The sequence below is a fragment of the Paraburkholderia atlantica genome (genome assembly GCF_009362785.1).
Classification (GTDB): Bacteria; Pseudomonadota; Gammaproteobacteria; order Burkholderiales; family Burkholderiaceae; genus Paraburkholderia; species Paraburkholderia atlantica.
Window position 1 is genome coordinate 57,672 of sequence record NZ_WHNQ01000018.1, and the last position, 104,231, is coordinate 161,902.

93 protein-coding genes and 7 pseudogenes (1 of these 100 only partly in view) are annotated in these 104,231 nt (G+C 62.8%); 53 read left to right on the plus strand and 47 right to left on the minus strand.

Annotated features, from left to right (window positions below; all coding sequences use genetic code 11):
- From GCT19_RS23910 to GCT19_RS23925, 4 genes are all read right to left on the minus strand, one after another.
- Positions 1-826: the 5' portion of an ABC transporter substrate-binding protein gene (locus GCT19_RS23910; protein WP_051106704.1), read on the minus strand. It extends 191 nt beyond the left edge of the window; 826 of the gene's 1,017 nt are visible here — the first part of the coding sequence; the start codon lies at positions 824-826; its stop codon lies off the left edge, out of view.
- Positions 827-957: 131 nt separating this feature from the next.
- The gene (locus tag GCT19_RS23915) at positions 958-2,184 is read right to left on the minus strand and encodes a porin (RefSeq protein ID WP_018433228.1); all 1,227 of its coding nucleotides are present in this window, start codon (positions 2,182-2,184) and stop codon (positions 958-960) included.
- Positions 2,185-2,258: 74 nt separating this feature from the next.
- Complete coding sequence (locus GCT19_RS23920; RefSeq protein ID WP_018433227.1) at positions 2,259-3,584, minus strand: MFS transporter; 1,326 nt, start codon at positions 3,582-3,584, stop codon at positions 2,259-2,261.
- A gap of 56 nt (positions 3,585-3,640) precedes the next feature.
- Positions 3,641-4,702 carry a lactonase family protein gene (locus GCT19_RS23925; RefSeq protein ID WP_026228243.1) on the minus strand — a complete coding sequence of 354 codons (1,062 nt, stop codon included), beginning with the start codon at positions 4,700-4,702 and terminating at the stop codon, positions 3,641-3,643.
- Between the two features lie 263 nt (positions 4,703-4,965).
- Here GCT19_RS23925 and acnA point away from each other — a divergent pair, with 263 nt between their 5' ends.
- The 3 genes from acnA to GCT19_RS23940 are packed head-to-tail and all read left to right on the plus strand — an operon-like array spanning position 4,966 to position 9,292.
- A complete protein-coding gene (gene acnA / locus GCT19_RS23930; protein WP_152853276.1) occupies positions 4,966-7,590 on the plus strand; it encodes an aconitate hydratase AcnA in 2,625 nt (874 codons plus the stop codon).
- 35 nt (positions 7,591-7,625) lie between these two features.
- Positions 7,626-8,561, plus strand: a complete 936-nt coding sequence (locus tag GCT19_RS23935; RefSeq protein WP_018433224.1) for a GntR family transcriptional regulator — start codon at positions 7,626-7,628, stop codon at positions 8,559-8,561.
- Positions 8,558-9,292, plus strand: a complete 735-nt coding sequence (locus GCT19_RS23940) for an ABC transporter substrate-binding protein (protein WP_018433223.1) — start codon at positions 8,558-8,560, stop codon at positions 9,290-9,292. The genes GCT19_RS23935 and GCT19_RS23940 overlap by 4 nt, the downstream gene beginning before the upstream one ends.
- 522 nt (positions 9,293-9,814) lie before the next feature.
- Here GCT19_RS23940 and GCT19_RS23945 read toward each other — a convergent pair.
- The gene (locus tag GCT19_RS23945) at positions 9,815-10,360 is read right to left on the minus strand and encodes a tyrosine-type recombinase/integrase (protein ID WP_157646295.1); all 546 of its coding nucleotides are present in this window, start codon (positions 10,358-10,360) and stop codon (positions 9,815-9,817) included.
- A gap of 13 nt (positions 10,361-10,373) precedes the next feature.
- Positions 10,374-10,643, minus strand: a complete 270-nt coding sequence (locus tag GCT19_RS23950; protein ID WP_152853277.1) for a phage integrase central domain-containing protein — start codon at positions 10,641-10,643, stop codon at positions 10,374-10,376.
- A 164-nt stretch (positions 10,644-10,807) separates the two neighbouring features.
- Here GCT19_RS23950 and GCT19_RS23955 point away from each other — a divergent pair.
- The 6 genes and pseudogenes from GCT19_RS23955 to GCT19_RS23980 all read left to right on the plus strand — a co-directional run.
- A pseudogene (locus GCT19_RS23955) lies at positions 10,808-11,254 on the plus strand (acyl-CoA dehydrogenase family protein); the annotation flags it as partial.
- A gap of 162 nt (positions 11,255-11,416) precedes the next feature.
- Positions 11,417-12,667: an SfnB family sulfur acquisition oxidoreductase gene (locus GCT19_RS23960; protein ID WP_152853278.1), complete on the plus strand. Its 1,251-nt coding sequence runs from the start codon at positions 11,417-11,419 to the stop codon at positions 12,665-12,667.
- Between the two features lie 3 nt (positions 12,668-12,670).
- Positions 12,671-13,915, plus strand: coding sequence for an SfnB family sulfur acquisition oxidoreductase (locus GCT19_RS23965; protein ID WP_152853279.1), 1,245 nt, complete (start codon positions 12,671-12,673; stop codon positions 13,913-13,915).
- Positions 13,915-15,333 (plus strand): LLM class flavin-dependent oxidoreductase, encoded by a 1,419-nt coding sequence (locus GCT19_RS23970; RefSeq protein ID WP_152853280.1) that lies wholly within the window; start codon positions 13,915-13,917, stop codon positions 15,331-15,333. The genes GCT19_RS23965 and GCT19_RS23970 overlap by 1 nt, the downstream gene beginning before the upstream one ends.
- Positions 15,330-16,460: an FMNH2-dependent alkanesulfonate monooxygenase gene (gene ssuD, locus GCT19_RS23975; protein ID WP_152853281.1), complete on the plus strand. Its 1,131-nt coding sequence runs from the start codon at positions 15,330-15,332 to the stop codon at positions 16,458-16,460. Before GCT19_RS23970 ends, ssuD begins: the two co-directional genes overlap by 4 nt.
- Before the next feature lie 125 nt (positions 16,461-16,585).
- Positions 16,586-17,650 carry an LLM class flavin-dependent oxidoreductase gene (locus GCT19_RS23980; RefSeq protein ID WP_152853282.1) on the plus strand — a complete coding sequence of 355 codons (1,065 nt, stop codon included), beginning with the start codon at positions 16,586-16,588 and terminating at the stop codon, positions 17,648-17,650.
- A 46-nt stretch (positions 17,651-17,696) separates the two neighbouring features.
- On the opposite strand, the gene GCT19_RS23985 is transcribed toward GCT19_RS23980, so the two are convergent.
- From GCT19_RS23985 to GCT19_RS24010, 6 genes are all read right to left on the minus strand, one after another.
- Complete coding sequence (locus GCT19_RS23985; protein WP_152853283.1) at positions 17,697-18,944, minus strand: acyl-CoA dehydrogenase family protein; 1,248 nt, start codon at positions 18,942-18,944, stop codon at positions 17,697-17,699.
- 51 nt (positions 18,945-18,995) lie between these two features.
- Complete coding sequence (locus GCT19_RS23990; protein ID WP_018433214.1) at positions 18,996-20,000, minus strand: NrtA/SsuA/CpmA family ABC transporter substrate-binding protein; 1,005 nt, start codon at positions 19,998-20,000, stop codon at positions 18,996-18,998.
- 40 nt (positions 20,001-20,040) lie between these two features.
- A complete protein-coding gene (locus tag GCT19_RS23995; RefSeq protein WP_018433213.1) occupies positions 20,041-20,784 on the minus strand; it encodes an ABC transporter ATP-binding protein in 744 nt (247 codons plus the stop codon).
- The gene (locus GCT19_RS24000) at positions 20,781-21,620 is read right to left on the minus strand and encodes an ABC transporter permease subunit (RefSeq protein ID WP_184128986.1); all 840 of its coding nucleotides are present in this window, start codon (positions 21,618-21,620) and stop codon (positions 20,781-20,783) included. The genes GCT19_RS23995 and GCT19_RS24000 overlap by 4 nt, the downstream gene beginning before the upstream one ends.
- A 416-nt stretch (positions 21,621-22,036) precedes the next feature.
- Complete coding sequence (gene groL / locus GCT19_RS24005; RefSeq protein WP_321576861.1) at positions 22,037-23,677, minus strand: chaperonin GroEL; 1,641 nt, start codon at positions 23,675-23,677, stop codon at positions 22,037-22,039.
- A gap of 10 nt (positions 23,678-23,687) precedes the next feature.
- Entirely contained in the window at positions 23,688-23,978 is a 291-nt protein-coding gene (locus GCT19_RS24010; RefSeq protein ID WP_321576862.1) for a co-chaperone GroES, read from the minus strand.
- Positions 23,979-24,259: 281 nt separating this feature from the next.
- Between GCT19_RS24010 and GCT19_RS24015 the strand changes: the two genes are divergently transcribed.
- Entirely contained in the window at positions 24,260-25,543 is a 1,284-nt protein-coding gene (locus tag GCT19_RS24015) for an acyl-CoA dehydrogenase family protein (protein WP_152853286.1), read from the plus strand.
- Positions 25,544-25,607: 64 nt separating this feature from the next.
- On the opposite strand, the pseudogene GCT19_RS24020 reads toward GCT19_RS24015, so the two are convergent.
- Positions 25,608-25,847 (minus strand): annotated as a pseudogene (locus GCT19_RS24020) (nitroreductase family protein); the annotation flags it as partial.
- A gap of 191 nt (positions 25,848-26,038) precedes the next feature.
- Between GCT19_RS24020 and GCT19_RS24025 the strand changes: the two are divergent.
- Positions 26,039-26,263 (plus strand): hypothetical protein, encoded by a 225-nt coding sequence (locus GCT19_RS24025; RefSeq protein ID WP_152853287.1) that lies wholly within the window; start codon positions 26,039-26,041, stop codon positions 26,261-26,263.
- 32 nt (positions 26,264-26,295) lie between these two features.
- Positions 26,296-27,126, plus strand: coding sequence for a CmcJ/NvfI family oxidoreductase (locus tag GCT19_RS24030; RefSeq protein ID WP_152853288.1), 831 nt, complete (start codon positions 26,296-26,298; stop codon positions 27,124-27,126).
- 119 nt (positions 27,127-27,245) lie between these two features.
- Here the strand turns inward: GCT19_RS24030 and GCT19_RS24035 are convergent, their stop codons facing one another.
- Positions 27,246-28,073, minus strand: coding sequence for an ABC transporter permease (locus GCT19_RS24035; RefSeq protein ID WP_152853289.1), 828 nt, complete (start codon positions 28,071-28,073; stop codon positions 27,246-27,248).
- Positions 28,066-28,353, minus strand: a pseudogene (locus tag GCT19_RS24040) (sulfonate ABC transporter substrate-binding protein); the annotation flags it as partial. The pseudogene GCT19_RS24040 and the gene GCT19_RS24035, both read right to left, overlap by 8 nt.
- Before the next feature lie 2 nt (positions 28,354-28,355).
- Here GCT19_RS24040 and GCT19_RS24045 point away from each other — a divergent pair.
- Positions 28,356-29,048, plus strand: coding sequence for an LLM class flavin-dependent oxidoreductase (locus GCT19_RS24045; protein ID WP_265334633.1), 693 nt, complete (start codon positions 28,356-28,358; stop codon positions 29,046-29,048).
- Between the two features lie 44 nt (positions 29,049-29,092).
- Here the strand turns inward: GCT19_RS24045 and GCT19_RS24050 are convergent, their stop codons facing one another.
- Together GCT19_RS24050 and GCT19_RS24055 are read right to left on the minus strand one after the other, a co-directional pair.
- Positions 29,093-29,701, minus strand: a complete 609-nt coding sequence (locus GCT19_RS24050) for a carboxymuconolactone decarboxylase family protein (protein ID WP_152853290.1) — start codon at positions 29,699-29,701, stop codon at positions 29,093-29,095.
- Between the two features lie 34 nt (positions 29,702-29,735).
- The gene (locus GCT19_RS24055) at positions 29,736-31,082 is read right to left on the minus strand and encodes an MFS transporter (protein ID WP_152853291.1); all 1,347 of its coding nucleotides are present in this window, start codon (positions 31,080-31,082) and stop codon (positions 29,736-29,738) included.
- Between the two features lie 266 nt (positions 31,083-31,348).
- On the opposite strand from GCT19_RS24055, the pseudogene GCT19_RS24060 reads away from it, so the two are divergent.
- Positions 31,349-31,759: pseudogene (locus tag GCT19_RS24060) on the plus strand (sugar ABC transporter substrate-binding protein); the annotation flags it as partial.
- A gap of 88 nt (positions 31,760-31,847) precedes the next feature.
- Positions 31,848-32,159 (plus strand): hypothetical protein, encoded by a 312-nt coding sequence (locus GCT19_RS24065; protein WP_227717704.1) that lies wholly within the window; start codon positions 31,848-31,850, stop codon positions 32,157-32,159.
- Positions 32,160-32,191: 32 nt separating this feature from the next.
- On the opposite strand, the gene GCT19_RS24070 is transcribed toward GCT19_RS24065, so the two are convergent.
- Positions 32,192-33,112 (minus strand): LysR substrate-binding domain-containing protein, encoded by a 921-nt coding sequence (locus GCT19_RS24070; protein ID WP_152853292.1) that lies wholly within the window; start codon positions 33,110-33,112, stop codon positions 32,192-32,194.
- A 275-nt stretch (positions 33,113-33,387) separates the two neighbouring features.
- Here GCT19_RS24070 and GCT19_RS24075 point away from each other — a divergent pair, with 275 nt between their 5' ends.
- The 3 genes from GCT19_RS24075 to GCT19_RS24085 are packed head-to-tail and all read left to right on the plus strand — an operon-like array spanning position 33,388 to position 36,362.
- Entirely contained in the window at positions 33,388-34,524 is a 1,137-nt protein-coding gene (locus tag GCT19_RS24075; protein ID WP_152853331.1) for a branched-chain amino acid ABC transporter substrate-binding protein, read from the plus strand.
- Between the two features lie 6 nt (positions 34,525-34,530).
- Positions 34,531-35,076 (plus strand): L-2-amino-thiazoline-4-carboxylic acid hydrolase, encoded by a 546-nt coding sequence (locus GCT19_RS24080; RefSeq protein ID WP_152853293.1) that lies wholly within the window; start codon positions 34,531-34,533, stop codon positions 35,074-35,076.
- Complete coding sequence (locus GCT19_RS24085) at positions 35,073-36,362, plus strand: M20 family metallo-hydrolase (protein WP_152853294.1); 1,290 nt, start codon at positions 35,073-35,075, stop codon at positions 36,360-36,362. Before GCT19_RS24080 ends, GCT19_RS24085 begins: the two co-directional genes overlap by 4 nt.
- On the opposite strand, the pseudogene GCT19_RS24090 reads toward GCT19_RS24085, so the two are convergent.
- Positions 36,325-36,778, minus strand: a pseudogene (locus GCT19_RS24090) (ABC transporter permease subunit); the annotation flags it as partial. The gene GCT19_RS24085 and the pseudogene GCT19_RS24090 overlap by 38 nt on opposite strands.
- 180 nt (positions 36,779-36,958) lie before the next feature.
- On the opposite strand from GCT19_RS24090, the gene GCT19_RS24095 reads away from it, so the two are divergent.
- Positions 36,959-37,777, plus strand: a complete 819-nt coding sequence (locus GCT19_RS24095) for a MetQ/NlpA family ABC transporter substrate-binding protein (RefSeq protein ID WP_018435872.1) — start codon at positions 36,959-36,961, stop codon at positions 37,775-37,777.
- 26 nt (positions 37,778-37,803) lie between these two features.
- Here the strand turns inward: GCT19_RS24095 and GCT19_RS24100 are convergent, their stop codons facing one another.
- The 9 genes and pseudogenes from GCT19_RS24100 to GCT19_RS24140 form a co-directional block, all read right to left on the minus strand.
- Positions 37,804-38,682 carry an ABC transporter permease gene (locus GCT19_RS24100; RefSeq protein WP_152853295.1) on the minus strand — a complete coding sequence of 293 codons (879 nt, stop codon included), beginning with the start codon at positions 38,680-38,682 and terminating at the stop codon, positions 37,804-37,806.
- Positions 38,679-39,671, minus strand: coding sequence for an ABC transporter permease (locus tag GCT19_RS24105; RefSeq protein ID WP_152853296.1), 993 nt, complete (start codon positions 39,669-39,671; stop codon positions 38,679-38,681). Before GCT19_RS24105 ends, GCT19_RS24100 begins: the two co-directional genes overlap by 4 nt.
- A 5-nt stretch (positions 39,672-39,676) precedes the next feature.
- Positions 39,677-41,392: an ABC transporter substrate-binding protein gene (locus tag GCT19_RS24110; protein WP_321576860.1), complete on the minus strand. Its 1,716-nt coding sequence runs from the start codon at positions 41,390-41,392 to the stop codon at positions 39,677-39,679.
- Positions 41,334-43,034: an ABC transporter ATP-binding protein gene (locus GCT19_RS24115; RefSeq protein WP_152853298.1), complete on the minus strand. Its 1,701-nt coding sequence runs from the start codon at positions 43,032-43,034 to the stop codon at positions 41,334-41,336. The genes GCT19_RS24110 and GCT19_RS24115 overlap by 59 nt, the downstream gene beginning before the upstream one ends.
- Positions 43,031-44,440, minus strand: a complete 1,410-nt coding sequence (locus tag GCT19_RS24120) for an LLM class flavin-dependent oxidoreductase (protein ID WP_152853299.1) — start codon at positions 44,438-44,440, stop codon at positions 43,031-43,033. Before GCT19_RS24120 ends, GCT19_RS24115 begins: the two co-directional genes overlap by 4 nt.
- Positions 44,441-44,630: 190 nt before the next feature.
- Positions 44,631-45,449, minus strand: coding sequence for a MetQ/NlpA family ABC transporter substrate-binding protein (locus GCT19_RS24125; RefSeq protein ID WP_018435878.1), 819 nt, complete (start codon positions 45,447-45,449; stop codon positions 44,631-44,633).
- A 550-nt stretch (positions 45,450-45,999) separates the two neighbouring features.
- Positions 46,000-47,529: an amidase gene (locus GCT19_RS24130; RefSeq protein ID WP_152853300.1), complete on the minus strand. Its 1,530-nt coding sequence runs from the start codon at positions 47,527-47,529 to the stop codon at positions 46,000-46,002.
- A gap of 31 nt (positions 47,530-47,560) precedes the next feature.
- Positions 47,561-48,891: pseudogene (locus GCT19_RS24135) on the minus strand (ABC transporter substrate-binding protein); the annotation flags it as partial.
- 56 nt (positions 48,892-48,947) lie between these two features.
- Positions 48,948-49,541: pseudogene (locus GCT19_RS24140) on the minus strand (IS5 family transposase); the annotation flags it as partial.
- A gap of 444 nt (positions 49,542-49,985) precedes the next feature.
- Here GCT19_RS24140 and GCT19_RS24145 point away from each other — a divergent pair.
- Genes GCT19_RS24145 through nirD form a run of 8 tightly spaced genes read left to right on the plus strand, consistent with a single transcriptional unit; the run spans position 49,986 to position 56,478 of the window.
- Positions 49,986-50,489 carry an SUF system Fe-S cluster assembly regulator gene (locus GCT19_RS24145; protein ID WP_018435882.1) on the plus strand — a complete coding sequence of 168 codons (504 nt, stop codon included), beginning with the start codon at positions 49,986-49,988 and terminating at the stop codon, positions 50,487-50,489.
- Complete coding sequence (gene sufB, locus GCT19_RS24150) at positions 50,486-51,934, plus strand: Fe-S cluster assembly protein SufB (RefSeq protein WP_152853301.1); 1,449 nt, start codon at positions 50,486-50,488, stop codon at positions 51,932-51,934. Before GCT19_RS24145 ends, sufB begins: the two co-directional genes overlap by 4 nt.
- 29 nt (positions 51,935-51,963) lie before the next feature.
- Positions 51,964-52,755: a Fe-S cluster assembly ATPase SufC gene (sufC, locus tag GCT19_RS24155; RefSeq protein WP_152853302.1), complete on the plus strand. Its 792-nt coding sequence runs from the start codon at positions 51,964-51,966 to the stop codon at positions 52,753-52,755.
- Positions 52,752-54,077, plus strand: a complete 1,326-nt coding sequence (gene sufD / locus GCT19_RS24160; RefSeq protein WP_152853303.1) for a Fe-S cluster assembly protein SufD — start codon at positions 52,752-52,754, stop codon at positions 54,075-54,077. The genes sufC and sufD overlap by 4 nt, the downstream gene beginning before the upstream one ends.
- Positions 54,074-55,327, plus strand: a complete 1,254-nt coding sequence (locus tag GCT19_RS24165; RefSeq protein WP_152853304.1) for a SufS family cysteine desulfurase — start codon at positions 54,074-54,076, stop codon at positions 55,325-55,327. The genes sufD and GCT19_RS24165 overlap by 4 nt, the downstream gene beginning before the upstream one ends.
- Entirely contained in the window at positions 55,324-55,779 is a 456-nt protein-coding gene (gene sufU / locus GCT19_RS24170; RefSeq protein ID WP_152853305.1) for a Fe-S cluster assembly sulfur transfer protein SufU, read from the plus strand. Before GCT19_RS24165 ends, sufU begins: the two co-directional genes overlap by 4 nt.
- 8 nt (positions 55,780-55,787) lie before the next feature.
- Positions 55,788-56,156 carry an SUF system Fe-S cluster assembly protein gene (locus GCT19_RS24175; protein ID WP_026228776.1) on the plus strand — a complete coding sequence of 123 codons (369 nt, stop codon included), beginning with the start codon at positions 55,788-55,790 and terminating at the stop codon, positions 56,154-56,156.
- A gap of 1 nt (position 56,157) precedes the next feature.
- Positions 56,158-56,478, plus strand: coding sequence for a nitrite reductase small subunit NirD (nirD, locus tag GCT19_RS24180; RefSeq protein WP_018435889.1), 321 nt, complete (start codon positions 56,158-56,160; stop codon positions 56,476-56,478).
- A 665-nt stretch (positions 56,479-57,143) separates the two neighbouring features.
- Here the strand turns inward: nirD and GCT19_RS24185 are convergent.
- The 5 genes from GCT19_RS24185 to GCT19_RS24205 all read right to left on the minus strand — a co-directional run bounded on the left by GCT19_RS24185 (position 57,144) and on the right by GCT19_RS24205 (position 62,329).
- Positions 57,144-58,163 (minus strand): D-cysteine desulfhydrase family protein, encoded by a 1,020-nt coding sequence (locus GCT19_RS24185; RefSeq protein ID WP_152853306.1) that lies wholly within the window; start codon positions 58,161-58,163, stop codon positions 57,144-57,146.
- 78 nt (positions 58,164-58,241) lie between these two features.
- Positions 58,242-59,438, minus strand: a complete 1,197-nt coding sequence (locus GCT19_RS24190; RefSeq protein ID WP_152853307.1) for an aminotransferase class V-fold PLP-dependent enzyme — start codon at positions 59,436-59,438, stop codon at positions 58,242-58,244.
- A 27-nt stretch (positions 59,439-59,465) separates the two neighbouring features.
- Positions 59,466-59,939, minus strand: coding sequence for a RidA family protein (locus GCT19_RS24195; RefSeq protein ID WP_152853308.1), 474 nt, complete (start codon positions 59,937-59,939; stop codon positions 59,466-59,468).
- Positions 59,940-60,041: 102 nt separating this feature from the next.
- On the minus strand, positions 60,042-60,953 hold the full coding sequence (gene gcvA / locus GCT19_RS24200; protein WP_152853309.1) for a transcriptional regulator GcvA: 912 nt from the start codon (positions 60,951-60,953) through the stop codon (positions 60,042-60,044).
- Positions 60,954-61,033: 80 nt separating this feature from the next.
- Positions 61,034-62,329: an L-fuconate dehydratase gene (locus GCT19_RS24205; RefSeq protein ID WP_026228756.1), complete on the minus strand. Its 1,296-nt coding sequence runs from the start codon at positions 62,327-62,329 to the stop codon at positions 61,034-61,036.
- A 191-nt stretch (positions 62,330-62,520) separates the two neighbouring features.
- On the opposite strand from GCT19_RS24205, the gene GCT19_RS24210 reads away from it, so the two are divergent.
- From GCT19_RS24210 to GCT19_RS24245, 8 genes are all read left to right on the plus strand, one after another.
- Positions 62,521-63,282, plus strand: a complete 762-nt coding sequence (locus GCT19_RS24210) for a GntR family transcriptional regulator (RefSeq protein WP_013092576.1) — start codon at positions 62,521-62,523, stop codon at positions 63,280-63,282.
- Between the two features lie 90 nt (positions 63,283-63,372).
- Positions 63,373-64,890 carry a sugar ABC transporter ATP-binding protein gene (locus GCT19_RS24215; protein WP_152853310.1) on the plus strand — a complete coding sequence of 506 codons (1,518 nt, stop codon included), beginning with the start codon at positions 63,373-63,375 and terminating at the stop codon, positions 64,888-64,890.
- Positions 64,891-64,903: 13 nt separating this feature from the next.
- Positions 64,904-65,932 carry an ABC transporter permease gene (locus tag GCT19_RS24220; protein ID WP_026228754.1) on the plus strand — a complete coding sequence of 343 codons (1,029 nt, stop codon included), beginning with the start codon at positions 64,904-64,906 and terminating at the stop codon, positions 65,930-65,932.
- A 119-nt stretch (positions 65,933-66,051) separates the two neighbouring features.
- Positions 66,052-66,993: an ABC transporter substrate-binding protein gene (locus GCT19_RS24225; RefSeq protein ID WP_152853311.1), complete on the plus strand. Its 942-nt coding sequence runs from the start codon at positions 66,052-66,054 to the stop codon at positions 66,991-66,993.
- A gap of 250 nt (positions 66,994-67,243) precedes the next feature.
- A complete protein-coding gene (locus tag GCT19_RS24230) occupies positions 67,244-69,193 on the plus strand; it encodes a putative bifunctional diguanylate cyclase/phosphodiesterase (RefSeq protein ID WP_152853312.1) in 1,950 nt (649 codons plus the stop codon).
- A 29-nt stretch (positions 69,194-69,222) separates the two neighbouring features.
- Complete coding sequence (locus GCT19_RS24235; protein ID WP_152853313.1) at positions 69,223-69,645, plus strand: hypothetical protein; 423 nt, start codon at positions 69,223-69,225, stop codon at positions 69,643-69,645.
- Between the two features lie 277 nt (positions 69,646-69,922).
- Positions 69,923-71,632, plus strand: a complete 1,710-nt coding sequence (locus GCT19_RS24240) for a fibronectin type III domain-containing protein (RefSeq protein WP_152853314.1) — start codon at positions 69,923-69,925, stop codon at positions 71,630-71,632.
- A 201-nt stretch (positions 71,633-71,833) separates the two neighbouring features.
- A complete protein-coding gene (locus GCT19_RS24245) occupies positions 71,834-72,274 on the plus strand; it encodes a hypothetical protein (protein WP_152853315.1) in 441 nt (146 codons plus the stop codon).
- 66 nt (positions 72,275-72,340) lie between these two features.
- Here the strand turns inward: GCT19_RS24245 and GCT19_RS24250 are convergent, their stop codons facing one another.
- Both GCT19_RS24250 and GCT19_RS24255 read right to left on the minus strand, forming a co-directional pair.
- Entirely contained in the window at positions 72,341-73,492 is a 1,152-nt protein-coding gene (locus GCT19_RS24250) for a peptidyl-alpha-hydroxyglycine alpha-amidating lyase family protein (RefSeq protein ID WP_018435773.1), read from the minus strand.
- 114 nt (positions 73,493-73,606) lie between these two features.
- Positions 73,607-74,503: a LysR substrate-binding domain-containing protein gene (locus GCT19_RS24255; RefSeq protein ID WP_018435772.1), complete on the minus strand. Its 897-nt coding sequence runs from the start codon at positions 74,501-74,503 to the stop codon at positions 73,607-73,609.
- Positions 74,504-74,548: 45 nt separating this feature from the next.
- On the opposite strand from GCT19_RS24255, the gene GCT19_RS24260 reads away from it, so the two are divergent.
- Positions 74,549-75,580: a nitrilase-related carbon-nitrogen hydrolase gene (locus tag GCT19_RS24260; protein WP_018435771.1), complete on the plus strand. Its 1,032-nt coding sequence runs from the start codon at positions 74,549-74,551 to the stop codon at positions 75,578-75,580.
- A 101-nt stretch (positions 75,581-75,681) separates the two neighbouring features.
- On the plus strand, positions 75,682-75,975 hold the full coding sequence (locus GCT19_RS24265; protein ID WP_008924173.1) for a DUF1330 domain-containing protein: 294 nt from the start codon (positions 75,682-75,684) through the stop codon (positions 75,973-75,975).
- Positions 75,976-76,022: 47 nt separating this feature from the next.
- On the opposite strand, the gene GCT19_RS24270 is transcribed toward GCT19_RS24265, so the two are convergent.
- The 3 genes from GCT19_RS24270 to GCT19_RS24280 all read right to left on the minus strand — a co-directional run bounded on the left by GCT19_RS24270 (position 76,023) and on the right by GCT19_RS24280 (position 79,168).
- Positions 76,023-76,874, minus strand: coding sequence for a carbohydrate ABC transporter permease (locus GCT19_RS24270; RefSeq protein ID WP_018435770.1), 852 nt, complete (start codon positions 76,872-76,874; stop codon positions 76,023-76,025).
- Positions 76,871-77,761, minus strand: a complete 891-nt coding sequence (locus tag GCT19_RS24275; protein ID WP_018435769.1) for a carbohydrate ABC transporter permease — start codon at positions 77,759-77,761, stop codon at positions 76,871-76,873. The genes GCT19_RS24270 and GCT19_RS24275 overlap by 4 nt, the downstream gene beginning before the upstream one ends.
- Before the next feature lie 174 nt (positions 77,762-77,935).
- The gene (locus tag GCT19_RS24280) at positions 77,936-79,168 is read right to left on the minus strand and encodes an ABC transporter substrate-binding protein (RefSeq protein ID WP_018435768.1); all 1,233 of its coding nucleotides are present in this window, start codon (positions 79,166-79,168) and stop codon (positions 77,936-77,938) included.
- Between the two features lie 319 nt (positions 79,169-79,487).
- On the opposite strand from GCT19_RS24280, the gene GCT19_RS24285 reads away from it, so the two are divergent.
- From GCT19_RS24285 to GCT19_RS24300, 4 genes are all read left to right on the plus strand, one after another.
- Positions 79,488-80,273, plus strand: coding sequence for an SDR family oxidoreductase (locus GCT19_RS24285; RefSeq protein ID WP_026228751.1), 786 nt, complete (start codon positions 79,488-79,490; stop codon positions 80,271-80,273).
- 64 nt (positions 80,274-80,337) lie between these two features.
- On the plus strand, positions 80,338-81,420 hold the full coding sequence (locus GCT19_RS24290) for an ABC transporter ATP-binding protein (protein WP_018435766.1): 1,083 nt from the start codon (positions 80,338-80,340) through the stop codon (positions 81,418-81,420).
- A 96-nt stretch (positions 81,421-81,516) separates the two neighbouring features.
- The gene (locus GCT19_RS24295; protein ID WP_176135263.1) at positions 81,517-82,380 is read left to right on the plus strand and encodes a MurR/RpiR family transcriptional regulator; all 864 of its coding nucleotides are present in this window, start codon (positions 81,517-81,519) and stop codon (positions 82,378-82,380) included.
- A 264-nt stretch (positions 82,381-82,644) separates the two neighbouring features.
- On the plus strand, positions 82,645-83,880 hold the full coding sequence (locus tag GCT19_RS24300; RefSeq protein ID WP_018435763.1) for a YbfB/YjiJ family MFS transporter: 1,236 nt from the start codon (positions 82,645-82,647) through the stop codon (positions 83,878-83,880).
- A 23-nt stretch (positions 83,881-83,903) separates the two neighbouring features.
- On the opposite strand, the gene GCT19_RS24305 is transcribed toward GCT19_RS24300, so the two are convergent.
- The 4 genes from GCT19_RS24305 to GCT19_RS24320 are packed head-to-tail and all read right to left on the minus strand — an operon-like array spanning position 83,904 to position 87,403.
- Positions 83,904-84,278 carry a GtrA family protein gene (locus tag GCT19_RS24305; RefSeq protein ID WP_018435762.1) on the minus strand — a complete coding sequence of 125 codons (375 nt, stop codon included), beginning with the start codon at positions 84,276-84,278 and terminating at the stop codon, positions 83,904-83,906.
- Positions 84,275-85,024 (minus strand): class I SAM-dependent methyltransferase, encoded by a 750-nt coding sequence (locus GCT19_RS24310; RefSeq protein ID WP_026228750.1) that lies wholly within the window; start codon positions 85,022-85,024, stop codon positions 84,275-84,277. The genes GCT19_RS24305 and GCT19_RS24310 overlap by 4 nt, the downstream gene beginning before the upstream one ends.
- A gap of 17 nt (positions 85,025-85,041) precedes the next feature.
- On the minus strand, positions 85,042-86,103 hold the full coding sequence (locus tag GCT19_RS24315; RefSeq protein WP_152853316.1) for a glycosyltransferase family 2 protein: 1,062 nt from the start codon (positions 86,101-86,103) through the stop codon (positions 85,042-85,044).
- A 13-nt stretch (positions 86,104-86,116) separates the two neighbouring features.
- Positions 86,117-87,403 (minus strand): glycosyltransferase family 87 protein, encoded by a 1,287-nt coding sequence (locus tag GCT19_RS24320; protein WP_013092554.1) that lies wholly within the window; start codon positions 87,401-87,403, stop codon positions 86,117-86,119.
- A gap of 672 nt (positions 87,404-88,075) precedes the next feature.
- On the opposite strand from GCT19_RS24320, the gene GCT19_RS24325 reads away from it, so the two are divergent.
- From GCT19_RS24325 to GCT19_RS24375, 11 genes are all read left to right on the plus strand, one after another.
- Entirely contained in the window at positions 88,076-88,291 is a 216-nt protein-coding gene (locus GCT19_RS24325; RefSeq protein ID WP_018435758.1) for a hypothetical protein, read from the plus strand.
- A 100-nt stretch (positions 88,292-88,391) separates the two neighbouring features.
- A complete protein-coding gene (locus tag GCT19_RS24330) occupies positions 88,392-88,562 on the plus strand; it encodes a Flp family type IVb pilin (protein ID WP_013092552.1) in 171 nt (56 codons plus the stop codon).
- Between the two features lie 69 nt (positions 88,563-88,631).
- Positions 88,632-88,802 (plus strand): Flp family type IVb pilin, encoded by a 171-nt coding sequence (locus GCT19_RS24335; RefSeq protein WP_018435757.1) that lies wholly within the window; start codon positions 88,632-88,634, stop codon positions 88,800-88,802.
- Positions 88,803-88,832: 30 nt separating this feature from the next.
- Entirely contained in the window at positions 88,833-89,375 is a 543-nt protein-coding gene (locus tag GCT19_RS24340) for an A24 family peptidase (protein WP_152853317.1), read from the plus strand.
- A 36-nt stretch (positions 89,376-89,411) separates the two neighbouring features.
- On the plus strand, positions 89,412-90,242 hold the full coding sequence (gene cpaB / locus GCT19_RS24345) for a Flp pilus assembly protein CpaB (protein ID WP_026228747.1): 831 nt from the start codon (positions 89,412-89,414) through the stop codon (positions 90,240-90,242).
- Between the two features lie 100 nt (positions 90,243-90,342).
- Positions 90,343-92,247, plus strand: a complete 1,905-nt coding sequence (locus GCT19_RS24350) for a type II and III secretion system protein family protein (RefSeq protein ID WP_152853318.1) — start codon at positions 90,343-90,345, stop codon at positions 92,245-92,247.
- Positions 92,248-92,268: 21 nt separating this feature from the next.
- Positions 92,269-92,583 (plus strand): hypothetical protein, encoded by a 315-nt coding sequence (locus tag GCT19_RS24355; protein ID WP_152853319.1) that lies wholly within the window; start codon positions 92,269-92,271, stop codon positions 92,581-92,583.
- A gap of 21 nt (positions 92,584-92,604) precedes the next feature.
- Positions 92,605-93,816, plus strand: a complete 1,212-nt coding sequence (locus GCT19_RS24360) for an AAA family ATPase (protein WP_152853320.1) — start codon at positions 92,605-92,607, stop codon at positions 93,814-93,816.
- A 36-nt stretch (positions 93,817-93,852) separates the two neighbouring features.
- On the plus strand, positions 93,853-95,214 hold the full coding sequence (locus GCT19_RS24365) for a CpaF family protein (RefSeq protein WP_152853321.1): 1,362 nt from the start codon (positions 93,853-93,855) through the stop codon (positions 95,212-95,214).
- Between the two features lie 52 nt (positions 95,215-95,266).
- Positions 95,267-96,244 carry a type II secretion system F family protein gene (locus tag GCT19_RS24370; protein WP_152853322.1) on the plus strand — a complete coding sequence of 326 codons (978 nt, stop codon included), beginning with the start codon at positions 95,267-95,269 and terminating at the stop codon, positions 96,242-96,244.
- Positions 96,245-96,272: 28 nt separating this feature from the next.
- Positions 96,273-97,241, plus strand: coding sequence for a type II secretion system F family protein (locus GCT19_RS24375; RefSeq protein ID WP_152853323.1), 969 nt, complete (start codon positions 96,273-96,275; stop codon positions 97,239-97,241).
- 10 nt (positions 97,242-97,251) lie between these two features.
- On the opposite strand, the gene GCT19_RS24380 is transcribed toward GCT19_RS24375, so the two are convergent.
- From GCT19_RS24380 to GCT19_RS24400, 5 genes are all read right to left on the minus strand, one after another.
- Positions 97,252-97,896 carry a trimeric intracellular cation channel family protein gene (locus GCT19_RS24380; RefSeq protein ID WP_018435748.1) on the minus strand — a complete coding sequence of 215 codons (645 nt, stop codon included), beginning with the start codon at positions 97,894-97,896 and terminating at the stop codon, positions 97,252-97,254.
- Between the two features lie 57 nt (positions 97,897-97,953).
- Positions 97,954-98,409: a MarR family winged helix-turn-helix transcriptional regulator gene (locus GCT19_RS24385; RefSeq protein WP_018435747.1), complete on the minus strand. Its 456-nt coding sequence runs from the start codon at positions 98,407-98,409 to the stop codon at positions 97,954-97,956.
- Between the two features lie 97 nt (positions 98,410-98,506).
- Complete coding sequence (locus tag GCT19_RS24390) at positions 98,507-99,034, minus strand: GNAT family N-acetyltransferase (protein WP_152853324.1); 528 nt, start codon at positions 99,032-99,034, stop codon at positions 98,507-98,509.
- Complete coding sequence (locus GCT19_RS24395) at positions 99,031-99,618, minus strand: helix-turn-helix domain-containing protein (protein ID WP_152853325.1); 588 nt, start codon at positions 99,616-99,618, stop codon at positions 99,031-99,033. Before GCT19_RS24395 ends, GCT19_RS24390 begins: the two co-directional genes overlap by 4 nt.
- Before the next feature lie 155 nt (positions 99,619-99,773).
- A complete protein-coding gene (locus GCT19_RS24400; RefSeq protein WP_227749320.1) occupies positions 99,774-100,970 on the minus strand; it encodes a M23 family metallopeptidase in 1,197 nt (398 codons plus the stop codon).
- 654 nt (positions 100,971-101,624) lie between these two features.
- Here GCT19_RS24400 and GCT19_RS24405 point away from each other — a divergent pair.
- Positions 101,625-104,231, plus strand: a 2,607-nt coding sequence (locus tag GCT19_RS24405; protein WP_265334632.1) for an ESPR-type extended signal peptide-containing protein, incomplete at its 3' end; no start/stop codon positions are given.

Here is a 104,231-nt window from a genome sequence, read left to right on the forward strand (position 1 = left end):
CGCCACCGTAGTAATCCTTGGGCATCTTGTCCGCAATTTCCTCCGGCGTATGCGTATGGATGTATTTCATGGTTCGCGCAATCGCGCGCGCCAGCCCTGCCGCCTGCTGCTTGTGCGACGCCAGCCAGCCAGCATCGACGTACAGTCCGGTAAATGGGTAGATTCCGCCAAGCGCCTGCTGCGTTCCGTCGACAGTTCGCATGTCGACCATGACAGACGCATCGCCCTTCTGAAGGAGCCGCGACACGGTAGGCTCGGTCGTCATCCCAGCGTCGATGCGCCGTTGCTGGACAGCGGCGATGAACGAATTATCGGCGCCGACGGGGAGTGTCGAATACTCTCTCGACGTAATGCCGTGTTTGAGCGCCATGTACCGCGTGAGAAAGTCGGTCGATGAGCCAAGTCCCGTTACGCCCAGGGTCTTTCCTTTGGCGTCGGCCATGCTTTTCATCGTGGACGCCTTCGATACGACTTCAACCTCTCCTGGAACCTGCAGGAACGTCGCGATGGAGCGAACCTCTTTGCCCTTGCTTTGCAGGTCGATCGTATGGTCGTAGGCGCCGGCCACTGCCTGAACGGAACCGGACAGCAATTCGTTTTCGGCATCGACGCCAGCGGGCTGCGACAGCAGTTCGACGTGCAGCTTTTCGTCCTTGAAGTAGCCGAGCTGATCGGCGAGCTTGGCCGGCAGGTAGATAAATTTCGAGATGCCGCCGACCATGATCGAGATGGTCTGGCTGTCGTCGGCCCGCGCGGGCGACATGGCAATCACGCTTGCAAGTGCGATGGCTGCGCAAAAAAGACGTGCTTTCGGTGATTTGTTCATGGTTTTCTCTGGGAAGGGTCTTCAGGTCTAAAACAATCGGAGCAAGACGTTCTGTAGTGTGCCGTCAGGTCTCGTCCCGACTCGTCACCATGCGGCCGCCGTCGTCTCCAGGACCGCGGGCGCACGAGGCGTTAGAACTTGTGCCGGATACCGACGCGCAGGGAAACCTGCTTGTCGGTGGTGGAGGGCGTTAGCCCGGTAATCTGCGCGACGGCACTCTGCCCCGTCGAATCGGTCCCGCTCGTCTTTTCGTAGACTGCAAGCGTGTAGACATCAGTTCGCTTCGAGAGGAAATAGTCGAGGCCCGCGCTGAAAAGGTTGTAGTTGGCACCGCCCCTGCCACCTGCACCACCGTTGCGTGTGTAGTCGTAAGCCAGACCGGCGAGCAGCGCCGGCGTCAGCTGGTATTTCGCGTTGATTTCGACGTTATTGAAGGCGGCCGTGCCTGTGTAGTGCAGTGTGTTCGGTCCCGACGCGGAGCCCATGTCCCTGAATCGGGTATTCGAATACGCGAGGTTCACATTCAGTGAGCCGAGCGTCACACCGGCACCTACGCCTGCGATCTCCAGTCGATTCGCGGATGCGTATCCGGCGAAAACTGGATTGCTCTGCGGGCTGGTCGGGCTGCCGAAGCTGCCGAGATTATTGGTCGTAGCCGGACCTGCATTCGGATTGGCGCCGAAAAACGAGGTGTTCGGATTGCGGACGTTCAGGTAGCCGGCGCCGAGCGAGAAGGGGCCATGGGAGTAAGATGCGCCCGCACCCCAGATCCAGTTGCTCGAAAACGAGCCGGGTGTGCCGCCAAGATTCATCATCGCTTCGACGGTCAGCCCCTGGTAGTTGGCGCTGCGGAACTTGACCGAGTTGTTGATCCGACGGGTGTTGAGCGCATTGTCGAGGTCGCTCGGATGTGAGCTCATGTAGCCGCCCCATTGCGGTGCAGCGAGAAACGGCCCGAAGTTGTCGACCACGGGATCATACTGGCGACCCAGCGTTACGGTGCCGACAGGGTTGCTCAAGCCGACGTAAGCCTGACGACCAAACAGAGCGCCTCCCTGATTGAGCGCGCCATTATTGCTGTAAAACCCGCTCTCCAGCACGAACAGCGACTTGAGACCGCCACCCAGGTCCTCTGTGCCTTTCAAACCCCAGCGGCTTCCTTGCAGACCCGCCGAGCCGCCTTCGATCATCGCGATCTGGTGGCCGCCCACCAGACCGGACGCCGTTTTTGCCGTCTGAACGTTGTTCGTGTAATTCACGCCGCTATCGATAATGCCGTACAGCGTCACGCTGCTTTGCGCGTGAGCAAGACCGACAATACCGCTTAGTACTGCAAATGACACGGCAGACTTCTTCATCAAAATGATCTCCAGTTTCCTTGTGTTGTTGACTACACGTACGCTCCCATCGGGCATCCCTGCCTGAAGGGAGGTCAATGGCTTTGATTCGGGACGGCACCGGTAGCGTCGTCGGTATCGCCCCCGTTGATGCGGATGAAATACGTCATCAGGAACGACATGACCAGCAGTGCCGACAGAAACAGCAGGCCCGGCGTCGCGCTTTTTCCCGCACCCTTCAGATACCCGATTGCGAAAGGTCCAACGAATCCGCCGAGATTACCCACCGAGTTGATCACTGCAATGGCGACCGCCGCCGTGGAACGGGTGAGGAACAGCGTGGGCAGTGCCCAGAACGGGGATTTGAACGCGTAGAGTCCCGCGAGACTCACGCTGATCAACGAGATCGATACGTACGGATTCGTCGACAGGCCGGCGCCCAGCAGCGCGAGCGCAGCGACGCCGAGAGGGATCGCCGAATGCAGGCGCCGTTCGTTGTGGAGATCCGAGCTTCGGGACCACATCACCATGGCGATCGTCGCGACGATATACGGAATCATCGCGATGAGGCCGACCTGCGTGTGACTCAGTGTCCTCGAGAATCCCTTGATGATCTGCGGCATCCAGTATCCGACACCAAGACTGCCGCATTGGTAGACGAAGTAGATGAAAGAGAGGTACAGCACCTTCGGATTGGTCATCGCCTTGAGCGAGCCGAAATGCTTCGCGTTGGGACGGGACTTTCGATCGTTAGCCAGTTCGCCCAGCAGCCATTCGCGCTCGTGGGGCTTGAGCCACTTCGCGTCGGCGGGCCGGTCGGTCAGATAGAAGAAGCACAGAACGCCGCCGATCAGCGCCGGCGCGCCTTCCAGAACGAGCATCCAGCGCCAGCCGCTCCAGTTCAGCCACTGTGCGTGGTCCATCACCCACGTGCTCAGCGGTGCGCCAATGATGTACGAGACCGGAATGGCGGCCGTGAACAGCGCGACCGTGGTCGCGAGCTCCTTCGCGCGAAACCAGTACGTCAGATAGACGATGATGCCAGGGAAGAAACCGGCCTCGGCCACGCCGAGCAAAAAGCGCAGGACATAAAGCTGCGTCGCGTTCTGGACGAATGCGGTACCCACGGAAACGATGCCCCATGTCACCAGGATGCGGGCGATCCAGATGCGCGCACCGAGCTTGTTGAGCACGACGTTGCTCGGTACCTCAAACAGGAAGTAGCCGATGAAGAAGATTCCCGAGGCGAAGCCGAATGCTTCGCTGCTCAGCGCCAGCTCATGATTCATCTGCAACGCCGCGTAGCCGATATTCGCGCGGTCGATGTACGAAATGATGTAGAGGATGAAAACGAACGGGATGATGCGCCACGTGATCTTGCGTACGAGCGCGCGTTCGTCGATTGCAGTATTAGCTAGCATGGTTTCTCCACTGGCGGGCAGGCCCGCCAGGTTTCGCGTGAATCGAAAAAAGCGTGTCAGGCGTGGCGTTGTGAAAACACCATGCAAACCGGGCTGCCTGACGAGGCGGCGAAGCCGGTCGGTGCGAGGCCGCCCGACTGCGCATCGACGGAGAACGCAACGATGGTGTCGCTGTCCTCGTTGAGCACATACATGAAGCGACCATCGGGTGTGCTCGTCATGAACCGGGGCGTTTTGCCCTGCGTGGGAACCGCATTCAGGAAGCGCAGATGGCCATTCGATGCATCGATGCCGAATACCGCGATGCTGTCGTGGCCGCGGTTCGAGGCGTAGACGAAACGACCGCTGCGATCGACTTCGATTTCCGAGGCACGGCTGTCACCCGTGCAGGTATCCGGCAGACTCGACAGCACTTGCAGCGGCGTGAGCGAGCCGGTGGCCGCATCGTAGCCATACGTCGTGACCGTCGAATCGAGTTCATTCACGATCCATGCATGGCGTCCGTCAGGGTGGAACGCGATATGGCGCGGCCCCGCACCCTCGCGGGAAACGATGAAGGGTGTCGCGGCCGGTGTCAGCTGGCCGTTTTCGAAGCGGAACGAGAACGTGCGGTCGAGTCCCTTGTCCGGAACGATCACGAAGCGGCCGCTTGGGTCGAACGGATTGAAGTGCGGCTTCGACTGCTTCTGTTCGATGCGGTGCGGACCAATCGGGCCCTCCAGGTGCACAAGCTGCGTGAGCGGTTCGAGCGACCCGTCGGCTGCGATGGGCAGCACCGCGAGGCTCGCACCGATGTGATTGGACACGACCACGTAGCGACCCGTCGGGTCGATCGCGAGATGCACGGGATTTTTGCCCTCGGTGCTCTGGCGATTGATGAACGCGAGCTTGCCGCTCGCCTTGTCGACCTTGAATGCGCTGATGTCGCTCAGGTCGCCATGCACGGTGTAAAGGTGCTCGCCGTCCGGGCTCAACGCAAGGAACGACGGGTTCACCAGGTTCTTGACGAGTTGCACGAGCGTGAGCGCGCCGGTCTGCGTATCGACCTGGTAGACGCTGATGCCATCGCCGCGGGCGTTTCGTTCGCGCGTGGTGCGCGAACCGACATAAGCAAACATGGACTTCTTTCCTTTCAAAACGGTGTGCTGCGGATACTCTGCGGCCGCGAAAATCTTCCGCGAGACCGTGCCCAGGGTCGCGAGCGCGATGAGCGAGGCTGCGCCCAACACAAGGTCACGCCGGGGCACGCGGTGAAGCCCGTGCGTTCCCCTTTTTGGCGTTCGTCGCAAAGCGCCGGGTTTGTCCACGCTGTCTCCTGAATTTCGTATTTCGGGTTTCCACTGGATTGCATTTTGACCATGTGAAGTGCAAAAATACAGTTATGGAAAACACCGACACCCCCTTCATCTCCAGTCTCGACATTGCCGGCACGAGATTGCGTTTCGTCGATCTACCCGCGATGTTCGGCGCGCAACTGCGCGACTTGCCTGTCGTGCTCCGTCTGCTGCTCGAGAACGTCATTCGTAATACGGATGGCGACGAGCGCCGGCAGGCCGTGGCGGCGATACTCGCGTGGCGCAAACACGGCACCAGCGAGCACGAAATCGCGTTCCAGCCCAATCGCGTGTTGATGCACGACACGACGAGCACGCCCGCGCTTGTGGACATCGCGGCGATGCGCGACGCGCTGGCCGAGGCCGGCGCCGACCCCGCCGCGCTCAATCCGGTGCTACCGGTCGATTCGTCGGTGGACCATTCGCTCGCCGTCGAATTTTTTGGCAAGCGAGACGCCGCGCCGAAGAATCTCGTGCTCGAACTGCGCCGCAATGAGGAGCGCTATCGCTTTCTGCGCTGGGCCTCGCGGGCGCTCACTGGCGTGCGTATCCATCCGCCCGGTACGGGCATCATGCATACGATCAATCTCGAGCAACTCGCGACGGTAGTGACGCGCGTGGAGCGCGACGGCGAGCAATGGGCCGTGCCCGATACGCTGATAGGCACGGACAGCCACACGCCGATGATCAACGGCATCGGCGTGCTCGGCTGGGGTGTGGGCGGACTCGAAGCGCAGACCGTGATGTTCGGCATGCCAGTGATGCAGCGCATTCCGGACGTGATCGGTGTGCATCTGACGAGCGCATTGCGGCCCGGCGTGCTCGCCACGGATCTTGCGCTGACGGTCACACAGCGCCTGCGTGCGATCGGCGTGTCGGGCGAATTCGTCGAGTTCTTCGGGCCCGGCGTTTCGACGCTCAGCGCGGGAGAGCGCTCGGTCGTCGCGAACATGGCGCCGGAGTACGGCGCGTCGACGGGCTTTTTCCCGGTGGACGGACGCACGCTCGACTATCTGCGCGCGACGCATCGTAGCGAGGCAGCCGTGCAACTGGTGGACGCGTTCACGCGTGCTGCCGGCTTGTGGTTCGATCCCGAGGCCGCGCCGCGCTACACGCGCACGATCGACATTGACCTCTCGAGCATCGGTATGCATGTGGCGGGACCGCGCCGCCCGCAGGATCTGCTCGATTACACTGCACTCCCTGACACGCTCGCGAAGCTGGAATTCAAGCCAACCACGCCGCACGCGGCGATGCCGCGTCATCCCGTGGCGATCGCGGCGATCACGAGCTGCACGAACACCTCCGATCCCGCGTTGCTCATCGCCGCCGGTCTCGTCGCGCGCAAGGCGCGCGAGAAGGGTCTGACGGTACCCGCGTGGATCAAGACGTCGCTCGCTCCTGGATCGCCCGCCGCCGCAGCGTATCTGGAGCGCGCCGGTCTGATCGACGATCTTTCCGCTGTGGGTTTCGATATCGTCGGCTATGGCTGCACGACCTGCATCGGCAATTCGGGACCACTGACGGAAAGCGTGCGCGCAGCGCAGGCCGAAGGCAGCATTTATCCCGTCGCGGTGCTTTCGGGCAACCGCAATTTCGCAGGGCGTATTCACCCCGACCTCGATCTCGGCTTCATCATGTCGCCGCCGCTCGTGGTCGCGTTTGCCCTTGCGGGCAATGCCGAAACCGATCTGAGCCGCGAGCCCGTGCAGTGCGCGACCGACGGTACACCGGTCTGGCTGCGCGACGTGTGGCCGAAGCGCGAGGAAGTGGCCGCCCTTGTCGAGCAATCCGTCGACCCTGAGGACTACCCACGCGCATTTGCCGTGGCGAGCCGCAACCCGGCGTGGCACGAACTCGATGCGCCATCGAGCGCGCGCTTTCCTTGGAACCCCGCGTCGACTGCATTGCGCCGACCACCGTTCGCCGCAGTCGATCAGGGTAGCCAGCTCGGCAGCTATCGCGCCTATCCGTTGCTTGTGCTCGGCGACGACATCACGACTGACCACATCTCGCCAGCCAGCGCGATCCCGAAAGACAGCTTCGTGGCTGATTTCCTGGTTTCGCGTGGCGACGATCGCAACGACCTGAACGTGTTCGCCTCGCGCCGCGGCAACTGGGAAGTAATGATGCGCGCGGCGTTCTACAGCAAGACACTCGTGAACCGCCTGAAGCCGGACCTGCCGGTCGCTCACACGCTGCACGCGCCGAGCGGCGAGGTGCTGCCGATCTTTGAGGCTGCGCAACGCTACGCTGCGGCGGGCGATTCCGTCGTGCTGGTCGCGGGTGAACGCTATGGCACAGGCTCATCGCGCGACTGGGCCGCAAAGGGCCAGAGGCTGCTCGGCATACGCGCGGTGCTGGCGGCGAGCTTCGAGCGCATCCATCGCTCGAACCTGATCGGCATGGGCATCCTGCCGCTGCGCTTCGCGCCGGGCATCGATCCGGATACACTCGCGCTCGGGCCGGGTGATATGCTCGAAGTCGATGCCGACGCCGCCACGATCACTCCGCGCTGCGCCGTGCCAGTGCGTATCGTGCGCGCCGATGGCCGCGTCGAAGCGATCGGGGTGCGCGCGGCGGTGGAGACGCAGCTCGAATGCAGGCTGCTGCGCTCGGGCGGTGTCATTCCCTTAATCCTGCAAAAGAATCTCGCGACCGTGGACGGCTGACAGAAAGCCCTGTGCGGCGCGGCTGGCCGATAGACATGATTGACCGTTCCATTGCGACCCAGATTGTCGAGCTGATCAAAAACGAAGGACTTGAGGCCGGCTCGCATTTGCCCGCGCAGATGCTCGCCGACCGGCTTCGCGTATCGCGCTCGCCCGTGAACGAAGCGCTCGCGATGCTGCACGAGAAAGGTGTGCTCACGCGCGAGAAGAATCGTGGCTTTTTCGTGGCACGGCCGATCGTGAAGCCGCTTTCCGACATGGTCAGCGAACTGGGACTTGTCGAGACGAGCATCGTGACGAGCGTCTATTTCCAGATTGCCGATGATCGCCTCAAAGGCATACTGCCGGCGGTCGTATCCGAACAGATGATCCGGATCCGCTACGGTCTGACGAACGCGCAAGTTACAGCGGTGTTGAACCGGATCGCCCAGGAGGGCTGGGCGGAGCGCAAGCCCGGCTATGGTTGGGAGTTCTCGCCAATGCTCACGACCCCCGACAGCCTGCTCAAGTCGTACCGCCTGCGTCTCGCGCTGGAGCCCGCCGCGCTACTTGAGCCCGGCTACCGGCTCGAACGCAAGGTACTCGAGCGTTGCCGCGAGGTCGAACGGCATCTGCTTGCTGGCGGTATCGAAACCGATACCGCCGACCAGTTGCACGAGCGCGGTGTGCGCTTTCACGAGTCGCTTGTCGAGGCGTCGGGCAACAGCTTTTTCATCGACACCATTCGCCGCGTGAACCGTGTGCGTCGCCTGATCTCCTACCGATCGATGCAGCATCGTGAGCGCTACGTGGAGCATGCGAAGCAGCATCTGCACGTGCTCGAATTGCTGGAGCGCGAGCGCAACGAAGAGGCTTCGGATGCACTACGGCAACACCTGTTGCATACGCTGGACGCTTTGGCGAGCATCCGGGAAATTCTCAATTCTGGGCCGGACGATCAACGCGCGGCCCAACCTGAAACCAGCTCATGAATATTGATTCCGACATCGTCAAGGCACTTACTCCCACGGGTACGCTTCGCGCGTCCATCAATGTTGGTAATCCAATCCTCGCAAGCCGGGATCCGCAGTCGGGCGAGCCGACTGGCGTATCGGTCGATCTAGCCCGCGCATTCGCGCAGCGTCTTGGTGTGTCGCTCGAACTCGTGGTATTCGACGCAGCGGGCAAGTCGGTCGAGGCGGTGAGCGATGAGCGTGCGGACTTCGGTTTTTTCGCCGTAGATCCGAAGCGCGGCGAAACCATTGCGTTCTCCGCGCCGTACGTACTGATCGAAGGTTTTTATCTCGTCCGCGACGATTCACCGATCCGCACGAATGATGAGGTCGATCAGCCGCACAACCGGGTGGCGGTGGGCAACGGCAGCGCCTACGACTTGTTTCTGTCGCGGGAACTCAAGGCAGCGCAGATCGTGCGTGCGCCGACTTCGCCCACGGTCGTCCAGACCTTTCTTGAACAAACGCTCGACGTGGCCGCTGGCGTCAAACAGCAACTGGAATCCGATGCCGCGAAGACCGGCGGATTGCGCCTGCTCGACGAACGCTTTATGGTCATTCGGCAGGCAATGGGTGTCGCCAGGAGTCGAGGGGAAATGGCTGCCAAAGCGTTACGAGAGTTCGTTGCGGACATGAAACGAAACGGTTTTGTCGCCGAAGCACTTGAACGCCACCGTATTCTCGGCGCCTCTGTTGCGCCACTCGAGTAACTCGCGGGAATGGAACGTGGACGGTCGGGGCGCCGGACGACCGTTTCAGGAAACGCTACTGCCACGCGGATGACCAAACATAGTCATGGCTGAACGGTCGAACGTGGCGGTGAACTGCCAGTCGACGAAAGTCCAAGCTGGACCGGCCGACCATCGTCCGCTGAGGAACCCACATCGGCCGCTGACACTTGGGGGACCAATGACCGCTTTGGCCGACCAGCCGCCGGCCGGCTCAGTTAGGCAACTGTGACCTGACGGTATCAACCTCCGAAGTCATCTGGAGACGCATGGCTTGGACGATCTTTGTTGAGCGGACGGAGCTGACTTTCCGATGCGGCCCACCTAAGGCCGTTGAGTGCCGGGCGGGAATGTCGGTATCGCTGACGGTATCGGCGGCCGCTATGGGACCCGAATTAGGCCCAGCGTTGGGTTTGCGGCAGGTGGTTGTCAATTGAATGGGGATTCGAGAAGAGACGTTAAGGAGCCGGTCGGGAGATCTAAACTTCGCAAGGATTTGAAAAATCAACTGCCAATGTTTTGAAGATAGTCACCCCAGTCCTGCATCATTCTCTGCCTCTCAGGCAAAAACTCGGCTTTGTTATACGCTCGACTCACCCGGTTCTTCTCGACATGGGCGAGTTGACGTTCGACTGCCAATGGAGTGAACCCCTGTTCGTACGCCCACGTGCTGAATGTACCCCGTGCGCCGTGTGCCCTGAACAGTCGCTCGTGATTGAATCCAGCACGGATCAGCACCGCATTGATTGTCGTAGCCGCCATAGGGCGCGATCTGTCTCTGACGTTCGGAAACAAGTAGTCGTCAACGCTATTGGCTCGAGTAATTTCCCGAACTTCTTTCAAAATCTCGATTGCTTGCGTGCTTAATGGGACGACATGCGGATGTCCCATCTTCATGCGCTCGCCAGGAATCGCCCATATCGCTGATTCCAGGTCAATCTCCTTCCACGTCGAGCCTCGCAACTCGCCAGTACGCACTGAGGTGAGCAACAGCAGACGCATCGCTAAGCGCGTGAGCGGAGTTCCCGTGACCGCCGCCGCAACCAGCAAGTGTCTGAGTTCGTCAGCCTTCAGCGCCCGGTTGTGGCGGGTAGGGGGGCGTCACAACGTCGGATGGCTTGAGCGCTGCAACAGGATTCGTATCCGCCCTTCCGCTGATGATTGCCCGTCTGAATATCGCGTCTAGGTGTTGGCGCAGACGTATTGCGACATGCGGAGCGCCGTTGGCCTTGCGTTCATCGCCCGCAAGGGAATTGCGCTTGGCAATCGATTGCAGAAGATCATAGACGTGCGCCACCTTGATATCACGGACCGGCATGGTCGGGATGCCCAAGAGGCTCTAACTCCCACAGCTAGCTACGAAAAAGCCCGCGCAATGCGGGCTTTCTTATTTGGAGTTCAGCTTCGTCACATCCATTTTGTGCCATATATCGAGGAAGGCTTCCGCTGGGTGAGACAGAGAACGGCCCTTTCGCGAGATGAAATGGATATCTCGTCTTTGCGGAGATGAAGCATTACACACGCCATGAATCGCGCCCGTGGTTCAAGTCTCCCGCACAGCAAGCCAGCAAGGATCCGCACATCTTGCGTCACTATGGCGAGTTCTGGGTCGAACTGGAAAGCGTGCGTCTGCTGGCCGCGCGCGCCGTGCAGATCTTCGATGAAGCGTGGGCGCGCGGTGCATCGCTCGACGAGACGGCGCGTGGCCACGTTGCCGTTGCCGTCGCCACGGCGAAGGTGGCGGCGATGCGTGTCGGTCTCGATCTCAGCACCCGCCTGTTCGAAGTAGCGGGCGCGCGGGCCACGCATGGCGCGCTGCGGCTCGATCGCTTCTGGCGCAATCTGCGCACGCAGACGCTGCACGATCCCGTCGACTACAAGTTGCAGGAACTCGGCGAATGGGCCGTCAACGACGAACTGCCGAGGCCGTCGTTCTATTCCTGAAACGCCGGGCGTCCGACGGCAGGGATAATCGGCGCCTGTCATAAGCATTTGCAAATTCGATAGTAGGGCTGGCACGCCGGGGCTGATCCAATACAGGATTGGCCCTGTTCGAAGCGAGCCGCGATGGGCTCGAAGGGCTTTTCCGTCTTCGTGTGAGCCATCATGTCTAGTGTCGAATTCCCTGTTGCCGCTGCGCAATCGCCGCGGCGTCCCGATCCCGCGCGAGTGAAGCGGATTGCCAGCGACGCCGACGCCCTGGCGGCCGCCCACGCGCTTGCGGCAGGCTTTGCTGCAGGCGCGGCTGAGCGCGACCGTCAGCGCATTCTGCCGTGGGCGGAACTCGACCAGTGGTCCGAGAGCGGGCTTGGTTCGATCACCGTACCGCGTGAATACGGCGGCGCGGACGTATCGTTCGCGACGCTTGCCGAAGTGTTCGTGATTCTCTGTACCGCTGATCCCGCGCTCGGCCAGATTCCGCAGAATCATTTCGGCGTGTTGGGCGTGCTGCGCGAAATCGGCACACCGGCGCAGAAAGCGCGTCTGTATGGCGAAGTGCTGGCGGGCCACCGGCTCGGCAATGCGGGCCCGGAACGGCGCTCGACGGCAGTGTCCACGGTGCTGCATGGGACGACACGGCTGCGTGATACGCAAGATGGACTGCGCCTCGACGGCAAGCGGTTTTATTCGACGGGCGCGCTGTTCGCACATCGCGTTCCTGCGCGAGCAACCGACGACGCGGGACGCGCCGTGCAGGTCTGGGTGCCGCGCGATGCGCCTGGTCTCACGGTGATCGACGACTGGAGCTCATTCGGCCAACGCACGACGGCGAGCGGTAGCGTGGTGTTCGATAACGTCCGCGTCGATCCGCAGGACGTGCTCCCGCTGTGGCAACTCGCCGACCGTCCGGGCCTGTTCGGTCCCAACTCGCAACTGATCCAGGCCGCCATCGATCAGGGCATCGCAGAAGCCGCTGTTGCCGATGCGCTCGCCTTCGTGCGCGAACGCGCGCGTCCGTGGATCGATTCGGGTCTGGAGCGCGCAACCGACGATCCATACATCATCTCCGACATAGGCCGTTTGCTGATCGATTTGCATGCCGCACGCGAAGTGCTGCTGGAAGCAGGGCGCACGCTTGACGCAATTGCCGCGGCACCCATCGATGCCGAAGCGAGCGCGCAAGCATCCGTCGCCGTGGCCGAGGCCAAAGTGCTGACCACGCGCATCGCCCTCGAAGCGAGCGAGAAGCTGTTCGAGCTGGCCGGTTCCGCATCGACACGCGCCGCACACAACCTCGACCGTCACTGGCGCAACGCGCGCACGCATACGCTGCATGATCCCGTGCGCTGGAAGCTGCATCTGCTCGGCAACTATCACCTGAATCATGTGCTGCCAACGCGGCATTCGTGGAACTGAAACATGAGCATCGATATTTCCGAAGACACGGCCGCAGATACGCGCGAGCTGCAGGTGCAACGCACGCCCGACCTCATTACCGACGATGCCCACGCGTTGCGCGTCGCAAAACGTCTCGCCGAGGAGTTCGCACCCGAAGCGGCGGCGCGCGACCGCGAGCGCCGGCTGCCGTGGGCCGAACTCGATGTGTTCGTCGCGAGCGGGCTGTGGGGCATGACCGTGCCGCGCGAGTTCGGCGGCGCGGGCGTGAGCAGCGCAACGCTGGCCGAAGTGACGGCGACGATCGCGGCCGCCGACGGTTCCCTCGGCCAGATTCCGCAGAATCATTTCTATGCGCTCGAAGTGCTGTGCGTCGGCGCCAGTGCCGAGCAGCAGCGCTTTTTCTTCGATCGTGTGCTGGCGGGCGAGCGCTTCGGCAATGCGCTCGCCGAAACCGGCCACAAGGATTTCAAGCGACGCACGCGACTCACGCGCACGACGGCTCGCTGGCATATCGACGGCCGCAAGTTCTATTGCACCGGCGCGCTCTACGCGCACTGGATTCCCACGCTGGTCATCACGGAAGAGCTCGGGCGTGACATCACGTGTCTCGCGTTCGTGCCGCGCAACGCGCAGGGCGTCGAAGTGATCGATGACTGGGATGGTTTCGGCCAGCGTATTACGGGCAGCGGCTCGGTGCAGTTCAATCACGTGCGCGTCGAACCGGAATGGGTCGTGCCGTTTCAGGCATCATTCGAACGACCGACCACCATCGGACCGGTCGCGCAGATCATGCATGCAGCGATCGATCTGGGACAGGCGCGTGGCGCGTTTCAGGCCGCATTGCAGTTCGTGCGCGAGCATTCGCGGCCCTGGATCGACGCGAAGGTGGACCGCGCCACCGACGACCCGCTGACCATCGCACAGTTCGGCGATCTCGCTGTACGCCTGCGTGCGGCCGAGGCTTTGCTGCGCCGCGCGGCACGCTTCGTCGATGCCGCGCAGGCGGGTCCGTCGGATCGCTCGGTGGCGGAAGCATCGGTGGCGGTGGCTGAGGCGCGCGCGCTCACCACGACGATTTCGCTCGATGCAGGCTCGCGCCTGTTCGAACTGACGGGCACATCGGCGACGCTCGATGGCCTCGGTCTCGACCGTTTCTGGCGCAACGCTCGCACGCACACGCTGCACGACCCGGTGCGCTGGAAGTATCACGCGGTCGGCAACTACTACCTCAACGACAAGCTGCCGCCCCGGCACGGAGCCTTGTAATGACACGCAAACAGATCCTGCTCAACGCGTTCAACATGAACTGCGTAGGCCACATCAATCACGGATTGTGGACGCATCCGCGCGATCGCTCGGTCGATTATCGTCAGTTGCCGTACTGGACCGATCTCGCCCGTACGCTGGAGCGCGGCCTGTTCGATGGCCTCTTTCTCGCCGATATCGTCGGTGTGTACGACGTCTATCAGCACAACGTCGACGTGACATTGCGCGAGTCGATCCAATTGCCTGTCAACGATCCGTTGCTGCTGGTCTCGGCGATGGCGGCCGTGACCGAACATCTGGGCTTCGGCGTGACGGTCAATCTCACCTACGAGCAGCCGTATCTGCTCGCGCGCCGCTTCTCGACGCTCGATCATCTGACGCAAGGGCGCATTGGCTGGAACATCGTCACCGGTTATCTGGACAGCGCGGCGCGCGCGATGGGGCTCAGCGAGCAGCTTCCGCACGACGAACGCTACGAACGCGCGGACGAATATCTCGACGTGCTCTACAAGCTGTGGGAAGGCAGCTGGGAAGCGGATGCCGTACGGCGAGACAAGGCCGCGCGTGTGTACGCGGACCCGGCGAAGGTGCATCCCGTTCGACATGCAGGCCGTTACTACAACGTCGACGGCCATCACCTCGCGGAGCCCTCGCCGCAACGTACGCCGGTTCTGTTTCAGGCGGGCAGTTCCGGGCGTGGCCAGCGCTTTGCCGCGCGTCACGCCGAATGCGTGTTCATCTCGCCGCCGAATCGCAAGGTTGCGCGCGAAACCGTGCAGACGCTGCGCGAGCAGCTCGTGCAGGCAGGACGCCGGCCCGACGACGTGAAAGTGTTTGCCGGTGCCGCCGTCGTGGCGGCCGCAACCGAACACGAGGCGCGCGAAAAATACGCCGACTATCTGCGCTACGCGAGCCGTGAAGCGGGCCTTGCGCACTTTGCAGCGAGCACGGGCATCGACTATTCGCAATACGATCTCGACGCGCCTGTCGACTACGTGCCGGGCAATGCGATCGAATCAGCTACGCGCACTGCGAAGCAGCATGGCTGGACGCGCCGCAAACTGCTGGAAATGTTCGAGCTTGGCGGGCGTTATCCCGCCATTGTCGGCAGCGCCGCGCAGGTTGCGGATGAACTGGAATCGTGGATCGACGAAACGGGTATCGACGGTTTCAATCTGAGCCGCACGGTGGTGCCGGAGAGCTACGAGGATTTCATCGATCTCGTCGTGCCCGAGTTGCAAAACCGCGGCCTCTACAAGACCGCCTACGCCGACGGCACTCTGCGGCAGCGGCTATTCGGCGAAGGCGATCAACTCCCGGAACGCCACGCGGCGGCAAGGTACCGACGTCGTGCGACGGAGCCTGTGAATATAGATACGACAGGCGCATCGCAGCGCCTCGCAAAGGAACACTCATGAGTCTCGACATCTTCTGGTTTCTGCCGACTTCGGGCGATACCCGCTATCTCGGCAAGTCCGACTTCGGCCGGGCGCCGACCAACGAATACATGCGCCAGATCGCCGTCACGGCCGACCAGCTCGGCTACGACGGCTTGCTGATTCCGACGGGCAGCAGTTGCCAGGACCCGTGGGTCACGGCTGCGAGCCTGATACCCGTGACACAGCGCATCAAGTTGCTGGTCGCGCTGCGCACGTCGATCAGCGGACCGACGGCGGCCGCGCGCCAGGCGGCGACGCTCGATCAGGCCTTGAACGGGCGCCTGCTGCTCAATGTCGTGCCGGGTGGCGATGCGACGGAACTTGCCGCCGACGGAGTGTTTCTCCCGCACGACGAACGCTACGCAGCCGCCGATGAGTTTCTGACGGTGTGGCGCGAGCTGCTGTCCGGCAAGACGGTTGACTACAAGGGCAAGTATGTCCGTGTCGAGCAGGCGCGTAATTTTCATCCGCCCGTGCAGCAGCCTTATCCGCCGCTGTACTTTGGCGGGTCGTCGCCGGCTGCGCATGAACTGGCCGCCAAGCATGTCGATGCCTACCTGACGTGGGGCGAACCGCCCGCTGCCGTCGCTGAAAAATTCGCCGATGTCCAGCGCCGCGCCGCGGAGCACGGGCGCAAGCTGCGTCTCGGCGTGCGTCTGCACGTGATCGTGCGCGAGACAAACGAAGAGGCATGGGCGGAAGCCGACCGCCTCATCAGCAAGCTCGACGACGAAGACATTCGGCGCGCGCAGGAGAACTACGCGCGCATGGATTCCGTTGGTCAGCAGCGTATGGCCGCATTGCATGGCGGGCGTCGCGACAAGCTGGAGATCAGCCCGAATCTCTGGGCAGGCGTGGGGCTGGTGCGCGGCGGCGCGGGCACGGCGCTGGTCGGCGATCCGCAGACGGTGGCGCAACGGCTGAAGGAATATGTCGATGCCGGCGCGGACAGCTTCGTGTTATCCGGCTATCCGCATCTGGAGGAATCGATTCGCTTCGCTGAGCTGGTGTTTCCGCTCTTGCCCGGCAAGAAGCCGGTGACACTGCGCGATCAGGTGCTAACCGGCGGTGCGTTCGATGTGCGTGCGGGTCAAAACACACGCTGAGCGGCATCGACGGCATGTGCGCAACATGCCATTTCGATAATTCGATAGCAGCACAAAATAGATCGCGCGAACGGATGCGGCGGTAGCATACACAGCCTCAATGGACGTGTATCGATCAGGCACCGATGGCAACAACCTCACTCCCGCGGTTCGGCATTTGGGCGCTAGTGCACGGCAGCCGTGCAGCGCTACAGGACCCCGACGAACCCTACGATGCATCCTGGGCCCGCAACAAGGCACTCGTGCTGGAGGCCGAGCAACTCGGCTACGATTCGGTGCTCGTCGCGCAGCATACGATCAACCCGCACGACGCTTCGCTCGATCAGCTCGAAGCATGGACGGCGTCGGCGGCACTGGCGGCGTTGACTTCGCGTATCGAGATCATCGCTGCTATCAAGCCATATCTCTATCATCCCGTCGTGCTGGCCAAGATGGCGCAACAGATCGAGCACATCAGCGGCGGCCGGTTCGCGATCAATCTGGTGAATGCGTGGAACCGTCCGGAACTCGAGCGTGCTGGTATCGGGTTTCCTGAACACGATGAGCGCTATGCCTACGGCCGCGAATGGATCGCAGTGGTGGATGCGCTGTTGCGCGGCGAAACGCTGAATCATCAAGGCGACCATTTCCGTATCGACGACTACGCGTTGCGGCCCGCCGACCCGTTCCGCGCACGTCCGCGTATCTACGTGGGCGGCGAGTCGGAGCCGGCGCGCTCGCTGGTGGCTGCGCATGGCGATGTGTGGTTCATCAATGGCCAGCCGTATGACGATGTCGCGCGCCTGATCGGCGATGTATCGGCGCGAACGCGGCGAGCGGGGCAGGCGCCGTTGCGCTTCGGCTTGTCCGCATTCGTGATTGCGCGACCGACGCAGGCCGAAGCCGACGCACACCTTGCGCATCTCTTTGCACTCGCCGAACTCGACAAGCCGTTGCGCGAGCGGCAGAAGGCGAATATCGATCCCAACGTGGTGATGATCCAGACGTTCGCGCAATCGGCACGCGTGGGATCGAACGGCGGGACGGCCGCGGGGTTGGTCGGTGATTACGACACGGTGGCGCAGCGTATCGCTGAGTTCCATCGTGCGGGCATCGAACTGTTCATGCTGCAGTTTCAGCCTTTCGAGGCTGATATGCGTGTCTTCGCGCAAGAAGTGGCGCCGCGCGTGCGCCGCCTGCTTGCCGACTGAGCGCACAGGATAGCAACAGGCCACGTTGCGACGTGGCCTGTTGCTATCAGAAGAATGCGCCTGTCGGGGGAAGCTGCCCGTTCAACAGGTTTTGCCCAAGCAGACGCTCTTTGTAGAGCCGGGGATTGTGCGAGGCCATCACCTTGATATTGCGCCAGTGCCTGTCGAGCGCACCGACGCGCGAGACGACCGAGCCTGAGCCGAGATCGATCAGCCAGGTGGCAATCTGCGGCGCGAGGTCGTCGATCACGACCTTTGCCTCCGACGCCGCGAACGTTGCCGCGAGTGTCGCATCATATTCGTCGCTTGTGCCATAAGCGTCCGACGCGAGTTGCAGCGCGCTGACCGCGCGATCGGCCGTTGCCTCGACGCTCGCGGCATATGCGCGGATGCGGCCAAGCAAGGCCTGGAGCACCGGTTCATCGGCGGGATGCGCGGTTTCGCCGTGATAGAAGTTGCGCTTACGTGCGCGCAGCACGTCCACCGCGTCCAACGCGACGCGTCGCGCGATGCCCGCAATGCAGTTCGTCAGATACACCTGATGGAAGGTAAATCCCCAGGGCGCGGCTTCGTCGGAGCGCGGCGGATCCTGCGGATAAACCTGCGCGGCGGGGACCGTCACAGCACGAAATCTCGCAGTGCCGGAGCCCGTCAGACGCTGGCCAAAACCTTGCCAGTCATCATCGTCGCTGACGCCTTCGCCGCGCTCGAGCACATATTGCACGGTGCGGCCCTCGCGGCTTTCGACAGCGACCCCGACGAAGGCGTCGTTATACAGATTGCCCGTCGCGTAGATCTTGTCGCCCGAGCCGACATAATGCTGTTGTGTATCGTCCCATTCGAGCTTGCTGAGCACGCGGCTCGATCGTGCGCCCGCGGCGCGCGCATCGGTTTCGGCAAAACTCAGTCCGATGGTTTTCTTCTGCGCAGTCAATGCAAGCACGTGAGCGTGAAACGGATGGTCTCGTCGCCGGAGCGCCGCTTCGACTTGCCACAGATGATTGCGAAACGCGTGAGCGATATTCGAATCTGCCGCCGCTACATCGCGGGCTACTGTCAGAAGTTCGCTCAATCGCAGGCCGTGCCCACCGGCATCGGAGGGCAGGCGCAATGCGCCGAAGCCGTGCGCCTTGAGCGCGCCGATCTCGTCGTACGGCAGACGGTGAGCCAGTTCGCGCTCCGCCGCAGTCGACGCGATATCGTCGATGACACCCGACAGGCCGAGCGCAATGGACAGCGGCGAAACCAGCTTCGGCTGTCCGCTATGAGCGATGGTTGGATCAGAGTCAGCCATGCGTGTGGCGCTCTTCTCGGATAGTGTGATGTGTGTTCATCGGCGGCTGCATCAAACCTTGACGCTGTAATCCGCGACCTTGATGCGCGAGTTGATGATCCTGCGTTCGGCGAGCCAGTCGGCGGCGCGCTGCAACTGCGCGATGAATGCCGCGTCGTCGGGTTCGTGGAACTGATTGACGCGCTTGAGGCTTGCCAGATAATCGCGTACCTGGTCCGGATATTTCGCTTCGCGCTGCACGAGCTGTTCGGATTCGACCGGATGCGCCGACTGCCACGCGCCTTCGACGTAATACGCGTCGATCACCGCGCGCACCAGTTCCGAGTTCTCGTCGGCGAACTTACGGCGCGTCACCAGCGAGCTGTAGTCGATCAGGAACTCGAGGTCGCGGCCTTCGTTGAAGATGTCGTGCGCGTCGTTCGAAAAACGCGAGATATCGACGGCGGGCGACCACATCGACCATGCGTCCACCTTGCCTTGCGCAAACGCGGGCGCGGCATCGGGTGGATTCAGATAGACGAACTGAACCTTATCGCGATCAATGTGGTTCTTCTCCAGCGCTGCAATCAACAGAAACTCGCCGAGTCCCGAGCGGTTGACGGCGACCTTGCGGCCTGCCAGATCCGCGACCGAATTGATGCCGCTCGACTTCTTCGTGATGATGGCTGTCGAGCGCGGCGAATAGACGTCGAACGCAGTGAAGACGATCGGCGAGCCGGCGAGCATCGCGGCCAGCGCCGGCGTTGTCGAGCCCCAGAAGCCAAAGTCAGCGCTGTTTCCGACCACGGCCTGGATTGACGGTGCGTGGTTCGGAAACGGGCCGATCCATTCGACCTTGATGCCCTTCTCGGCAAGCGTCTTTTCGAACACGCCGCGTTGCTTCGCGATATCGGGCAGGCTGCCATAGCCCCAGCCGATGCGCACCGTGTCAGTGTTGCGTGTCAGCTTGCGCGGCTCGGCGGCGCGCACGGGCAGCACGCTGCTGGTGGCGAGACCGGCCAGCAGTCCACCCGCCGCCCGCAAAACCTGGCGGCGGCCAGATGAGTGATCGTTCATTGTTTTAAAGTCCTCGATGTGATGCTGAAAAGCGACCCGATCAGTGAGCACGTACGCCCAGCTCGTCGAGCAGGACGGATCGCAACTCCTGTGGTGTGTGGTGTTTGGGCTGGAAGGAAGCGGCGATGCGCCCCGCGCGCATCACCAGGATGCGATCGGCGAGCGTGAGCGCTTCGTCGACGTCATGCGTGACGATCAGCACGCCGGGCTGATGGCGTGCCACGAGTTCCTTGACGAGTCCGTGCATCTTGATACGCGTGAGAGCGTCGAGTGCCGCGAATGGTTCGTCGAGCAGGAGCAGCGCGGGATCGCGAACGAGTGCGCGTGCCAGCGCGACGCGTTGTGCCTGACCGCCCGACAGGTTGCGTGGCCAGTCGTTTTCGCGGCCGGACAGGCCGACTTCATTGAGCGCATGCGCGGCACCCGCGCGGCCAACCGTTGCTTCATGGCCAAGCGCGACGTTTTCCCATAGCGTGGCCCACGGCAGCAACCGGTGCTCCTGAAACACGACGGAAGGCCGCTCTGGTGCACGGATCTGTCCCGCATCGGGCCGATCGAGTCCGGCCAGCGCACGCAGCAGCGTGGTCTTGCCGCAGCCGCTTTCACCTAGCAGCGCGACGAATTCACCCTTGTTGATGTCGAGATCCAGCGAATCGATGACGACCCGAGCGCCGTATCGGCGTTGCAGGCCGCGTACCGATACGGCGAGCCCTGGCCGCGCTGCACGCTCTTCATTGAGTTCAAGGATATTCGATTCACGGGATAACGCGAGGCTCGCGCTCATTGGCGTACTCCTTGCGCGTAGTTCGCGTGCCACGACAGAAAGCGGGCTTCGAGCGATCGCACCAGTGCGTCGGCGATCACGCCGATGATCGCGTAGATGATCATGGTCAGCAGAATGACATTGGTTTGCAGGAATTCACGGGCATCCATCGCGAGAAAACCGATGCCCTTGGTTGTCGCCAGCGTTTCGGCGATCACGAGTGCAAGCCATGCATGAGCGAGTGCGTAGCGCACGCCGGTGAGGATGGACGGCATCGCGCCGGGCAGGATGATTCGCCGCACGATGGCGGTCCAGTCGAGCCCGATCACCTTCGCAAGTTCCGTCAGCTTCGGATCGATCTGGCGGATGCCGAGCATTGTGTTGATGTAGATGGGGAAGAGCACGGCAAGCGCGACGAGAAAAATCTTCGCGACCTCGCCAACACCGAACCAGACGATGACGAGCGGCAGCATCGCGAGAAAAGGTATGGCGCGCACCATCTGGATCGAGCGGTCGAACAGCGCCCGCGCGAACGGCGAGAAGCCGACGAGAATGCCCAGCGCAAGCCCGATCGTTCCGCCGATCACAAAACCCGCGGCAGCGCGCAGCAGCGACACGCCAAGATGAACGAACAATTCACCGTTATGCGCGAGATCGATTGCGGTACCGAGCACACTGCTCGGCGCCGGCAGCACCTGCGGCGTGATGAGGCCGAGGCGTGCAGCGGCTTCCCACAGCACAACGACAAGCGCGGGCACCGCCCACGAAAGCCACTTGTACAGTGTGACTTTCGATACACCGGCGCGGGTGCATAAGGGCGAAGCAGACCCATGACGCGAAGAAGTCAGATCAGACACATACGCTCCATGATCGCGGTAAAAAAAATGAACGCTCAGCTGCGGAGTTGTGACGGGCACTCCATCCGAAGTCGACAGGCGATATGTCTCGAAAGGTGCGCGTCGAGCGAAGGTAAGTTTGATATTAAAAGCTGGTCAGCGCTGCGAAGACAAACGCTTTTTTGTGCTTTGCTTTTCAGTTCAGCAGGACAGAGGCGAGCGCATGATTTGACACGATGTCCGAGGGTGAATTTGAGAAAGCGGCGTATCAGGACTCGATTTGCGCGCTAGCGTGTGACGTACGTAATCGAGTTGTGGATGAAGATAAACATGCGTGCACTGACTTGAACGAAACAGACACCGCGCGAATCTCATCGATACGCGCGGCGTTCTTGCGCTGACGCTTCACAGCGTCAGCGAACCTTCTCAAAAATGCCTTAGAAATCGAACCCTGGTCCCCCCGCGCCCGGACCACCCGGCGCAGCAGGCGCTGCATCCTTGGGTGCTTCGTGCACGGTGGCGTCCGTCGTCAACAGCAGGCTGGCCACGGATGCCGCGTTTTGCAGCGCGGTACGCGTGACCTTGGTCGGATCGACGACACCCGTTTCGACGAGATCGCCGTACTGACCCGTGGCGGCGTTGTAGCCATAGTTGCCCGAACCCTCCGCGACCTTGGCGACGATGACGCTCGCTTCCTCGCCTGCATTCGCGACGATCTGGCGCAACGGTTCTTCGAGCGCACGGCGCACGATGTTGATGCCGGCATTCTGGTCGGCATTTGCGCCCTTCAGTTCGGCGATCGCCTGCTTGACACGGATCAGCGCCACGCCGCCGCCCGGCACGATGCCTTCTTCGACGGCCGCGCGTGTAGCGTGCAGCGCGTCGTCGACGCGGTCCTTCTTCTCCTTCACTTCGATTTCGGTCGCGCCGCCCACCTTGATGACTGCCACGCCGCCAGCGAGCTTTGCCACGCGTTCCTGCAGCTTCTCGCGATCGTAGTCCGATGTTGCCTCGGCGATCTGCGCGCGAATCTGCTTCACGCGTGCCTCGATGTTGACCTTCTCGCCTGCGCCATCGATAACCGTGGTGTTCTCCTTGCCGACCTCGATGCGCTTGGCCTGGCCGAGTTCCGCGAGAGTAGCCTTTTCGAGCGTCAGGCCGGTTTCCTCGGCGATCACCAGGCCGCCCGTCAGAATCGCGATGTCTTCGAGCAGTGCCTTGCGACGGTCGCCAAAACCCGGCGCCTTCACGGCTACTGTCTTCAGGATGCCGCGAATATTGTTGACGACCAGCGTCGCGAGCGCTTCGCCTTCCACGTCTTCCGCGATGATCAGCAGCGGGCGTCCTGACTTTGCCACCTGTTCGAGCACGGGCAACAGATCGCGGATGTTGGAGACCTTCTTGTCGTGCAGCAGGATGAACGGCTCTTCGAGCACGGCGAGCTGGCGGTCCTGATTGTTGATGAAGTACGGCGACAGATAGCCGCGATCGAATTGCAGGCCTTCGACCACGTCGAGTTCATCGGCCAGCGACTTGCCGTCTTCGACGGTGATCACGCCTTCCTTGCCGACGCGGTCGATCGCTTCCGCAATGCGTTGACCGATCGATTCTTCACCGTTGGCCGAGATGGTCGCAACCTGTGCAATCTCTTTGCTGGTGGTGGTCGGCTTGCTGATCTTCGCGAGTTCTTCGACGGCGGCGATCACTGCCTTGTCGATGCCGCGCTTCAGATCGAGCGGATTGAGACCTGCCGCCACATACTTCTGGCCTTCGCGCACGATGGCCTGCGCGGGCACAGTGGCTGTCGTCGTGCCGTCACCGGCGGCATCGCTGGTTTTCGACGCCACTTCCTTCACGAGTTGCGCGCCGATGTTCTGCAGCTTGTCCGCAAGCTCGATTTCCTTCGCCACCGATACACCGTCCTTCGTGACGATGGGACTGCCGAAACTCCGTTCGAGCACGACGTTACGGCCTTTCGGGCCGAGCGTGACCTTCACCGCATTGGCGAGCAAGTTGACGCCTTCTACCAGTTTCGAGCGTGCGTGATCGCTGAAGGCGATTTCTTTAGCTGCCGTGATTGCATTCTCCTCAGGATTGAACGACCGCGACGATATCTTCTTCGCGCAGCACCAGCAGTTCGTTGCCGTCGACCTTCACCGACTGGCCCGAGTACTTGCCGAACAGCACACGCTCACCGACCTTCAGGTCGGGTTCGATACGCTTGCCGTCGTCGCCGCGACGGCCCGGCCCGGCGGCGACGATTTCGCCCTGATCCGGCTTTTCGGCGGCGCTATCGGGAATCACGATGCCCGATGCAGTACGTGTTTCCTGATCGAGACGCTTCACGATCACGCGATCATGTAACGGACGCAAACTTATCTGTTTCTTCCTTCAAGGCATAGAGAAATGGGAATCTCGCTGGCACTCTCATGCGGCGAGTGCTGACTGAGAGCCGAGTATAAAAAGCGCTCTGTGCGCGCTCCAATAATCGTTTTGCAGAAACTTAACCGGCCGCACGAGATTAGCAATACACGTAGCGGGCTTAAGACGTCAAGCCGCGCTACACGGTTTGGCGCATATCGTTATCGGCTTTTGTTGGTTGCAGCGGAGTGTTGGCGGCGCTTAGTCTGCAGGGCTCTTAACCTGTCCGGAGACTGTCGATGAGTACGATTCCCGCCGCCCCGCACGACGCCGCCAGCGGCGCCGACGACGCGGAACTCGACGCGCGCTTTGCGCCCGTATTCGAGCGGATTGCCGCCGGTAGTATCGAGCGCGAGCAGAATCGGGAACTCGCCTACGATGCCGTGCGCTGGCTGAAAGAAGCGGGATTTACTGCGTTGCGCGTGCCGAATCGTTACGGCGGCAGCGGCGTGAGCCTGCCGCAGTTCTTTCGTCTGTTGACGCGCCTTGGCGAGGCCGATTCGAATCTGCCGCAGATCTTGCGGCTGAATTCGGGCTTTATCGAAAGCCGGCTCGAAAGCGATGACGAAGCACTGCGCGAGCGCTGGCTGCCGAAGATCGCCGCGGGCGAAACCATTGGTGCGGCGATCTCCGAGCGTACTGGCAGCACGCACAACACCGTCACGCTGGTGGCCGACAAAGGCGGCAACGGCTGGTGGCTGAACGGCGAAAAGTACTACAGCACGGGCACGCTCTACGCGGACTGGATCGACGTTGCCGCGCATGACGGCACCGACGACGTGCGCGTCGTGGTGCGCGCGGACGCACCGGGTGTCGCGCGCATCGACGATTGGGACGGCTTTGGCCAGCGTCTGACGGCCAGCGGCACGACGCGCTTCGAGTCGGTGCATGTGAAAGACGAACAGCTGCTGGTGCGCTACAAGGCGTCGGAGCCGCGCCGCAATACTTCATTGACGGCGTTCTATCAGACCGTCCATCTCGCGACGCTGACAGGCATTGCGCGCGCCGTGCTACGTGACGGCGTGGCCTTTGCGCAGGCGCACACGCGCACGTTCGGCGTGCCTGGCCGCTCCAGTCCGCGTGACAATCCGCTTGTGCATCGTGTCATCGGGCGTCTCGCGAGTCTCGCGTATTCGGCGGAGAGCATCACGGCATCCGTCGCACGTTCGCTGGAAAGCGCGTATCAGGCGCGACTCGCGGGACACGCGACGCAGGAAACCTATATCGCGCTCGACATCGAAGCGTACCAGGCACAGCAGATCGTGATCGAGCAGGTGCTGGAGGCGGCAACGCTGGTCTTCGAAGTGGGCGGCGCGTCAGCAACCAGTGAGACACGACGGCTGGACCGTCACTGGCGAAATGCGCGCGTGCTGGCATCGCATAATCCCGCGATCCAGCGTGAAGCGGCCGTGGGCAATTATCATCTGAACGGCACGCCTTCCAATGAACGCTTCAGCCTCGCGCATTCGCGCAATGAGCTGGAGCGCGCAGCAACGGATAGCGCGGTTGCTGTCAACGGATAACGCGGATTGAACCGTGAGAAGGTGCATCTCGTCGAGATGCGCCTTGCCGCCGAGATGACGGCGCTTAGAACGTGAACTGTCCTTCAGCAGCAAACGCAGCCAACGGATTGCGCGGACTCGGCGATTCGCGCTTCTGCAACCCTTCAGGCAACGACGATTTGTCGCCCGCACGGCCGATGGCGATAGCGGCTTCGACGGCGTAATCATCGGGGATGGCGACGTCCGCGCGGATGCGCTCGCGTTCGATACCGGCAAGACCGTGCGCCTTCCAGCCGGACAAGCTCGCCTGCAGCGCGAAATAGCGACAGGCACGAATCCAAACAATGTTTGTGCCTAAGCAGTGTCGCGCATATTTGCGCAGCCGGGCCGAGCAGCTTCGAACGGCCGGTTCATACATCGTCCACGCGTTGCAAAGCAATGCACAAATGCTTGTTTGTGCATTGCCACCGCACTGACTAGATTCAACTGATATTGCCACGAGCAGGAGGGCGCGTCATGTCGATGAGCCTCGCATCGTTTTACCGTCTGGCCGTGCTTCATCCGTTGGAATTCGTGCGTCAGCGCGCGCAGGCGCGGCCTGTGCCGTCTGTACCGGAGCATACGTGTAAGGACGATCCGGAGCGCCTCGAACGCATTGCCCGCTATGCGCGCGCCGGCTACTTCAACATCACAGTCACATCCGGTTCTTGTCAGATCATCGGCGAAATAGCGCCGGACTGAATTCGTCCACTCGCAGGCATGGAGCGTAACTCATGAGCGATGTCGTCATTGAACAGCCGGCCGTCGTCGAAGCCGCCTTGAACTATCTCGTCGCGACGGGGGAAAAGCCCGCTACCTACGCTTATGAGCCGCCTGCTGGCGTGCCGCAGCGCAGTGGCGTGTATCGGACGCAGCGTGTGAACATCATCAATGCGCGGGTTTCGCCACCGCCGGGTGGTTTATCGCTGGACCGCAACGGTTTCGAGTTGCGGCAGCACGCGAGCGTGCTCAGCGATTTCACGGACCCTGCTGCGATAGAACGCATTTACTATCCGGAGTCGGAGGCGCTGCTAAGGGGCTGGACGGGCGCGAAGCGCGCCGTCATCTTCGATCACACGATTCGCGACGGCCATGCGGCGCGTCCAGGCACCGTGCGCGAGCCGGTCAAGTTCATTCACAACGACCAGACCTTCGTGTCGGGTCCGCGCCGCGTGCGCGATCACCTGCCGCCGCATGAAGCGGAAGAACTGCTCAAGGGCAGGGTGGCGATCGTCAACCTGTGGCGTCCCATCGGATCGACGGTCGAATCGTCGCCGCTGGCGTTGTGCGATGCGCGCAGTATTGCGCCGACCGATCTGGTGCCGTCGGATCTGATCTATCAGGACAAGGTCGGCGAGACCTATGCGTTCGTGTACAACCCGAAGCATCACTGGTACTACTTCCCGCTGATGACGCCGAAAGAAGTGCTGCTGCTGAAGATCTACGATTCCGCCGGCGACGACATCGCGCGGCTGACGGCGCATACGGCATTCGATGATCCGTCGTCACCGCCGGATGCAAGGCCGCGTCGGAGTATTGAGCTGCGTGCGCTATTGTTTTTCTGACGCTTGCCGGAGCGTGCACGGGAATCTGCCTCCCGTGCCGCCAAACGAGAACAGCAGCGCATCCATCGGGACGCACCGGTTCACCTCGTGTCAACAACGCATCGGCGTGATACAGGGATCTACTGATCCCGCACCGCCACGTCACTCGACAGGCGCGCGGCAATGGCGCGCGCCGCGAGATCCAGCAGAAAACCCAGTACGCCGATCACGAGGATGACGGCCGTCAGCTCCGAATACGCGAGCCGGTCGCGGGTATCGAGAATCAGATAACCGAGTCCCGCGCTCACGCCGAGCATTTCCGCAGGCACCAGCACGATCCACAAGATGCCGATAGCGAGTCGCACGCCAGTGAGCACATGCGCAGCGACGCCCGGGACATAGATATGCCAGAGCATTTCCGCACGTGTGGCGGCGAGGCTTTCGCCAAGCTGGATCCAGCGCTGGTCCAGATGTGCGACACCCGACGCCGTGCTCATCACGAGCGGCCAGACAGCGGCGAACGCGAGCAGAAAATACACCGCACGATCGCCAACGCCGAGCGACATCACGGCCAGCGGCATCCACGAGAGCGGCGAGATCATGCGCAAAAACTGCAACGTGGGCGAGAGAGTCTGTTCAAGCCAACGCAGACGGCCGATCGCGAAGCCCAAGGGCACGCCGACCACGACCGCCCATGCAAGTCCGACGGCGATTCGCTTGAGGCTGGTCGCCACATGCACCAGCAGCTGATCGCTGGTGATGAGGGCGGGCAGGGCTTCCAGTGCGCGCTGCGGGGCGAACTGTGCGGCCATCGCATTGTGGCCCGCGAGCAGCGTGACGGCCAGCCACCAGAGCGCCAACGTGGCGGCCAGGCCCGCGACGCCGAGCGCGACACTGCGCCAATGCGCGGACGCCGGTGCCCGGCGCCGCGCGGGCGACGAAGCCTCACGGACTAGCACGCTAGACAAGGATCGTCTCCTTGCGCGTATAGCCCGCCTCCTGACGGAACGCCGACAGGCCACCCGATGCTTCGATGCTTTTCTTCACGAAGCGGTCGTCGACGAGATCGCTTGCGACCTGTTTCGGATCGAGCGATGCGAGGAACTGGCTCGCGCCTTCCACCTGGGTCGCTTTCAGCCGGCGCACGAGTTCTTCCGTGTAGCTCGGATACGGATACGGCTGGAAATCGATGCGTCTCGAGCCCCAGTCCGCGTGCTGGATGGCATGGTCGCCCAGATAGCGCGCCGCTGCTGTTTCAGGCAGGCGGTTCAGAACGCGGCACACGTTTCGCGGCCCAGCACGCGGAGTGCATTTTTCTCGGCGCACCGACGCGTAACGGCCTGTGCAAAGCCGCGCAGAGCGTGCGCACTGCACTCGCCGAAGCGGGCCGCGCGCCAGATAGTGCGCGGCTCTTTGCGATGTTGACCGTGATCGTCGATGAAACGGCGGAGCAGGCGCAGGCCCGTTACGCTGAATATCGTGAGCGCGCGAGCTACGAAGGTGCGCTCGCGCTGCTGTCGGGCTGGACGGGTATCGACCTGTCGCGCTACCAGCTGCACGATACGCTCGCCTATGTCGATACCGACGCGGGCCAGTCGGCGCTCGCCTCATTCAGCAAGCTCGATCCCGACAAGGTGTGGACGGTGCGCGATGCTGTTGAGTTCGTGTCGATCGGGGGACGCGGTGCAGTGGTGGTGGGCGATGCATCGCAGGTCGCGGATGAACTGCAGGCGATTGTCGAGGAAACGGGTATCGATGGTTTCAACCTGACATGGGTCGAGTCGCCGCGCACGTTCCGCGACATCGTGCGCTATCTCGTGCCTGAATTGCAGCGCCGCGGCGCGTACAAGACTCGTTACGACGAAGGCACGTTGCGCGAGAAACTGCTGGGCGGTGACCGTTATCTGAGCGCGCCGCATACCGGCGCGAGCTACCGGCGTTGATCCCACTGAGCGTTTCCCGCGCTCGCGCAACGTGTGTCGTCAGATCAGGTGGCGGTGAATGCGCTGGCGACGTGTAGCGTATGCGAATAAACTGCACCTGCACGCAGAACAACGACGATTGCGTACGCTTCGTCGAGCGCCTCGACGTGTTCATCGGCGTCGAGCGCCCGCTGGTGAAAAAGTCGGCGGCGGGCTTCGTTTGCTTGTGTATAGGCGACTGCTGCCGCAACGATGGAGACGAAGCCAGCCTTGAGCGCATCGGTGTCGAGGACGGCTCGCAGAAAATCGGCTCGCGCGGACGCGATAGGCTTGCCAGCCAGATGCGCTTCGTTGTCGAGCGTGAAGCCTTCCTTGCCGAAGGAGAGCGCCGCATCGCCAAGCGATTCCAGCGCTGCCGCGATATAGCTCACGGCGAACGCCTCCTGCTCCGATGCGCCGAATTTGCGCGCCAGTTCCGCATGATGTTCGATACAGAACACGCAGCGCGTCACCTGCGCCACTGCAACTGCCACGAGATGCTTGTCCCTCTCGGACAGATGCCCGTCGCGCCATACAGGCGCGGACAGCGCCCGAAAGGCCTTCGGGCCTGCATGCTTACGTTCGAGTGCGCCGAGCAGGCGCGCTTCTTCCGCATGGGTACGGTCTTGACTCATTGATTCCTATTCCTCTTCCTTTTACCAGTCAGCGTTAGCCGGCAACGCTCGTCTGCTGAGCGTGACTCGATGCAGCCTGGCTCGCCGAGCGGCGCACGGGATCGGCGGCAGCGAGCACGGCAATCAGGCTCAGCAGGCCGAGCGCGGAGATATACGCGCAGATCAGCCACGGCGCGCCGTGGCCCGCTGCCAGCAAGGCCGCCGCGACGAACGGCGTCAGCCCGCCCGATAACAGCGTGCCGATCTGGTAGCCCAGCGAGATGCCGCTATAACGCACTTCCACGGGAAACTGTTCGGCGAACCATGCCGCACCGGGTGCGTAGATGGCGGCATCGAAGATAGCGAGTTCGATCGCGTACACGAGCGGCAGATAGGTCAGATTGCCGTGATCGAGGAACCAGAAGAACGGCCACGCCAGCATACTGATACCGACCACGGCCCAGATCGCCGGACGACGTCGGCCGATGCGATCGGACAGCGCGGCCCAGAGCGGCGTTGCAATCACCGCGAAGATCGAGCCGATAATCACGGCGCTCAATGCCGCCGCCGCGCCGCCGCGTTTCATGTTCAGATAGCTGATCGCGTAGGTGGTCACGATCGCGTACATCGCAGGCTGCAGCAGGCGCAGGCCAATGGTCACGAACAGCGCGCGCCGATGATGACGGAGCACCTCCGCGACAGGCAGACGGCGGATACGCCCTTCGGCTTTCACGGCGATGAAGGGCGCCGGTTCGTCGATGCGTGTGCGCACGAACACGCCGACTGCGACGAGGATCACGCTGAACAGGAACGGCAGGCGCCAGCCCCACGCGGAGAAGGCATCGGTGGAAAGCGACGAACGCACGATCAAAAACGTCGCCGACGCGAGCAGCATCCCCGCTGCAGAACCCGCCTGTGTGAACGAGCCGAGCAGCCCGCGCGAACGTGGCCGCGCATGCTCGACGGCCAGCAGCGAAGCGCCGCCCCATTCCGCGCCTGTCGCCACACCCTGAAGCAGGCGCAGCAGCACGAGCAGCGCAGTGGCGAGCAGACCCGCCGTCGCATAGCTGGGCAGCAGTCCCGTCAGCACGGTTGCAATACCCATCAGGACGAGCGAGAACACCAGCACCTGCTTGCGTCCCAGGCGGTCGCCGAAGTGTCCGGCGAAGACGGCCCCGAGCGGGCGCGCGAAGAAGCCCACGCCGTAAGCAGCGAATGCGCCGAGGATGCCGGTCAACGGATTGGTCGAAGGCGGAAAAAAGGTGTGACTGAAGATGAGTGCCGAAGCCGTACTGTAGATATAGAAGTCGTACCACTCGATGGTCGTGCCGATGAAGGCGGCGAATCCGACTTTCTTCGAGTTGGCGTGTGCGGTTCGGGTGGCGGGTTGAACGTTCGACATAAAGACTATAAGCAGAATGCAAGCAAGTTGAGAGAACGTCAGTTGTACACTGGTTATCCAAACCTCCTAACGATAATCGATGCTTTACTATCGAGGTATGATGCTAATCGAGCCGCTATATTCGTGAAATGGAAAACATCGCATGGACATACGGCGCGATACTGGCTGAATTCATCGTTGTGACGGGCATGCTCAGGTGCACTGCATGCGCGACACATATCGTTAGCAAGATTGATTCGTTGCAGAAGAGGAAAGTCTTTACTTAGGCTGCGGCATATCGCGCGCATCCGGATATTCGCGTCGTGTTCGCACCGTACGACGAGTTCGCGCGCGGCGCCAAGCTGGCCGCCGACGAAGCGAAGCTGCCGTCGAAGCTGCGCATCTACAGCGCGGACATTTCAACCGCCGATATCGAAGCGATCCGCGCGCCCGGCAGCGCGTGGGTAGCGACAGCAGCGACCAATCCCGCCGTTGTCGGCGCCATGTCGGTACGCGCGGCGGCGTTGCTGGTGGCAGGGCAGGACCCGGGACATCACATCGTGGTGAAGCCGACGCTGATCACGCGCGACGATCTGGTGAGGAACGACATCAAGACGATTGCGGATCTCGGCGCGAAATTCCCCGCGTTCCGTTCGAGCGATGCAGCCACGGCTGCGTGCATTCCTGCTGCGCAGTAAGCCGCGAGGAGCGTGACACAGGCTGGCGCTACCAACGCGTCACTTCGAACCGCTGCAAAACATGGCGGCGCGCAATCCGGGAGAGATCATGCTGTTTTATCACCGTGGGAAAGCCGTCCAGACGTCGGCGGCGAAAAGAGGCCTGCTGTTCGTGTCACGCGTGTCGATTCTCGAGGAAGATGGCGAAGCCACTTCGCTGGGCGACCTGGGCTACTTCGCCAACCGGCAATCGGCGCTGGCGTTCGCCATGCGTTGCGCCACCGCCTTTGCCGACGACGAGCCGATGCCGAAGCCGCCGTGCGAAATCGTGCATGTCACTGGCGCGGCTCAGATGAGCCTCAGCGAGGACGCTGAAAATGCAGCGCCAGACGAGCGCGCAGTGAGCGTCGTGGCGTCGTAGCGGGCACACATTGGCACAGGAGAGCCGCTGCATCATGCAGTGGTTCTGCCGCCATGCTTCTTTGTCAACGTGTCCACGATCCATTGCGCCAGTCTTTGGGCACCATCGGGCAGTTCGGTGCCTGCCCGTACGCAAAGATAGTAGTGCCGCCCATCGTCGAGTTCGTGCTCGAACAGCCTCACCAACTGGCCTGACGCCAACTCGCGTTCAATCAGCGGTGCCCGCAACAGCGCGGCGCCGAGATCGGCGAGCGCTGCATTCAAGGTCAACTGCCCATCCTCGAACAGCGGGCCTTCCGTCCGCGCAACATGCTTCACACCAGCGCTTTGCAGCCAGTGGGCCCACGTGCTGCGGTCTTCGTCGTGGACGAGCGGGACGCTGGCCAGATCGGCAGGGCGTTTGAATGGACCGTGACGCCGCAGGAAGCGCGGCGTGCACACAGGCACGACCGCACCCGACAGCAGGCGCGTGCTCCGATAGCCCGTCCAGTCGCCCGTGCCGAAGCGGATCGAAAGATCGGCGGCATCGCTGTGATAGTAGCGATGGTTCGCATAGAGCACCGTGACGTCCACGTCGTCGTTCCCTTCCAGGAAGTCGTGCAGGCGCGGTATGAACCATCCCATCCCAAACAGCGGAATCAGACTGACGGTGATCTGCCTGCGCGTCGAGCGTTCGCTCACGAAACCCGTCGCGCTGCGCAACACGGCAAAAGCCGTGCTGATGGAGCGGTAGTAGTCGCGGCCTTCGTCGGTCAACGAGAGTGCGCGCCCGTCGCGTACCGTCAGCGCAGTGGTTACGAACGTCTCGAGCAACTGCAACTGGTGACTGACTGCCGAAGGTGTGACGCCGAGTTCACGGGCAGCCCCTGCAACCGAACCGAGGCGTGCAAACGCCTCGAAGGTGCGCACCGCACGTAAAGGTGGATCACTCGCCAAATGCTGAATTTGTTTCATGTATCAAATTATAGGCGTAGGTGGCGGTATGGGTGAAAGTTAAGAAACATACATAAAAACAAGGGCATAAATGCCAAATACCTTCCGGATATATCAATCTGCATTTTGCTGCTTTGCGGCCCGGGGGCGCTTCTCTTTAATGTTTCTCATCTTATGACTTGCGGTGACTCACTGTCGAAGTGACGGCCGCACCCACACAACTACGGTCCTCGATCATGAACAGACATAAGCCCGTGCATTGCGCCCTCGTGACAATTTCCGCGTTCCTCGCCGGGATGGGCTACGCTCACGCGCAGACTCCGCAAACCGTGCTGATCGGCGTAGCCGGTCCGCTGACCGGGCCGTCGGCGCGCATCGGCAAGGATCTGGAAAATGGTGCGCGACTGGCCGTCGATGACGCCAACAGCACGCACCCCACCATCGACGGCAAGCCGGTCGTGTTCAAGCTCGTATCCGTGGATGACCAGTCGGACCCGCGTACTGCCGTCAGCGTCGCTCAGCAACTGGTCGACCAGCATGTGGCAGGCGTCGTAGGGCACTGGAATACAGGCTGCAGCGTGCCCGCATCGCGCGTCTACCACGATGCCGGCATTCCGCAAATCGCGCCCGCGTCCACCGGACACGCGTACACACAGCAGAGCTTCGACACCGCGTTCCGGATCATGGGGCACGACGACGGCAGCGGCGCGTACACGGGTGCGTACGCGGTGAAAACGCTGAAGGCGAAACGCATTGCCGTGATCGACGATCAGACGTCGTTCGGCGCCGGACTCGCGAACCAGTTCATCAAAGGAGTGGAGTGCAACGGCGGCACCGTCGTCACGCACCAGTACGTGACCGACAAGACGGTCGACTATAGTGCGGTGCTCACGGCGATCAAGGCGCAGCACGCGGACCTCATCTTTCTTGGCGGTATCGATAGCGAGGCGGCACCCATCGTCCGGCGCATGCGGCAGTTGCAGATGCAGTCGACGCTGCTGGGCGGCGGCGGTTTCGTCAGCCAGACCTTCCTGAAGCTCGCAGGCCCGCAAGGCGAGGGCGTTACCGCGCTGGAACCAGGACGTCCGCTCGAACGCATGCCAGGTGGGAAACGGTTCGATACGCAATACCGCGCGCGTTATCACGCGCCTATCGAACTGCATGCGCCGTTCGCATACGACGCTGCCGCCACGCTGATCGCGGCGATCGAACAAGCCGGCTCGACCGATCCGAAACGGCTGGTCGCGGCACTGCATGCCATCCAGCGTCCGGGCATTACGGGGACGATTGCTTTCGATGCCGAGGGCAATCTCAAGGATCCGGCCTACACGATCTACAAGGTCAAGGGCGGAAGCTGGGACGTGGTGGACGTCCTGGGCGGTTCGAACAATGCGTCCGCTAATGCGCCGACCACGCAGACTGCAAAGGAGTAAACGGCTATGAGTAAGGGCACGCCTGAACAGGACGCGATCGACAACCTCGGCATATTGGCGCGGCGGCGCATCGAGGCGGAAATTATCAAGCCGATCTACGCCATCCTGAAGCGCGACTTCGGTATCGAGCGTGCTCAGGCCGTGATCGCGGAAGCCGTCAGCGGCGCCGCCGTGCAGGCGGGCGAGCAGTTCGCGCAGCGCGAGCCGGAAGGCACGAGCATCGCTTCGTTCATCGCGCTGCAGACGTTGTGGGAAAAGGACGACGCGCTGCAGGTCGAAGTGCTGCGCGCTGACGACGCGCACTACGACTACGACGTAAAGCGCTGCCGCTACGCCGAGATGTATCACGCGATGGGTCTGGGCGAGATCGGGCATCTGCTGAGCTGTGCGCGCGACAGCCTGTTTATCGAGGGCTACGATGCGCGCGTCAAGCTCGAGCGGACGAGCACGATCATGCAAGGCGGCAAACATTGCGATTTTCGTTATCGGTTGGCAGGCGAGGCATCCGAGCCTTCGCATGTGGACCAGCAAGGCAAGGACACATCGCAATGACAGCTGATCTCCGCGTCAATGCGGCTCGCCTGTGGGACTCGCTGGAGCGCATGGCCCGAATTGGTGCAACGGAAAAAGGCGGCGTGCGGCGGCTTGCGCTGACGCAACTCGACCGCGAATCGCGCGATCTGTTCGTGCAATGGGCGCAAGAAGCGGGCTGCACCGTGCGTGTCGACCGGATGGGTAACATCTTTGCCCGTCGAGCCGGGCGCAATCCTTCGCTCGCGCCTGTCCTGAGCGGCTCACACGCCGACACGCAGCCGAATGGCGGCCGCTACGACGGCATCTATGGCGTGCTTGGCGCGCTCGAAGTGGTGCGTACGCTGGAGGACGCAGGTGTCGTAACCGAGCGTCCCATCGATGTCGTTCTCTGGACCAACGAGGAAGGCTCTCGCTTCGCGCCGGCCATGATCGCCTCGGGTGTGTTCGCAGGCGTGTATCCGCTCGACTATGGTCTGTCGCGCACCGACGCGGCGGGCGTGACCATCGGCGAAGCGCTGAGGGAAATCGGCTACGACGGTGCCGAACCGGTTGGCGGCTTCGACGTGCATGCGCTTTACGAGTTGCACATCGAGCAGGGCGCGATCCTCGAGCGTGCGGGCAAATCCATCGGCGTGGTTTCGGGAGGCCAGGGACAGCGCTGGTATGAAATCACGCTGCACGGTGCCGATGCGCATGCCGGCACCACGCCCATGGACCTGCGCCGCGACGCGCTGGTCGGCGCGGCCCGGCTGATCGATTTCGTCGATGGGCTGGGGCGCCGCCACGCGCCGGATGGTCGCGCCACCGTCGGCATGATCGAATCGCGTCCCAACTCGCGCAACACGGTGCCTGGTGAATGTTTCCTGACCGTCGAGTTCCGGCACCCCGATGCGCAGGTGCTCGATCAGATGGACGCCGCGCTTCGCAAGCAGACGGCAGACGTTGCGCACGGACTTGGCCTCACTTACACGCTCGACCAGATATTCGATTGCGCACCCGTGCCGTTTGCGCCTGCGTGTATCGAGACCGTGCGTAGCGCCGCGAATCATCTGCGCCTTTCGCATCTGGACATGATCTCAGGAGCCGGACACGACGCAGTCTATGCCGCACGCGTCGCGCCGACGGGCATGATCTTCATTCCATGCATTGGCGGCGTGAGTCACAACGAAACGGAGGCCATTACGCAGGAATGGGCGGAGGCGGGTGCGAACGTGCTGCTGCATGCCGTTTTGCATTCCGCCGGCGATCGCGACAGCGACCTACCCGCTACACGTTCCCTAAGCGCTTCTCCAGCCAACGCGTAAGCAGCGAAATCGGATAACAGTAAGCAAAGAAAATAACCAGCGTCGCCAGATAGCTCAGCACGGTAAAGCTCGATCGCGCTACCGTGCTGCTCGCGATCTGCGCCGTGTCGATCAGATCGTGAATACCGACCAGCGAGGAGAGCGCGGTGCCCATCGTGATGATCGCATAGACGTTCATCCATGGCGGCAGCATGCGCCGGATGCACTGCGGCAAGACGATATGCAACAGGATCTGCGCACGCGAGAACGCGAGTGAACCGGCCGCTTCCCAGTGGGTGGTCGGATCGACGCCACCGCGCCGCGAAAGACCTCGGCGCGATGTTGGCGCTGGCGGGAAGCGCGAGTGCAAGCGTCACCTTCAGCCAGTCCGGGAACGGGAACGTCGTGCCGAACAGCGTGAACTCGAACGGAAACACCATGAAGCGCGGCACGCTCGCGGCGGTCGAAGGGATGTCTGCCGTATTCGCATCCAGAAGAAACCAAAGATTGATTTGTTGGTTTGGCGCGGGCTGACGTTTTTGTAAGCTCGCATGCCTACAACCGATAAACCGTCGCCGGACCCGATCCACGGGCGTCACGGCGCAGAGGAGAACCCGATGAAAGTCTTTCGCCGTGCCTGGTCGCCCTTAACCGCCATCGCGCTAGGTGCATTGATCGCAGTCAGCGTGACCGCGCATGCCGCCGATCCCGACAAGAAGGAAATCCGTTTCGGCGCGACGGCCGGACCGTATTCCGATCAGATCCGCTACGGCATCAAGCCTCAGCTGGAGAAGGAAGGCTACAAGGTGACGATCGTCGAGTTCAGCGATTACGTTCAGCCGAACCTCGCACTCGCCGACGGCGCGCTCGACGCCAACGCGTTCCAGCACGAGGTGTATCTGAAGAAGTTTTCGGCGGATCACAAGCTTGCGCTGTCGGAACTGGTGAAGGTGCCCACCGCGCCCATCGGGCTATACAGCCACAAGCACAAGCGCCTCGACGAACCAAAAGACGGCGCAACCGTGTCGCTGCCGAACGACGTCACCAATCAGGCGCGCGCGATCATCCTGCTGCAGCAGCTTGGCTGGGTGACGCTCAAGCCCGGCATCGATCCCGTCAAATCGTCGGAACGCGATATCGACGCCAATCCGCACAAGATCAAGCTGGTGCCGCTGGAAGCCGCCCAGTTGCCGCGTTCGCTCGACGATGTCGACTACGCCTTCGTGAATGGCAACTTCGCGCTGGCCTCCGGTTTGAAGCTAACGGATGCGCTGCTGCTGGAGAAAATCCCGCCGTACTATCTGAACCTCGTCGCGGTGCGCACGGCCGATCTGAACAGGCCGTACGTGAAAGACATCGCGAACGCGTACAGGTCGGCAGGGTTCAGACGTGTGATCGATGAGCGGTTCGCGGGTTTTTCGAAGCCGTCCGAATGAGGTGAACGGGTGGTGCGCAGCGGCCTTCACGGCCGCAGCGCTTCGATTGCCTCCCGACGTGACGCCGCATCGACACGGCGGTTTCTCGACAGGCGCGGATTGAAGGTGGCGTGCAGCGCATCGCTCAACAGATTGAGCGCGAGAACCGTCAGCGCGATCGCGGAGCCGGGCACCGCGATCATGTACCACGCCGTGCGCAGCGCTTCGCGTCCCGTGCCGACCATCGAACCCCAGCTCAGCACGTTCGGATCGCCAAGCCCGAGAAACGAGAGCGCCGCTTCGGACAGAATCGCATTCGCAACGAGCAGTGCTGTGGAAACGAGGATCGGCGTGAGTGCGTTGGGCAAAATCTCGATGAAGATCAGATGCGCATCGCTGGCGCCGAGCGCCAGGCTGGCGCTGACGAACTCGCGCTCGCGCAGCACGATGAACTCGCCGCGCGTGAGCCGCGCAATGCTCGGCCAGGCGGTGATTCCGAGCGCGAACACGATGGTCGACAGCGAAGGCGTAAGGATCGCGACAAGAATGATGGCGAGCAGAAACGGCGGCACGGTCTGAAAGAACTCGGTGATCGCCATCAGCGTCTGATCGATGATGCCGCCGAAATAACCCGCCACGCCGCCGATCAGCACGCCCAGCACGAGCGCGATCAGCGCAACGGTGATCCCCACATACAGCGAAACGCGCGCGCCGTGGAACAGTCCGGCGAGCAGGTCGCGCCCCATCAGGTCGGTGCCGAGCGGATAGGCATGATCGGCGCCGGGCCATTGATACGGCGCGGCGACCATGTCGAGCGGATCGCCGGGAAAGAGCCAGTTGGCCGACAGCCCGGCAAACAGCGCGAGTGCGAGCAGGATCACGCCGGTCAGCGCGGACGGCTGGCGCAGGAAGTGGAGCAGTTTCATCGACGCGACCTCGTGCGCGGATCGATCAGCCCATAGAGCAGATCGACAATCAGATTAAGCAGGACCACCAGAAACGCGGAGAGCAGCAGCACACCAACCAGCAGATTGACGTCGCGGCTCTTGATTGCCTCGAACGACAGCTGCCCCAGCCCAGGCCAGCCGAACACCGTCTCGACCACCACCGAACCGCCGATCAGCGCACTGCCCTGCAAGCCGAGCATCGTCAGCACGGGCAGCACGGCGTGACGCAGCGCGTGATGCGTCGTCACGTACCACGGCCGTCCGCCTTTCGCGCGCGCGGTGCGGATGAAGTCTTCCTGCAAGGTTTCAATCATCGAGGCCCGCGCGAGGCGCGCAAAGATCGCCACGTAGTACAGCACGAGCGTCGCCGCCGGCAGCACGAGATGGCGCAGATGATCGAGCAGCAGCGCGAAGCCGTGATGCGCGACGTTGGTATCGGCCACGCCGCCGATCGGCAGCCATTCGAGATGCACGCCGAACACCACGATGAGCATCAGCGCGGTCCAGAACATCGGTGCGGAATAGCCGAGCGTGGCCAGCGTGGACACGAGCATATCGACGAAGCCATGCGGACGGCGCGCGGCCAGCACGCCGAGCAGCAGCCCAAGGCTCACGGAAACCAGCAGGGCCGTGCCGATCAGCGCGAGCGTGGCGGGCAGGCGGCCGAAGATCAGCGTCGCCACGGGTTCGCCGAAGCGGAACGAGAAGCCAAGATCGAGCCGCAGCGCATGTTCAACGTAGTGCAACAGCTGCCACACCACGCCCTGATTCAGACCATAGGCTTCGCGCAACTGCGCCACGTATTGCGGCGACACGTTGCCGCTCTCGCTGGCGATCACGTCGACGAGATCGCCAGGCATCAGCTTGAGCAGCCCGAAGTTGAGCACCGTGGTGCCGAACAGGACCAGCACGAGCTGAATCAGCCTGCGCCCTATCTTGCGCGAAGCCGGCGTGGAAGTGAGCTGCATGATGCTCAAGCCTTGTCGAACCAGACGCGCGCGAAGTTGGCGCGCGAATGGCTGGCCGTATCGGTGACGTTGCGCAGGTTCTTCGCCCACACGCCGAACCAGCGGAACTCGAACAGATTGATCAGCGACAGGTCGCGCTGCGCGATCTTCTGCAACTGCACGTACAGGTCGCGCCGTTTGGCGGGATCGGTTTCCGTCTGCGCGGATTCGATCACGCGGTCCATTTCGGGGCTCGCGTAGCCGGACGCGTTGAACCACGGCGTGCCGTTGGAGGCCGCTTTCGACCAGTAATGCTGCTCGATGCCGATCTGCGGATCGAGGCCGTCCGTGCCCCAGCTGCTGATCAGTTGGAAGTTGTAGTCGGTGAAGACGTTCTTGATCCAGGTGGGCAGATCTTGGCCGCGCAGATTGACGTCGATGCCGACCCGCCGCAGCGACTGACGCACGAATTCGCCCGTGCGGCGATAGTCGTCGCCATACGGGATGAAATCGTGATCGAGCTTGAAGCGCCAGCCATCTGCTTTCTTCGGGAAACCGGCCTTGTCGAGCAGTTCTTCCGCGCGCTTCGGATCGTACGGATATTGCTGCGTATCGGGCGAGTAGAATGCCTTCACGAGCGACGACTCCGGCCCCGTCGCGGGTACCGCATAGCCGCCCCAGACGGTCTTGACCAGCACGTCGCGATTGATCGCGTGCGAAATGGCCTGACGCACTTCGAGCTTGCCGAGGATGGGGTCGCGCAGATTGGGTTCGAGCCACAGCCACGCCGCGTAGCCGTTATAGCCTTCACGCGAGACTACGAGGTTGGGCAGCTTCGCGAGGCGGTCGGCATCGGCGAATGTCACCGGGTTGCGCTCGCCATATTGTGCGGCACCCGTTTCGAGCGCGGTCGCGCGGCCGGAGACGTCCGGCGTGATCTTCCATGTAATGCGGTCCAGATAAGGCTGACCGGGCGACCAGTACTTCTCGTTGCGGTCGAGCACGATGCGGTCTCCGCGCGCCCATTCTGTGAACTTGAACGGACCCGTGCCGACCGGCTTGTTGTTGTACGGATTGTTGCGGATGTCGGTGTTTTCGTAGAGATGCTTTGGCAGGATCGGCGTGCCCAGCGAATCGAGAATGCCGAAGGTCGCGGGCGTCGATTTCGACAGATGCAGCACCACGGTGTGCGTATCCGGCGTGTCGATCTTCGTCAGGTATTGCAGCACGCGCCGCGAGGCCGGGCTGATCTTGAGCCACACTTCCTCGGCGGAGAACTTCACGTCGGCGGCGGTGAAGGGCTGGCCATCGTGCCACTGCACGTTCTGGCGCAGCCTGAAGGTCCACGTCAAACCGTCCGGCGAGACAACCCAGCTTTCCGCGAGCTGCGCGCGCGGCTTCAGGTCGGGACCGTACTCGATCAGGCCGTCGAAAATCTTGCTCGCCACCGCGCCGATCATGGTCGCGGAGTTGACGAAAAAGGCGAGCGTCGGCGGCTCGGGGTGAAGAACCGCGGTAAGCGTGCCGCCGCGCTTCGCGCCGTTCAGTGTGATGGCTGTAGTCTCTGTCGTGGCCCAGGCTACGCCTGTGAACGTGAAGGGCGTTGCCGCGCCTGCGAGCAGTGCGCCGGCGCCTTTGAGCAGTTTGCGCCGCCTCAGGTCGGCAACCGCGGCGCCCAGCGGATCATCGCGGAACAGGAGCGTCGAGGTGGAAGGGGGCTGCCGCTTGCTCTTGAAGGTCACGATCAATTTTCCTTGTGTCGAATGTAAATGAAGCCTGAAATGACGGCACGGCGTCGATCAGCGTGCGCGTGTAAGCGTGTTGGGGTAACGTCCAGATGGACGCCTGATCGCCGCGTTCGACGATGCGCCCCGCCTGCATCACGAGGACGCGATCGGCGATGTAGCGGACCACCGAGAGGTCATGCGAGATGAACAGCAGCGCGAGGCCGAGTTCGTGCTTGAGATCGACCAGCAGGTCGAGCACCTGCGCCTGGATGGAGACATCGAGCGCGGAGACGGGCTCGTCGCAGATGACGAGTTGCGGCTCCAGCACGAGCGCCCGCGCAATGCCGATGCGTTGCCGCTGTCCGCCGGAAAACTCGTGCGGATAGCGCTTCAGCGCCGATGCGGGCAAACCGACTGCATCGACGATGCGGCGGATCTTCGCATCGCGTTCGCGCCGGCTGGCTACGCCGTGAATGGCGAGCGCATAGCCGAGCGTGCGCTCGACGGTGTGGCGAGGATTCAGCGAGCCATACGGGTCCTGGAAGATCATCTGCACGCGCCGCCGGTACGGCCGCAACGCGCGGCGTGTGCGATGCGTGATGTCCTCACCGTCGAACACGATACGGCCGCCCGAGGGCTCGACCAGCCGCGTCAGCGCGCGCGACAGCGAAGACTTTCCGCAGCCCGATTCCCCCACCAGACCCACGGTTTCGCCGGCTTGAATGTCGAAGCTGACGCCATCGACGGCACGAACGCCGTGATAATCGACGTGGATATCGCGCGCCTCCAGCAAGATGCGGGCAGGCTCGCTGTCCACACGCCGAGGCGCTGCAACGGGCGCATCCGTGAGCCGCGCGTCGCGATAATGCAGACCTGCGCCGAAATGCAGCGAAGCGCCGAGCAGCGCACGCGTGTAGGGTTGAGAGGGCTGCGCGAACAGTGTCTTGCTCGCGGCCTCTTCGATCTTCGCGCCGTCCTTCATCACCACCACGCGATCCGCCCAGCGCCCGACCACGCCGAGATCGTGCGTGATGAGCAGCACGGCCATCGAGAGTTCACGGCGCAAGCGGTCGATCAGTTCGAGAATCTGCGCCTGTATCGTCACGTCGAGCGCAGTGGTCGGCTCGTCGGCGATCAGCAGGCCCGGACGGCAGGCGACGGCAATCGCGATCATCACGCGCTGCCGCTGTCCGCCCGACAGTTGATGCGGATACTGTCCGAAGCGCCGCTGCGGGTCGGGCAGGCGCACCAGGTCGAGCAGCTCGAGTGCTTCCTTGCGCGCGGCCTGCGCCGACATCGGCCGATGCAGCGTCAAGGCTTCCGCCACCTGCTTGCCGATCGGCTGCAGCGGATTCAGCGAAGTCATCGGCTCCTGGAAGATCATGCTGATGCGATTGCCGCGCACCGCGCTCCATTCGCGCTCACTCTGCCCGAAGAGCGGTTTGCCTTCGAAGCGCAGCACGCCTTGAACCTGTGCCTGACGGGGCAGCAGACCCATCGTCGCGAGGGCGACGGTGGATTTGCCGCTGCCCGATTCGCCGACCAGCGCGACGATCTCGCCGTGCGCGATCGTCAGATCGAACGCACGGACGGCGGCCTGCGCGGCGAACGATACGCTCAACTGGTCGATCTGCAGAAGAGGCGGCGCGGCGCTCATGTCGCCTGCTTGGACGTGACGTCCGCCGTGAGGTCCGGCAGATTGCGAAAGCTCGCGCCCGTATGCCGCGACCCGAGTCGCGCGCCGTTGCCGAACAGCTTGTCGCGCAGGGTGCCCTGTGCATACGCGGTCTTGTAGATGCCACGCGATTGCAACTCGGGAATGACGAGATCGATGAAATCTTCGTAGCTTTCGGGTGTGACCGTGCGCGTGAGATTGAAGCCGTCGATCTCGGCTTCGTCCACCCATGCCTGCAGTGCGTCGGCCACCTGCACGGGATCGCCCACGATGGTCGTATAGCGGCCGCCCAGTTGCATCTGTTCGAGCAGATGGCGCACGGTGACGCCGCGCTTGCCATCCGTCACGCGCTGCACCGACGATTCGATTCCGCGCCCTTTGTGACCACCGGGCGGCGCAAGCTCGTCATCGGGCGCGTAGCTCGAATAGTCGATGCCGCTGCCGGCCGAGAAGTGTGCGAGGCCCGCCTCGGGGCTCGCATACCGCGCATATTCGGCGAATTTCTCTTCGGCCTCTTTCTGCGTGCGCCCGACGACCACGGTGATGCCCATGATGATCTTCAGGTCGCGTGGATCGCGTCCGGCTTCGGCGGCTTGCGCGCGCAGCGCGTCGACCAGTTTGCGCGTGCCGGCCTTGCTCTGGCTCGACACGAACACGCATTCGGCGTGACGCACGGCGAACGCCTGGCCGCGCCCCGAGGAGCCCGCCTGGAAAAGCACCGGCGTGCGTTGCGGCGAGGGTTCGCTCAGGTGATAGCCCTCGACGTCGTAATAGCGGCCGTGGTGATGCAGCTTGCGGACTTTTGCGGGATCGGCGAAGACACGCTTTGCGCGGTCGCGCAGCACGGCGTCGTCCTGCCAGCTTCCTTCCCAGAGTTTGTACAGCACGTCGAGATACTCGTCGGCGCGGTCGTAGCGCTCGTCGTGCGCGATCATTTCGGTGTGGCCCATCGCACGTGCGGCGCTGTCGAGATAGCCCGTCACGATGTTCCAGCCGATCCGGCCGTCTGTCAGATGATCGAGCGTGGAGAAGCGCCGCGCGAGCAGATAGGGCGCCTCATACGTGAGATTCACCGTGATGCCGAAGCCGAGGTGCTGCGTGGCGGCTGCCATTGCGGAGACCAGCATCATCGGGTCGTTGACGGGCAACTGTACCGATTCCTTCAGCGTGACGTCGGCCGATTGCTGATAAATGTCGTAGACACCGACGATATCGGCGATGAACAGGCCATCGAACAGGCCGCGTTCGAGCAGCTTTGCGAGATCGGTCCAGTACGAGAGCTTGCGGTATTCGGTGGAACGGTCGCGTGGATGTGTCCACAGGCCATGATTGATATGGCCGACGCAGTTCATGTTGAACGCGTTCAGAATGATTTGCTTCTTTCTCATGGGAGGGTGTGCGGCAGACCTTGGCCCGTTGCACGAGCGTGGCCGGGCGGCCGCACTCGCATCATGCGTTCAGAGGTTGAAACGCATAGCGTCCCACAAATGGAGCCGGCGGCTAACCATCAAATGCGCATTTGCATTTCAGGTGCGCCGCTGCCCGTTGATGGTGCGTGCTTGCCGTTGCACCGGGCGCTCAAAAGGCCGGAATGATCGCGCCTTGATAGCGCGACAGGATGAACTGCTTCACTTCGGGCGACTGATAGGCCGACACCAGTTGCTGCACCCACGGCTTGCCGGCGTCCTGCTCCCGCACGGCGATCAGGCAGGCATAGACGCTCGAGCCGTTCTCGACGAGGATCGTGTCTTTGGCGGGATTGAGGCCCGCCTTGATCGCATAGTCGGCGTTCACAGTAGTCGCGTCGAAATCGTCGAGCGTGCGCGGCAGTTGCGCGGCGTCGACTTCCTTGAAGCGAAAATGTTTCGGGTTGTCGACAATGTCGACCGGCGTCGCGTTGATGCCCGTCACAGGATCGATGCCTTGCCGCAGTTTGATGCTGCCTGCTTTCTGAAGCAGCAGCAGAACGCGGCTTTCGTTGGCGGGATCGTTCGGAATGCCGATGCTCGCGCCGTCCGGCAAATCTGCGAACTTCCGGTAGCGGTTCGAATAGAGACCAATTGGCCCGATCCATGTGCGGCCGATGCCCACCAGCTTGTAGCCGCGCGCACGAATCTGCGACGCGAGAAACGGCCGGTGCTGATAGCTGTTCGCGTCGAGATCGCCAGCGTCGAGCGCCGCATCCGGCTGGATATAGTCGTTGAACGACACGATGCGGATATGCAACCCATAGTCGCGCTCGGCGACCTTCTTGACGGCCTCGAAAATTTCCTCATGCGGTCCGCTCGTCACGCCGATTCGCAGCACCTTTTCCTCAGCGTGCGCGGAGAGGCTGGCAACGGTGGCAAACAATGCCCACACGAGGGCGCGCAGAAACGGAAATGAGAGCACTTGCACGATGAGCGATACCCGTCCGGGCGTGATTGTCGAATGCGCTTATTCTATGGACGTGTCGTGTGCCCGCTAACCAATCGCTTCGCATAACCTTATGCCGCGTCGCGATTGTCTGCCGTGTGTGCGGCGCGCTGACGCCGAAGGAATATCGATGTTACGAACGCTCGGTTTGTTCGCCGGCAAGCTTCTGATAGATTGTTGGCGGCGTGGCGTGCAGGCATACCACGCTTTCAGGGAGAGCGATATGTCCGTGCCGTTGAACATCGGAATAGAACTTCCCGGGGAGGTACTGTTGAATGCGGAGGATGGAGAGTTGAAGCAGACGACTGTCGTGCAGTGAGCACATTGGCAATCGCGGGAGAACATGCAGACTAGATTCGCGCCAGGCAGGCGGCAACCAATGATTCGTGCGATCGATATCAGAAGATGGAGCAGATACTTAACGCGCGTATCGCGCCTAGAAGCTGCGCAGCCGTTCGAGGTTCACCGCTGTCCAGAGCGTGCGCGTCAGATGCGGCTTCTGGACAGTGCATGTGAGACGAGAACAGCTTGCTTACCGGCCAGCAGCCGCTTCATATCCGGGTGGCACGAGAAAGCCGCCATACGCTTCTTCGAGCAACCGCGCGAACGCAATGGGTGTGCGGTCTTCGAGCCACGGACCGACGGCTTGCGCGCTGACGGGCAAACCCTCGTCATCGAGGCCGAGCGGAAAACTCGTGGCGGGCAATCCAGGCAGCACGGGCAGACCTGCCCAGTAGAAGAGATCGAGGAAGCGCACATCACGCAGACCTTCCTTGTAGGCCACGGGATACGTCCGGGTGCCTTTCGGCTCCGCGCGGTTATGTCGGAGCGCGGGCGTGGGCGCGACAGGCGTCACCACCACATCGAAAGTTTCGAAGAGCCGTTCCCATTGATGTCGCAACGCATGCCGCGCTTCATCGGCTTTGAGCCAGTCGCGATGACTGAGCGTGGGCGCACGCAGCCATGCGGCATCGGCGCTGTGATCGTCCGGCGCGAGGGCGGCGAACCGTTGCCGCGCCGATTCGCTCTGCGCAGGCGGCTCGGCCAGCGATGAACCCAGCAGCGTGCGATACAACGGATGCGCGCGCGCCAGATCGGGCAGCACGCCGTCGGTCAGATCGGCGGGGCGGCTGACAGCGGCACCTTGCGTGCGCAAACGCTCGACCACGCGCTCGATCCCGAAGCATTCGGACAGACTGGGCGCGGTGCCGGGCCATCTGTCGATCACGAGCACACGGAAATCGGCAAGGCGTCGATGGTGCGCGGGCGGCAAGTCGACCCGCCATGCCTTGGCCGTCAGCGGCTCGCGGTTGAGCAGCAGGTCGAGCGCCAGTTCGAGATCGTCAGCGCTGCGTGCTAGCGGCCCGGCCACGCTCAGATCGCGCGCCGAGAAGCGCCCCGGCGGCGCGCCCGCGCCACGCAGCGACACGTGGCCATAGCTGGGCTTGTGTCCATAGACGCCCGTGAAGTGCGCAGGAATGCGGATCGATCCGCCGATATCCGAGCCCAGTTCCCGCGCGACATAGCCTGCTGCAAGCGCCGCAGCCGAACCCCCTGACGACCCACCCGGCGTGCGTTCCAGATCCCACGGATTGCGTGTCAGGCCGTACACGTCGTTGTAGCTTTGCAGGTCAGCCAGACCGAGCGGCACGTTGGTTTTGCCGACGATCACCGCGCCGGCTTCACGCAGTGCCGCGACCGCGAGCGAATCGGTCGAGGCGCGGTTTTCTGCGAATCCAGGGTTGCCGACGCTGGTGACGAGGCCCGCCACGTCGAACGATTCTTTCACGCTGATCGGCACGCCGAGCAAGGGCCGTCGCTCGCCGCGTGCCAGTGCCGCGTCGGCTGCACGGGCTGCTGCCGTGCGCGCCTGTTCATCGTCGCGTGCGACCACGGCGTTCAGCGCGCCGTCGAAACGCGCAATCCGGGTCAGCGAGTGTTCAAGCAGATCGACTGCGGAAACGCGCTTCGCGGCCAGCGCTTGCGCCTGTTCCTTTGCGCTCGCAAACGTCAGCGCGTCGAGCACGGCAGATGTCGATTCATTCAGTTGTGGTGCGGTCATGATCGGAGTGGCTCGCTTGAAGGGCGGCGGTTCAGGTTTTCGGTTCGATCCATGTGTCGGAGAAATCGCCGGCTGTCAGATCGATGCTGTTGATCAGGTTGTGCACTCTCGTCTGATAGACCTGCACGGCGGAAGGAACCGTTACGAGCGGCAGCACGGGCAAATCGCGGCCGACGATCTGCTGGATCTGCCGGAACGCGGGATCCAGATAAGCGGATGCCTGACACCGTCCAACCAGTAGATGCGCTGCACGCCGACAGTCGGGTCATAGAGACGGCCCAGCCCGTTCAGATTCAGATCGAACTCACGCGTCGTGTAGGCGCGGCGCAGATAGGTCGGCAGATCGCCGTCGAGTATGGTCGCCTTGATGCCGATGCGGGACAGCGCGGCCCGCAGATAGTCGGCGGCGCGCCGGAACTCCGCGCCGCTGATGTAGTTGATCTTCACAGCAAAGCGCTGACCGTCGGCCTGCTTCGGATAACCCGCTTCGTCGAGCAGACGGTTGGCGGCGCTCAGATCGAACGGATAGTGAAACGTGCTGTCGTCGTAGTAGCTCGCCAATACGGCGGGCACGGGCGAGTTGACCACGCTCGAACGCTTGTAGAAAACATTGTCCTTGATGAAGTTGCGGTCCACCGCGTGCGCGATGGTCTTGCGCACTTCCGGTTTGGCGAGGATCGGGTTGTCGAGGTTGAATTCGAGGAAGGCCGCGTTGTTCAGGGACGCGTCGTAGCTGTCGTCGATCTTCAGTTGCGGCAACCTTGCCAGACGGCCGAGATCGGCGAGTCCGACGTTGGCGGCGGCATCGACTTCGCCTGTTTCCAGCGCTGTCGAGATCGACGCCTGGTCGGGCACGATCCGGTAGATCACGCGATCGAGAAGCGGTGCACCCCGTCGCCAGTAGTTCGGGTTCTTGCGCAGGCTCACATAGCTGCCGCGCACCCACTTGTCGAACACGAAGGGTCCGGTGCCGATGGGCGCGGTGAGGTTGGGGCTTGTCAGCGGATCGCCGTCGCCGTAGCGGTGCTGCGGCACGATCGGCAGTTCCGCCGACGACAACGCCTTGATCAGATAAGGCGTCGGCTTGCCGAGCACCACGACGACCGTCAGGAGATCAGGCGTATCGACGCGTTCGACGTTGGCGAGCGTGATGCGCCCGCGTGGGCGGAGGCGCTTTTGCGTGAGGATCGAGTAGCGAATATCCGCCGACGTGAAGCTCTCGCCGTCGTGCCACTTCACGTTGGGCCGCAATTTGAAGGTATAGCGCAGGCCATCGGCACTGACGCTCCATGCGACGGCGAGCAATGGCTGCGGTTTGAACTGTGCGTCGTAGCGCAGCAAGCCTTCCGTGATTTTCGCGCTGGCCTGAACGGCGGGGTCGTGCGTCAGCAGATTGCCGCGGCGGGCACGAATCACGAAACGCCGGTGGAAGAGACCGTGCGGGCGCTGAACGATCCGGTGTACCCCTGATCCGCAAATGCTACCTTGACCGTCTGACCCGTGACCTGCTGGACCTGCCGCGCCAGTTCTCCAACCTGTGCGCGCTCCGGTTCGTTGGCCGGCGTCACATGCACTGCGAGCAGTTGCCCCAAGGTATCAACCGCGATGTGCACCTTGCTGCCTTTCTTGCGTTTGTACCCGTCATAGCCTGCACGCGGTCCGCTCTCGCACGTCGATTGCAGCGTCCGGCCATCAAGGATCACTGCTCTGGGCTGACCTCGCCGATCCTGCGCCACCCGGATGATCGAGCGCAGGTCATGGACCATGGCTTCGAAACAGCCCGCCTGAATCCAGCGTTGCGTCTGCTGATAGACCGTCTCCCACGGCGGAAAGTCATTGGGCAGCAGACGCCACGGCGCACCCGCGCGGACAATCCAGCGCAACGCGTTGAACATTTCGCGCAATTCGTATCTGCGTTGCGGTGCGTCTTTGCTCATCAAGGTCAGGTACGGAGCAGCGAAGTACCACTCTTCATCCGACACATCCGTTGGGTAGGGTCTGCGTTTTTTCATCCGGCCAGGATACCAGGTCTGGCCGAAAGTTCATAACACCGTCTAGACGGGGGGCGGCTGGAAAGACAGACCGGGCCTGAGATCAGGGCGATGAATTTCGCTAACCCGCCTGGGGCCGCCCGCGACGAGGCCACGCGCATAGCGACAACGCCCGGGTACAAGGAATCTTGCCGTGAGCGAAAGGACGATATTCTGGATATCAAACAACTAATGTCTCGCCAGAGTGATCCGTCACGAAGACCATTACCCCGACAAGGTTGTGCATACAGGTCTAGAATGAAATTGGCGTTGCATCGTTCGCGAAATGCTTATCCCGAAACGGAAAGCGGTTCGCGACGTGGCCCGGAATCCCACACAGGACAGTGTCTCTCACTGCAAACGTGCGGATTGCGTTTCGATGTAATCAGGACCAAATGGGTCCTGATTAAAAGGGAAGATGTTCCGATGTTGCGCATGAGCAAACTTGCCGATTACGGCACGGTGATCATGACCGCGATGGCGCGCGATCCGGATGCCGTCCACAGCGCAAGCAGCATTGCGGCGGCGACCGGGGTCGCGATGCCTACGGTGTCAAAGGTGCTGAAAGTCCTGACGCGGGGTGGTGTCGTGGAGTCTCTGCGCGGCACAAACGGCGGTTACCTGCTGCCGCGGCCGCCCGGGCGGATCACGCTGGCGGAGGTGATCGCCGCCGTCGACGGCCCGATCGGCATGACCGAATGCAGCACTACGCCAGGCCTGTGTATCCAGGAGGCGGTGTGCGCGGTGCGCGCCAACTGGCAGAAGGTCAATCGCCTGATTTACGAAGCGTTGCAGCAGGTCACGCTGGCGGACATGGCGGGCCCCACCTTGCGCGTGGTCGATATTAGCGCGATCCGCGCGCGTAGTATTCCCAACCATCGCGCGGGCGCGACGCCTGCGCGCAAGTCGATTGACGGAGGCCACGCATGAGCTCATCCGAAACCGGTCTCCATGAGCTGATCAGCCGCGAATACCAGCATGGTTTCGTGACCGACCTGCAGGCCGATGCGCTTCCGCGCGGGCTGAGCGAGGACGTGGTCCGGCTCATTTCAAAGAAGAAAGACGAGCCGGCGTTCATGCTCGAGTGGCGACTCGCGGCCTACCGCCACTGGCTCACGATGACCGAGCCGCACTGGGCGACGGTCGAACACCCGCCGATCGATTACCAGAACATCATTTATTATTCCGCGCCGATGACGCAGAAGAATCGTCCGAAGAGTCTCGATGAGGTCGATCCGGAACTGCTGCGTACCTACGAAAAGCTGGGTGTGCCGCTGAGGGAGCGCGAACTGCTGGCGGGCGTGGCGGTGGATGCGGTATTCGACAGCGTGTCGGTAGCGACTACGTTCCGCGAAAAGCTGGCGGAACTCGGCATCGTGTTCTGTTCGTTCTCAGATGCCGTACAGCGTCATCCCGAACTGGTGCGAAAGTATCTCGGCTCGGTCGTGCCGCACACCGACAATTTCTTCGCTGCGCTTAATTCCGCCGTGTTCAGCGATGGCTCGTTCTGCTACATCCCGCCGGGCGTGCGCTGCCCGATGGAACTGTCGACCTACTTTCGTATCAACGCCCGGAACACCGGGCAGTTCGAGCGCACGCTGATCGTCGCGGACAAAGGCGGGTATGTGAGCTATCTGGAAGGCTGCACCGCGCCGATGCGCGACGAAAACCAGCTGCATGCCGCTGTGGTCGAGCTGATCGCGCTGGAAGGGGCGCAGATCCGCTATTCGACCGTGCAGAACTGGTATCCGGGCGATGCGTCGGGCAAGGGTGGCATCTACAACTTCGTGACCAAACGTGGCGACTGCCGCGAGGCGAATTCGAAGATTTCATGGACTCAGGTGGAAACCGGCTCGGCGATTACGTGGAAGTATCCGAGCGTGATCCTGCAGGGCGATAACTCGGTCGGTGAATTCTATTCGGTGGCGCTGACCAACCACTTTCAACAGGCCGATACCGGCACGAAGATGGTTCACCTCGGCCGCAATACGCGCAGCACGATTCTGTCGAAGGGCATTTCGGCGGGCCGCGGAAAGAACGCGTACCGTGGCCTCGTGAAGGTCGGCCGTGCGGCCGAAGGTGCGCGCAACTACACGCAGTGCGATTCGCTTTTGCTCGGAAACCGTTGCAGTGCTCACACATTCCCTTACATCGAGGTCAAGAACCCGACCGCGAACGTCGAACACGAAGCATCGACGTCACGCATCGGCGAAGACCAGTTGTTCTATTGTCGGCAGCGCGGGTTGTCGCCGGAAGATGCAGTGTCGATGATCGTGAACGGGTTCTGCAAGGAAGTCTTCAAGGAGCTGCCGATGGAGTTTGCCGTCGAGGCGCAGAAGCTGCTCGGCGTCAGCCTGGAAGGGGCTGTGGGATAGCCCACAGTGAATCGCGAGGGATTCGGACCATGCTTGAAATCAGCAATCTGCAAGTCGAAGTCGACGGCAAGAAAATTCTGCGTGGCATCAATCTGAGGGTAAAGGCCGGCGAGGTGCACGCGATCATGGGCCCGAACGGCTCGGGCAAGAGCACGCTTGCCCAGGTGCTGGCCGGGCGCGAGGACTTTGCTGTCGCGGGCGGCGAGGTCTCGTATTTCGGCCGCGACCTGCTGGCGCTCGCACCCGAGGAGCGTGCGCACCAAGGACTGTTTCTCGCGTTCCAGTATCCCGTCGAGATACCCGGCGTGAGCAACGTTTATCTGCTGAAGGCGGCTTTGAACGCGCAGCGGCGGTATCGTGGCGAGCCGGAGTTCGATGCGATGGAGTTTCTGCAACTGGTCAAGGGGAGGATGACGCTGATGCAGATGGACGAGAGTCTGCTGTATCGCGCAGTGAACGAAGGTTTTTCCGGTGGAGAAAAGAAACGCAACGAGATCCTGCAAATGGCCGTGCTACAGCCACGGCTCGCGATTCTCGACGAAACGGATTCCGGACTCGACATCGACGCATTGCAGATTGTCGCGCAGGGTGTTAACAGCATGCGCAGTCCGGAACGGGGGATCGTGCTGATCACGCACTATCAGCGGCTATTGGAATACGTCGTGCCGGATCGTGTGCATGTGCTGGCGAATGGCCGGATCGCGAAGTCGGGATCACGTGAACTGGCGCTGGAACTGGAGCGTAAAGGCTATGGCTGGATCGACGATGAAGCGGTGCAACCAGAAATTAGAGCAAGCCGGGAACGTGCGGGGCATCCATGAAAAACGAATCTCTCGACTATTTCCATCAGGCTTTTGGGCAACTCGCGAAGACGTTGCCCGGCATTGAGTTTCTGTGGCTGCGCGCCGCTCGCCGAAGCGCATTCGACCAGTTCGACGCGCTGGGTTTGCCGACCACGCGGCACGAGGACTGGAGATACACGAACGTGTCGGCGATCGGCAAGCGTCCCTGGCATTTCAGGGCACAACGCACCGACGATGGCGACGTGCGGCACGTCATCGATGAACTCGAGCTGGACCCTGCCGGGCATCGACTGGTCTTTGTCAACGGTCGGCATGTGCCGCGGCTGTCGAAACTGAATGATTTACCACACGGGGTATTTGTGGGCTCGCTTACCCGGGCGTTGAGAGAAATGCCGCAACGACTGGAAGCGGCAATCGCCTCGCAGGCATATGCCGACGGTTTTGCCGCGCTGAACATGGCGTTTATGACGGACGGGTTTGCCATCGTGCTGCCGCCTGGCGAGGTCATCGATCAACCGCTGCAGATACTGTTCCTGACCGACGAAGCAGGTCTTGCGGTGCAGCCGTTCAATGTCGTGCTTGCAGGATCACGCTCGGGCTGCATGCTCGTCGAGCACTTTGTCGGGCTGGGCGACGATGCGTACTGGACTAACGCGGTTACCCGCATCGTTGCAGACGAGCAGGCGGACGTGCAGCACTACCGGTTGCAGCAAGAGGGCCCGAAGGCTTTTCATATCGCCTCGCTCGCCGCTGCGCAGCAACGCGGCAGCTGTTTTACGTCACATGAGTTCGCGTTTGGCGCCGCGTTGTCGCGCACGGACATCTGCACGAGCCTGAACGCCGCGAACGCGCAGGCGACGTTGAATGGTCTTTATTTCGTTGGGGGCCGGCAGCACGTCGATCACCACACGCGCATCGATCACAAAGAGCCGCGTGGCACGAGTCGCGAATATTACCGCGGGGTGCTCGACGGTGCTGCGCGCGGCGTGTTCAACGGGCGCGTCATCGTGCATCGCGATGCGCAGCAAACGGACACGCATCAGGCGAACCACAACCTGTTGCTGTCACGCGATGCGGAAATCGACACGAAGCCGCAACTCGAGATCTACGCCGACGACGTGAAATGCACACACGGCGCGACGGTCGGTCAACTGGACGACAGTCAGCTGTTCTATTTGCGTGCGCGGGGAGTCGAAGAGCGCATGGCGCGGGCGCTACTGACCTACGCATTTGCGCGCGACATTGTCGAACGTGTGCGCATCGATTCGCTGCGTGTCCGGCTCGAAGACCTGCTGCTCGCGCACACTCCGGAAGGCGAGCGCATCAGGGAGTTGCTATGAAGCCGATCGAACAGATGCAGACGCCCGATCCGCGCAATGTCGAGCATTGGCGAGCCGATTTTCCTATTCTGGGCGAGCGCGTGCATGGCCAGCCGTTGGTCTATCTCGACAATGGCGCCACCACGCAAAAACCCGCCGCGGTAATCTACGCGGAAAACGCTTACTACCGGCATAGCAACGCCAACGTGCACCGCGGCGTGCATCTGCTGTCGCAGCGCGCGACCGATTCATTCGAGGCAGCACGCGCGAAGATCGCGCGCTTCATCAATGCGCAGCGTCCGGAGGAGATCGTGTTCGTGCGTGGCACGACCGAAGCGATCAATCTCGTTGCCCAGAGCTATGCGCGCCCGCAGATCAAGCCCGGCGACGAGATCCTGATCAGCGCAATGGAGCACCATTCGAACATTGTGCCGTGGCAGCTAGTCTGTGAGCAGACGGGCGCGGCGCTGAAAGTCGTGCCGATCGACGATACGGGCGCGCTCGATGCCGACGCGTACGAGCGCTTGTTCAGTGAACGTACGCGGCTGGTCGCGATGACGCACCTGGCCAACGCGCTCGGCAGCATCAATCCGGTCGAGCGCATCGTTGCGGGGGCGCACGCGCGAGGCGTGCCGGTACTGCTGGATGGCGCGCAGGCGATTGCGCATCTGCCAGTCGACGTCCGCGCGATAGATTGCGATTTCTACGCGTTTTCCGGGCATAAGGTGTACGGACCAACTGGCATTGGCGTGCTATATGCCAGGGCCGCACTGCTTGAAGCGATGCCGCCATGGCAGGGCGGCGGCGACATGATCCGCTCGGTAACGTTCGAGAAAACGGAATACAACGAGATTCCGTGGAAGTTCGAGGCGGGCACGCCGAACATTGCTGGCGCAATTGCGCTGGGCGCGGCGCTCGACTATGTCGACAGCATCGGAATGGAAGCCATCGCCGCGCACGAGAACGAGCTGCTCGCCTATGCAACGGATGAATTGCGGGTGATACCGGGCTTGCGTTTCATCGGTAGCGCACGCGACAAGGCAAGCATTCTGTCGTTCGTGCTCGACGGCGTGCATGCCCATGATGTCGGCACGATTCTCGATCATCACGGCATTGCCGTGCGTGCAGGCCATCATTGCGCGATGCCGGTGATGCAGCGCTTCGGCGTACCGGCGACCGTGCGCGCGTCGCTCGCCCTCTACAACACGCACCAGGATATCGACGCTCTGGTCGAAGGTCTCGGCAGGGTCAGGGAGCTATTCGGAACATGAACGATCTGCGCGAGCTGTATCAGGAAGTCATTTTCGACCACTACCGGCGGCCGCGTAACCGTCATGGACTGTCCGGTGCCAATCACACGGCTGAGGGCTATAACCCGCTGTGCGGCGACCGGATTACGCTTTATCTGCGAATCGAAGACGGCATCGTCAAAGAGGCGAGTTTCGAAGGCGCAGGCTGTGCAATTGCGACAGCATCGGCGTCGCTGATGACCGAGGCGCTGAAAGGCAAATCGGAAGCGGAGGCCGAAGCGCTGTTCGGGCGCTTTCACGACATGGTGACAACACCCGCTGCAGGGCAGGTGGCAGCCGCGTCGGAGATGGGCAAGCTGGCGGTGCTGTCCGGCGTGCGTGAATTTCCCGAGCGTGTGAAATGCGCGACGCTGGCCTGGCATACGCTGCATGCCGCACTGCACGACGAGGATCGCCCCGCTTCGACAGAGTGAGGCAGATGATGAGCACATTCGACTGGCTGAAGCGCGCTGAGGCCGCACAACCCGGCAGTGGCACAACAACAGTACGTCTTGAAGAACGCGTGATCGACGCGCTGCGAACCGTGTTCGACCCGGAGATTCCAGTCAACATCTACGATTTGGGGCTTGTTTATGGTCTCGACGTGGACGAAGCCGAAGGCCGCGTCGGAATCCGCATGACGCTGACCGCGCCCGGCTGCCCGGTCGCGCAGACCTTCCCGGCAACGGTGGAGGATGCGGTGTTCTCGGTGAGCGGTGTGAACGACGTGCATGTTGAACTGGTGTGGGATCCGCCGTGGTCGAGAGACCGGATGTCGGATGCGGCGCGCCTGCAATTGGGAATGCTTTGACATGTCCAACTGGGTCGATGTCGCCGCGATAGGGGATTTTCCGGCTGGAGCCGTTCGCAGCGTCGAGGTCGATGGCGCGCAGGTCGCTGTGTTCAACGTCGACGGCACCTGTTATGCAATCGAGGATATCTGCCCGCACGACGGCGGCATCCTGACGGGCGGTGTGGTGGAAGGCGACGTGGTCGTCTGTCCGCGCCACGGTGCACGGTTTTGCATCAGGACCGGAAAGGTGCTGGCGCCGCCGGCATATGAGGATGTGGTGGCGTTTCCGGTGCGGATCGAGGCGGGCGTCGTTCAGGTGCGTGACGATCGGTGGGATTGAGTGAGTTAGAGTGAGCCCGGATGGGCCAAACCGGACGCGCCATGCATGCCTTGCTCGGGCCTCGCGGGTACCAAATGCCGAAGTATGGGTAGGATGATGGGTACGTCGTGGCTCGGGTGTGTGGGAGCCAAACCTGGCGCGGCTGTGCGGGCATCGGTTGGACCCTGCTGCCTGCAGCAAACCATGTCGGGCATCTCTTGGCAACGGTTGGCAAATACGGCTGACGTGGGTTAGAGACTGGCCACTATGCGCAGCCGCGAAGTGTGAGTTGGCAAGTTGGATATACGGTGGCCGGGCAGCGGAGGAGTAGAACCTGCCCAGGCTTTCCTCGCGGTTGTAGAAAAGTCTGTGTGATTTGTTGCCTGTTGATGGGGAGGTCCCGGTCATCCTGCCGAATCTTTGTCAACGCTAGCTCATAGCGGATACCTCAATCAACATGCCGCTTCTGGTGGTATATCGGGTGGTATGTCGCTCCTGAAAAAATCAACAGACCCTTGCCAGGAAAGCGATTCCGGGCATTTTTCAAATCCCGCCCTGGGCACCATTTCGAATTGTCGATTCGAATCTTCAAGCGCTTCGCGCTTTCTTCAGACAACGGCGGCCCGTATCAGACCATCGCGTTGTCTCTGCTTCTTCTGCGGCTCACTTTCGCCGCGCTTCATCGCTCAGAACTCGTTCCGATAGGCAAATAGCCCCGGAAGCCCGCCGCTCATCACGAATAGAATCTTCTGTCCCGCAGAATACTTGCCGGTACTCACGTCTTCGACGAGACCCGCAAATGCTTTACCGCTATACACGGGATCGAGCAGCAAACCTTCAGTCGATGCCATCAGCCGAACCGCAGCGCGCATGTTATCGGTCGGAATGCCATAGCCGGGACCAAGCTGCGCTTCGTCGATCGAGATGTCGTCATCGCTCACGCTTAGGCCAGGGTCGATCAGTCGAACCGTTTGATTCGCTTTTTCCAAAGTAACCGTGCGCGCGTGGCCGGCATTCCCATACACCGTGAATGCGGCAATACGTGACGGATCGAGGCCCAGCGCAACCAAACCCGCCACCAGTCCCGCATGCATGCCGCCGCTTCCGTTCGGCACCACGATGCGATCGAAAGCGACGTTTTGCGCTTGCGATTGCGCGACGATTTCAGCGGCACAGTCCGCATAGCCCAGGCAGCCGACCGGGCTCGAACCGCCCAACGGACACACATACACGTTACGGCCCTGCGCTCGCAACTCGTTCGCGCGTTCCTCGGCGAATTGGAGTGCGTTGGCCGCGCCGGGAAGATCATGCACGCGCGCATCGAATAGCGCATCGAGCAGCACGTTGCCGTTCTCCATGTAGTCGTGGTCGGAACGGGGCACGGTTCTCGTCAGCACCAACTCGCATTGAAGTCCGACGCGAGCCGCCGCGGCCGCCGTCAGGCGCGCATGGTTCGATTGACGTGCGCCGACGGTAATGATGGTGTCCGCGCCACGCTCGAGCGCTTCGCCAATCAGGAATTCGAGCTTGCGCAACTTGTTGCCGCCGCCACCCAGTCCCGTCAGATCTTCTCGTTTGACGTAGATGTCCGCGCCGCCGAGGCGGGCGCTCAGACGCGCAAGGTGCTGAATTGGCGTCGGGCCTTCGAGCAGCGCGTGGCGCGGAAACTTTGATAAATCGAAGTGGTGCGGTGAGGCGGAATTCATGGTCGTGTGCGGGCGATTGAGTTGAAAGAGACGCTTCTTTTCAATTGACTGACGCAAAGTTCGCTTTGAACCGAGTACTCAATGCGTCAACGCTCGTATCCCAGCCAGCAATTTGTCAACTTCGGCGTCGGTGGTCAGATAGCTGACCGATGCGCGGGCGATTTGCGTCAGCCCTCTGACCGTCATATCGAACGGTGTGTATGCGACGCCATTCGAGCCGATCGTGATGCCCTGTGCCGCCAAGGCGCGTCGCACCGACATGGCGTCGAGTCCGGCGACGTTGAACGACACCAGACCGGATCGTTCGACACCCTGGTCGAGTACAGACACGCCGGGCATCGCGGCCAACCGCTCGCGCAATGTCTGCGCGGTCCGATCGATCTGTGCGCGGATATTGTCGATGCCGATTTCCAGCGCTTCGTCCAATGCATTCGCCAATCCGCAATGCAGTGCAATCGACGCTTCCGATGATTCGAGACGCGCGGCATCGTCGCGCAGTGCCGGCTCGCCATTGGCGTCGAGCGGCGCGGAATAGGTGTCGACGAAGGCCGGCGTCAAACGGGGCAGGAAATCCCGCCGCACGTATAACAGCCCGGTGCCGCGCGGTCCGCGCAGTGCCTTGCGGCCAACGCCCGCCAGCACATCGCAGCCGACTTCGACGACGTCGATCGGCAGTTGTCCGATGGCCTGCGCCGCATCGATGAAATACGGAATGCCGTGACGGCGCGCTATCTGCCCAATCGCGGCGGCGGGATTGATCAGTCCGCCATTGGCCGGTAGCCACGTGAGTGCAATCAGTCGGACCCTGTCGTCGAGCATCGCTTCGAGTGCGCCAGGATCGACCCTGCCGCTGGCATCGGATGGAATCGTCTCGATCGATGCGCCCGCGCGCTGCGCCAGAAGGCGCATCGTCGCGAGATTGCCGCCCCATTCGTGCCGCGCAACGAGGATGCGTTGACCCTTCCGCCACGGACCCAATGCCGCGAAAGCTGCGCCCCATCCCGGCGAGTTGCCGGTCGTCAGCGCGATCTCGGCGGCCTGAGCGTTCAGCAGTCGCGCGGCGAGCGTGCGCGCTCGCTCGGTCTGTTCGCCGGCAGCCGCGCCCGCTTCCATGGGTCCCATCGACGCTTCGCGCAACAGATGCGCGTGAATCGCTTCGAGCGTGCCGGCCGATGGCAGCGACGCGCCCGCATGATTGAAATGCGTGGTGCTGAGAACACCGGGCGTGCGGGCGCGTATTGCGTCGATGACTGCGGGCGACAGCGGAGAAGACATTGGCGGCTCCGAGTGTATGAGTGGAATTCAGGCGTTTTTCAATGCGACAACCGCTTCGACTTCGACGGCGACTCCCGCCGGAAGCGACGCGACGCCGACCGCGCTGCGCGCGTGACGGCCGGCGTCGCCGAAGATCTGCACCATCACGTCCGACGCGCCATTGGCAACCGTGCTGTGCGCACTGAATGCCGGCGTGCTCGCGATGAAGACGTTCAGGCGCACGACGCGTGCCACGCGCTCGAGCCGGTCGCCTGTCGCCGCGACGATCTGCGCGACCACTCCGAGCGCCGACAGCCGCGCGGCCTGAGTGCCTTCGGCATCGCTGATATTGTCGCCGAGACGCCCGAGATATGCAGGCTGTCCGTTGTTGCGTGAAATCTGACCGGAAATGTAGAGCAGATCGTCTTCCTGTACGAAGGGCACGTAATTGGCGGCGGCCGCTGACGCGGTTTCGAGTGTAAGGCCAAGGCCGGCGGCGCGGGAGGTGATCGAAGAGGTCATCGGAGGTACCGTTTTGGTGACGGGAAAGCTTCGATGCTATTCATTCGCGCTGCACACGACCAACGAATTATCGTGCCCGACGCATGAGCCAAACTAATGCGTTCAGCCGAGCCGGTCCTGCTGTGCCGTTTGCATGATCCACGAGCAGAATGCGTTCGCTGCGGCGTCGAGCTTGCCCTTGCGCGTGACGAGCCACCAGCCGATGCGCGCATCGTCGAGCACCGCGTCGGGCAACGCCGGCACCAGCGAGCCTTGCGCGAGCTGCTGCGCGATCAGCCGATGACGGCCCATTGCGATGCCCTGTCCGGCGAGCGCCGCTTCTACGACGATGTTGTAGTCGTGCAATTGCAAGCGTTGCGCCTCGCCGAGATCGAGACCGGCATGACGCGACCATGCTTCCCATTCGAACGAATGCGTCGAATAGGAAATCAGCAACGGGAAACGCAGCAGGTCCAGTGGTTTGCGCGGACGCTTTCTGCCGGCAAGCAGCGACGGACTGCACACCGGCGAAAGACGCTCGGACATCAGCCTTTGCGAAGCGACACCCGGCCAGCCGCCGCGTCCATAGCGAATCGCCACGTCGACTTCGCCGCCGGGCACATCGGCGAGTGCGATGTCGGGCCGCAATTGCAGTTCGATATCCGGATGCGCGAGCGGGAACGTATGCAGACGCGATGCGAGCCAGCGACTCGCGAATGAAGACAGCAGGCCCACGTTCAGCGTTTTGCGTTCGGTGGAGAATGCGCGCACTTCGCTGGTGCCGAGCCGCAGCAGTTCGAAAGCCGCGTGGACTTTCGCATAGTACGCGCGGCCCGTCTCGGTGAGTTCAATGGCGCGCGTTTGGCGCTCGAATAGCGCGATGCCCAGATCGGCTTCAAGCTTCTGGATATGGTGGCTGACCGCGCCTTGCGTGACGAACAGTTCTTGCGCCGCGCGGCTGAAACTCAGGTGGCGCGCGGCGGCTTCGAAGGCGCGCAGCGAAAGCAGAGGCGGTAAGGGTCGGGCGGTGCGCATCGAATCGGGCGGTAACAGCGTGAGCGAAGTCTGCCGTTATACGCCTGATGCGACGCAAATAGAACCCTTACCGTTCAGCTTCATTCCTGCCATGCAGCTCCTTCCGGATACCAGTACTTGTCCAACGTCCCTTCCAGCATCTCGATGCTATAGCCCGGCCGTTGCGGCGGCATGTAGTGCCCGTTGCGGATCACCACGGGGTCCACGAAATGCTCGTGCAGATGATCGACATATTCGAGCACGCGGTTCTCGAGCGACCCCGACACGCAGATATAGTCGAACAGCGAAATATGCTGCACGTACTCGCACAATCCGACACCACCAGCATGCGGGCACACCGGTACACCGAACTTTGCAGCCATCAGCAGTACGACGATCACTTCGTTGAGTCCGCCGAGCCGGCAACTGTCGATCTGGCAGAAGTCGATCGCTTGTGCTTGCAGCAGTTGCTTGAACATCACGCGATTGTGGCAATGCTCGCCGGTTGCGACGCCGATCGAACCGAGCCGCCGGCGAATCGCCGCATGACCGAGGATGTCGTCGGGACTGGTGGGCTCCTCGATCCACCACGGGTCGAACTCGGCGAGACGACGCATGTTCGCGATCGCCTCATCGACGTCCCACACCTGGTTCGCGTCCATCATCAGCTTCAGGTTCTCGCCGATCTCTTCGCGCAGAATGCGCGCACGCCGCACGTCTTCTTCCAGGTCGCCGCCGACCTTCTGCTTGAAGTGCGTCCATCCCTGCGCGACCCCTTCGCGCGCGAGACGGCGAATTTTGTCGTCGTCGTAACCGAGCCAGCCTGCCGAGGTGGTGTAGGCCGGATAGCCGTGCTCGAGCATTTCCTTTTCACGCTCGCCTTTGGTTTTCGCATGACGATGCAGCATCGCGAGTGCTTCGTGCGGCGTGATCGCATCGGTTACGTAGCGAAAGTCGAGGCAGCGCACGAGTTCTTCCGGACTCATGTCGACCAGCAGCTTCCAGACCGGCTTGCCGACGGATTTCGCCCACAGGTCCCACACCGCGTTGACGACCGCCGCGGTGGCAAGATGAATCGCGCCTTTGTCCGGGCCGATCCAGCGCAGTTGGCTATCCGAAGTAAAGGCGCGCCAGAAAGCGCCCATATTCGCGGCGATATCTTCGAGCTTCTTGCCGACGATCAACGGCGTGAGTGCATTCACGGCAGTCACGCAGATTTCATTGCCGCGGCCAATCGTGAACGTGAGGCCGTGGCCGGTTAGATTCGGCGTGTCGGTTTCGAGCGTGACGTAGGTGGCGGAGTAGTCCGGCGCGGCATTCATCGCGTCGGAGCCGTCCAGCGAACGTGAAGTGGGGAACCGGATGTCCCGAACGGACAGCCTTGTGATCGTCGTCATTTGCGCACCCTCCGGGGCTGTGGCTATCGGCTTGTCGTCTGCGGACGCAGACGGAACAGTTTCGTGCGCACGCTCTCTGTGTGCGCGGATTTGCTGCGCGTACGGGTAAGCCCGTAGTTCCCAGATACTAGGCATACCTAGGGATTTCCAGGCATTTGTACGCGTTGACAACACGGCATTCGCTTTCTAGCATGCTAGCATGTTCTCTCGAAATCAAGGCCTCCGTGAATTCCTCAGCCGAACTGGAGAATGCCGCTGGCAATCCTTATGTCGCACTGCAAAAAGTTCGCGGGGGCGAGCGCGGCAGTTTGACCGACGCGGTTGAGGCAGCGTTGCGAGAAGCGATTGTTACGTTGGCGTTGGAACCCGGCATGATGATCGACAAGATGGCCGTGTGCGAACGGATGGGCGTGTCGCGCTTTCCGGTGTCGTCCGCGTTGGCAAGGCTTGCGCATGCGGGTCTCGTCGAGGTATTGCCGCAGCGCGGCACGCGCGTCAAACCGATCGCGCTCGACGACATCCGCCAGCATCTGTTCATCCGCAGCGCACTGGAGGTCGAGACGGTGCGTGGCGTGGCGCGAATGCACGACCGGGCGACGCTCGACGCGTTGGCGAGCAATCTCGACCAGCAGCGCAGTCTGGCTGGAAGTGGTGAACGTCTGGCGTTTCATGCGCTCGATCTGGCTTTCCATGAAATCCTGCTCGACGCGGTGAAGCTGCCGCGCGTGAAGGAAATCGTCGCGGTGTCGCGCAATGCGCTGGACCGCGCGCGGCAATTGCTCGCAAGTCCAGAACGGCTTGTGCATACGCTGGAAGAGCACGAGAGCATTTTCAAGGCTCTTTGCGCGGGAGACGGCGATGCGGCCGCGAAAGCGATGCATGACCATCTCGACCAGGTGGTCGCCGAATTGCACCGGTCCGCGAAAGAGCGCCCCGACCTGTTTGCGCCTTGAATGAAAGCTGCAATGAAAGCCGTTGTCGAGTCGTAAAAAGCTCCATCGTAAAAGCGTTGGTGATATAGGCAGCCGTCGACAGATCAGCACATGAACCCACTCATTTCCGTCAACAAGCTTTGCAAGAGCTTTCCGGGCGTTAGAGCACTTCATGACGTCCGCTTCGAACTCATGGCCGGCGAGGTCCATGCGCTGATGGGCGAGAACGGCGCGGGCAAGTCGACGCTGATGAAGATTCTTGCCGGCGTCTATACACGCGATTCCGGCGACATTCTCTTCGACGGCAAGCCGGTCGACTTTCAAGGTCCGCGCGACGCGCAAGCGGTCGGCATCGGCATCATTCATCAGGAACTGCAACTGATGAATCATCTGAGCATCGCGCAGAACATCTTTATCGGCCGTGAGCCGCGCAAGGGTCTCGGTCTCTTTCTCGACGAAGACAAACTGAATGCGCAGGCACGCGAGATCCTGGCTCGCATGCACGTGAAGCTCGATCCGCGCACGATGGTCGGCACATTGACCGTCGCGAGTCAGCAGATGGTCGAGATCGCGAAAGCCCTGTCTTTCGATTCGCGCGTGCTGATCATGGACGAACCTACCTCCGCGCTCAACGATGCCGAGATCGCCGAGCTGTTCCGGATCATCCGTCAATTGAGAGCGCGCGGCGTCGGCGTCGTCTATATCTCGCACAAGATGGACGAGCTGAAGCAGATCACCGATCGCGTCACCGTGATGCGCGACGGCGAGTATGTGGCCACCGTGCCGACCGAGGGCACCAGCGTCCAGACGATCATCGGCATGATGGTCGGACGCACATTGGGCGACATGACGCCGGCCGAGAGCGCGCCGGTAAAAGGCGAAGTCGCGCTCGAAGTGAAAAATCTCGTCGCGGGTCCGCTCGTGCGCGACGTCAGTTTCGAATTGCGCAAGGGCGAAATACTCGGCTTTGCCGGCTTGATGGGCGCGGGCCGCACGGAGGTCGCGCGTGCGGTGTTCGGCGCCGATCCGATCGAATCGGGCGAGATTTTTGTGAAGGGCGTTAAGGCGTCGATCAAAAGGCCCAGTGATGCGGTCAAGCGCGGCATCGGCTACCTGTCGGAAGATCGCAAGCGCTTCGGTCTGGCTACGGGAATGGATGTCGAATCGAACATCGTGATGTCCGATCTCGGCAAGTTCCTGTCGCTCAATATGTTCCTGCGCGGCGGGCAGATCCGCAAAAGAGCGCAGCACTTCATCAAGCTGCTTGCGATTCGCACGCCTTCGGCGACGCAGCAGGTTCGGCTCCTGTCGGGCGGCAATCAGCAGAAGATCGTAATTGCGAAATGGCTCGAGCGCGATTGCGATGTACTGTTCTTCGACGAACCGACGCGCGGCATCGACGTCGGCGCGAAAAGCGAAATCTACAAGCTGCTGCGCTCGCTGGCAGCGCAAGGCAAGGCGATCGTGATGATCTCCTCCGAGCTGCCCGAAGTTCTGCGCATGAGCGACCGCATCGTCGTGATGTGCGAAGGGCGCATTACCGGCGAACTGTCCGCCAGCGAAGCGACGCAGGAGCGAATCATGCATCTCGCGACGCAGCGCGAATCCCTGAAAACGGCACAAGCCTGAAGAGGTCTATGACATGACAATGCAAACGGATACCGCGGCGCTGGACAACGAACGGCGCACTTCCGGGCTGAAAGCCCGAATTTTTGCGCCGACCGCCGTGCAAAAGATGCTCGCGTTCGCGAGCCTCATTCTGCTGCTGGTGTTCTTCAGCTTCGCGTCACCGGCCTTCATGCAGATGGACAACATTCTTGGCATTTTGCAGGCGACTGCCGTGAACGGCGTGCTGGCAATCGCGGCCACGTTCGTGATCATCACCGGCGGTATCGATCTGTCGGTCGGTACGTTGATGACGTTCACCGCCGTGATTTGCGGGGTGTTTCTCACTTACTGGCATCTGCCGATGTGGATGGGCGTACTCGCGGCATTGGCGACTGGCGCGGTATGCGGCACGATATCGGGCACGCTGACCGCGAAAATGAAGATCCCGCCGTTCATCGCGACGCTCGGCATGATGATGCTGCTCAAAGGGCTTTCGCTCGTCGTGTCGGCCGACAAGCCGATCTATTTTACCGATACCGAGAACTTCTACCGTATTTCCCAGGACTCGCTGATCGGCTATGTTCTGCCGAGCGTGCCGATTCCGAATGCGGTACTGATCCTGTTCTTTCTCGCGATCGTCAGTTCCATTACGCTCAATCGCACCGCGCTCGGCCGCTATACGTTCGCACTCGGCAGCAATGAAGAAGCGGTGCGGCTCTCGGGCGTCAATGTCGATCGCTGGAAGATCGCGATTTACGGCGTGGGCGGCGCGATCTGCGGCATCGCGGGTCTGTTGATCGCGTCGCGGCTCAATTCCGCGCAGCCGGCGCTCGGTCAGGGCTACGAGCTCGATGCGATCGCCGCGGTCGTGATTGGCGGCACGTCGTTGAGCGGCGGTTCGGGCACGATACTCGGCACCATCATCGGCGCTTTCATCATGAGCGTGCTGACCAACGGACTGCGCATCATGTCGGTCGCGCAGGAGTGGCAGATCGTCGTGACGGGTTTGATCATCATTCTGGCGGTGTACGCGGACATCCTGCGGCGCAGCCGGGGAAGTTGATGTAGCAGCAGGGAAGCAGCAAATAAGCAGGGAACGCAGGAGCAGCAGAGAGAGGGCACGTGAAGGCTCCCTCGAAAGCTCGATAGCGGCTTGAAAGCCCAACCATTGGAGGAGGCCCCATGTTGAAGAGAAGACTAATCGGTATCGTGGTCGGTGTCGGTGCGCTCGTTGGCGGAAGCAGTCTCGCGTATGCGGATGAGCCGTATATTCCGCTTATTTCGAAAGGCTTCCAGCATCAGTTCTGGCAAGCCGTCAAATTGGGTGCCGAGCAGTCCGCGAAAGCGAACAACGTCAGGATCACGTTCGAGGGACCGGAAACGGAAGCGATGGTCGACAAGCAGATCGACATGCTGTCAGCCGCGCTCGCGAAGAAGCCGCAGGCGCTCGGTATCGCGGCGCTCGACAGCAAAGCGGCCGTCCCCTTGCTCAAGCGCGCCCAGAACGACAAGATTCCGGTGATCGCATTCGACTCTGGCGTCGACAGCGATATTCCGTTGACGACCTGCGCAACGGACAACGTCGCCGCCGCCGCGCTCGCCGCCGACAAGATGGCCGAGTTCATTGGCAATTCCGGCGAAGTCGGCGTGATCGTGCACGACCAGACCAGCCGCACCGGTGTCGATCGTCGCGACGGTTTCGTCAATCAGATCAAGTCGAAGCATCCGAACATCAAGATCGTGTCCGTGCAATACGGCGCCGGCGACCACCTGAAGTCGGCGGAAATCGCCAAGGCCATGATCCAGGCGAATCCGAACCTGAAGGGCATCTTCGGCGCGAACGAAGGTTCCGCGGATGGCGCAGCAATTGGCATCAAGGAGTCGGGCAAGAAACTCGTGCTGATCGGCTTCGACTCTGGCAAGGAGCAGAAGGACAACATCATGTCGGGCTTGATGGCCGGCGCGATTACGCAGAACCCGGTCGGTATCGGCAAGTGCACGGTCGACTCGGCGGTCAAGGCGCTGCATGGCGAGAAGCTGCCGAAGAAGATCGATACCGGTTTCTACTGGTACGACAAGACCAACATAAACGATCCGAAGATCGTAGCCGTGCTGTACGACTAAGCAAGGCCGGCGATCGCGACTCGGGAAGCCGGGAACGCGGAAATCATCAAGGAGGAAGAGCCACGCTCTTCCTCTTTTTTATTGCCTTTGTGCAACATCGGAAAGACGCCGCACACCGAGCAGAAGCGCGGCTAATAGTCATTTCACGCCATTGCCCGCATTAATCTGATATTTTATGTTTATGTAATCGTTGCACGAGCCGTCCATTCGCATGCCGATTCGGACCCACTAACCGTCGAATGCGCAGGTCATGGCTTTTACCGAACCAAGGTCTCCATTTTTCAAGTGGCTCGTGTCCTCGGCTCAGAACCTGAGTCCGGACAACCGGCAGATTCTGCTTGCCAACCTGTTTACGCGAACCGCTTCGATCATATTCGCATCGATTTGCGAAATTAGCGTTTGCGCGACTGCGTATTATCTTTATCCGATTCCGCTGTATGCCGCATGGGGCATTGCGGTCGTCGCATTGCTGATCGCGCGGCTCCTGTTGATCTGGCTATGCCGCACGCGCGCCGCGAAAGGGCTCCCCACACCGACTTCCGCGTTTCTTTTCGCGAGTCTGTTGTGGAGCGCGCTATTCGGTTTCGGCACATTTCTGTGCAATATCAGCGGGAGTCCCACGCTTTTTCTGCTTGGAAACGTTTGCGCGGTCGGTGTGATTGGCGGATTGGCGGGACGTAATGCGGGCACGCCGCGGCTTGCGTTATTGCAGATCGTTTTTATTCTGAGCTTTCTTAGTATCGGCGCGGCAATGTCGCCGGGCAATGGCAAGCTCGTGTTGCTATTTCAGGCACCGTTTTGCGCGGCCGGCTTTTTCACGGTTGCGCTGCGCAGCAATCGCGATACGGTCGCGTTGCTGCTCGCGCGCGAAAACAGTCATCGCCTCGCTCGCCAGGACAGCCTGACCGGTCTGCCGAATCGCGCGCGCATCAGCGAACTGCTGCTCGAGCGCACCGGCGAGAGTTCGACCGGGCAGGGCGGTGCGTTCGCGGTGCTGCTGATCGACCTCGATGGCTTCAAGGCGATCAACGACAGTCTCGGCCATGCGGCCGGCGACCAGATTCTGCAGGAAGCGGCGACGCGTTTGCGCGACCTGCTGCCAAGCGGCGACCAGGTTGGCCGCCTCGCGGGCGACGAGTTCGTGGCGATTTCGGACGACACCGGGCAGCTTCGCGACGTGCGCGTGCTGGCCGATCGCATCGTCAGAACGCTGGCGCGGCCGTTCGTGCTGAGCGAAGCGCTCGTGCATATCGGCGCGAGCGTCGGCATCGCGCTGTACCCCGAGCACGCGAAAACGGGTCCGCAATTGCTGATCTGCGCCGACCGCGCGCTGTATGGGGTCAAGCGCAGCGGCAAAAGCGCGTTTGCGATTTTCGATGCCGAGAAGCACGTATCCGACGAAAGCCTGAGCCTGCTGCGCAGCGACCTCGAAGGCGCGCTGAAATCGTTCGACGGTTTGCGCATGGAGTATCAGCCGATCATCGATCTGCACACCGGCGCGGTAGCGGGCCGCGAGGCGCTGCTTCGCTGGGCTCATCCGACGCGCGGCGAGTTGTCGCCGTCGGCGTTCATTCCGACCGCCGAGCGCACCGGCCTGATTCTCCTGTTGGGCGAATGGGTGCTGCTGCAATCGTGCATGGCGGCCTCGACGTGGCGCGACAAGGTGATCGTCGCGGTCAATGTATCGCCGGTGCAGTTGCGCGAGGAATCGTTCGCATCGACGGTGACGGCCATACTTCGGAAGACGAGGCTGCCGCCCACGCGGCTCAATCTCGAAGTCACGGAAACGGCACTGCTGAACGACGATGAAGTGACTCGCCGCAATATCACCCGGTTGCGCGCATTGGGTATCGGGCTCGCGCTCGACGACTTCGGCACTGGCTTTTCGACGATGTCGACGTTGGTGCGTTTCTCGTTCGACAAGCTGAAGATCGACAGCTCGTTCGTGCGCGAGGCCGTGCATCGTCGCGAATCGGCGGCCGTGGTGCGCGGTATCGTCGCGCTTGCGCGCGAGATCGGCATGCCGACCACAGCCGAGGGCATCGAAACCCAGGAACAGCTCAATTTCGTACGCGTATGCGGTTGCACGCATGCGCAGGGTTATCTGCTTGGCAAGCCGATGAGCAACGATGAAATCGAGCAGTGTGAAGCGGTGCTCGACGCGCGTGTTGCCGACAAGGCCGCGCCCGCGGACTTTTGACAACCGTTACCGACGCGATCGAGGTCGAGATGTCGTCTCCCTTGCAATTCCAGCTGCGAATCACCGCATCGGCGGAACTCGCCAACTCGCTGCGCGCGGACTCTTCGTGCGCCGCGCATCCAGCACTTCGTACCCTTTTGCAAACGCATCACGCCACGCTCAAATGCCAATTCGATGCATTCGCCGACTACGTGAGCGAAGCGGAAAGAATGGGCGCCGAGAACTACCCGCTTTATCAATGGACACGGCAGACCATCGAGAGCCCGGAGAAGAAAGCGAAATACCTGCAATCGTTCACGCTCTATGTGAATGGCGACGAAGTGTATGACAAGGATGTCGCCGATGCGCTCGAAGTCGGCTTGTCGAAGCTGATCGACGCGAACGGCATTGTTCGTGTGTCGAGGTTCGACACGAATCCCGCAACCAATCCACAGCCGCCCGCGCGCACGTAACGCGACGGTTTAGATTTCACTCTTGAAAGCAAACCTGAGCGGCGCTCAGGCGGATTGCCGATTGCCGGTTGCATGCGCGTAATCGAATCTCGCGCTGCACGGCAATTCGTTTTTATGCGCTTTTCAATCTCAATCCGCACCGTCCGCTGTTCTCCCGATGTTTTCATCGGTCTGTCATCGCCGTCCGGCTACGATCATCCATCACTTTCCGTCCGCGCTCGCCCCGCGGGGCGTTGTTTTGCGCTGGCATTCTTCCTCCTGAACAACCGTACCGGACATGTCGAACAGAAAAATCGTCAAGACAACGCCTGCCGATGAGCACGGCGCATCGATCGTCTCGCGCCGTGGCTTTCTGAAGTTCGCCGGCGCATCGAGTCTCGCGACGGCGGCGGGCGCGCTCGCATCGACCGCGCGCGCCGCCAATAGCGGCGCACCCGATGGCACGCCCGAGCAGATCCACCTGACCTGGGGCAGCGACCCGACGAGCGAAGTTACCGTGTCGTGGTCGTCGCTCGCGCCTGCGGTCAATCCGCAGGTGCGCATCAGCGGCACCAATCACGGCGACCACGCGAAACATACGGTGCACGCGGTGCAAAGCACTTACACCGACGGCATCAACGGCGAGATCGTGTTCAACTATCACGCGCGCGTGCGCGACCTGAAGGCCGACACGGTCTATCAATACGAAGTCACGGCCGATAACGACAGCAATGCATCGCAACCCTTCGCCGCGAGTTTTCGCACCGCGCCGCGCGGCCGCGCGCCGTTTCGCTTCACGAGCTACGGCGATCTCGCGACGCCGAATACGAACTGGGTGCTGTCGTCGCCGCAAAGCCGCTTCGCGGTGGCGGCCGTCGAGAACTTCCAGCCGCTGTTCCATCTGCTGAACGGCGACCTCTGCTATGCGAATCTGAACCCGATGCAGCAACCCGAAGTGTGGCGCGACTTCGGCAACAACGCACAGACGTCGGCGTCGAACCGGCCGTGGATGCCGTGTCCCGGCAATCACGAACTCGAATTCAACAACGGCGAGCAAGGGCTGGCGTCGTATCTGTCGCGCTACATGCTGCCGGACAATCACACGCGTTTTCCGGGCCGCTGGTACAGCTTCCGCGTCGGCTCGGTGCTGTTCATTTCTCTCGATGCGGACGACGTCGTCTATCAGGATGCCGCCGCTTTCGTCGCCGGGCCCGCGCCGTTGACGCCGGTCGCGAGTACCGGCAATCCGCCGATTCCGGCGGGCACGTCGCTGTACGTGCGCGGCTACAGCAATGGCGAGCAGACGCGCTGGCTCGAGAAAGTGCTGCAGCATGCGTCGCACGATAGCGACGTGGACTGGATCATCGTGCAGATGCATCAGGACGCGCTCAGTTCGTCGAAGACCGGCAACGGTTCCGACAAGGGCATTCGCGAAGCGTGGCTGCCGCTGTTCGATCGCTATGGCGTGGACCTCGTGCTGTGCGGTCACGATCACGACTACGAGCGCAGCTATCCTGTACGCGGTTGCAATCACAACAGGGGCACCGACATCGAGACGGGGCGTCCAGTCGATACGTTGCAGCCCAAGCCGATCATGTCGGCTGTATCGGCGGGTGCGTCGACGTTCGATACGAGTCACGGCACGATCCACCTGATTCTCGGTGGCGGCGGCACGAGCGCGCCGCTCGACGTGTATGGCGTCGATGCCGGCACGGGCCTGCCGCAGGCGCGCATCTTCACGAAGCCGAATCGCCCGGTGCCGTCGACGACCGCGGGCACGTTCGTGCGCGCGAGCGCCGACGCGGTCGAAGACGCGATCTGGTCCGCGCAACGCGACACCGGCACCGGCTACGGCATCGCGGTGTTCGACTACGATCCCGGGCAGCCCGGCGGCCACACGACGATCACGATGAACTACTACCATGCGCCGGGCGCGGATCAGACGCCGACACCGGAATATGCGCTGTTCGAGACGATCGAATTGAAGAAGAAGAACCGGCGCGGGTAGAAGAGTAGCTTCAAACCGCTAATCGGCATTCACTCCAGCGGGCCGCTCACCGCGAGCGGCCCTTGTCTTTCACGGTCACCGCAAAAAACAATACCCCATTCATTTTGTTACACGTCTTACCGCGATCGACTGTCGCAGTTACAAAGGCCTTTCGAAAGCCCCGCTATACTCGGCGCCGTCTCACTAAAACAAAGACCCGATATGTCCAAGAAGATCGTCCAGATGCTTGCCGTGGCTGCATTGAGCGCCGCGGCGTCGTTGCCGGCCCTCGCCGGTGATATGAACAACATGCTCGGCGGCGCGCTCGGTGGCGTGGCCGGCGCGGCAGTCGGCGGCGCGGTGGGCGGCAGCACCGGCGCGGTGATCGGTGGCGCGGTGGGCGGTGGTGCGGGCGGCGCGGTCACGTCGAATCGTCGCGAACGTACCGGCGCGATCATCGGCGGCGCGCTCGGTGGCGGCGCGGGCACCGCGGCCGGCAATGCGATGGGCGGCCGCACTGGCGGCCTCGTCGGCGCGGCGCTCGGCGGCGGCGCGGGTTCGGCGCTCGGCGGCAACATCTCGCGCTCGAACTCGTACGCCGACGACTACTCGCGCGGCTACCATTCGGGCAAGCGCCATCACAAGCATCGCCATTACGACTGAGATGGCTTGACATCGACGGGACCGGTCCGCGTCCGCATCAAAAGCGAACGCGCCGGCCCTCGTCCATCACGCATGCAAGACCAGTTTCTGAACACGCCAGTTCAGCAACTCGGCAACGAATAAGACGTTTTCCGAAGGGCACGCCATCTCGTGAATCCAGCCGAACTGTTTTGGCTGTTTGCCCGCTTTGCCGAGTACGCCGAGCACTTTGCCATCGAGCGTCATCTTGTAAATGCGGCCCGGAAACGCGTCGGCGCTATAGAGCACCTGATTCGGTCCCGGCGAAATACAGATCGCCCAGGGTGAGCCCGGCGCGAACGTGCCCGCGGCGAGTTCCGCTTCGCTCGGCATGTTGCCGATCGCGGGGCGCGCGTCCGGCGGCACCGGCACGTCGATCGTGAACTGGCGCAGGAACGTGCCCTCGATATCGAACACCTGGATGCGCCGGTTGCTGCGATCGGCCACGTACACGTGGTCGTGCGCATCGACCGCGATGCTATGCGGCGTATGGAACTGCCCCGGTCCCGTGCCGCGATCGCCCCATGACTTCAGCCAGTTGCCGTCGCGATCGATCTTCGCGACGCGCGAGTTGATGTATCCGTCGCTGATATAGGTGTTGCCCGCCTTGTCCCACGCGACGTCGGTCACCTGGCGAAAGCGTCCGGGTTCGGACGGCAGCGGCGGATTTGGATGCTTGAGCGGCGCGGTTTCTTCGTCCGATGCTTCCTGCTTGCGGCCGAACACCATCGCGACGCGTCCTTCCGGCGTGAACTTGATCACCATGTCCGAGCCCTTGTCGGTGACCCAGATGTTGTCGTGCCGGTCCACCTTCACCGTGTGCGCGAACGACCACGCATACAGGTTGTGGCCGATCTCACGCACGAAACGTCCATCGGGCGCGAACTCGAGCAATTGCGCGGCGGCCGCGCCATACGCGGGGCCGGTGGTGTTGCCGCGCGACAGCACGAAGATATGGCCACGCGAATTGAGCGCGACGCCCGAGCATTCGCCAAAGTACGTGTCGTTCGGCAAACGTACGGGGTTGGCAATCGAGTCATAAGCGATCGTGGGCACGTCGGGGGTGTCCACGGCGAACGCGGACGGCATCGCGAGTCCGGCGGCGCTGCCCGCAAGCAGGCTCATGAAAGTCCGGCGGCTCATCGCCCGGTGGTCGGGGCTGCCGCAGCACGCACAAAACGACTCGTATCGCTCGCTCATTCGTTGTCTCCTTTGATCCATCGCTTGAAGTGTGCAAAGGCAAGCCTAGTGCACAAAACGCTTAATCGCTAAGTCGTTTTGCGATGCTGGAAGAGACAGTTCGCGTTATGCGCGTCAGATGCTCTTTGGGGCGCGTCCCGTCGATTTCGCCGCGCCACGTACGAACTCGACGAAACGCGCGGTCACCGGATCGTCGCGCGCAGGCTCCCATGCGAGTCCGACACGCCAGCGCGCCGCGACATCGCGTAGCGGTATGACGGTCGCATCGCGCAGCAGGGATTGCACCCGCGACGGCACGAACGCCGCGCCGACGCCAGCGGCGACGGTCGCGAGCACCGTCTGGATGTCGTCGGCTTGCTGGATCACGCGCGGCACGAAACCATGCGCGCCACACCACCGATCGATCTGCGCGGCCAGTCCCGGCCCGCGTCCGCGCGCGAGCGCAATGAATCCCGTCTCGTTCAGCCGGTCCAGATTGGCAGGCAGGCGCTTGACGCTCGCGTTTCGCGGCAACGCGAGCGCCAGTTGTTCATCGAGCACGGCGAACGATGCCAGTCCGCCCTCCGTGGGCAAGCGTAGAAAACCGACGTCGAGCTTGCCGGCAAGCAACCGTCTGCTTTGCTCGGCCGACGACAGATCGTTGAGCGTGACGGATACGTTCGGATTGAGCCGCCGGAATTCGGCGATCAGCGGTGGCGCGAAGTCGAGGGTGGAGAGCCCGAGACCGATGCGCAATGCACCGCGCTTGCCGCTGCCCGCCTCGCGTGCGCGCGCGAGAACCTCATCGGCATCCCGGATCAGCGCGATGGCATCGGCCAGAAACGCTTCACCGAACGCGGTCAGTTCGGCGCCATGCCGGCCGCGCACGAACAGGCGCGCGCCGAGACTCGACTCGAGCGCAACGATCTGCTTGCTCAGCGCGGGCTGGCTCACGCACAGGTGGTCGGCGGCGTGACCGAAGTGGCGCTGTTCGGCCACGGTCACGAAAGCACGCAACAACTTCAGTTCCATTCTCTTAGCGTATCGAACGGATCAAAATATTCATTTTACTTATCGATGCCCGGCGGGTCCAATGAGGCTATCCGAATCGTCGTTTATGAGGTGTTTGCCGTGTCTGCTTCGATGCTGCGGGTTGCCGCCGTTCCGCTGGAATTATCGGGTGGAGGGATCTCGCCACCGGTCAATCGCGTTTCACTTATCGCGGAGCGGCTTGCGCGTGCCGCGCACGAAGGGATCGGGCTCGCGGTGTTTCCGGAAGCGTGTCTGGTCGAGTGCGCGAGTCTGGCGAAGCTAAGTCGGCGTGAATTCCAGGCGCTGGCCGAGCCGCTCGATGGACCGTCAGTCAGCGCGGTCGCCGACGCGGTCGAAGCGACGGGTGTCGGTGCCGGTGTCGGCCTGTTCGAGCGTGCCCCGGACGGGCGTATCTTCAACAGCTACGTGATTTGCATGCCTGGCGGCATCCGTCATTGTCATCGCAAGCTGTATGCGTTCGAGCATCGGCGCGTCGAATGCGGCGACCGCTTCACCGTCTTCGACACGGCGTGGGGCGTTCGCATCGGCGTGCTGATCGGCGCCGACAACTATCTGATCGAAAACGTTCGCACCACCGCGCTGATGGGCGCCACGCTGCTGATCGCACCGCACCGGCGCTATCTGAGCGCGAGTCAATGCGCCAAGCGCGACCCGATTGGCGCGCTGAGCCGCTGGTTGCCAGCACGCGCGGCCGATAACGGCATGTTCGTCGCATTCAGCGCAGCGACCGAGGGCGGCAGCGAGAAAGGCAACGCGCACGTCGGCGAAATGGACTCCGCATTGATTGTCGACCCGTGCGGCCGCGTTCTAGCCGACAGCGCCGGCGGTGAAAGCGCATTCGTGTCCGCCGAACTGGATACGGCGTTGATCGCTGAGAGCGTCGGGCGCCGGTGGCTCGAAAGGCGCCGCCCGGAACTCTACGGTCCGCTGGCGCGAGCGGCGGACGCGGCGCGGGCGATGCAGCATACCGAAGTCGTGGCCCGCGGCGGCGCGGTGCCACTGAGCGTCGCCGTGGTGGGCCGCGACCGGCTGACAGTCAAATGGAATGTGCGGTGACGGCAGGGCGTCGCGAGCCAGCCCGCTTTGTTACCATGCAGGACAGCGACCGCTATGGTCCGCTTTCGTCCCGCGTTGTTCCATCACACAAGGAGATTCGAATGAGCAAAGGTTATTGGGTGTCGTCGTACCGGAAGACGAACGATCCGCAGAAACTGGCTGCGTACGCGCAACTCGCCCCGGCCGCGGTAGCGGCGGCGGGTGGCAAATTTCTCGTGCGGGGCGTGGCGGACGAGGCGCGCGAGCAGGGCCTCAAGGAGCGCACGGTCGTGATCGAATTCCCGACCTACGAAGCGGCCGTCGCCGCTTATGAAAGCGAGCAGTACAAGAAGGCGCTGGCCGCATTGGGCGATGGTGTCGAGCGCGATCTGCGCATCGTGCGCGGCGCCGACTGACGCGCGGGCCGCATTCACACGCTGCGCGGCACGCGCCGCGCAGCCGGTTATTTCACCGCGCCGAGCGCGAGCCCCTTCACCATATAACGCTGCAACCACGCAAACACGATCGAAACCGGCAACGTCGCACCCAAGGTCGCGGCCATCACCAGATGCCATTCGACCACGTACTTGCCCGCCACCATATCGGTCACCTGCACGGTCAGCGTCTTGTTTTCCGGCGAGCGGATCAACGTATAGACGACCGCGAACTCGTTCCACCCATTGATGAACGTGAAGATCGCGGTCACGACGATCGCCGGCACCGCGAGCGGCAGAAATACCTTGAACACTGCGCGCGTACGGCTGCAGCCTTCGAGCCACGCGGATTCCTCGAGATCCTGCGGCACGGTCTGAAAGTACGACGACAGCATCCACACCGCGAACGCGATATTGAACGCCGCGTACGACACGATCACGCCGATCCTCGAATCGACCAGGTTGCCGTCGCCCCATGGAATCATCGCCGCGAGCCGGAACAGGCCGACCACCAGCAGGATCGGCGACAGCATCTGCGTGACGAGCAGGAACTGCCGATACAGGCCGCGTCCGCGAAACGGGAAGCGCGCGAGCGCGTAAGCGGCGGGCAGGCTCACCGCGAGTGCGAGCGCGGTCGACAGGCAGCTGATGATCGTGCTGTTGCGCAGCGCGACGCCGAAGTTGGCCGCGTCCCACATGTCGACGAAATTGCGCCACTGCCACTGCACCGGCAGCCAGCGCGCCGGATAGACGAAGATCTCCGACGCGGGCTTGACCGAGGTGAAGAACATCACCGCGAACGGAAACAGTATGACGATCACGAGCGGCGTCAGCGCGATCCAGCACCACAGCGAGCGTTTGGTCTTCGCGCTCAGACTCATGACGGCACTCCTTCTTTCGCGCGTTGCAGACGCAGATAAGCGATCGAGAACACGAACAGCATCACGAGCATGATCAGCGAAACGGCGGCCGCTTCGCCGGGACGTCCGAGCCGGAAGCCGAGTTCGTACAGATAGGTGACGAGGATGTGCGTGCTGTTGTCGGGCCCGCCTTGCGTCATCACCCAGATGATCGGAAAAGAGTTGAACACGTAGATCACGTTCAGCAGGATCGCCATGTTGATGAACGGGCGCAACAGCGGCATCGTCAATTGACGGAACTGCTGCCAGGCGCTCGCGCCGTCGATACGCGCGGCTTCGTAGATATCGCCTGGAACCGAAGACAGGCCGCCAAGAAAAATCGTCACCGTGAACGGAATCGACACCAGAATGCCGACCGCGATTTCGACGGGGAACGCGAATTCGGGCGTCGCGAGCCAGTGAATCGGGCCGCTGATCAGGCCGAGCCGCTGCAGCGTGACGTTGACCATGCCGTAGTCGTCGTTGAAGGCCCAGCGCCAGACGACGGCGGTCATCGTCAGCGACACGGACCACGGCAGCATCACGATCGTGCGCGCCACACCGCGGCCGTGAAAGTCCTGGTTCAGAATCAGCGCGACAGGTACCGAGATCAGCACCGTGCCGCCCACCACGCACACGGTCCAGATGATCGTGCGGCGTACCGAAGCGAGAAACACCGGGTCCTCGAATACGTTGATGAAATTCTGCGCGCCGGTGAAGTCGCGAATCGCGCCGAAGCGCGACACCTCGTGCAGCGATTGCCACACGATGTTGAAAATCGGATAGCTGATGATGAACAGCGCCAGCACGAGGCTCGGCGCAATCAGCAACCAGGGCGCATTCGCGCGCGGAGAAACGGAACGGCTCATGCGTGCTCGATCGTAAGACGCGCCCGCTTTCTGGCGGCGGGCGCGACGGAATGGGCCGGTGGGTGCGTCGTGCTGCATAGGCTCGAATGGTGGGGTGGCGTGGCGCAACGCGCGGCGCTTTAGCTACGGCGCCGCGCGTCCCCTGTTCGTCTCGTTACTGCCGCAAGCCGAGTATCAATGACCGAGCGACTTGTTCGCCTGCGCAGCCGCCGCATTCAACGCGTCAGCCGGTTGCGCCTTGTTCAGATATATCGCTTGCATCGAGTCGGTCACGGCCTTCGCGGTGTCTTCCCAGCCGGTCACGGTCGGCGCGAAGTGAGCCGTGGGCAGCAACGCGATGAACGCCTTGATGTCCGGATCGTTGAACGCCGGGTCCGCCGCTTCGGCCTTCGTGGTCGGCAGGAAGCCTTCGGTCGTCGTGAACTCGACGCGCGGTTCCTTCGTGAACAGATAGTCGAGGAACTTCCACGCGGTCTTCTTCGCCTTCGAGTTCTTGAACATCACGATCGAGTCGGTGACCGCGTAGGTGGCGTGCGTCGTGCCCATCGGTACCGGATCGATGCCGTACTTCAGGTTCGGCGCTTCCTTCTTGATCTGCTTCGCGAGGAACGGCGCGGAGATCACCATCGCGACACGGCCCTGCTTGAACAGGTTCTGCACGTCTTCGCGGCTATAGCCGGTGACGCCCGGTTGCGTGAGACCCTGGTCGATCATCTGCTTGTACATCGTGGCGGCCTTCACGCCCGCCGGCGAATTGAAGGCGGCCTTGCCGTCCTTGCCGACCACGTCGCCGCCCATCGTCCACAGCGCGTAGTAATAGTAGACGTCGGTTTCGATTTCCTTGCCTTGCAGACCGAAGCCGGCGATGCCTTGCGCCTTCAGCTTCTTCGATGCATCGATCACGTCGTTCCAGGTCTTCGGACCGTCGGGGTAGCCGACCTTCGCGAGCATGTCCTTGTTGTAGTACAGCGCGCGCGCGGACGCGGCGATGGGCAGCCCGTAGGTCTTGCCGTTGATCTGGCCAGGCGCGAGGAACGGACCGATGAAGCGGGCCTTGAAGTTCGCGTCCATGTAGCCGTCGAGCGGCTCGGCGACGTCGTCCTTCACGAAGTCGAGCAGCCACCGCGTGCCGACGATCGCGAGGTCCGCGTTGGCGCCGCCGGAGATGTCCGTTTGCAGCTTCTGTTGCAGCGTGTCCCAGTTCACGTCTTCGATCTTGATGGTCGTGCCGGGGTTGGCCTTCTCGAAGTTGCGGGCCATTTTCTCGAAGTACGGCGCGGTTGCGTCGCTGTAATGGGCGACCGTCACGCGGACCGTTTCGGCATGGGCCGACACGGCGATACCTGCAAACGCGAGCGCCACGGCGACTTTGCCTAGCGCGAGGGAAGCACGGGCATGCAACGACATTTTTCTCTCTCCTGTGGGTGGTTTGCTGCCGTCGCCGGCCGCCTTGGGTAAATTGTTTGAAAAAATCCTACATGACGCAAAATAGCTTGTCACGTAGGGTCTGCGATATTTTTTCCTCGGTGATTTTGTGCATAAGATGCTGGAAAGCATGGGGTATTCTGCACTGCGCGATGGTTTGAAAACCCACTCTTCGGGATGACCGGGCAGTCGCCGAAAAACGCTTTTGTAAGAAATTTACAGCGTTGCGCGCGACGCAAGCCGGGTGGCGGAAGGCGACGGCAAGACGGCCGAATCGGCCGGGCGAACGAGCGAGGAACACATGGATCGTGTCGTATTGGTAACGGGCGCATGCGGCGGTATCGGCAGCGTGTTGTGCGAGCGCTTCGTCGAGGCGGGCGACACCGTGCTCGCGCTCGACATCGACGCGGCCGCGCTGCAAGCGCTGAGCGCGCGTCTCGGCGCACAACAGGGCGCAGACAAAATCGTGCCGGTCGCGGTCGATCTCGGCGACGCCGCCGCGGTGCAGCAAGCGGTCGCCGCTGCAGTCGCACAGCGCGGACCGGTCGACGTGCTGGTCGCGAACGCGGGCGCGGCGCTCGGCGCGTCGCTCGCGACTACCGACGCCGTGAGCTGGCAGCGCGACATCCATCTGAATCTGAACGGCACGTATCACACGGTCGAGGCGGTGCGCGCGTCGATGATCGAACGTCAACGCGGCGCGCTCGTGCTGATCGGCTCGGTGAACGGTCTCGCCGCGCTCGGTCATCCCGCGTATAGCGCCGCGAAGGCCGGCTTGATCAGCTATACGAAGGCGCTCGCGATCGAGCTGGGCCGCCACGGCATTCGCGCGAACATCGTGTGTCCGGGCACCGTGAAGACGCAGGCGTGGCAGGCACGTGTCGACAAGAATCCGCAGGTGTTCGAGGACCTTAAGAAGTGGTACCCGTTGCGCGACTTCGCGACGCCCGACGACATCGCCGACGCGGTGCTGTTTCTCGCGTCGCCGCAAGCGCGCGTGATCACCGGAGTCGCGTTGCCGGTCGATGGCGGCTTGATGGCGGGCAACCGGCTAATGGCGCAGGAGTTGACGCTCGAATCGTTCTGAGCCGCGCGCCGCGCCCGCACTACGACACCCGCAATACAACACGCAGCAAGACAATGAGGACAGCATGGCAGCAGTGCAACTGAGCGGCATCTTCAAACGCTATGGCGACACCCAGGTCGTGCACGGCATCGATCTCGACATCGACGACGGCGAGTTCGTCGTGCTGGTCGGTCCGTCGGGCTGCGGCAAGAGCACGCTGATGCGGATGGTGGCCGGGCTGGAGGAAATCAGCGGCGGCGATCTGATGATAGGCGGCACGCGCGCGAATACGCTCGCGCCGCAGCAGCGCAATATCTCGATGGTGTTCCAGAGCTACGCGCTGTATCCGCATCTGTCGGTGTATGAAAACATTGCGTTCGGTCCGAGAATCCGCAAGGAATCCGCGGAGAAATTCAAGCCGCGCATCGATGCCGCCGCCAAGATGCTGAACCTCAGCGGCTATCTCGACCGTTTGCCGCGCGCGCTGTCGGGCGGTCAGCGGCAACGCGTCGCGATGGGCCGCGCGGTGGTGCGCGAGCCGTCGCTGTTCCTGTTCGACGAGCCGCTGTCGAATCTCGACGCTAAGCTGCGCGTGCAGATGCGCACCGAAATCAAGGCGCTGCATCAGCGCCTGAAGAACACGGTGATCTACGTCACGCACGATCAGATCGAAGCGATGACGATGGCCGATCGCATCGTCGTGATGAACGCGGGACGTATCGAGCAGATCGGCCGTCCGCTCGAACTCTATGACCGGCCGGCGAATCTGTTCGTCGCGAGCTTCCTCGGCTCGCCGTCGATGAATTTCGTCGAGGGCGTGATCGTCAATCGCACCCAGGGTGAGGGCCTCGCGTTGAAGCTCGCGGACGGCAGCGAGGTCGCGCTCGAACGCACGCCTGCGTCGGCCGTGGTGGGTGCGCAGGCCACGCTCGGCGTGCGGCCCGAGCACATCGAGATCACGACGCAGATACCGGATGCCGCGCTCGACGTCGAAGTGATCGAGCCAACTGGCGCCGAGACGCACTTGTACGGGAAAATAGGCGGCTCCGCGTGGTGCGTGACGACGCGCGAACGCTCGAAGATCGAGCCCGGTCAGCGCGTTGCGTTGCGTCTGCCGGCCGAACACATTCATCTGTTCGATACGGAGAGTGGGCGCAGGCTGGTCTGAACCGCGTGATTCGAACCCGGTTCGATCAGGCCGATTGAAGCCGAAGAAGCTGCGAGCGACGCGGAACCATATGAAACAGCCCCTAAGGAACACCGGGTGTCCGCACCGAACTTGATTCCCCATATCCGCAACGCACTCGCGAGTCTGCGGCCCGCCGAGCGCAAGGTCGCCGACATGGTGCTCGCCGACGTCGACTTCGCGATGCGCGCGAGCATCACCGATCTCGCGCAGCGGGCCGAAGTGTCCGAGCCTTCCGTCACGCGTTTTTGCCGCGCGATCGGTGCGCACGGTCTGCGCGACTTCAAGATGCAGCTCGCGCAAAGCGTGGCCGGCGGATTGCCGTATGCGTCGACTGCGGTCGCGCGCGACGACGACGTGCAGACCTTGATGGACAAGGTCGGCGAAGCGGCGATCGACGGCATTACGCATGCGCGCGGCGCGCTCGATCCCGCGGTGGTCGAAAGCGCGATCGCGGCGCTCGTGAGCGCCCGGCGCGTGTTTTTCTTCGGTGTGGGTTCAGGTTCGGGGCTCGTCGCGCAGGATGCGGCGCTGCGGTTTTTGCGCATCGACATCGCGGCGGCCGCGTTCACCGATGGTCATTTGCAGCGTCTTTACGCGGGCCTGATGGAGCCCGGCGACGTCGCGTTTGCGATCTCGCATTCGGGGCGCAGCGTCGAAGTCAACGAAAGCATCCAGATCGCGAAGGAGCGCGGCGCGACGACGATCGCGCTGACCAACGTCGGCTCGCGGCTCGCATGGCTGGTCGATATTCCGCTGCTGCTGCGCGTGGCGAGCCCGATCGATCCGAATACGCCGGGCGTGTCGCGGCTCGTGCATCTGTGCATCATGGATGCGCTCGCGATCGGCGTCGCGCTGAAGGCCGGGCCCGAAACACTGGAAAAGATGCGCCACGCGAAAGCGCGGCTCGTGCCGCATGAGCCGGAAGGGGCGGGCGGGTAGAGCGCGCGCGAAGCGCTAGCGTGCAGTCCTCTTCGGCCAGCCGATCATCGATACCTTGTCTACCGGTGCGCGACCGTTGCCGCCGCGCGAACCTTGCCGCCCATCGGCAGATCGATCAACTGCCACGTGCCGTGTCTCACGAGTTCGAGCGAGAAGCTCGCGGCGAAACGTCTCTCCCGGCTATCATGGCAATCTGCCGCATACGTCCAACACATCGTCCAATCAGAACCGGCTCGCAGCGTTCTCGTTCAGGTCCGTCCGCCCATGTCCTCCCGTTCCGCCGACACCGCATCGCACGCTCCAACCACGATACCCGCCCAACGTCTGCCGACACTGCTGCTGGCCGCCGCGCTATCGCTCGGCAGCGCGGCAGCGCTCGGTTTCGCGCGCTTCGCCTACGCGCTACTGTTGCCGGCGATGAAGCTGGACCTCGGCTGGAGCTTCGCGCAGGCCGGCGCGATGAACACCGCGAACGCGCTCGGCTATCTGCTCGGCGCGCTGGTGTTTCCGCGCCTCGCGCGCCGTTGGTCGGCGGGGGCGCTGTTCGCGGGCGGTTGCGTGCTGACCGCGCTGTTGATGGCCGGCAGCGGTCTCACCGCCAGCACGGATGCGCTGCTGACACTGCGCGTGATCACCGGCGCGAGCAGCGCGGCGATCTTCATCGGCGGCGGCGTGCTCGCGGCGCGGCTCGCGTCGGCGCGTCCGCGCGACGCGGGGCTCGTGCTCGGCCTGTATTACGGCGGCACCGGCTGGGGGATCGTCGCGTCGTCGGTGCTGGTGCCGGTGACGATCCTTGATGCCGTCCACGGCTGGCAGTTCGCGTGGTTCGCGCTCGCGGCGGCCTGCGCGTTGTTCGCCGCGGTCGCGATCGGCGCGTCGCGCAGAATCGAGCGCGCACATATGAGCGCGGCGGCTGCCGCGCATGCAGCCGGCGCCACCTCCGCGCCGGGTTGGCCGCACTACGCGGCCGCGCTCGCGGGCTACGGACTGTTCGGCGTCGGCTATATCGGCTACATGACCTTCATCGTCGCGCTGCTGCGCAACGCCGGCATGAGCGCGGCGGTCGTCACCGGCTTTTATCTGCTGCTCGGCGCGGCGACCGTAGTGTCGGCGCGGATCTGGTCGACGCTGCTCGATCGCATGCGCGGCGGCCAGGCGCTCGCCGTGCTCAACGCGCTGCTAGCGATCGCGACGCTGCTGCCTGCGCTCTTCACTCAGCCGTGGGTCGCGTTCGTTTCGGGCACGCTGTTCGGCGCGACGTTCCTGTCGGCGGTCGCATCGACGACCGCGTTCGTGCGCCACAATCTGCCCGCGAGCCACTGGGCGAAGGGCATCAGCGCCTTCACGATCGTGTTCGCGTTCGGGCAGATCGTCGGGCCGGTCGTGATCGGCTGGGTATCGGATGGCGCCGGGCTCGCGCGCGGGCTCGTGTATTCGGCTCTGCTGCTTGCGGGCGGCGCGGTACTCGCGGCGTGTCAGAAGGCGTTGCGCACGGCGTGAGCCGCGTTACCCGTGCTTCGTATTCAGCGATACGTCCAGCACCGATGCGCTATGAACGTGAGCGGCGGCACCACGCACACGACGAGCGCGATACCGAGCGCGGGCGGGCCGCCCGCGAGCTGCGTCAGCCGCGATACGAGCGCGGTCAACGTCAGGCCGCCCAGCGATACGAGCACGAACCGCCCAGCGTTCATCAACGCGGGCAGCGCCGAAAAACTCCAGAACGTGTTCAACAGATACGAGGCCGCCGTCGCCCATGTAAACGCGATCGCGTTGGCCCACGCCGGCGACATGCCCGCGTCCGCGATCAGCGTCAGCGCAATGCACACGTGCACGCCGGTCGCGATGACGCCGCTCGCGCCAAAGCGCATCAGCTTGACCCGTTCCACCGGCATCATCGCGACGCTCCTTCGCGCTTGCGCAGGACCGCGAACAGCGATACGCCAAAAGGCAGCGGCGCATGCGCGAGCCAGTGGCGCTCGGCGCTGAAAACGCGGTACAGCGCCGCGTTGAGCGGCCACGGTGGGATCGCGTCGCCGCTCGAATGCTTGCGATGCAGCAGCCGATCGGCCCAACGCGCGACCACCGCGATCGGATACAGCAACGTGTTGAAATAGCTGATGCGTTCGACTTCGTAGCCCGCCGCAGCCGCACAGCGCATCAGCGAGACGCGGCTATAGCGGCGGTGGTGGTGCAGGAAAACATCGTGCGCACTCCACAGATGTTGTCCGGCCGGCACCGTCACGACGATGCGGCCTCCAGGCGTCAGCAGATCGCGCATGCGCGCGAGCGAGCCGGCGTCGTCGGCGATATGTTCGAGGCAGTCGAAGAAGCAGATCAGGTCGAAGCGTTCGCCGTTGAACGGCACGTCGTCGGGGCAGTGGCCGGCGCGGATGTCGAACTGCTTGCCAGTCTTGCGCGCGCTCAGCGCCCGAGCGGTCGGGTCCATCTCGAGGCCGCTGACGATGCCGAAGCCGGCCAGCATGTCGAGGTTGCCGCCGGTGCCGGAGCCCACTTCGAGCACGCGCGCGCGGCGCGGTAACGCGAGCCGCTCGAGCAGCGTGCGCAGCACGTCGCGCCGCGCGCGAAACCACCAGTGCCCGGCTTCGGTCTCGGCCATTTCGAGGTATGCATCGGGAGACATGATGAAGTCCTCCGCTTTCAGTGGCCGACTACGCGAAACCGCGGCGCGGCACGCCTGCGTGTCAGCTCGACGCGCCCCACATGGGCCGCGCGCGCATCCTGGCGCACGCCCGGCAACATGCTGACTTTGCTCTTCGCCTGATAGCGACGCCGCACCAGATAAACGGGCCGTTCCTTCGACTCGTAGTAAATGCGGCCGACGTATTCGCCGATCACGCCGATGCCGATCAGCTCGATGCCGCCCATGAACAGCATCACCGAGATCGTCGACGCGTAACCGGGCACCGGATTGCCCGACCACAGCGTGCGGCCGATGACGAACCCGCCGTAGACGAACGCAAGCGTCGCGATGGACAGTCCGATATAAGTCCAGCTGCGCAACGGCACCGTGCTGAAGCTCGTGATGCCTTCGAGCGCGAAGTTCCACAGCCGCCAGCCGGAAAACTTCGAGTGACCGGCGCTGCGCGGCTCGCGTTCGTATTCGACGATCACGGTGCGATAGCCGACCCACGCGAACAGGCCCTTCATGAAGCGGCGGCGCTCCGGCAGGCTGCGTAGCGCGTTGACCACCTGACGATCGATCAGCCGGAAGTCGCCGACATTCTCCGGCAGCTTCACTTCGGACAGCGCGTTGTGCACGCGATAGTAGAGCGCGGCCGCCGTGCGTTTGGCGAACGTATCGCACAGCCGGTTCGTGCGTTTGGCGGCGACCACTTCGGCGCCATCGCGCCAATGCTCGACCATCACCGGGATCAGGCTCGGCGGGTCCTGCAGGTCCGCGTCGATTGGAATCACCGCATCGCCGAATGCTTCGTCGATGCCGGCGGTCAGCGCCGCTTCCTTGCCGAAGTTGCGCGTCAGGTCGATCACGCGAATGCGCCGATCGTGGCTGCTCTGCGCGATCAGCCGATCGAGCGTCGCGTCGCTGCTGCCGTCGTTGATGCAGACGATCTCGAAGCGCGTGCCGTCGATCGATTCGAGCACCGGCACGACTGCCGCGAAGAAGCGTTCGACCGCGTCCTGCTCGTTGTAGAACGGCACGACGAGCGAGATCAGTGGCGTAGTTGTATGAGTAGGCATCACGCTTCCCCGTTTATCGAATGATTCGAGCCGCGTGCGAATAGGCGAGGGCGGCGCGCTCGTCGCGTTCTTCGTCCTTTACGCGCACGCGGCGCACGACGATCAGCAGCACTAGCAGCAGAACGATCGGGCCGATCTGCGGCAACTCGGCCGTGCGGTTGAAGAGTTCGTAGACCGGCAACAGCCACGCGAGCGCAATCACGCTCTGCTCGCCGCGCAGCCAGCCTTTGTCGAGGCCGAGCGCGATCAGGCTGGCCGTCGCGATGCCGAGCCACGCGAGTTCGTAGTGCCACACGTATGGGTTCGTCAGCAACGTAGCGACGACGAGGCTCGACGCGCGCAGCCGCGTGTCGCGCGTGTTTCGCCACACGTGCCATGCGGCCGCCGCGGCTATGAGTCCAACGCAGGCCTGGGCCGCAAAGGCCGCGACGATCGGCGCACCGCCCTCGCGCAGCACAGCGAACACGGTCGGCGACGCGAGCCAGTAGCCGCGGCATTGTTCGAGCAGCGTCTCGCGCGCAATGCCGGTGTTGACGAAGAAGAGCCGCACCGATTGCACGCCGCAGACCAGCACGCTGACCACGCCGAACAGCGCCGCGCTGAACGCGGCGGCCGCCAGCGTGCGCCATGCGCGCGCGGCAATCAGCACGAGCGGAAATAGCACGGCCATCTGCGGCTTGATCGCGAGCAGGCCGAGGCACAGCCCCGCGCGTACCGGATGGCGACGCAGCCAATGCAGTGTCAGCGCGGCGATGCCCGCGGTCAGCAGCGAGTTCTGGCCGAAGAGGGCTGTCACGAACACGCACGGCGAGACCGCGACGACGAACCATGCGAAGCGCGATCCTCTGAAGCTGTCGGCAAGGCCCGACACACGCAGCGTGCCCGCACTGAGCAGCGCGATGCCGCCGCCGACGAACACGAAGTACATCACGAGCCGCGGCAAGAGCGCGAGCGGCGAGATCAACACGAGGAACGTCGGCGGATAGAGCCAGGGCATCACGCTGTCGTGGCTGACGTTCGTGAAGAGCAGCCGCTGAAGCTTGTCGAACGATGCATGGTCGTAGACCTGCATCGCCGAACCGTGCAGCAGTCCATACGAGGCCGACCAGAAAATCGAAAAGTCCTCGCCGGGACGCGTGAGGCGCTGGTCGGTGAAGCCGTGACTCGCATAGGCCCACAACCCGATGATCACCACGTACAACACGCACATCCCGCTGCAGTAGAAGACGATGCGCTCATGCGTGAGCCAGCCGTGAATCTCGCTGTCGCCGCTGCGCATGCGTAGCTGTGATGCGTACATGATCCCCGCCCCCGTGTGGTCCGGATCGGGTCTGTCGACCCTCCGTTCGTTCTGTTTATCGATTCCGTCTTGTATGTGTCTGCGCGTGACATCGAATCAAAATCTGTGTCGTTGCGCTGAACCGGTCAGCTCATTGTTGGCGGAAATTTATGCGACTTTCAAGCTCGCGTTTTCCTGTCCGCGAGTCGTACCCTGCCGATTCACCCAAATAGCGGGCCAAACGGTCAGCTTTGTGTGCGCCAACGCACCAAGCCGTCTCAGCGATGAGACGCTTTGGACCGGAGCGCCATTCGGCAAGGCCGATTTCTCAGCGATATTTCGTTTTTACCGGCTCAGGGAAAGTCCTGGCCAAAAAATGCCGAGCCTTGCCGGGCGGGACTTTACGCGTTCCGCGAAGTGCTCGACGGGCCATGCAAAACGTTGCGGATTCGGACATTCCGGACGCGAAGACGGCGCGAGGCTGGAGGCGCGTCGGCTCGAACCCGCGTCGTTACGCTGTTTTCGCAAAGCTGGTCTCGTCCTTGCAATGGGGAGTGCGCGGAAGTCGACGACACGATGCTGCGGACCTGGACAGACAGCACACCCTGGCGACAGAGAGGGCCAACGTCGACTGACTAGCGGGTGCTGGCCTCGAGCCGGCGCCAAGAAAAAAGCACGAAAGACGGGGGATGTATGCACAACAAGTTCACGCGACTGCGCGGCGATAACAAGCCCATCAGCGGCGTACATCGTGCGGCCATGCTGCGTCAGCGGCACGCGGCCGCCATGCTGCGGCTTGCCCGGCAGCTGCCCCTTCACTTCCCCCGTTTCCTCCAGTTCGTGTCGCCAAACAGCGTTGCGACCACGCGGGCCAAACACCGCGCAACGCCGACCGTGCGGCGAGACTAACCAGCAGTTTCCCGCAGTTCCCTGCAGTGCCCGTAGTGCCATCGCCCACGCCAATCCTGGTAACGGGTTCCATTAGTTAGTCTTCCACAGGAGTCGAATCATGAAGAACATCATCGCTACCGCAGCCCGTTTCGTTCGTGACGAAGACGGCGTGACCGCCATCGAATATGGGCTGCTCGCCGGCCTGATCGCGCTGTTGATCATCGGTGGCGTCACCCTGCTCGGCCAGCATCTGCAGACGATATTCAACAACCTCGCGGACTCGGTCTGAGTCGTGGTGCCGACGGACGGACCTGGCGCTTCGTCCGTCGCCTTTCCCACTCGAAAAAGGAGATCTGACATGAAGAATCTGTTGGCTCGCGCGGCGCTTTTCATGCATGACGAAGACGGCGTGACCGCCATCGAATACGGTCTGCTCGCCGGCCTGATTGCACTGCTGATCATCGGCGGCGTGACCACGCTCGGCACCAACCTCAGCGCGATTTTCAACAATCTCGCCGACTCGATCTGACACGGCTGGATCATCCATCACGAGGTCATCATGACGCTGCCACTTCTGCCGCCACATCCTGTACCGCTGTGCGTGATCGTGCTGGCGATCGTGGCAGCGAGCACGGATCTCACCGCGCGGCGCATTCCGAATCGCCTGATCGTACTCGGACTCGCCGTCGCGCTTGCCGTGCAGATGTCGATTCACGGGCCGCTCGCCGGCGCGCTCGACTGGCTTAGCGGCGCCGCATGCGGCTTCGCTTTGCTGTTGCCGTTCTATCTGCTGCGGGGCATGGCTGCCGGCGACGTGAAGCTGCTGACGATGATCGGCGCATGGGTTGGATCCGCGCTGACCTGGCGGATCGCGCTCGCCACTTTTCTGATCGGCGGACTCTGGTCGCTGCTGATCGTGCTGTGCCGCGGCAGATTCGCGCGCTTGCTCGCGAATCTGCGGCAACTGATCGGCGGGCTCGCCGTCGCGCCGCTCAAACAACCGAGCCTGATCGATGCGCGGTCCGGATCGGTCGGGTCGATTCCCTACGGCGTTGCGATCGCGGCCGGCACCCTCGGAATGCTGTTCGCGGCCGCGTTGTAACCGGACGTTTCCACTGAACGATGCGGGAGTGTTGCCATGAAAAACAGTCGGGCTTTAGTGATGCTGACGATCGCCGTGCTGGCGGGCCTCGCGGCCGTGAGTTTCGCGTCGCGCTGGTTGCTGCAGACATCGTCGGCCGCGGTGACATCGGTTGCGGTGGCGTCGTCGGACATCAGTCTCGGCCAGCCGCTGAACCAGAACCTGATTCACATGGTCAGCTGGCCGACTTCGAGCGTGCCGCCCGGCGCGTTCGCCGACGGCAAGGCGCTCGAAGGACGCGTGCTGCTGACGAGTCTCGCGCCCGGCGAGCCGGTGCTCGAATCGAAGCTTGCGCCGCAGGGCACGAAGGGTGGCCTGTCCGCGGTGATCGGCGAAGGCCATCGCGCGATCACGGTGCGCGTCAATGACGTGGTCGGCGTCGCGGGCTTCGCGCTGCCGGGCAACTACGTCGACGTGATCGTCAACACGCAGCAGGCGAACAAGACCGACGCATCGCAAAGCATCTCGAAGATCGTGCTCGAAAAGATCCTCGTGCTTGCGGTCGCGCAGCAGGTGAGCCGCGACGACACCGCGCCGAAAGTGGTCAACGCGGTGACGCTCGAGGTGACGCCCGAGCAGGCCGAGAAGCTCGACCTCGCGCGCAGCGTCGGCACGCTGTCGCTGGTGCTGCGCAATCAGGTCGACAAGCAGACCCCGAGCACCGGCGGCGCGACCAAGCTGACCTTGCTCGACGTGCCGGTGCCGGCTTCGGCTCCGGCTGCACCCGAAGTGCATCCGGTGCGCACGCACTATGCGGCACGTCCAGCGCCCAAGCGCGATTGCGTCGGCGTGCTGTCGGGGGTGACGGGCAGCGTCGAATGTTTCTAGCGCGGTCGCGGCGTGCCGGTTTTTGAGTGACGCCGCGATCTGAATCAGAAGGCAATCAAGAGACGTCTCGGTTCACCTATCGAGCGACGGGGGCAGCAACATGAAAACACAACAACGGTTCTCATCCGGTGGCGGCAAGCATTGCCGCTCGCTTGGCGGCACGGTGCTCGCCGCCGCGCTATGCGCCGGATTGACGGTTGCGCACGACAGCGCGGCACAAACGATGGCCGCCGCGCAAATGCCGCCGGGCTGGGGCGCGCAGGCCGCGCCGCTGCCGGTCGGCCGGGGCGCCGTGCCGATGCTGGTCAGCAACACGCCGATGCCGACCGGCGCGACGAGCGGCCGGATGGTCGCCCCCGCGCAGCTGACCGGGCCGAACTGCACCGGCGAGATTCGCGACGAATCGAACGTGTCGGTGGCGGTCGGCAAGTCGATCCTGGTTCCGCTCGTCGAGCCCGCGCGCAACCGCACGCTCGGCAATCCGGTCGTCGCGCAGGCGACGCTCGTGTCGCAACGCACGCTGTACGTGGTCGGCATGAGCGTCGGCACCACGAACATGATCGTGCAGGGCCGCAGCGGCGCTTGCCAGATCATCGACGTGAGCGTCGGCGTCGATGCCGAAGGGCTGCAACGCACACTCGCGCAACTGCTGCCGAACGAGCGCGGCATCCGCGTGTCGAGCGCGGCCGGCAACCTCGTGCTCGCGGGCCGCGTATCGAGCGGGCAGGCCGCGCAGCAGGCGATGAGCATCGCCGGCGCATACGCGGGTGCGCAACCGACGCAGCAAGACCAGTCGAGCACCGCGAGCTTCGGGAACGGTGGCTCGATCTCGCAGCAAAGCTCGAGTGTTAGCAAGGGCTCCGAAGTCATCAACATGATGTCGGTCGATTCGCCGCAACAGGTGATGCTCGAAGTGAAGGTCGCCGAGGTGTCGAAGACGCTGCTCAATCAGTTGGGCGCGGCGGTCAACATCCAGGGCGGCTTCGGTTCGTGGACCGGCGCGCTGGTGAGCAGCCTGCTCGCCGGTGTCAGCAGCGGCATCGCGGTGAGCAAGGCGAACAACCGGCCGTTCAATATCGCCGTCGACGCGCAGAAGAGCGACAGCCTCGGCAAGATTCTCGCGGAGCCGAACCTCGTCACGCTGAGCGGGCAGGAGGCGTCGTTCCTCGCGGGCGGCCGGGTCTTCATTCCGGTGCCGCAAAGCAACGGCACGGGTGGCTCGACGATCACGCTGCAGGAAGAAGAGTTCGGCGTCGGCCTCAAATTCACGCCGACCGTGCTCGCCGGGAGCCGCGTGAATCTGAAGGTCGCGCCGGAAGTGTCGGAGCTGTCGCCGACCGGCGTCACCGTGCAGGCGACCGGCACGAGCAGCACCGCGATCCTGCCGCTGATCACGACGCGGCGCGCGTCGACGACGGTGCAGATGAACGACGGCGAGAGCTTCGCGATCGGCGGGTTGATCCAGAACAACATCACCGGCGCGTTGAAGGCGCTGCCCGGCATCGGCGAAGTGCCGGTACTCGGCGCTCTGTTTCGCAGCACGTCGTTCCAGCAGGATCGCACGGAGCTGATCTTCATCGTCACCGTGCATCTGGTGAAGCCGCTGCCGCCGGGCGACTATCCGCTGCCGACCGATAGCTTCACCGGCGTGTCGGACGGCACGGTCTACGCGACCGGCAACATGGAAGGCCGTCGGCCCGCCGCGAGCCCGAACGCGCCGCAGATGCCCGCGCAACCGCAAACGCCACCCGCCGCGCCCGCACCGGCTCCGACGCCGGCACCGGCGGAAGGCTCGGCCGCACCCGCCGCGCTGCTGCCGCGCGACACCCAGGCGGACCGGCCGGCACCGTCGGCGGCGATGCCACCGACCGACAAGACGACAACCGCGGCAACGTCGGCAGCAACGGCAACGCAAGCGCAAACCAACGCCGAACCCACGCTCGCCAAAGCCGATGCCGCGAGCCCAGGCAATCCGACGCTCAAGGCCACCCGGCTCAACCCGTAACGCGCCGCGAAGGAGACTCTCATGAAACTCGAACATCTTCTGATCACGCGCCGCGCGGCGTTGCTGCTGACGGTGTGCGCCACGCTGAGCGGTTCGTTGAGCGGCTGCATGTCGAGCTCGCCGATCTGGGACGCGCACGTCGGCGATGCCGTGCGCACCGTAACGCAGATGCAGATCATCGATCCGCATGCAGGCGAGCACACGCCTTCGACGCCAGGCGTCGACGGCAGGGCCGCGGTCGCCGCGCAGCAGCAGTACGACAAGTCGTTCCAGACGCCGGCCACGACGTTCAGTCCGTTCGTGATCGGCATCGGCAGCAGCGGCGGCAGTCAGTGATGGCGGACGCGGGGGAACATCATGATCAACATCCTGGCTCTCTCTGAAGACGGTGCACGGCTCGCTCAGATCGCGCATCTGAGCGGCGAAGCCGGCGACTACCGGATCACGCGCGCGATGGGCACGCCGTCGCTGCTCGGCGAACGCGGCGACACGCTCGATGCGTTCGACGTGCTGATCGTCGACGCCGCGTCGCTGAAGGACGCGGAGCTCGCGGTGGTGGAGCGGCTGCATCGCGAGCATGGGCGGCTCACCTGCATCCTGCTGATTCCCGACGCGTCGCCGCAGACGCTGATCGCCGCAATGCGCGCGGGCTTTCGCGATGTGTTGAACTGGCCGCTCGATTCGCGCCAGTTCGGTGACGCGTTGCAGCGCGCACAGGCGCAGTGCCTGCAAGGCGGCACGCGCGACACGCGGATTCTGTCGTTCGTGTCGTGCAAGGGCGGCGCGGGCACCAGCTTCGTCGCCGCGAACGTCGCGCATGCGATCGCGACTCTGCCGCAGAAAAAGCGCGTCTTGCTGATCGATCTGAACCAGCAGTTCGCCGATGCCGCTTTCCTGGTCTCCGACCAGACGCCGCCGTCGACGCTGCCGCAAATCTGCGCGCAGATCGAACGCATGGATGCCGCGTTCTTCGACACGAGCCTCGTGCACGTGAGCGACAGCTTCCATATCCTCGCCGGCGCGGGCGATCCGGTGAAGGCGGCCGAGGTCAAGGAAGACCGTCTCGAGTGGCTGCTCGGTGTCGCCGCACCGCATTACGACTTCGTGCTGTTCGATCTCGGCCAGACGCTGAACCGGCTGTCGATGCTCGCGCTAGATCGCAGCGACCAGATTCATCTCGTGCTGCAGGCGAGCATGCCGCACGTGCGCGCCGGCCGCCGGCTGCAGGAGATTCTGTGCTCGCTCGGCTACGCACAGGAGCAGATGCGGCTGATCCTGAACCGGTATACGCGGCATGGCGAGCGGCCGCGCGCGGCGCTCGAATCGGTGCTCGGCATGAGCGCGTTTCAGGTGATCCCCGAGGATGCCGAAACGGTGACCGATGCGATGAACCAGGGACTGCCGGTGTCGAAGACCGCGCGCGGCAGCGGGGTTGCGCGCAGCCTGCAGACGCTCGCCGAAAACATCGCGGCACGCGCGACCCAACCGGGGCGTTCGCGCGCGAAGGGCGAGTCGCTGTTCGGGCGGCTGCTCGGCCGTCAGCCGTCGCCGAAACTCGAAACGCTTTAACGCTCCAACGCCACACGATCAGAACAGGGGAACGTCATGTCGCTTCGTGAGCAGATTTCCGCGCAACGCGTGCAGCCGCTGGGCGAACGCCAGGACCCGGCGGGCGCCGGCATGTTGCGCGGCGCTTACCAGAAACTGAAACGCGAAATTCATCAGGCCGTGCTCGAGCGCGTCGAGCTCGAACGGCTGTCGAGGTTGCCGCCCGAGCAGGTCCGCCAGGAGATCGCGACGCTGATCGGCCGCATTCTCGAAGATCAGAAGGCGCCCGCCAACGATCTCGAACGCCGGCAACTGGTCGGCGACGTGCACGACGAAATGTTCGGCTTCGGTCCGCTCGAAGTGCTGCTGCGCGACCCGACCGTGTCCGACATTCTGGTGAACACGCATCGTCATACCTACGTCGAGCGTCGGGGCCGGCTGGAGGCGACCGACGTGACCTTCTACGACGACGCGCATCTGATGAAGGTGATCGAGAAGATCGTCTCCGGCGTGGGCCGCCATATCGACGAATCGAGCCCGATGGTCGACGCGCGTCTGCCGGACGGCTCGCGCGTGAACGCGATCATCCGGCCCTGCGCGATCGACGGCCCGTTGCTGTCGATTCGCCGTTTCGCCGCCAATCCGTTGCAGGTTGCCGACCTGATCGAATTGCAGAGCCTGACGCCGCCGATGGCCGAAGTGCTCGACGCGCTCGCGCGCGCGAAGGTGAACATCCTCGTGTCGGGCGGCACGGGCAGCGGCAAGACTACGCTGCTGAACGTGCTATCGGGATTCATTCCGGGCGACGAGCGCATCGTCACGATCGAGGACGCGGCCGAATTGCAGCTGCGCCAGCAACACGTGCTGCGGCTGGAGACGCGTTCACCGAACATCGAGGGACGCGGCGAGATCACGCAGCGCACGCTGGTGCGCAACGCGCTACGGATGCGCCCCGACCGCATCATTCTCGGCGAGGTGCGCGGCGCCGAAGCGCTCGACATGCTGAACGCGATGAACACCGGCCACGAAGGCTCGCTGTCGACGATCCACGCGAACACACCGCGCGACGCGCTGACGCGGCTCGAAAACATGATGACGCTCGGCGGCCTGTCGCTGCCGACACGTACGATGCGCCAGCAGATTTCATCGGCGATTTCGGTGGTCGTGCAAGCCACGCGTCTGACCGACGGGCGCCGCAAGATCGTCAGCATTTCGGAACTGACCGGCATGGAGGGCGACATGATCAACATGCAGGAGATCTTCGTGTTCCGCCGCTCAGGCGTCGATATGAAGGGCAACGTGCGCGGCCATTTCTGCGCGACCGGCGTGCGGCCCAAATTCGCCGAGCGCTTGCAGGCATTCGGCGTGGCGCCGTCGGAGCAGATCTACGATCCGGCGCGGCGCTTCGAGACGACATGACGTGCAAGGGCAACGCGCACAGACCCGTTGCCCGTTGTTTCAGGAGACTTGCATGAATCCGATTTTCTACGCGTCGATCATTCTGTTGTTCGCGGCCGTGGTGCTCGCTACAGGTGGCGTCTACGAGTATTGGAACAGCCGGCACGGCCCGGTCGCGCGCCGCGTCGATTCGCGGATTCGCGCGGTATCGGCCGGCGGCCCGATGAGCCGGCAGCGTCTGTCGATTCTGAAGACGCGCACGATGGCCGAGTCGGCGGTGCTCGCGCGGCTGCTGTCGCGCATTCCGCGCGTGCATGCGCTCGATCTGTTTCTGCAGCAGTCGGGACTGTCCTGGTCGGTCGGTCGATTCTTCGGCACTTGTGTGGTGTTGCCGCCGTTCGTGCTGATCGTGGGCGCGAGCCTCAGGATGCCGTGGTTCTTTACGGCGGGCGCCGCGGCTCTTTGCGCGTCGCTGCCGATCGTCTACGTGCAGCGGCGCCGCCACCGGCGCATTCGTCAGCTGGAACGGCAACTGCCGGACGTTTGCGACATGCTGTCGCGCGCATTGCGCTCGGGCCATGCATTCACCGGCGCGATCGATATGGTCGGCGCCGAGTTCGCCGAGCCAATGAGCGGCGAGTTCCGCATCGTGTTCGACGAGATCAACTACGGCGTGTCGATCAGCGAGGCGCTGACGAATCTGGCGACCCGGGTGCCGATTCGCGATCTGCGCTACTTCGTGATCGCCGTCGTGATCCAGCGCGAGACGGGCGGCAATCTCGCCGAAGTGCTCGACGGCATCACCGCGCTGATCCGCGACCGCTTCAAGCTGTTCGACAAGGTTCGCGTGCTTTCCGCCGAAGGCAGGATGTCCGCGTGGGTGCTCGGCTTGCTGCCGTTCGGCGTCGGCGGCGCGATGATGGCGATCAACCCGGGGTTCCTGAACGTGCTGTGGCGCGACCCGGCGGGCGTCAAGATGATCGCGGCGGCGAGCGTCGCCATGCTGTTCGGCATTCTGTGGATGCGGCACATCGTGAAGATTCGCGTTTGAGCGGGCTTGAGGTCATCGGAGAAGGACCATGCAAACACTGAACATCTCGCAGATTCTGTTGCTCGCCGGCGTATTCGCGATCGTTTTCGCGGCCGTGTTCGGCGCGATGCATCTGAGCACGCCGCGCGACATGAGCCGCCGCATCGAGCAGGCGGGCGGCGCGAACGCCGTGCCGGCGCCGGAGCATTTCGACGCCGCCGCGCAGACGCCGTGGTACGAAAAGCTCGTCGAGATCTCGCAGCCGATCTCGAAGCTGTCGGTGCCGAAGGACGGCTGGGAGCAATCCGCGCTGCGCGTGCAATTGATGAACGCCGGCTGGCGCTCGGCCAACGCCGTGCCGATCTATCTGGCCGCGAAGACCGCGCTCGCGCTGACGTTGCCGCTGCTGGCGATGCTCGCGCTGTACGGTTCGTCGTTCGCGAGCTCGCTGCTCGAACGCGCGATCGTGCTCGTCGTGCTGGCCGCGCTCGGCTACTACCTGCCGAACGTCGTGCTGTCGCGCCGCACCGCAGCGCGCCAGCGCAGCATCGTCGAGGACTTTCCCGATGCGCTCGATCTGCTGACCGTGTGTGTGGAAGCGGGGCTGGGCCTCGATGCGTCGCTGATGAAAGTCGGCGAGGAAATCCGCCTGCGCAGCGCGGTGGTCGCGAGCGAGCTCGAACTGATGCTGCTCGAAATGCGCTCGGGTTTCTCGAAGGAAAAGGCTCTTCGCAATTTTTCGCTGCGCACCGGCGTGGAAGACATCGACTCGTTCAGCGCGATGCTGATTCAGGCCGAGCGCTTCGGCACCAGCATCGGCGCGTCGTTGCGCGTGCTGTCCGATACGCTGCGCACGCGCCGCCGGATGCGCGCCGAGGAGCGGGCCGCGAAGATTGCGCTGAAGCTGCTGTTTCCGCTGATGTTCTGCATTTTTCCGGCGCTGCTCGTCGTGCTGATGGGGCCCGCGATGATTCACATCTATCGCGATCTGCTGCCGAGCATGGCGGGCGGTGCGTGAGCCGAGCCTGTTATGAATTGTCGCGCGTCTCGGCCGCGCGTCTGCCCTGGAAGACCGGCAGCCGCCAGCCGTAGCGCAGCGACGCGAGCCGCACCAACACGCAAGCCAACGTCGCGAACCACGGCGTCCACCAGTCGGTCCAGCCCGCATACGCAAAGCCGACCTGCACCGCCGCGCCGAACAGCGCTGCAGATGCATAGATCTCGCGCTCGAGAATCGCGGGCACGCGAGAGAGCACGACATCGCGCATCACACCGCCCCCCACCGCGCTGACGACGCCAAGCAGAATCGCGAGTTCGGCATTGTGGCCATACGTGAGCGCTTTCTGCGCGCCCGACACCGCGAACAGACCGAGCCCGATCGCATCGAAGAACAGCACTGGCTGACGCAGCCGGCGCACCTGCGGATACGCGAGAATCGTCACCGCGGACGCTGCGAGCGCGGTGGCCAGATAGCGCCAGTTCGACAGCCCCGCCGGTGGAATCGCGCCGATGCACACGTCGCGCACGATGCCGCCGCCGCACGCGACCATAAAGGCGATCACGACGATGCCGAACAGGTCGAGCCGTCGTTGACGCGCGGCGACCGCGCCGCTGATCGCGAATACGAAGGTGCCGATCAGATCGAGAATGGTATAGACGGCGTGTGAATTCACTGAGTGGTTTCGTGGTGGGCGAGCGCAGGGAGGGCGCGGCGAAATGCGGGCCGTCGGTCAGGAACTCGTGGGCGGTGCGCTTGCGGACTCGCTTTCGAGCAGGCTATGCGAAAGCTTGGTAAGCAGACGTTCGAGCGTTTTACGCTCGTTCGCGCTCAGCGCCTTCGCGAGCTCGACTTCAAGCTCGGTGCCTACCGCTTCGGACGCCTGCGCAACTTCGAGGCCCTGATGGGTGGCGCGTAACGCGATGCTTCGACGGTCCGATGCATGCGCGTTGCGCGTGATCAGGCTGCGTGATTCAAGCTCGGCGAGAACTTTGGAAAGCAGCGTTTTTTCGATCAACGCGCGCTGCGAAACGGCCTTGGGCGTGATGTCGGGCTCCGCGCATACGAGGCGCAGCACGCGCAGCGCGCGCACGTCGAGATCCCAGCGCTCGCGGTAGACCAGGTTCGCGCGGTTGATCAGCAACGCGCTGGTCAGATCGAGCCTGAAAGTCAGGAAATCCGAGTACAAGAATTTGCTCCGCTGTCGACCGTTATCCGTCGTGCAGGCATTATAGGCAAGTAGTTGAAAGTTTCAAATACTTGCGCCGCGTGGACTGCGTGTGCGGTCAAAGCTGTTTGCAATAGAAGGTGGTGGCGCACAACGCGCCGTCGGGCATCAGCGCGTAGTTCGGCACGCTGCCGACGCGTTGCCAGCCGGCGCGCTGATAGAGCCGCTCGGCATCGCCGCCGGTTACGGTGTCGAGCACGAGGACCGATTTTTTCTCTTCCCGCGCAAGGCGATCGAGTTCGCTCATCAGAGCGTGCGCGACGCCCTGCCGGCGTGCTCTTCTGTGTACGAGCATCTTCGCGACGTCGGCTCGATGCGGCTGATTTTCGGGTTGCGCGATGATCAACTGCACGGTGCCGACGATGCTGCCGTCTCGATCTTCGGCGATCAGCAATGCGCGTTCGCCGCGTGCGACGCTTTGCGCGACGTTGCGCCAGAACGCGAGGGCCGTGTCGCGCGAAATCGGCAGCATGAAGCTGACCGATGCTCCGCCTTCCACGCAGTCGATCAGCACATCGGCGAGCGCTTCGACGCAGGCCGCCGCTTCGTTCGCGCCGACGCGCCGAATGGTCACGTTATCGCTCATCCGCTTCTCCGTTCATTGATGGGTGACGTGCTCAGCGCGACCAGATAGCGCGCGCGTTTGCGAGTGGGGTTGCGAAACACGATAGGGCTGTCGAGCCGCATCGCCAGGCAGTCGCCTGACTTGAGCCGCCAACTGGTGTCGCCGACCGTGATTTCCATCGACCCGTCGAGCATCCACACCTGTTGATGAATGTCCGCGTCGCGCGTGCCGGTTTCGTAGTTGACGCGCTGACCGGCCGGGAAGTCGACTTCGACCAACTGGATCGCCGAGCGAGCGGTGGGCGACAGATGACGCCGCACATAACCGGAGCTCGGGTCGGTCCATACCGCCTGTTCGGACGCGCGACTGACCGGCGACGGCTCGGCCACCGCTGCGCCATCCAGCTCGAACAGCGAGGCGAGCGGTACGTTCAACGCGGTGGCAAGTTTATCGAGCACGGTCGCGGTGGGGCTGCTTTGCCCGCGCTCGATGAGCGAGATATTCGAGCGGCTGACCTTGCTGCGCTCGGCCAGTGCGTCCAGCGACCAGTTCTGAGCGTCCCGTAGCGCTTTGACTCGACGAGCGATCAGGGCGTTGATGTCCATGCTATCCAGTTTAAGAGATCGTTTGTCTAGTAAACTAGAGATGGTTTTTTTGGTTGTCAATAGTGGGCGGCGCGTGCTCGCTCGCAATCGCATGCATTGCAACGTTCACCGTCTTTGGGCTCGCGTCTCACGTCTCACGTCAGCAAGCTGTGCCGCTATGCAGGCGAATTCGGCGTGCCTGCGGCATTCGACGCCATCCTGTTTGCCGGAGTATCGACGGGCAATGCAGCGAGTTGTTCACGCAGGGCGCCCGTCATGCTGTCGAACGCGATCCGCTCAGTGGCCGTGAGCGGCGAAGCGCCAGTTCGGCCTGTCAAAGTGAGCGGATCGATCGGTTGATCGTACTCACGCACCTCAAAATGCAGATGGTCGCCCGTAGCCGTACCGGTGCTGCCCACCGCGCCGAGCGGTTGTCCTTCGGCGACCGGTTTGCCGACGCGCAAATCGCGGGAAAAGGCGGACAGATGTGCGTAGTGCGTCGTGAAACCTCGCGGATGACTGACTACGACGATCTTGCCGTATCCGGGTTTGAAGCCGATGAACCGCACGGTTCCTGAGGCGGCCGCGACGACGAGTGTCCCCTTCGGCGCGGCAAAGTCCACGCCTGTGTGCATCTGGTGTTTGCCCTTGACCGGATGGGTTCGGTAACCGAATGGCGAACTGAGCCGCACGTAGTTGAGGGGCATGGAGAATGGCTTCGCGGCAAGTCCCCGCCCGTCGAATGAATAGTAGTCTCCATCGGTGCGCCCCGGTGCGACGAACCAAACGGCTTGGTAGACCTCACCGCCCGAGCGGAGCTCGACCGCCCTTAGACGCTTGCGCTGTGCGTTCGTATCGTCGCTTTCATAGAGAACATGATAAGTGTCGCCCTTGTGCGCGGGCGCGGCGAGGTCGAGTCGAGGAGCAAAGATATGAGCGATCTGCTCCTGTATCTCCGCCGGCACGCTGGCCCGCGCCAGCGTGTCGCGCAACGTTGCTTCGATCTTCCCTGCGTAAAAACCGCTGTCGAGCTCCGACATGACAAGCGGTGCAGCGTGGGATAGCTGATCATTGCTGGTTTTGCTGCCAGAGTCATTGACTGCCGGCGCCGTCACTTCCAAGGCTCGGGACAATTGGCGCACACCCGGTCCGTGCCCGCGAACGACGATCTCCGCTTCCGTAACCTCATTCGACGTTCCCAGCATCGCAACCATGCCAAACAGAAACACGGCGGCAGCCGGAGATTTAAATCGGCAATAGACCGAATGAACCACATTCCCGGAAATAACCTGAGCGCGAGAGCAGGCGTGACGTAAATGGCGTAAGCGCATGATTTCAAAACCTCGCAGTCGAAATAAAAGGGCTGCAGGCATGAAATGACATAGCTTGAAACGCCGCGGGAACCCAATAAATCGAACAAGGGATTCCCTTTCGCGCTACACAACCCGGTAGAAGGAGCTTTCAGTCTATGGGGCGCGGCGGGTTATCAATATCGGGAGAATCCGAATTTTGAGATAGGCTCGGCGCCAATACCGTCAACCGCATGAGCGTCATCCCGCCAATTTTGCGATGCAGGGCGAACCGAGTGCTTTCGCGGATGGCGTCCGCGCCCGAGCTGTCGGGCGATCCGGCGTTTCTTCAGGGCAGCGGAGACGCAGGCTTGTTTAAGCCTGCGTGTCTATCGCAGGTTATCAAAAAGCACCAGTTACCGTTTCTCCAAAAAACGCGGCTTTCTTCAAAAAACCTCTTATGCGCAGCCGCCAAACGGCTTTTTGGGGTGCCCGGTATTAAATTGATTTTTCAAATAGATCTAATAGCTGAACTCGATCGGCGATTCGGATCGGTCCTATTTTGATCCTATGCCAAAAATCTAAGATGAAATCAGTTTCAAAGATTCGAAGGCAACGGGAATTTTGTGTGTTCTGTATTTAATGGTAACGATTTAATTGTATCTGGTTAATTTCCGTGATTTTTCGGGTGGCGATTCGCCGCAAATCCATTTTCATTACCTTGATAGGGATAGGATCATGAACAAGTCGTATATCAGCGTCTGGAACGAAGCCCTGGGTTCGTGGGTAGCTGCGTGTGAGAACTCGAAGACTCGTGGCAAGCGCGGCAAGTCGAAAGCAGTCAGTCTGATGGGTGCAGCGTTGCTGGCGACGAGCGCAATTGCGCCTCTCGCGCATGCGCAGTACGCGGCTGGTAGCGGCTTTGCGGAGGGCCCGTCCTCCGTGGCAATCGGTCCGGATTCCGGCAATGCTGCATTCGCTTTAGGCGATAGCTCTACTGCGGTCGGCTCGAACGCGGCCGCGACGGGTGTGGGCAGCGCGGCCTTCGGTAACGACACTACGGCGGTCGGCACGGGTTCGTTCGCCGCTGGTGGCGGCAGCCACGACGACTCGACCCCTGGTGCAATCGCAATGGCGGACTGGTCGGTGGCGCTGGGCCGGTCGACCGTCATGTACGGTGCGACCGCTGGCATTGCGATCGGTCTGAACAATACCGCCTCCGCTGCTGGTGCGGTGGTGATGGGTTCGAACTCGATCGCTTCGGGCTCCGACTCGATCGCCTTCGGTACCGGTACGAGTGCGACCGCAGCAAACGCCGTGGCGCTGGGCTCGGGTTCGATCGCCGACCGCGAAAATACGGTGTCGGTTGGCAGTGCGATGGCCATGCGCCAGATCACGAATGTTGCGGCCGGCACGCAAGGCTCGGACGCGGTCGTCGTGTCGCAGCTCAAGGGTGTGACGACCGCGCTCGGCGGCGGCGCTGCGGTCGATGCCGACGGTTCCGTCAAGGCGCCTGCGTACAGCGTGGGCGGTACGACGGTCGACAACGTGGGTGACGCGTTCGCCAACGTCGATGCCCGTACCACGCAGAACACGGCCAACATTCAGAACATTGCCGGTGACCTTATGAACATCACGAACGGGCTGGACAACGGCACGATCGGTCTGGTGCAGCAGGATGCAACCACCCGCGATATCGCGGTGGCGAAAAACACCGACGGCGCGGTGATGAGCGTGGCAGGCACCGCGGGCAACCGTACGGTGACGGGTGTGGCTGCGGGCGCAGTGCGGGCATCGAGCGTGGACGCGGTCAACGGTGGCCAGTTGTACGCCTCGGCGTCGAGCACGGCCCGGGCGCTGGGTGGTGGTTCGATCGTGCTTGCGGATGGCTCGATCAGCGCGCCGAAGTTCAGCGTGGGTGGCACGACGGTGTACAGCGTGGCCGAAGCCGTGACGAACCTCGACGGTCGCACGACGCAGAACACGGGCGACATTGCGCAGAACGCCGGCGATATCGCGCTGAATGCAACTGACATCGCAAAGAACACGAGCAACATCGCGCAGAACGCATCCAGCATCACGAGCGTGCAGAACCAGTTGTCCGAAGGTACGGTGGGTCTGGTCCAGCAGGACGCAACCAGTCGTGACATCACGGTGGCAAAAGATGCTGACGGTTCGGTGATCAACGTGGCAGGCACCGCGGGCAACCGTACGGTGACCGGGGTGGCTGCGGGCGCAGTGCGGGCATCGAGCGTGGATGCGGTCAACGGTGGCCAGTTGTACGGCACGGCGTCGAGCACGGCCCGGGCGCTGGGCGGTGGTTCGATCGTGCTTGCGGATGGCTCGATCAGCGCGCCGAAGTTCAGCGTGGGTGGCACGACGGTGTACAGCGTGGCCGAAGCCGTAACGAACCTCGACGGTCGCACGACGCAGAACACGGGCGACATTGCGCAGAACGCAACTGACATCGCAAAGAACACGAGCAACATCGAGCAGAACGCGTCCAACATCACGAGCGTGCAGAACCAGTTGTCCGAAGGTACGGTGGGTCTGGTGCAGCAGGACGCAACCAGTCGTGACATCACGGTGGCAAAAGACGCTGACGGTTCGGTGATCAACGTGGCGGGCACCGCGGGCAACCGTACGGTGACGGGTGTGGCTGCGGGCGCAGTGCGGGCATCGAGCGTGGACGCGGTCAACGGTGGCCAGTTGTACGCCTCGGCGTCGAGCACGGCCCGGGCGCTGGGTGGTGGTTCGATCGTGCTTGCGGATGGCTCGATCAGCGCGCCGAAGTTCAGCGTGGGCGGCACGACGGTGTACAGCGTGGCCGAAGCCGTGACGAACCTCGACGGTCGCGCGACGCAGAACACGGGCGACATTGCGCAGAACGCCGGCGATATCGCGCTGAATGCAACTGACATCGCAAAGAACACGAGCAACATCGCGCAGAACGCGTCCAGCATCACGAGCGTGCAGAACCAGTTGTCCGAAGGCACGGTGGGTCTGGTCCAGCAGGACGCAACCAGTCGTGACATCACGGTGGCAAAAGACGCTGACGGTTCGGTGATCAACGTGGCAGGCACCGCGGGCAACCGTACGGTGACGGGTGTGGCTGCGGGCGCAGTGCGGGCATCGAGCGTGGACGCGGTCAACGGTGGCCAGTTGTACGCCTCGGCGTCGAGCACGGCCCGGGCGCTGGGTGGTGGTTCGATCGTGCTTGCGGATGGCTCGATCAGCGCGCCGAAGTTCAGCGTGGGTGGCACGACGGTGTACAGCGTGGCCGAAGCCGTGACGAACCTCGACGGTCGCACGACGCAGAACACGGGCGACATTGCGCAGAACGCC

Coding starts and splice junctions, on each gene's coding strand:
- GCT19_RS24070 (WP_152853292.1), bottom strand. CDS start 33,112: ATGAAACAAATTCAGCATTTGGCGAGTGATCCACCTTTACGTGCGGTG.
- GCT19_RS24305 (WP_018435762.1), bottom strand. CDS start 84,278: ATGATGCCGGTGGAACGGGTCAAGCTGATGCGCTTTGGCGCGAGCGGC.
- GCT19_RS24220 (WP_026228754.1), top strand. CDS start 64,904: ATGACAATGCAAACGGATACCGCGGCGCTGGACAACGAACGGCGCACT.
- GCT19_RS24025 (WP_152853287.1), top strand. CDS start 26,039: ATGTCGATGAGCCTCGCATCGTTTTACCGTCTGGCCGTGCTTCATCCG.
- GCT19_RS24095 (WP_018435872.1), top strand. CDS start 36,959: ATGAAAGTCTTTCGCCGTGCCTGGTCGCCCTTAACCGCCATCGCGCTA.
- GCT19_RS24050 (WP_152853290.1), bottom strand. CDS start 29,701: ATGAGTCAAGACCGTACCCATGCGGAAGAAGCGCGCCTGCTCGGCGCA.
- GCT19_RS24145 (WP_018435882.1), top strand. CDS start 49,986: ATGTTGCGCATGAGCAAACTTGCCGATTACGGCACGGTGATCATGACC.
- gcvA (WP_152853309.1), bottom strand. CDS start 60,953: ATGCGCACCGCCCGACCCTTACCGCCTCTGCTTTCGCTGCGCGCCTTC.
- GCT19_RS24175 (WP_026228776.1), top strand. CDS start 55,788: ATGAGCACATTCGACTGGCTGAAGCGCGCTGAGGCCGCACAACCCGGC.
- GCT19_RS24260 (WP_018435771.1), top strand. CDS start 74,549: ATGCCCGGCGGGTCCAATGAGGCTATCCGAATCGTCGTTTATGAGGTG.
- GCT19_RS24360 (WP_152853320.1), top strand. CDS start 92,605: ATGATCAACATCCTGGCTCTCTCTGAAGACGGTGCACGGCTCGCTCAG.
- GCT19_RS24340 (WP_152853317.1), top strand. CDS start 88,833: ATGACGCTGCCACTTCTGCCGCCACATCCTGTACCGCTGTGCGTGATC.
- GCT19_RS23965 (WP_152853279.1), top strand. CDS start 12,671: ATGAGCATCGATATTTCCGAAGACACGGCCGCAGATACGCGCGAGCTG.
- GCT19_RS24165 (WP_152853304.1), top strand. CDS start 54,074: ATGAAGCCGATCGAACAGATGCAGACGCCCGATCCGCGCAATGTCGAG.
- GCT19_RS24265 (WP_008924173.1), top strand. CDS start 75,682: ATGAGCAAAGGTTATTGGGTGTCGTCGTACCGGAAGACGAACGATCCG.
- acnA (WP_152853276.1), top strand. CDS start 4,966: ATGGAAAACACCGACACCCCCTTCATCTCCAGTCTCGACATTGCCGGC.
- GCT19_RS24210 (WP_013092576.1), top strand. CDS start 62,521: ATGCTAGCATGTTCTCTCGAAATCAAGGCCTCCGTGAATTCCTCAGCC.
- GCT19_RS24235 (WP_152853313.1), top strand. CDS start 69,223: ATGTCGTCTCCCTTGCAATTCCAGCTGCGAATCACCGCATCGGCGGAA.
- ssuD (WP_152853281.1), top strand. CDS start 15,330: ATGAGTCTCGACATCTTCTGGTTTCTGCCGACTTCGGGCGATACCCGC.
- sufU (WP_152853305.1), top strand. CDS start 55,324: ATGAACGATCTGCGCGAGCTGTATCAGGAAGTCATTTTCGACCACTAC.
- GCT19_RS24085 (WP_152853294.1), top strand. CDS start 35,073: ATGACAGCTGATCTCCGCGTCAATGCGGCTCGCCTGTGGGACTCGCTG.
- GCT19_RS24215 (WP_152853310.1), top strand. CDS start 63,373: ATGAACCCACTCATTTCCGTCAACAAGCTTTGCAAGAGCTTTCCGGGC.
- GCT19_RS24130 (WP_152853300.1), bottom strand. CDS start 47,529: ATGACCGCACCACAACTGAATGAATCGACATCTGCCGTGCTCGACGCG.
- nirD (WP_018435889.1), top strand. CDS start 56,158: ATGTCCAACTGGGTCGATGTCGCCGCGATAGGGGATTTTCCGGCTGGA.
- GCT19_RS24290 (WP_018435766.1), top strand. CDS start 80,338: ATGGCAGCAGTGCAACTGAGCGGCATCTTCAAACGCTATGGCGACACC.
- GCT19_RS24015 (WP_152853286.1), top strand. CDS start 24,260: ATGAGTACGATTCCCGCCGCCCCGCACGACGCCGCCAGCGGCGCCGAC.
- GCT19_RS24250 (WP_018435773.1), bottom strand. CDS start 73,492: ATGAGCGAGCGATACGAGTCGTTTTGTGCGTGCTGCGGCAGCCCCGAC.
- GCT19_RS24335 (WP_018435757.1), top strand. CDS start 88,632: ATGAAGAATCTGTTGGCTCGCGCGGCGCTTTTCATGCATGACGAAGAC.
- GCT19_RS24400 (WP_227749320.1), bottom strand. CDS start 100,970: ATGCCTGCAGCCCTTTTATTTCGACTGCGAGGTTTTGAAATCATGCGC.
- GCT19_RS23990 (WP_018433214.1), bottom strand. CDS start 20,000: ATGAACGATCACTCATCTGGCCGCCGCCAGGTTTTGCGGGCGGCGGGT.
- GCT19_RS23940 (WP_018433223.1), top strand. CDS start 8,558: ATGAATATTGATTCCGACATCGTCAAGGCACTTACTCCCACGGGTACG.
- GCT19_RS24100 (WP_152853295.1), bottom strand. CDS start 38,682: ATGAAACTGCTCCACTTCCTGCGCCAGCCGTCCGCGCTGACCGGCGTG.
- GCT19_RS24065 (WP_227717704.1), top strand. CDS start 31,848: ATGCTGTTTTATCACCGTGGGAAAGCCGTCCAGACGTCGGCGGCGAAA.
- GCT19_RS23935 (WP_018433224.1), top strand. CDS start 7,626: ATGATTGACCGTTCCATTGCGACCCAGATTGTCGAGCTGATCAAAAAC.
- GCT19_RS24320 (WP_013092554.1), bottom strand. CDS start 87,403: ATGTACGCATCACAGCTACGCATGCGCAGCGGCGACAGCGAGATTCAC.
- GCT19_RS24080 (WP_152853293.1), top strand. CDS start 34,531: ATGAGTAAGGGCACGCCTGAACAGGACGCGATCGACAACCTCGGCATA.
- GCT19_RS24230 (WP_152853312.1), top strand. CDS start 67,244: ATGGCTTTTACCGAACCAAGGTCTCCATTTTTCAAGTGGCTCGTGTCC.
- sufD (WP_152853303.1), top strand. CDS start 52,752: ATGAAAAACGAATCTCTCGACTATTTCCATCAGGCTTTTGGGCAACTC.
- GCT19_RS24325 (WP_018435758.1), top strand. CDS start 88,076: ATGCACAACAAGTTCACGCGACTGCGCGGCGATAACAAGCCCATCAGC.
- GCT19_RS23915 (WP_018433228.1), bottom strand. CDS start 2,184: ATGAAGAAGTCTGCCGTGTCATTTGCAGTACTAAGCGGTATTGTCGGT.
- GCT19_RS23970 (WP_152853280.1), top strand. CDS start 13,915: ATGACACGCAAACAGATCCTGCTCAACGCGTTCAACATGAACTGCGTA.
- GCT19_RS24315 (WP_152853316.1), bottom strand. CDS start 86,103: ATGCCTACTCATACAACTACGCCACTGATCTCGCTCGTCGTGCCGTTC.
- GCT19_RS24270 (WP_018435770.1), bottom strand. CDS start 76,874: ATGAGTCTGAGCGCGAAGACCAAACGCTCGCTGTGGTGCTGGATCGCG.
- GCT19_RS24300 (WP_018435763.1), top strand. CDS start 82,645: ATGTCCTCCCGTTCCGCCGACACCGCATCGCACGCTCCAACCACGATA.
- GCT19_RS23985 (WP_152853283.1), bottom strand. CDS start 18,944: ATGGCTGACTCTGATCCAACCATCGCTCATAGCGGACAGCCGAAGCTG.
- GCT19_RS24375 (WP_152853323.1), top strand. CDS start 96,273: ATGCAAACACTGAACATCTCGCAGATTCTGTTGCTCGCCGGCGTATTC.
- GCT19_RS23920 (WP_018433227.1), bottom strand. CDS start 3,584: ATGCTAGCTAATACTGCAATCGACGAACGCGCGCTCGTACGCAAGATC.
- GCT19_RS24115 (WP_152853298.1), bottom strand. CDS start 43,034: ATGAGCGCCGCGCCGCCTCTTCTGCAGATCGACCAGTTGAGCGTATCG.
- GCT19_RS23960 (WP_152853278.1), top strand. CDS start 11,417: ATGTCTAGTGTCGAATTCCCTGTTGCCGCTGCGCAATCGCCGCGGCGT.
- GCT19_RS24395 (WP_152853325.1), bottom strand. CDS start 99,618: ATGGACATCAACGCCCTGATCGCTCGTCGAGTCAAAGCGCTACGGGAC.
- GCT19_RS24390 (WP_152853324.1), bottom strand. CDS start 99,034: ATGAGCGATAACGTGACCATTCGGCGCGTCGGCGCGAACGAAGCGGCG.
- GCT19_RS24205 (WP_026228756.1), bottom strand. CDS start 62,329: ATGACGACGATCACAAGGCTGTCCGTTCGGGACATCCGGTTCCCCACT.
- sufB (WP_152853301.1), top strand. CDS start 50,486: ATGAGCTCATCCGAAACCGGTCTCCATGAGCTGATCAGCCGCGAATAC.
- GCT19_RS23980 (WP_152853282.1), top strand. CDS start 16,586: ATGGCAACAACCTCACTCCCGCGGTTCGGCATTTGGGCGCTAGTGCAC.
- GCT19_RS23925 (WP_026228243.1), bottom strand. CDS start 4,702: ATGTTTGCTTATGTCGGTTCGCGCACCACGCGCGAACGAAACGCCCGC.
- GCT19_RS24190 (WP_152853307.1), bottom strand. CDS start 59,438: ATGTCTTCTCCGCTGTCGCCCGCAGTCATCGACGCAATACGCGCCCGC.
- GCT19_RS24370 (WP_152853322.1), top strand. CDS start 95,267: ATGAATCCGATTTTCTACGCGTCGATCATTCTGTTGTTCGCGGCCGTG.
- GCT19_RS24355 (WP_152853319.1), top strand. CDS start 92,269: ATGAAACTCGAACATCTTCTGATCACGCGCCGCGCGGCGTTGCTGCTG.
- GCT19_RS24030 (WP_152853288.1), top strand. CDS start 26,296: ATGAGCGATGTCGTCATTGAACAGCCGGCCGTCGTCGAAGCCGCCTTG.
- GCT19_RS24280 (WP_018435768.1), bottom strand. CDS start 79,168: ATGTCGTTGCATGCCCGTGCTTCCCTCGCGCTAGGCAAAGTCGCCGTG.
- GCT19_RS24330 (WP_013092552.1), top strand. CDS start 88,392: ATGAAGAACATCATCGCTACCGCAGCCCGTTTCGTTCGTGACGAAGAC.
- GCT19_RS24240 (WP_152853314.1), top strand. CDS start 69,923: ATGTCGAACAGAAAAATCGTCAAGACAACGCCTGCCGATGAGCACGGC.
- GCT19_RS24275 (WP_018435769.1), bottom strand. CDS start 77,761: ATGAGCCGTTCCGTTTCTCCGCGCGCGAATGCGCCCTGGTTGCTGATT.
- GCT19_RS24105 (WP_152853296.1), bottom strand. CDS start 39,671: ATGCAGCTCACTTCCACGCCGGCTTCGCGCAAGATAGGGCGCAGGCTG.
- sufC (WP_152853302.1), top strand. CDS start 51,964: ATGCTTGAAATCAGCAATCTGCAAGTCGAAGTCGACGGCAAGAAAATT.
- GCT19_RS24195 (WP_152853308.1), bottom strand. CDS start 59,939: ATGACCTCTTCGATCACCTCCCGCGCCGCCGGCCTTGGCCTTACACTC.
- GCT19_RS24245 (WP_152853315.1), top strand. CDS start 71,834: ATGTCCAAGAAGATCGTCCAGATGCTTGCCGTGGCTGCATTGAGCGCC.
- GCT19_RS24365 (WP_152853321.1), top strand. CDS start 93,853: ATGTCGCTTCGTGAGCAGATTTCCGCGCAACGCGTGCAGCCGCTGGGC.
- GCT19_RS24225 (WP_152853311.1), top strand. CDS start 66,052: ATGTTGAAGAGAAGACTAATCGGTATCGTGGTCGGTGTCGGTGCGCTC.
- GCT19_RS24055 (WP_152853291.1), bottom strand. CDS start 31,082: ATGTCGAACGTTCAACCCGCCACCCGAACCGCACACGCCAACTCGAAG.
- GCT19_RS24255 (WP_018435772.1), bottom strand. CDS start 74,503: ATGGAACTGAAGTTGTTGCGTGCTTTCGTGACCGTGGCCGAACAGCGC.
- GCT19_RS24185 (WP_152853306.1), bottom strand. CDS start 58,163: ATGAATTCCGCCTCACCGCACCACTTCGATTTATCAAAGTTTCCGCGC.
- cpaB (WP_026228747.1), top strand. CDS start 89,412: ATGAAAAACAGTCGGGCTTTAGTGATGCTGACGATCGCCGTGCTGGCG.
- GCT19_RS24285 (WP_026228751.1), top strand. CDS start 79,488: ATGGATCGTGTCGTATTGGTAACGGGCGCATGCGGCGGTATCGGCAGC.
- GCT19_RS24350 (WP_152853318.1), top strand. CDS start 90,343: ATGAAAACACAACAACGGTTCTCATCCGGTGGCGGCAAGCATTGCCGC.
- GCT19_RS23995 (WP_018433213.1), bottom strand. CDS start 20,784: ATGAGCGCGAGCCTCGCGTTATCCCGTGAATCGAATATCCTTGAACTC.
- GCT19_RS24075 (WP_152853331.1), top strand. CDS start 33,388: ATGGGCTACGCTCACGCGCAGACTCCGCAAACCGTGCTGATCGGCGTA.
- GCT19_RS24120 (WP_152853299.1), bottom strand. CDS start 44,440: ATGAGAAAGAAGCAAATCATTCTGAACGCGTTCAACATGAACTGCGTC.
- GCT19_RS24310 (WP_026228750.1), bottom strand. CDS start 85,024: ATGTCTCCCGATGCATACCTCGAAATGGCCGAGACCGAAGCCGGGCAC.